Raw genomic sequence first — 115,343 nt, 5'->3', positions numbered from 1 at the left:
CAAAGTAAAGTAATCAGAGGGATTTATTTATGATTTGCCATTGATTGCCATCTAAGCGTTGATGTGGAAGGAATTTACTTTTGTAATTCATTTTTTGGCAATCATCTATCTGATAACCAAGATATAAAAATTCTTTATTTAAGGTCTGTGCGTATTCTATTTGTTTTAGTATAGAGAAAACGCCAATGCCATTAGCACGATAATCTGGATGATAGAAAGTATAAACCGCAGAAAGGGCATTAGGTATGTCATCTGTTACTGCGACACTAATTAACTTATCTTCGTTATATATTTCTATAAATACTTGATCGCAAATTCGCGTAAAAAGAAAGTTATTGAATTGTTCTTTAGAGGCTGGAAACATCGCGCCATCAGCGTGTAGAGTATTTATGTATTGCTCAAATAGTTGATAATACTCATGCTTAGCTTCTGTCGAATATTTAATGATTAACGTACTATTTTTTTTTAGGTTTCGTTTTTGACTTTTACTCGGTTCAAATTTACCCACCATAACTTTTAAAGATTGGCATGCCGTACATTGACTGCAGTGTGGTCTATAGACTTGTTCTCCGCTGCGGCGAAAGCCTTGGTGCATCAGAAATTCATATTTGGAAGGTTGTTTAATTAGTTCATCAATGACAATAAGTAAGCGCTCTTGTTCACCTTCTATATAGTTGCAAGGAAATTCTGAGCTTATACCTAAGCGAAAATCATACATCATTACGTAATACCACCTAGTATAATTTTAGTCGCTTATTTGTCTTGTTGCCCAAAAGTGTTGGGGTAATGCGATTGTTTTCATTTGTTCTCTTATTTGACTAAATAAATCACGAGAAATTTCTTTACAACCCATGCTTTCCAAAAAAGGGTTGGTTATTTGACAATCAATAAATGTCACTCCCTGTTGTCTTAATAACTGTACAAATAAGGCTAACGCAACCTTTGATGCATTTGGTGATGAATAAAACATAGATTCACCACTAAAATAGCCATTTATCGCTACGCCATATAGTCCACCTACGAGCTTTTCATCTTCCCATACTTCACAAGAATGAGCGTAACCCTTTTTATGAAGCGCGTTATAGGCATTGACCATGTCTGACACAATCCATGTATCTTCATTTCTAAAGGGGGCATCTGCACAGAGAGCAATTACTTGTTCGAAAGCTTGATTAATAGTGACTTTAAACTGTTGTCGATTGATGACTTTGCGTAAAGTTCTATTTATACGAATTTCACTGGTATCTATAATAGCCCTAGGGTGAGGAGACCACCACATAATAGGTTCATCTTCACCATACCAGGGAAATATCCCATTGCTGTACGCAGTGATTAGGCGCTCAGAGGTAAGATCGCCACCAATAGCTAATAAACCATTTGGTTCAGCTAATGCATAGTTTATTGAAGGAAATGCCAAACTATCAGGGGTTAAAAATGTGATAGTTTGGCTCATAAAAACGTCAGTCTAATGTTGACTATTTTGCGTCTAAGTAACGTTCGGCATCAAGTGCTGCCATACAACCAGCGCCTGCAGAAGTGATAGCTTGGCGGTATATATGATCAGCTACATCGCCTGCGGCATATACGCCTTCAACGCTTGTTTGAGTAGCGTTACCATTTGTACCACTATTAATAGTTAAGTAACCATCTTTCATGTCCAATTGACCTTTAAAGATGTCAGTGTTTGGTTTGTGGCCAATTGCGATAAAGCAACCAGCTACATCAATGTCTTCAGTCGCTTCAGATTTTGTATCTTTAACACGCACGCCTGTAACGCCCATGTCGTCACCTAATACTTCGTCTAACGTACGATCTAAATGCAGAGTGATGTTGCCATTTTTTACTTTGTCCATAAGGCGCTGAGTTAAAATTTTCTCAGAGCGGAATGTATCACGACGGTGAATTAGATGTACTTCAGAAGCAATATTAGAAAGGTAAAGCGCTTCTTCAACGGCGGTATTACCACCACCAACAACTGCGACTTTTTGATTGCGGTAGAAAAAACCGTCACAAGTCGCACAAGCTGATACACCTTTACCCATGAACGCTTCTTCCGATGGTAAACCAAGGTATTGTGCTGAAGCACCTGTACAAATAATTAATGCGTCACAGGTATATTCTTCATTTCCTTTTAGTTTAAAAGGACGAGACTCAAGGTCAACTTCTTCAATGTGATCAAAAATGATTTCAGTATCAAATTTTTCAGCATGCTTTTGCATACGAACCATTAAGTCTGGGCCAGTTAGATCATCAGCATCACCTGGCCAGTTTTCTACTTCAGTCGTAGTAGTTAATTGACCACCTTGTTGTATACCTGTGATCATCACTGGGTTTAAGTTGGCGCGCGCCGCATATACTGCTGCTGTGTAACCCGCTGGGCCTGAGCCTAAAATTAGAAGAGGGCAATGTCTTGCGTCGCTCATAGGAACTCCAATAAATTATTAAGATGTTTAATTGATTGGGATTCTAAGGAATTATATCAAGTGGGTAAAATAACTTTTCGTTAATAAAAAAGAGCGCTACTTATAAAAGTGCGCTCTTTTTTTTACACTAGCTAAATAATAACCAGTAAATTTAACTCATCGGGATTACGCGTTTAGTAGCGCAACTCCTGGTTCTACATATTCAAAACCTAAGTTATCAGCAACTTCTTTTACTGTTACTTGACCAGCGATAACGTTCAAGCCATTTAATAAATGCTTATCGTCTAATAGCGCTTTTTGGTAACCCTTGTTTGCTAATTGGATAATGTAAGGCAATGTTGCGTTGTTTAATGCAAAGGTAGAAGTACGAGGCACAGCTCCTGGCATGTTTGCAACACAGTAATGAACAACATCATCAACAATAAATGTTGGTTCAGCATGAGTTGTTGGTGTTGACGTTTCGATACAGCCGCCTTGGTCAATTGCAACATCGACGATTGCTGAACCTGGCTTCATACTAGCGATATGTTCTTTGGTAACTAATTTAGGCGCTGCAGCACCTGGAATAAGTACACCACCAATAACCAAATCAGCATCTAATACATGTTTTTCTAGTGCGTCAGCAGTAGAGTAAACAGCTTTAATACGATTGCCAAATTGGTCGTCTAACTTACGTAGTACATTTACATTGCGATCTAACACTACAACATCTGCGCCCATACCTACTGCCATTTTTGTTGCATTAGCGCCAACCATGCCACCACCAATTACAACAACTTTTGCTGGTTCAACACCCGGTACACCACCTAATAACATGCCACGGCCAGCATTAGATTTCTCTAGTGCTTGAGCTCCGGCTTGAATAGACATACGGCCTGCAACTTCAGACATTGGGGCTAATAATGGTAAACCGCCATGGTCATCTGTAACCGTTTCGTAAGCAATACAGATCGCATTACTTTTAATAAGATCTTCAGTTTGTGGTAAATCAGGTGCTAAATGTAAATAAGTGAAAAGAATTTGTCCGTCACGTAACATTGCGCGCTCAACAGCTTGAGGCTCTTTCACTTTTACAATCATTTCTGCTTTAGCAAAAATTTCTTCAGCAGCAGATAATATAGATGCTCCTGCATCAATGTAGTCTTGATCAGTAAAACCGATACCACTACCAGCATTTGTTTCTACAATAACGCTGTGACCGTGGTTTATAAGTTCACGTACACTTGCTGGCACCATACCAACACGATATTCGTGGTTTTTAATTTCCTTAGGTACACCGATAATCATATGTTTACACTCTCTGGATTGAAATTGATGACTAGTATAATGTTATTTATATAGAACATCCTGCTGTTATTTGTTTGTTTCTAGCATATAATACTTCATAAAGTATTTTTTATGGTTAAACATAAATGGCGCAACAATCAAATAAGAAGCTAGATAGAATCGATCGTAATATTTTAGTCGAACTTCAAAAAAATGGCCGACTTTCTAACGTAGAATTGTCAAAAAGAGTAGGTTTAAGTCCAACACCTTGCTTGGAACGAGTGAAAAGGCTAGAAAATGATGGTTACATAGTTGGCTATTGTGCAGTATTGGATCCAGTTAAGCTTGATGCTGCATTACTAGTAATCGTCGAAATCACGCTAGAGAAGACCAGTCCCGACGTTTTCGATGAATTTTCAAAAGCAGTACAAGGCCTTGATGTTATACAAGAATGTCATTTGGTCTCAGGTGATTTTGACTTCTTACTGAAAACTCGAGTTAAGGACATGGCAGCATATCGAGAGCTATTAGGTGATACCTTACTTAGGTTACCTGCGGTGAGCGAAAGTCGTACATATGTAGTGATGGAAGAAGTAAAATCGTCTAATGTATTGCCAATTAAGCGTTAAACCATTTTATCCTAGGCTAATTTTTGATATTTTAGCTTTATTAAAACAACAATATTTTCAAGTGGTACGTAATTGTCTTCATCTCGTGAAAAATTAAGTGGTGCACAACGCCTTTTAGAGGCTGGTCTTTTATTCTGTACTGTTATTGCCATGTATCTAATGTTGGCATTGTTCACCTTCGATCCAGCTGATCCAGGTTGGTCTCAAACCGGTTATCAGACGCCAATTCGTAATTTAGGTGGCTCTGTTGGGGCGTATATCTCAGATTTATTGCTTAATCTGTTCGGTGCCATCGCTTATAGCTTACCTTTTGTTATTGCGTTAATAGGGTGGTTACTCTTCCAGCGTTTTTATCGTTTAATGCAGTTAGATTATTTGACCTTAGGCTTAAAGCTTATTGGATTTTTTATGTTCTATATTGGTGTGACTTCATTAGCCAGTATGAATTTTGACGATATTTTTTATTTTTCGGCTGGCGGAATATTAGGCGATATATTAAGCGGCGCATTTATACCTTATTTATCTTTTGTTGGCTCTACTCTGTTATTTTTACTATTCGCTTGTACTGGTTTTGTATTCTTAACTGGCATTTCGTGGTTAAACATTATCGATAATATTGGTAAGTACAGCATTGCAGGTGCTGTATATTTAGTAAATTTACCGAAGTTACTCCAAGAAAAATTTGCAAGTGCCCCCAAAGAAAAGCCACTTCAGTCAAAACTTGTTACACCAGAACAGGCTAATGAAACTGGCGAAAAGCACACGGAGTTCGATCCTTTATTCAATGATGCACAACTTTCAGATAACACATTTGAAGAGACTCCTGAGCCAGTAAAAGAAGTTTTTGAAAATACTCAGCTTGACCCCCAACAAAGCGACGATGTTGCTCCTATTCATATTGAAAATAACGAACCTTTAGAAGATCGTATAGAGCCTTTTATTGAAATAGATGAATTAATGAGTGGACCATTGGCAGTTAATGTTCAAGAAAATGTTAGTGAAGCAGAAATTGAGGCAGCATTTGAACCAGTGGAGAAAATTGAAGTAGCCGAAGAGCCAAGTACGCTACATGACAAAATATATCAACAGTTAGCAGAAAATGAAGCTGAGTCTCCCGACTATACTTCGATGCCGTCATTAGATTTACTCGATAGGTCGGATAAACAAAGAAACCCAATAGACCAAGAACAGCTTGATAAAGTTTCACGACTCGTTGAAGCAAAACTAAGCGAATTCGGCATAAAAGCTGACGTGGTTGATGTTTTTCCTGGGCCAGTTATCACCCGATTTGAACTAGATCTTGCACCAGGTGTTAAGGTAAGCAAAATTACAAACTTATCAAAAGACATAGCCCGTTCATTGTCAGCTAAAAGTGTCCGTGTAGTTGAGGTAATCGAAGGAAAGTCTGTTATCGGTATAGAGCTACCGAATAAACATCGTGAAACGGTATTTTTCTCAGAAGTCATCGGTTGTCGAGCATTTGACCAGTCCAAGTCTAATTTGGCTATGGCTATCGGTAGTGATATTTCAGGCCAGCCTGTAGTGGCAGATTTGGCGAAAATGCCTCATTTACTTGTAGCTGGTACAACAGGCTCTGGTAAATCAGTTGCTGTTAATACCATGATCGTAAGTATTTTATATAAATCTTCTCCGGAAGAAGTGCGCATGATTATGATCGATCCTAAGCAAGTTGAATTATCAGTTTATGATGGCATCCCGCACTTGTTAACCGAAGTAGTTACCGATATGAAAGAAGCCGCTAATTCGCTTCGTTGGTGCGTTGGAGAAATGGAACGCCGCTACCAATTAATGTCCAAATTAGGGGTCAGAAATTTAAAAGGTTTTAATGAAAAGGTAAACGGTGCAATTGAAGCGGGAGAGCCACTAATTGATCCGCTATGGCAACCAACTGATGCGTTTAGTCAAACTCCACCAACATTAGAAAAACTACCTTCTATTGTCATAGTGGTTGATGAATTTGCCGATATGATGATGATTGTAGGCAAAAAAGTTGAAGAATTAATCGCTCGTATTGCTCAGAAAGCACGGGCTGCAGGTATACATTTAATATTGGCTACTCAACGACCTTCCGCAGATGTCATTACCGGGTTAATTAAAGCTAATATCCCAACGAGAATGGCATTACGAGTGCAGTCTCGTATTGAGTCTCGTATTATTCTAGACCAACAAGGTGCAGAACAATTGTTGGGTATGGGAGATATGTTTTACCTACCTCCAGGAGAAGCGGTTCCTATGCGAGTACATGGTGCCTTTGTTAACGACGACGAGGTACATGCTGTAGTTAATGATTGGAAATCACGTGGTGAACCAGAATACATAGAAGAAATAAAATCTGGCGATTCAGAGCAAGAAATATTATTACCAGGTGAACAAGCCGAAGCGATGGAAGATGCTGAACTTGACCCGTTATACGATGAAGCCCTGACATTTGTCACAGAATCACGTCGCGTCTCTATCTCTAGTGTGCAGCGTAAGTTTAGAATTGGCTATAATCGAGCAGCTAGAATTGTCGAAGATATGGAAATGCAAGGAGCGGTTTCATCACCAGGTCACAATGGTGCTCGAGAAGTACTTGCACCGCCTCCTGTAAAAGAATAATTAAGAGTTTTAAAATTTATGCTTAAAGTATTACTCGTAACATCAATGGTTTTAACAAGTTCGGTCGCCTTAAACACTATCGCCTCTAGCCTTGATGATAAGCAAGCTGTCACAAAGCAGCAACTAACGGCTAAAACGGAATTAAGAGCTATTTTAGCTAAAGTAAATAACCTGTCGGCTAACTTTTCTCAAAATATCGTCGATGTAGAAGGTGAGTTGCTGCAAGAAGGTAGTGGTTTTTTTACCTTGGCAAAACCCAATTTATTACATTGGCAAACCGAATTACCAGAAGAGTCAACGATAATTTCAGATGGTGAGACACTCTGGCTCTTTGACCCTTTTATTGAACAAGTTAGTGCTTATCCTTTAGCTACAAGTATTGCGAATACACCTATCTTATTGTTAACCAGTAATGAAGAATCATTATGGCAACAATATCAGGTGTTTAAAGTTGAAAAATCTAGTTTTAATGTTGTTGCGGTAGACGCTGAAGCGCAAGTTAAGCAGTTAAACCTAGTGTTTAAACAAAACGCTTTATCGAGCTTCTCAATCGTCGATGCTACAGGCCAAAAAAGTCATTTTACTTTGGCTGAAGTTAAGTTGAATGCAAACACTAAAGCAGACTTATTTACTTTTACTGTTCCTGAAGGCGTAATGCTTGATGACCAACGCTAATGGTTCATTAGATTTATCATTCCAACAACCTGAAGCCTTTATGCCTTTAGCGGCAAGACTTCGACCTAAAACACTAAGTGAATATGTCGGCCAGCAACATATTCTGGGTGATGGATTACCACTGAGAATCGCAATAGAGAATAACCAATGTCATTCTATGGTCTTTTGGGGGCCGCCAGGTACAGGAAAAACTACATTAGCAGAACTGATTGCCAACCACTCAAATGCTGAAATAGCGAGAATCTCTGCAGTTACCGATGGCATAAAAGAGATTCGTGTAGCCATTGAACAAGCTAAAGAACGGTTAATTCATCAACAAAAACAAACCGTGTTATTTGTCGATGAAGTCCACAGGTTCAATAAAAGTCAACAGGATGCATTTTTACCACATATAGAAGATGGCACAATCATATTTATCGGTGCTACTACGGAAAACCCAGCGTTTGAATTGAATAGAGCATTATTATCAAGAGCAAGAGTTTATGTACTAAATAAACTTTCTGAGTCAGATTTGTCAAAAGTTATTGAAAATGCTTTAGATGTTTTAAATGACCAAAGGCTGAAAGACACAAAGAACAACATTGTTTTCTCTAAAGCGGCGAAAAAAAGTTTATTAACTGTTGCTAGTGGAGATGCTAGGCGGTTACTTAATTTAATTGAAAACTGCGCACCTCATTATCACGAAGCCGAAATATCAGAACAGCAAGTGTTATCAGTAGCGGGTAGTAAAATTGCACTGTATGACAAAGGTGGCGACGCATTTTATGATTTAATTAGTGCATTTCATAAATCAGTGCGAGGTTCTGACCCCGATGCAGCACTTTATTGGTATGCCCGCATAATTACTGGTGGTGGAGACCCTTTGTACGTAGCACGTAGGTTGTTGGCGATCGCAAGTGAAGATATTGGCAATGCAGACCCCAGAGCGTTATCACTTGCAATTAGTGCTTGGGATACTTTTCAACGAGTTGGTCCGGCAGAAGGCGAAAGGGCGATAGCCCAAGCCGCAGTGTATTGTGCGTTGGCGCCTAAAAGCAATGCGGTTTATCAAGCTTTCAACCAAGCTAAAGCGCTTGCAAAACAAACTAGTGAACTTGATGTACCTTTACACCTGAAAAATTCCACCAGTGAAATAACCAAACAATTAGGGTTCGGCCAAGAATATCGTTATGCACATAATGAGCCTTATGCTTTTGCAGCAGGGGAAAGTTATTTACCTGAACCTATTGCTAATACCCGATTATATTCGCCAAGTGATCGAGGTTTGGAAAAACAGCTAAAAGAAAAACAAGAATTTTTGGATAAATTAAATCAGGAAAGTTATGACCAGCGCTTTAAATAATTTACATATTTATCTGTTGGTAGCCCTTGGTGGAGCCTTTGGTGCCAGTTTTCGCTTTTTTATTTCGCAAATAGTCTTAAATTGGCTTGGAAAGGGATTCCCTTTTGCGACATTGATCGTTAATATTTCCGGCTCGTTTATAATGGGATTATTATACGGGTTAATCGAACAAGGCGTAATTGAAGTGGCTTTGTCCAGAACGCTAATAGGAATTGGCTTTTTAGGAGCCTTTACAACGTTTTCAACTTTCTCGTTAGATACCGTGTTGTTAATTCAGCAAGGTGAAATTATAAAAGCAATCGCGAACGTTCTGTTAAATGTTGTGTTGTGCGTAAGTACAGCTGCATTTGGAATGTTCATAGTGACCAATCAATAACAAGTGACAAACAATGCTTGATGCAAAACTTTTTAGATCAGATATCGAACAAACAGCTGCTGCGTTAGCAAAGCGCGGTTTTACTTTAGACATAGCGCAATTAAAAGCTCTTGAAGAGCAGCGTAAGGCAATTCAAGTAAAAACACAGGAATTGCAGAGTCAACGTAATACTCGTTCCAAGTCGATAGGTCAGGCAAAAGCGCGTGGTGAAGATATCCAGCCATTACTTGCTGAAGTTAGTCAACTAGGTAATGACCTAGAAGCGGCAAAAGAGCAAGAAAAGCTCGTATTAAAAGAAATTAATGATATCGCATCAGCGGTACCAAATATCACTCACGAATCAGTGCCAGCTGGTGATAGTGAAGATGATAACGTTGAAATACGCAAGTGGGGCGAGCCTAAATCGTTTGATTTTGAAGTAAAAGACCACGTAGATATAGCAACTGCACTCGATAAAGGCTTAGATTTTGAAAGTGGTGCAAAATTAGCGGGTACGCGCTTTGTTGTTATGCGCGGCCAAATTGCTAAGTTACACCGAGCATTAGCACAATTCATGTTGGATGTTCATAGTGATGAGCATGGTTATGAAGAAATGTATGTACCTTACTTAGTTAATCATGAATCGTTATATGGTACAGGTCAACTTCCTAAGTTTGGCGAAGATTTATTTCATACGGATTTATCATCTAAAACTTTTTCACTAATACCTACTGCGGAAGTTCCATTAACGAATTTAGTTCGTGATGAAATTGTCGACGAAAAAGAGTTGCCAATTAAAATGGCTGCCCATACACCATGTTTTAGAAGTGAAGCAGGTTCTTCAGGACGAGATATACGTGGACTGATTCGACAACATCAGTTTGATAAAGTTGAAATGGTTCAATTAGTAAAACCTGAAGATTCGTTTGATGCGTTAGAAGAATTGACAGGCCATGCCGAAAATATTCTAAAGAAGTTAGAATTACCGTTTAGAACGGTAGTTTTGTGTACTGGCGATATTGGCTTTAGTGCAACTAAAACGTTCGATATTGAAGTATGGTTACCTGCGCAAGATACTTACCGAGAAATCTCGTCATGTTCAAATATGGGTGACTTTCAAGCTCGTCGTATGCAAGCGCGTTTTAGAAATAGTGAAACAAACAAACCAGAATTGCTTCATACATTAAATGGTTCGGGTTTGGCAGTAGGTCGTACTTTAGTAGCGATATTAGAAAACTATCAACAAGCTGATGGTAGTATTGAAATTCCAAAGGTTTTACAACCTTATATGAAAGGTCAAACGCATATCGGTAAATAGTGTTAATGAGTAAGAAAAGTCCGGCCGTGTGCCGGATTTTTTATATCTGTAATTAAATCGATTTTCGACAGGTCTAATACAAAAAAACAGTAAGAAGTTAGCCACTTGATTAAAAATTTATCCATTCAAATCTTTGTATTTTTCTGTATCTTTCAGGCAATGTCGTTTTTACGAGAAACGAGTATGCTGTCGACCGATACGCAAGTAAATGAGGGTTTAGTATTACCTACATTAAACAATGAGTTTCAAAGTATTTCTGCCCAAGGCAAACCACTAGTCATCTATTTCTTTGCGCCTTGGTGCCAAATATGCCATATGAGTATTAGTAACCTACAGTCGACATTTGAAAAAAATAGCAACATAGATGTCATCGCGATAGCCATGGATTTCACAGACAAGGAAGAAGTAAACAAATTTGTTGCAAGGCATAAATTAACCTTTCCAATCGCATTGGGTAAAGAATCATTAAAAAACGAGTTTCAAATCACAGGTTATCCTAGTTACTACGTAATAAATGAACAAAACTTAATCACTAGTAAATCTTTAGGTTACTCGACTGAGCTTGGTTTGTATTTAAGATCACTTTAGCACTTCTGATCCCTTTATCGTTTGTGTACACTAATGCTTTCATAATCCAGTAAAAGAATAACGATATGCAAATCTCATCTAACTTTGATAGCGGAAACATTAACGTTATTGAAGCTAAAGACCCTGCTAATATCTTGTTAGAGATTAATAAAGATAATGGTTCAGATTTTTATCAATGGTTCCACTTCAAATTACATAATAACGAACGAGTAGAACATACGATTAAAATCACCAATGCTGGCCAGTCTGCTTATGTAGAAGGGTGGCAAGATTACCAAGCAGTGGCATCGTATGATCGTGAAAATTGGTTTCGTGTACCTACAACTTTTGATGGTCAAAACCTTACTATTTCACATTTACCCGAATTTGACTCTGTCTACTTCGCCTACTTCCAACCGTACAGTTATGAGCGTCATCAAGATTTAATTCATCAAGCTCAGCTTGATATAGATTGTGAGCTCCAAGTTTTAGGGCAAACACTCGATGGCCGAGATATGTCTTTGCTTAAAATCGGTGAAGAAGGTGAAGGAAAGAAAACGGTTTGGCTAACTGCACGTCAGCATCCTGGTGAAACAATGGCTGAGTGGTTCATGGAAGGGTTTATAGATAGACTTCTTGATGAAGACGATGGCATTGCACGCTCGTTGCTAAATAAAGCGGTGTTCTATTTGGTGCCCAATATGAATCCTGATGGCAGCGTTCGCGGACATTTAAGAACTAATGCTATAGGTGTTAACTTGAATCGTGAATGGCAAAGCCCTTCAATGGAAAATAGTCCAGAAGTGTTTCTAGTTACCGAGAAAATGAAAGAGACAGGTGTTGATATGCACCTAGATATTCATGGCGATGAAGCGCTACCTTATAACTTTGTCGCTGGGTGTGAGGGTTGTCCTTCATATGATGAGCGTCATAAAGCACTTGAAGACAGTTTTAAAGAGGTGCTTTTAGCCATTACACCTGAGTTTCAAGATGACGAAGGTTACGATAAAGATGAACCAGGTCAAGCCAACCTAACTGTTGGTAGCAACTGGGTAGGTGAAACGTTTAAATGTTTAGCTTATACCATCGAAATGCCATTCAAAGATAATGCACTTTTACCAGATTACAGTGTAGGCTGGTCCGGTGAGCGTAGTGCAATATTTGGACGTGATGTATTGACGGCAATTCATCATGTCGTAGAAGATTTACGATAAAAATAACAATAATTGGAGTCATTTAGTGTTAGAACTAATTCAGTCTATTAACAATATCATTTGGAGCCCAGCATTAATTTATTTATGTTTAGGCGCCGGTTTGTTTTTTTCCGTTATTACCCGATTTGTACAAGTCAGACACTTTAGAGAAATGTGGCGTCTGTTGCTGTCAGGTAAAAGCTCAGCGCAAGGGATATCATCATTCCAAGCTTTAGCCGTTTCGTTATCAGGACGTGTTGGTACGGGTAATATTGCGGGTGTAGCTGCTGCTATAGGTTTTGGTGGCCCTGGTGCGGTATTTTGGATGTGGGTTGTAGCATTTTTTGGTGCTGCTACTGCATATATCGAATCAACTAATGCGCAAATCTATAAAGAAGAAGAAGACGGCTTATATCGCGGTGGCCCAGCTTATTACATTGAAAAAGCGATGGGACAGAAATGGTATGCTTGGATCTTTGCTATTGCAACCATTGTCGCGTGTGGCGCACTATTACCGGTTGTTCAATCAAATGGTATTGGTGACTCACTAGTTAATGTGTTTGGTGAAGGTGGTAGAGTAAGTACATTTATAGGGGAAGTCGCATTAACGAAAGTTTATGCTGCGTTTTTCGTGGTACTTATTTTAGGCTTTATTATCTTTGGTGGTGTTAAACGTATCGCAAACTTCACCCAAGTCGTCGTGCCATTTATGGCATTGGCTTATATCATTATTGCGTGTTCTATTATTGCACTTAACCTTGATATGCTACCAAGCATTTTTGGTTTGATCATCACTGACGCTTTTACACCAATGGCTGGTGTCGGTGCGGCGATCGGTTGGGGTGTTAAACGTGGCGTTTACTCTAACGAAGCAGGTCAAGGTACAGGACCTCACGCTGCAGCTGCTGCAGAAGTACAGCATCCTGCACAACAAGGTCTTGTTCAAGCATTCTCTGTTTATATAGATACGTTATTTGTATGTTCTGCTACGGCATTTATGATATTAATAACGCAACAATATAATGTTGTACCCGACGGTGCAGCATCAGCAATTGTCCAAAATGTTGCTTTAAATACAGAGATTAATGGTCCAGCTTTTACACAATTAGCGGTAGATTATGTATTACCGGGTGTTGGTAAGCCGTTTATTGCATTAGCTTTATTCTTCTTTGCATTTACAACTGTACTAGCTTATTTCTTTATCGCTGATAACAATATTTCATATATTAATAGAACCTTTAAACAACCAGCATTACGATTTGTTTTAAAAGTCGGTATTATGGCTGCTGTATTTTACGGCACTGTTGCCGAGCCAAGTGCTGCATGGGTTCTAGGGGATATCGGTGTTGGTTTGATGGCGTGGTTAAATATCATTGGCATTTTAATCATCTTCTTTATGGCCAAACCTGCGATTAAAGCGCTTAAAGATTATGAAAGACAGCAAAAAGAAGGCGTAGAGGAATACACATTCGATCCAAAAAGTCTTGGAATAGAAAATGCTGATCTATGGCAAGATAAACTTAAAAAATAATTAAATAAAACGCCCGCAAGGGCGTTTTTTTTGGGTAAAATACCGCTCCAAAATATTATTAGGAATCTTTATGGCTGTTATTCATTGTCCGGCTTGTAATAAAAAAATTTCAGATAAAGCCAAATCTTGCACGCATTGTAATATTGAATTGCAAGGGCTAGATAGAGACAAAATGGCATCAATTAAAAAGGAAAATAAGATTAAGCAACAACAAAACTTAATGAATCATTCCTTTATTGCCATGTTGTTATTTTGCGGAGGTTTTTTATATTTGTTTTGGCAAAATGCACAACCAGGAAGCTGGGAGTATATTGCCTCAATGACCAGTACCATTCTTGGTTTTGTTCTTTACCTTGTTACTCGCGTTAGAATTATTTTAGTCAAAAGAAAGTTGAAATAAGATGGATATTTTACAGGTAGTCGACAATCTTACAGAAGACATGTATTTACGTTTTAAAAGTGCAGCAGAAACAGGTCGCTGGCCTGAAGGTACTCTCGTTGAACAAGCTCAGCGAGATACTGCAATGCAGATTGTTATGGCTTATCAGTCCCGTGTTTTAAAATCTACAGAAATGTTAACAGTGGGCGAAGGCGGCGAAATTGTTAATAAGACCAAACGAGAATTAAAAGACTCCTTTGAATCAACCAATAATATCGCTAGGTTTTCTAAACTATGATTTTTTCTAAGTTATTTTCTAATAAAGCTAACTGGCAACATAAAGATGCAAGTGTTCGAGTTAACAGTATCGAGAATGAATTAAGTCTTTCCAATGAGCAAGATGTACAAATTATTTGTCAAATAGCCAAACAGGATATTAGTGACTTAGTCAGGCGAGCAGCTTTAATTCGCTTAAATGATGTCAATCAATGGCTTGCTATTGGTTTAAACGATCGCGCGGCATCAATAGTAAAGCTTTCGGAAAAGAAAATAATTGAGTCTTTGAGCCTTGAAAAATCTCCCTTATCGGTTACTGAAAAGCTCTCTATATTGTCAAAACTAAATAAAGGCGCGACAGAACAAGTGTTAGCAAGTTCAAATGATCCTGAACTTGTTATTGCCTTGTGTGATAATTTAACTAAACCACATCAAGTTATTGCGCTTTTTAGCCAAAAAAATAATGAACAAGTTCAACGTCATATTGTTAATAAAACTGATGATATTTCGATTTTAGAAAAATTAAGAAAAAAAGCTAAGTTACCAGTAATAGTACGTCTAATTAACGAAAAAGTTGAAACAGAAAAACTTGCTGCAGAAAAGCCAGCTTCAATCACTAAAGACACTCAGTTAGTATTATCAAAATTACTCGCTCTTAAAGATTCGTGCTTAGACTATAACGTAATTATTGAAAAGAGAGGTTCACTTAATAGCGAGTGGGAAAATCTGCAAAAAGAATTTGATTGTCTGACTACTGAAAAAATTGAAGAATTCACAGAGAAACATAATTCAATTGAAGAAACGCTAACGAAAGTATTTATTGCAAAAGAAGAAAAATATCAGCAGCAGAAAATAGCAGAAGAAGTAGAAAAGCACAAAGAATCTGCTAGACAGTCATTTTCAACATTCATTGAACAACAAAATGTGGTGTTAACTAATGCCATTTTTGAAAATCAAACGATTGAGCAAACACAGCTAAACGAACAAATATCAGTATTTGAATCAGATGTAATGCAATCGCCATTGAGCGATAAAGAGAAGCAAGGGTTTAATAGTAAAGCACAAAGTCTTAAAAATAAGTTACTAAAAGCCGAAGATATTGCAAATTCTGTAACTAATGCTACTCATTTGATCTCTAAAATGTCTCAACAAACCCCTCCGCTTGTTCAAGCGGAATTGACAGACAAACAACAGTTCTTTAAACATTGGCTTAGTGAGTGGCACGAAAATTTAACACTAGCTGAAGGTGTTTTACCCGAATCTATTGTTAGTGCTTTTAACGAAATTAGCGATAAGTGGTTAAGTGCGTTAACACCCTTAGAGCAAGAGCAACACAAACTTACTGCGCAATGTAAAAGAAAGGCCGCAGATATAAAGCGCTTATTAGCTTCGGGAAAATATAATGCAGCTTTTGGTGTGTTTAATAAGTTTAAAGGACTATATCAAAGCCTTTTACCAGAATTCCAAAGAAAAATAACGCGAGATTATGAGCATTTATCGGAACAAATTGCTGAACTTAGTGATTGGGAACACTATATTGCCACCCCGAGAAAACAGCAGCTTCTGGCGGAAATTAAACATTTAGCTGAAACGCCTTTAGATAACCCTAGTAAACAAGCGAATAAGGTTAAGGAATATCGAAAGACTTGGAATTCTTTAGGCCATGCCGATGAAGAGATCGATAAAAAATTAAATGATGAGTTTAATCAGGCCTGTGAAATTGCCTTTGCTCCATGTCGACAATTCTATGCGGAACAAGACAAGATTCGTGAAAACCATTTGAACGCTCGAAATACCCTTATAGACGAAGCATCGCTGTTAACTAAAACGTTAACTGTAGAACCGATCGATTATAAAGCGCTAGAAGGAGCTTTTAATAAATTAATACAACAATGGCGAAATGCAGGTGAAGTAGATCGTAGCCAATATAAAAAGGTTAATGAGCAGTTTATCGCGACAACTAAGCCAATTAAGCAAGCACTTAATCAATACCATGAAAGCAATGTGACATTGAAAACTAAACTGATTAAAAATGCTGAACAATGTTTGTTGGAAGAAGACGTATTCAATGCCGTCGAGCAAGTTAAATCGCTGCAAAAACAATGGAAAACTATTGGTTATGCTGGCATTAAAAAAGAAAATGCATTATGGCGAGAATTTAGAAAAGTTAATGACAATGTATTTTCACGTAGAACTGAATTGCAAGACTCGCGAAAAAAAGAAAGTGATGTGAAAACAAAAGAGGTCACAGAATTTTTGACGTCGCTTAGGCAGGATACAAAAAATATTCAGCAATCTCAGGAGTCATTGGCTAATGCTATTAAACAAGCAAATACCAAGTTAAAGGCCATAAAGTCGGACCGTTTAGTTAACAAAGAGGTAATAGCAGGATTAGAAAGCTTTATCGACGAATGTGCAGAGCAAGTAAAGGCGATTAGAACCCAAGCTATACATGCTAGCTGGATTGGACTATTTGAAATAGTAGATTTATTAGCGACGGGAGCTTTATCTAAGGAAAGTGTCGCTGATTCATCACAGTTCGCTGAACTTACAGAAGTATTTGCTAAAAAACTAACCGACACATTAAGTAATAACTCGGAAGAGAATCGAGAACAACTAACCTTAGAGCTAGAAATTATCGCCGGTATTGACTCTCCCAAAGAGGCGCAAGCACAAAGAATGGCATTGCAGGTTGAAATTATGCAATTGAAAATGACATCTGGGCAGCTAATGTCGACCGAAGAAAAGTTGTGGCAATGGTTAGCCGCAGGTCCTTTGACTGAACTTGATATCCCGTTAATTAATAGAATAAAGAAAGTGTTCCTATAAATTGGAATTTATTCTTAAATTAAAAAACCGACATAGTAGTCGGTTTTTTAATTAATCAGATGTTAACTCGCCACGCAGATCTTGCTGCATTAATTGACATAGCTTTAAATACGGCAATTTTTGACTGAGTAGAAAATGAAGCTTGGTCAGCGTTGCTTCTAATGTCATATCAGCACCACTAATTAATCCGCATTTACTTAAACTAGCGCCAGTAGCATAACCTTGCATATTAACTTTACCCTTAATGCACTGACTTAAGTTAACTACGACAATTTCATTTTCAGTAGCTTGCTTAAATAACTTGAGTAATTCCTCATCCTGAGGCGCGTTGCCAACACCATAACTTCTAATGACTAGTGCTTTAACTGGCTGTAGCAATACATTTTTAATTAACTCATGGCTGATGCCCGGATACAAATGAACGACTCCGATGGGTTGAGGAGTAATAGTGTTAAGTTCAAAATCACCTGTAGACTGTTTATTCAATTCACCAGCTTTGATTTTTATATTTATTCCAGCTTCTAATAGAGGTGGTAAATTAGGTGAATCAAAGGCATCAAACCCATCAGCATATGCTTTAAGGCTACGATTTCCACGGTAAAGTTTGTTGTTAAAAAACAACCCAACTTCATTTATCGGAAAATTAGCCGCAATATATAACGAGTTAAGTAAGTTAACTTGGCCATCTGAGCGAAGTTGACTAAATGGTATCTGAGATCCAGTAACAATAACTGGCTTATTTAGGTTTTCAAACATAAACGATAGAGCAGAAGCTGTGTAGGCCATAGTATCGGTACCATGGAGTACTACAAAGCCGTCAAAATCATCATAATGTTGATATATATCATGCGCGATACGCTGCCAGTCATCTGGGGTCATATTAGATGAATCAATTATTGGTTCATATTCTTTAAGCACAAATTCAGGCATTTCTGGTCGATGAAAATCTGGGGTTTGATTTATTGCCTGAGTTAAATGACCTCTAACGGGGACAAACCCGTGTTCACTTTGCTTCATACCGATAGTGCCGCCAGTATACGCGACATATATTTTCTTTTTCATTTATAGATTAACACCTAAAAAAATGCCCCAAATTATTTGGGGCATTAAGGATTAATTTATCTCGCAAGTCAAACAAAAAGAATAAATTCCTTGAGGGTCATTAAATTGATCAAATTGCTTAAACTCTCTAAATATTCGTTTTATTAATAAACTAGCAGGTCCTGCAGTGTGATTCTCTACTGCAGGTTTGATAAGCCAAGAGGCACTTGAATCATAAAAATTTCGCCAAAACATATCTTGGGCGCTTGGTTTTTTCTCAATAATAACTTTTTTATAACTCTCAATTTCAGCTAAGTTTGCTGCAAGTTCAACGGCGTATTCTAAAGAGCCTAATTCATCAACCAAGCCTAGCTCTTTTGCCTTACTTCCTGACCATACGCGACCTTGCGCAACTTGATCAACTTGTTCAGGTGTCATCATTCTATTTTCCGCAACTAAGCTAATAAAGTCTTCATAACCTCTATTAATACTCATTTGAAACAGTTGTGACATACCTTCAGATAATGGTCGTGTTACGCCAAAGCCGGAGATTTCAGTCGTACCAACCCCATCAGTATAAACGCCTAGCTTACCCAAAGTATTTTCAAGGGTCATTAACATGCCAAAGATACCGATAGAGCCGGTAATCGTAGTAGGGGATGCAACAATTTTATCGGCAGGAGCAGAAATCCAATAGCCACCAGATGCAGCCATGCTTCCCATAGAAGCGACAACTGGTTTGCCTGATTTTTTGATTAACTCTATTTCTTGGCGAATAATTTCAGAGGCGTATGCACTCCCACCAGGGCTATCTACTCGTAATACTACCGCTTTAACGTTGGCATCCAGTCGTGCTTTTTTCAATAGCTTGGCGGTGCTGTCACCACCAATTGTGCCAGGAGGTTGCGTACCATTTAAGATGGTGCCTTTTGCTACAACGATAGCAACCTTGTTTTCTTCAAACTCGGCGTTTTCAATGGGAGGCTTTATCGCTTTTCGATATGATTTGTAGCTTATTTGATTAAAACTATCGCCATGTTTATTTTCGCCGACTTTTTCAATCAGTGCTTTAGACATTTGACTACGTGTTAATAGTTGATCTACCCACTCATTTTGTTTTGCATATTCAGCAAAACTGCCGTTAGCTAAAGTAAACTTCTCGATTAAGGTATTTGTATCTTCGTCAAAGTTCGTTAACTCAAAACCTCGTTGTTTAGCGACGTCAGCTTTATATTCTTCCCATAAGTCATTTAGCCATAATTTATTTGCCGCTTTAGCTTCGTCAGACATATCATCACGAATATAAGGTTCTACAGCAGACTTATAAGTACCAACCCTAAACACATGTTGAGTCACAGATAACTTTTCCAAAGCCGATTTAAAATAAAGTTGATAACGGCCAAAACCATCTAGTAAAAGAAAGCCTTTAGGATCTAACCATATTTCGTCGGCATAACTCGCTAAATAGTATTGTTCTTGGCTATAGGCATCACCTACAGCAATGATTTGTTTACCCGAATCTTTAAATTCGCTTAGTGCGCGGCCAATATCTTGAAGTTTTGTTAGTCCAGCCCGTCGAACTTGATTAAGCTTAAGCACGATTAATTCAATCCGATCATCAGTTTTGGCGTGATCAATAACATCGATTACATCGCTGAGTAAGACTTCAGGGCGTTCTTCTTGTTTAGAAAATGCCTCATTGAATAGGGCATCCATTGGATCTATTTCTACTTTTTGTTCAACTATATCGCCGTTTAAATCCAGCAGTAATGCCGAATTATTAGGAACACTTACTTGAGATTCTTCATGGGTCAAAATTGCGATAAACGCAAAAATAACAACAATGAAAACCAAATTTACCAGTATTTTTCGTGCTGTATTAATTAATGCCCAGCAACTACTGAAGAACCGTCTAATAATACCCGGCTGTTTAGTCATAAAGCTTTTCCATTACTACTTCTATATTAATAACCGTCAATGCTACTGAAATATTGCCGTTGAATGTAGTAAAAATTGTAATATTTATTATCCTTATAATTCATTTATGAAATTAAAGTACTATATTCCAGTTCCTATAATAAAACTGCAACTCCGAGGCAATATGAATTTACAAGCTACTTATCAACGTTTTAGCCAATCAATTGATTGCTTTAATGGTATCCCTGCTTTACTTATAAGGCTTTATTTAGCGCCTATTTTTATTATGGCTGGCTATTCTAAATTGCAATTAGGTAACCCTGACATTACAGGAATTGCAGCGCTAACCGTTGATCCTAATATAGTTAATTGGTTTGGTAATGCTGAATGGGGTCTAGGACTTCCTTTTCCTACGCTTTTAGCTAACTTGGCTGCTTGGACTGAATTCTTAGGTGGTTGGTTATTAATATTAGGGTTATTTACTCGATTAGTTTCTATTCCTTTAATGTTCACAATGTTTATAGCTGCAACGTCTGTTCATTTGGAAAATGGCTGGTTTGCAATAACGCCAACCAATCCTGATACTAGTCCTGCAAAAATGGTTTCTTGGTTAGGTGTTGATTCAGCACAGCACAGTCTCGAGAATTCAATCGAAACGGCAGACCGTTTAAATAGAATGAAAAGTATTCTTGAAGAAAATGGCAATACTAATTGGCTTTATGAAAACGGTTCAATTGTTGTGCTCAATAACGGTATAGAGTTCGCAACCACATATTTTATTATGTTATTAGCACTATTTTTTATCGGAGCTGGTCGCTTTACTAGTATTGACCACTTTTTGCGGAAAAAATACCTAACGCAAACAAATAACCCGCTTTAAAAGCGGGTTTTTATTTCGCTAAATTTAAGTAAAATGTAAAAAACACTTAGCAATAAGCCTTATGAACCAAATATCACCTATTGATTTTTTACTTAATAGACAATCCAATCCTAACCTGACGGCACCAGCTCCAAATAAAGATGAATTATCAACAATTTTACAGGCTGCAATGAGCGTACCTGATCATGGTGCTATAATGCCTTTTCAAATAACAGTGGTAGATGAGCAAGCAAGAGAAAAACTAAGCGAAATATACGTAAACTCGGCCGTTATACGAGCAGAAGACGAAGTAAAATTAGCTAAGGTTAAAAAAATGCCGTATCGATCACCGATGATGTTAATCGTATCTACGCAATATCAACAACACCCTAAAGTGCCAAAGCAAGAACAGTTAATCACTGCAGGTTGTGCTGTCCACGTTATGCAAATGGCTTGTGTAGCGCTAGGATACAATGGAATGTGGCGTACAGGTGATATGGCATATTGTGATGTTGTTAAGCAAGGGCTGAATATAAATCCAGAAGAAGATATCGTAGGTTTTTTATATATTGGCACTGAGTCTAAGTCGTTGCCGGATAAAAATCGAAAGTCATTCGAGCAAGTCACTCAATATTTAAGTTAATATTATTGACTAAGCTTTATTAAACTAGGCCGGCATACTACCGATAAACCCTAGTGTTAATGCAGCGACAAAACTCAAGACACCACACCAAGCAGTTATGGCTAATTCATTCCGCATTGTCTTAGCTTCTCTAAGTTCACCAGTAGCAACTCGATATTTCCAACTTGGTATTGACCAAACACAAACAAGATTGGCGAGTAAGCTTAAAATTAGAAGCGCAACGGAAATAGAAAGCAGGACGCCACTAGGTGTGGAGAACCCTGGTTTATTTCCAAATACAGAAATGACGACAAAACTACCAGTCACTATAGAACTAAACCAAATATGAAATGCACTTCGGTCACGTAACCACTCGACAACGTGATCTCTATTTTCATTAGTAATCGTTGCTATGTTTAGTTCCCTTACTTCAGACATTGTTATACTCGAGTAATTAAGTAGCGAATACTTAACTATAGAATACTTTATTATGCTCGTAGTATAGTAAAAAGCAGCTGTTCAAAGAGTAGCGGTAAAAAAAAAGCCCGCTTTACGCAGGCTTTTTGAACATCAATAAGAAACGTTTAGAATGAAGCGGTTTTTGGAGCACGAGGGAACGGTATAACGTCTCTAATGTTTTGAACTCCAGTAGCGTAAGCCACTAAACGCTCAAATCCTAAACCAAAACCAGAGTGAGGTACTGTGCCGTAACGACGTAGGTCTCGATACCAACTGTAATCTTCTGGGTCTAAGTCCATTTCTTCTAAACGAGCATCTAGGATGTCTAGTCTTTCTTCGCGCTGACTACCACCAATAATTTCACCAATGCCAGGAGCTAAAACATCCATAGCAGCAACAGTTTTATTATCGTCATTTAAGCGCATGTAGAAAGCTTTAATGTCTTTCGGGTAATTTTGTAGCACAACAGGACCGTTAAAGTGCTCTTCTGCTAAATAACGCTCGTGCTCTGAATTTAAATCAATCCCCCAAGAAACTGGGTTTTCAAATTTCTTGCCACAATTAAGTAAGATTTCGATAGCATCTGTATAATCTAAGCGAACAAATTCATTGTTAATCACATTATTTAAACGATCAACAACCGTTTTATCTACACGTTGCTGGAAGAATGCCATGTCATCTGCACGTTCTTCTAAAACAGCTTTTAATACATATTTAAGCATTTCTTCTGCTAAGTTTGCAGCATCAGCTAAATCAGCAAAGGCAATTTCAGGCTCACACATCCAAAACTCTGCTAAATGACGAGAAGTGTTTGAATTTTCTGCTCGGAATGTAGGACCAAAGGTATATACTTTCGACATAGCACTACAGTAGGTTTCAACGTTTAGCTGACCAGATACTGTTAAAAATGCTTCTTTTCCAAAAAAGTCTTCGTTGTAGTCTACTTCGCCTTTATCCGTACGCGGTAAGTTTTCCATATCCAGTGTAGATACACGGAACATTTCACCCGCGCCTTCGCAATCACTTGCAGTAATAATTGGCGTACTAATCCAAAAATAGCCTTTATTGTGCATAAAGCGGTGAATTGCTTGCGCTAAACAGTTGCGTACTCGTGTTACTGCTCCACCTAAGTTAGTGCGAGGACGTAAATGAGCTTGCTCTCTTAAAAATTCTATACTGTGGCGCTTCGCTGCCATTGGATAAGTGTCAGGATCGTCGACATAACCTAATACTTCTACTCCTGTCGCTTGAATTTCAAACGCTTGACCTTGGCCTTGAGACTCAACTAGTTGACCGGTTACTTTAACAGAAGCCCCAGTTGTTAACTTTAAGACTTCGTCTTGGTAATTATTAAGGTCATTAGGTACAACAGCTTGAATGGCATCAAAACATGACCCATCATGAATAGCTAAAAATGAGATGCCTGCTTTAGAATCTCGGCGAGTGCGGATCCAGCCGTGGACAGTGATCTCTTCGTTTACAGGGAATTTACCTGCAAGTACATCAGTAATAGCGATAACTGACATTTAATGACCTCGTTTTATAACAATTGAATACATAATTTTAGGGCGTATTATGTTAACGTGACTATTGTGTTTCACAAGTAAAACTTAACGATTTGGTGCAATTAATTCATTATTTTTGCCTAAATAAAGGAAATGACTGATTTAATGGCAAAATGGCAAGGTACAGAGCGCAGAAAACAGAAAGATTCTTGGGTGCAACTTTTTCAATGGCTGTCGTTAATTGGTTGGTCTTTTTTTACTCTAGCGTTAGTCATGTCATTTTATGCAGCACCAGAAAAAGACTTCGGTTTAACACGTTATAGAGGTGTTGAAACACGCGACTATTGGACTTCCCCGTTAACTGACTATCTTTATTATTTGCTTTGGCTTACTGCCATATTTAGTTTTGTTAGTATTGTTGTTAGTCATTTCCGTACTAGGCGAGCAACAGATAACAAATATTACAACTTATCCCTATTATTAGTTATCTGTGTTACGTGGGTAATTTATATAGCGATAAATGCGTACTGGTAGTCTAATTTATAAAACAATCATCGTCATTAAGTGCTAACTCGATAGCATTCGTTAACGTAGACAACTGCTCAGTGGCAATAACAAATGGTGGCATAAGATAAATTAGTTTACCAAAGGGTCTTATCCATACATTGTTTTCAACAAATAATGATTGAATTGATTCCATACTAACCGACTGATTAGCTTCTATCACACCAATAGCACCGATAATTCTAACATCAGCGACGCGTTTATGTTTTTTTAGCGGCATTAATAATTCTGTTAATGTTTCTTCTATTAATGCAACTTGTTCAGGCCAACGATTTTCCATGAGTATTGCAAGGCTTTCATTGGCAACACTACAGGCTAAAGGGTTACCCATGAATGTTGGTCCATGCATAAAACAACCGGCATCGCCATTACTGATCGTTTCTGCAACGTCATTAGTAGTCAAAGTCGCCGCCAAAGACATGTAACCACCGGTAAGCGCTTTTCCAACACACATAATATCTGGTGTTATATTTGCCCAGTTACAACCAAACATTTTGCCTGTTCGGCCAAAGCCTGTAGCAATTTCATCGATAATCATCAGCACATTATATTGGTCACATAATACTCTACATTGTTTTAAGTATTCTGGATGGTATATTCTCATACCACCTGCACCTTGGACGATTGGCTCAATAATAAATGCGGCGATTTCTTCATGGTGATTTTCAAATAATTTCTTTAAGGGCTCTATATCACTTTCTTGCCACTGTTCGTTGAAGCGAGTTTTAGGTGCTGGTGCGAAATAGTGTTGTTTAATAGTGCTACTGAATATTTGGTGCATACCGTTCACAGGGTCGCAAACAGACATTGCAGCGAATGTGTCGCCATGGTAACCATTTTTTACGGTAAGGAGTTTATTTTTTGCTGGCTGCTTTTTACTGTGCCAATACTGAAGCGACATTTTAATCGCTACTTCTACTGAAACAGATCCGCTGTCAGCGAGAAATACTTTTTCTAAATTACCCGGTGATAATTCAATGAGTTTGTCACACAAATCAATGGCAGGATCATGAGTGAGTCCGCCAAACATAACATGAGAGACTTGGTCGACTTGATGCTTAAGTGCTTGATTAAGGCGAGGGTGGTTGTAACCATGGATAACTGCCCACCAGGAAGACATACCATCAACTAGCTGTTTGCCGTTATCAAGGTTTATATATACACCACTAGCTGATTGAACTTTATAGCTGGTCAGTGGTTTTGTCATTGACGTATATGGATGCCAAATATGTTGGCGATCAAAAGCCAACTTGTCTGTATAAATTTTACTCATATGTAAACTTAGTGTTGTGGTCTGCGTTGACATCTTATCTTTGGCGGCTAGACTACCTGTAATTTTTTACGCTTGCAACGAATTAACAACGAGCAATTTATGACATCTTCATTGGAAAATATTAGACACGACTGGACATTAGAAGAAGTAAACGCATTATTTAATAAACCATTTAATGATTTAATGTTTGAAGCCCAAACAGTGCACCGCCAGCACTTTAATGCTAATGAAGTACAAGTTAGCACGTTATTATCAATTAAAACCGGCGCATGCCCAGAAGACTGTAAATATTGTTCTCAAAGTGCACGATATAAGACAGATATCGAAAAAGAACGTTTAATGGAAGTTGAAAAAGTCTTAGAGGCAGCCCAAAAAGCTAAGGCTCAAGGTTCTACTCGCTTTTGTATGGGAGCGGCATGGCGCAACCCTAAAGAACGAGATATGCCTTATGTTACAGAAATGGTTAAAGGTGTAAAAGCTTTAGGTTTAGAGACTTGTATGACATTAGGAATGTTATCAAAGGAACAAGCGCATTCTTTGCAAGAAGCTGGTCTAGATTATTATAACCACAACTTAGATACGTCGCCCGAGCATTATAACCAAATCATTACTACTCGCACTTATCAAGACAGGCTAGATACATTGGATAATGTTCGCTCAGCTGGTATGAAAGTTTGTAGTGGCGGCATTGTTGGTTTAGGTGAAAAAGCAAATGATCGAGCATCATTGTTGGCTCAATTAGCTAATCTTACGCCGCAGCCAGAAAGTGTACCAATTAATATGTTAGTAAAAATTGATGGTACACCGTTAGCTGAAGTCGCAGAATTAGACGATTTTGACTTCATAAGATGTATCGCAGTTGCCCGTATTATGATGCCTAAAAGCCATGTTCGATTATCTGCTGGCCGTGAAGCAATGAATGAACAAATGCAGGCCATGTGTTTCTTAGCAGGTGCAAACTCGATCTTTTATGGTTGCAAGCTTTTAACTGCTGCAAACCCAGAAACTAATGCGGATATCGCATTATTTGAAAAATTAGGTATTAACACTGAAACTATTGAATCGTTAGTTGATGATGGTCAAGAAGAAAAACAAATACAAGCAGCTATTATAGAAAAGGAAAACGAAGATCTATTCTATAACGCAGGTTAAAGTCGCATGAGTTTCTCGTTCGTAAAAGAACACTTAGCACAGCAAAAAAGACAACACCGTTTACGTAAATGTACTGCTATAGAGGGTGTTTCAGGTAGTAATATTGTCGTCGCTGGTAAAGCTTATTTAAATTTTTCATCAAATGATTATTTAGGTTTAAATAACCATCCTCAAATTATTAAAGCCTTAGCTGAAGGTGCTGAAAAATATGGGGTGTCCTCAAGTGCTTCGAGTTTAGTAACGGGATACAATTTTGCTCACCAAGCATTAGAAGACACAATCGCTAGCTGGCTAAATAAAGAAAAAGTACTATTGTTTACCAGTGGCTTTTCCGCAAACCATGCATTGATGCAAGCATTAGGGAAAAAAGAGAGTCTATTATTATTAGATAAGTTATCTCATGCGTCTATTATTGATGGTGCGTTAGCTAGCGAAGCTACAACTAAACGTTATTTACATAATAATTATCAGCAATTAGAAGACTTATGTCTTCGCAATAGTGATAAAAACATATTAATCGCCACCGAATCTGTATTTAGCATGGATGGAGATGAGACAGACACACAAAGAATTGCAGAGATTGCTAAGCAATATAAAGCCTGCTCTTATGTAGATGAAGCGCATAGTTTCGGTATCAAAGGAGACCTAGGGCAAGGTAGCTCAGCAGCAGATATAGACATTGTAATGGCGACATTTGGTAAAGCAGTTGCTACAAGTGGTGCATTTGTAGCGTGTAACAATGAAATTTACGATTATTTAATAAACTTTGCTCGACACTACATTTATTCAACCGCTATGTCACCAGCCATAGCATGGGCAACTAGAAAAAGTATTGAGTTAATACAATGTGAACATTGGCGTAGAGAAAATCTAACTCACCTTGAACATTTGTTTAAAAGCGAGTTAGACAACAGCATTAATTTGTTACCCACTACGTCTCCAATTCACGCAATTAATGTTAATGATGAAGCTAAGGCACTAGCGGCAAGTAAAAAATTAAGAGAAAAAGGAATTTGGGTTACAGCGATACGACCTCCGACAGTGCCAAATGGCACTTCAAGGTTACGCGTAACGATTTGCGCTAACCATAATGAAAGTAATATCAAGTACTTAGCTGAAAGTTTAAATGAGGTTTTGGTTTAAATGCCAAATACACAAAATAGAATAAAAATAGCAAAATCATTTGATTCAGCCATACACTCCTATGATATATCGGCAAGATTACAGCGATTTACTGGTAAACATTTAATGTTGTTGTTACCAAATAGAAATGATCTTAATGTAATTGATCTAGGATGTGGCACGGGTTTTTTTACAGAGGTACTCGCTACTAGTTATGAACGTGTGATCGGTGTCGATATTTCAAACGAGATGCTTAATTTCACGCGCCGTAACCGAAAAGGCATTACTAATTTAGTTGCTGGCGATGCATATAAATTGCCTTTTAAAGATAATAGTGTTGATTTGATCTATTCAAACCTGGTCATTCAATGGTGTCATCCATTAGATCAAGCAATTGAAGAAATTTTCCGAGTGTTAAAACCTGGAGGACATTTTGTTTTTACTACATTACTTGATCAAACCTTGAGTGAATTAAAGTCAGCTTGGGCTCAAGTAGATGATGATAAACACGTTATCGACTTTAAAACGGAACCTGAAGTAATTGCTACGTTTAATAAAGGTCAGTCAGAGTTAGTAGAACACCAAGTTCAAGACGTCATATTAGAATATGAAAATGTTATGCACTTGGCACGAGAGCTCAAGGGGCTAGGCGCAAACCATGTAGCAGAAAAGAAAAACAGAGGCCTAGCAGGCAAAGATAAATGGCAAAAAATGACACAGGCCTACACGGACTTTGTTGAACCTTCTGGTATTTATCCTGCTACTTATCGCGTACTTTCTGGAATAGCTATAAAACTAAATGACTAAACGAATATTTATTACTGCAACCGATACTGATGCAGGAAAAACACTAATTTCATCTGCGTTAACATTCAAACTCTCACAAACAAATAAAGTGGCATGCTTTAAACCTGTATCAGCGGGTTGCCAATTAATTAATGGACAGCTCGTAAATGATGATGCAAAAATATTAATGTCACTAGCTAATTGTCAGCAATCACTCAATAGCGTTAATCCAATCGCATTTAAAGAGCCAATAGCCCCTCATATTGCAGCACAACAGCTTAATGTAGATATATCATTAGACGACCTAACAAACAGTTACAATGAAATAATTAAGTTATCACCTGATGTAATTATTACAGAAGGCGCTGGAGGCTGGCGACTACCACTAGGAAATTCTAAATTTTTATCAGACTTTGCTATACAAACCAAACAGCAAATAATCCTAGTTATTAATTTAAAGCTCGGCTGTCTAAATCACGCGTTGTTAACTTATGAATCAATAATATCAGATGGTTTGACTTGCGTTGGTTGGATCGGCAATTGTATTGAACCAATGCCATTCGCTAAAGAAAATATTGCCGAGTTATCAAGCCTTATACCGGTGCCTTGCTTGGGCGTTATTCCTAAAATAGAAGGTTATCACCAAGCGACAGAATATATAAATTTACCCTAAATTAATAAAAAGTATTCAGGATTGAAAACAAGGTGACTTATTAATAGAAAAGAACGACTGGTAGCCGTTTTTTTTATTGCTCTCTTAAGTTTCCTTCGATAACTCATTTACACAAGCTGTAGCTATAAAACCTGATCGAGATTTGTAGCGTTCACTTTTTCCAACCCGATCATCAATTTGCTTAATTAATAGTTCAGGTAACGTTACGTTAATTTTATGGCTTTTTCCTAAGTAGGGAGTAATGTCAATTTCAATTAACGCCCACATCGTTTCTTCACTAGGCACTTCAAGATTATTTCGCATCTCATCGACCGTTCGAGGGCTAGGTATTGCTTCTCCATACTCAGCCAAAATCATTAAATGGGAAGCAATCGCTTCTTTAATTTCAATAAAACCATTTTCAATAGATTCACTTTGAACTGTGCAACCTGGCAAGTCTGGTATTTCAATCTTGTAACCGTTTACGTTAGTTCCAATAAATTTAACGGGGTAGTACATCTAATTTCTCCTATTTTCCATATAGGAATAATAACCCTGGCAACTCTCTTTGTCGACAGTTTAATAACCCTGGCAACCCCAAAACCAAAACTTAAAGTAACCCCGACAACTCCGTAATACACAATAAAGATAACCCTGGCAACCCCACCTAAAGGAAAGTAAGTAATTACATAAGTTGTAAGTCAGTTAATTTAGGAAAAGTACGACGTTATTAATAAGCAAAAGTTATTTAGCATTTAGAGTTGCCAGGGTTGTATTAATTAAAAAGGTTTTTCTTCTGATTAACTAAAATTGAGTATCCACAAAGGGGTATTTTATGTGGTACGCAAATACTATATCTTGTGCTTAAATAAAAACTGAGACACAAGATATAGTGTTATGTTTAATCATTTTCCACCACATGTTGTTTTTGAAGAAGTTCCTGATGAGGTAACACTGGCTTTTGTTATTTCAGGTTGCCCACTCAGATGCTCAGGCTGTCATAGCCAAGATACTTGGCAACGAGATAGAGGTTTACCCTTAACTTGTGAGCGATTTAGTCATTACATAGAGCAATATTCAGGTTTTATTTCTTGTGTATTGTTTTTCGGTGGTGAATGGCAAAGTGAATTACTCATTAAAAAGTTAATAATTGCTAAGCAATACCAACTCAAGACTTGCCTATATACAGGGTTAAACAAGCTACCTAAACGTATTTTGCAACATTTAGATTTTGTAAAAACGGGTCCTTGGCTAGAAGAGCGCGGGGGATTAGCCGACCCTAAATCGAATCAACAATTTATTGAAGTATCTACTGGTAAAAAACTAAACCATAGATTTTACAACCACTAATAATAAAAATACGGAGTACTAAAATGTCTTCTCTTACGCCTATACAATTAAAACAAAAGATTAACTTTATCGACCATTATTTACACGCAAATAATGCTGCAGATGGCTCCAAAATGGATGCTAATGCCAATGTTACGCAAAAAAATATCGCTACATTAGAAGCTGAGTTAATGAAAGACTTTTTCATTCAAGTTAATAGGGCACAAATTTCTGAGAAAATTACAGAGTTATTTTCTGAAGAACTTGCAGCAGAGTATAATAGACAAATTGAAACGCATGAAATATACGTTCATGATGAAACCAGTTTAAAGCCTTATTGTGCGTCTATTTCGTTATATCCTTTCCTATTAGACGGCTTAACAAAACTAGGCGGTGAATCAAAGGCTCCTCAACATTTATCCTCATTTTGTGGCAGTTTTGTTAACCTGGTTTTTGCAATCAGTGCGCAATTTGCAGGCGCTATTGCAACTGTCGAGTTTTTAACTTATTTCGACTATTTTGCTCGCCGTGAATTTGGTGATGAATATCTAGACCATCATCAGGGGGAAATTGATAATCATCTTCAACATGTTGTTTACGCATTAAACCAGCCTGCCGCAGCTCGCGGCTATCAAAGTGTTTTTTGGAATATTTCACTTTATGACCAGCATTATTTTGACTCTTTATTTGGTGAGTTTGTTTTTCCAGATTTCACTAAACCAAAATGGCAGAGCATTAAAAAGTTACAAGCTTATTTTATGCAATGGTTTAACGCGGAACGTGAAAAAAGCATTCTTACATTCCCTGTCGTTACTGCTGCTATGTTAACTGAGAATGAATTAGTAAAAGATACCGAGTTTGCAACACTTTGCGCAAAAGAAATCAGTGAAGGTAATTCATTCTTTGTCTACCAATCAAATAGTGCTGATTCTTTAGCTTCTTGTTGTCGATTACGTAATGAAATTAGTGACAATACGTTTTCTTATACACTTGGCGCTGGAGGCATAGCAACAGGGTCAATTAACGTCATTACACTAAATGTAAATCGGTTAATTCAGCAAGGTAAAAAAATTAGTGATGAAGTAGATAAGGTTCATAAGTACCAAGTAGCCTATAGAAAGATAGTTGAAGAATACTTGGCTCAGGGAATGCTACCTGTCTACGATGCTGGTTTTATAAACTTAGACAAACAGTTTTTAACTATTGGTATTAACGGTATGGTAGAAGCGGCGGAGTATTTGGGTATAGCCGTGGGTAATAACGCAGAATATCAAGCATTTATCGATGTCCAGTTAAAGCAAATTTACGATGCTAACCGTAAAGCGAAGCAAACTTATGGCTATATGTTCAACACAGAATTTGTACCCGCTGAAAACTTAGGAGTAAAAAATGCGAAGTGGGATAGGGAGTCTGGCCTATCTGTACCTAGAGATTGTTATAACTCTTATTTTTATCCTGTCGAAAATACAGATATAAATCATATCGATAAGTTCGTATTGCATGGCCAACAGTTTACACAGTATTTAGATGGGGGCTCTGCTCTACATTTAAATTTGGAACAAAAACTAACACAACAAAATGCGTTAAATTTACTAAACATAGCAGCCAAAACAGGATGTAACTATTTTTGCATTAATGTAAAAATTACCATATGTAATGAATGTGAATATATTGATAAACGAACTTTGAATGAATGTAGTAAATGCCATTCAACTAACGTAGATCATGGCACCCGAGTAATAGGTTATTTGAAACGCGTGTCTGCATTTAGCAAGGGAAGAAGAGAAGAACACGACCGTCGATACTATCACGTATAACTTACAATAAACGCTATCACTAGATATTGTGATAGCGTATTCCAGCTAATACACCTTTGTAGATAAAGGTTGCTGTTTTTTAACAACTATTTTTCTATCTTCACCTAATATGTGGTTAAGTAGCCAATCAGTTAAAAAAAATAGAATATTATTCATATCTATATTTTCTAACCCTTGATGCCTATAACTCTTTAACTCTTCAATAAAATGGCTATGCTGAAGTTGGTGCAACAATTTGTCAGCCCTAGTCAGTCGAATAAAATACTTTTCTTCTTCGTTAAAGTGATATTGTGTGTACTCTACTAACTGTTCATAAATTGACTGAATAAAAGCAATTTCTGCTTTTTGATTGATCGCGATTGCGATTTGGTTGATTAATTGCACTAGGTATTGGTGCTGTTTATCAATTTCATCAATTCCAATACAAAATTCGTCTTTCCATGTGAAGGTTTCCATTATTTTCCTTGAATGTTCTTTTTTTGCATCTTACTAATTAGCATCTGAATAGGTTCAGGAAGACTTTCTTTGAAATCAAAATCATCTAAAAAGTTTTTAATTGCTAATCCAAGTTCTGTTTCACCAGTAACCATGAGCTTTCTTTGAAAAAATAAAGTGTCAGGATCAAGCTTTTTAGTAGCAAGCATGACAATACTTTCAACATCAGCAGAAAATTCTACATTCGGTTTGCTAAGGTTTTGTGGCAGTTGATTTTTAACAGAAACTAGGGGAGTCCCTAAATCATTTTCTAATACAGTAATAAAGCAATAAAACCCAGCATCTGTTAGGTTGAGTTTTAACCATTTTTCTTGAAGAAAATCTATTTCCTCATCAATCAATGGTTGCTTAAATACTTTGTTTAAAGAAAAGCTCATCATGGTTTCGCTGATTTGGTCAGGTAGTAGTAATAAAGGCTTAAATATGTGTGGAGGAAGCCTCTTTAATACCTGCTTGATTGGCACAGGTAGTCTAACTTTTTCTGCTGGAATTAAATTTACAACTTGTTCTGACTTTATCATGTATTAAACTCCTGTTAATTCGGTTAATGCTTGCCACTTTTCCTTTGCCTCAGGATTACCATTTTTCGCTTGTATATAAAGGTTTAACATTTTTATTTCATGACACTGATATTGCAGAGCAGTGTCTGCTGGGACTTCAATTAAGGAAATACCTGAATTTGCTTTAATTGCGTTCACCATTTCGTGAGAAAACTCTCCTACTGTTTTACAACGAGCGCCTCTACCACCAAAAGCTTCAACTAATTTCAATGCATCGAAATCGGGAGTTGAACACTGATATATTTCGCCTTCTCCAGACTTACCCAAATGAAAAATGTCATTACGCATATAAATAATGATCACTGTTAATGATTCGCGTTGAAAATGGATTAGCTCATTTAGCTGAAAATTAAAGCCTCCATCACCAGTAATTACTACGGCGATATCTTTTGTTTTCTTCGATTTAAGTGCTTTGGCAACTGATCTCGCATAAGGCAGGCTTGTTCCCATTGCTGCATACCAAGGGTTTGTAATCCAACTTCTACCTAAAACTGATCGTTTAGTAATAAGATCGTAAGAAGCAAAATATGAGTTGCCAACTTCTGGTAAATAAATTAGTGATTGTTCTATAGTTTGCTGAATGCCATTTAATACGGTAGTTATGTTGTGAAAATCTACTTTCTCGTTAGCTTCGGTTAACAGTGTTGGCTGTTTACGCAAAGCTACTTCAAATGGAGGAATGTTCGAGTTAATTAAACGTTCAAAAATTTTAATGAGATCTTGTTGATTAGGCGTAGATCCTTTAATAACCGTTTTATTTTTAAAATTATGAATAGAATGGGTGCCGGTATTAAAGGCAGCGTTAGTGTCTTGCAAATAGATACTGGTATCGACTTCCAATACATAATCAACTTCTTTCTCAATATATCGGCGATTTTGCTCACGACTAAACACCCCGTTATAACTACCAACACTTAAGGGATCTGTTTCATCAAACACTCCTTTAGCTAGCCAACATGTCGCATAGGGCACATTAAACGTATGGCAAAAATCCATTATGTATGAACAAAGCTCAGCGTTAAGTTTTACATTTTCACCTATGTAGATTAATGGTTTTTTAGCCTGCTTAAGTTTATCAATTATCTGATTTGCAATAAGTAATTCACCTTTTAATACATAAGGCTGACTTTGGATGTCATCAAGAGACTTAGGAAGTGTTATTGCTTGTGTAGGAAGGAAAACTAGGTCTCTAGGAACTTCAATAAATACTGGCTGTTTATTAGTGAATGCGTGAGCGACAAGTTGGAAAAATCGTTCTGCTGCCATATTGGGCTGATGGCTATTTCTCGCCCCTTGTAATCGTTCTGCTTGCATACCTAATGCGCGAAAGGCATCTAATGCGCAGTCATATTCTGCTCGCCAAGTAGAGGCGGAAGCAATTGTATGGTGGATAGTATGATGAGAAATTTCATTTTCTCCCGGCGCACCAGAAATGAAAATTACAGGTAACTTTTCAGTAATCGCTAAAGCTGCAGCACTAGTACATGGTAAACTGCCTACCGTATACGTAGTTAATGCGGCGCCAATACCGTTAAACTCAGCGTGACCACATGCAGTAAAGCCTGCGTGCATTTCGTTTCCTGCAGGAGATAATGAAATATTGTCACTTAAGGCCGCGATTAGGTTTGCTGCAAAATCTCCACCAACACCAAAAATATCGTGGCAACCAAACCATTTTAATATTTCAGCCATCGCTGTCCCTAATTGCGGTAGGGAATCGGCATACTGTTGTCCAAAATTATCCGAATAATTTTGAGTTAATTGTTGGTGAGGAACAGTCATAATAGACCTAGAACTATTGTTATTTGTAATTGGTTAGCCATTTTCCTTATTTAGCAGGCTATGGTTTTGAACTGGATCAAGAAAGTACAATTATTGTTAACGGTATGATAAGTGCTTCATTTACAAGCAGTGCGTTTTAAAAACGACAAGCTTTTTCATCTGGGAGTAAACTTGTGGAACTTTTGTGTCCAGCAGGTAATTTGTCTTCACTAAAAATAGCAATAGATAACGGTGCAGACGCAGTCTATATTGGCCTAAAAAATGACACCAACGCCCGCCATTTTGCGGGATTAAATTTTACAGATAAAAAATTAGAACAAGCAGTTCAATATGTTCGCGATCATAATCGCAAGTTACATATGGCGATAAATACCTTCGCCAATAGCGATCATTGGCAAACTTGGCAGCAATCAGTCGATTTGGCTGCAAACCTTGGTGTTGATGCATTAATTGTTGCTGATATTTCAGTACTTAACTATGCCGCTACGCATTATCCTGACTTAGAGCTACACCTATCTGTACAAGCATCTGCTACTAATGCTGGGGCAATATCCTATTACAAAGAAAATTTTAATGTTAAGCGAGTGGTGTTGCCAAGAGTACTTTCAATTCACCAAGTAAAACAATTAGCAAGAACGACCGACGTTCAGTTAGAGGTTTTTGCTTACGGTAGTCTTTGTATAATGGCAGAAGGGCGCTGTCATCTATCGTCCTACTTAACTGGTGAGTCACCGAATATGAATGGTGTTTGTTCACCAGCTAAATACGTACAGTGGCAAGAAAATGAGCACGGCCTAGAATCTCGATTAAACAATATAGTTATTGATAGATACGCGCCTGAAGAACCCGCAGGCTACCCCACATTGTGTAAAGGTCGATTTGACGTTGACGAGACTCGTTATCATGCGCTCGAAGAACCAACAAGTTTAAACTCCATGGAACTTTTACCTGAACTAGTTCAAATGGGGATTGCTTCAGTAAAAATCGAAGGAAGACAAAGAAGTAGTGCATATGTCCGCGACGTTACTCGCTCTTGGCGACAAGCAATAGATGCTTGCTTATCGTCGAATGATTTTAAAGTAAAACCTGAATGGGATGAATGTTTATCTAGTTTATCTGAAGGAAATCAAACGACTTTAGGCGCTTATCATAAGCGCTGGCAGTAGGGGGAGTCATGAAGTATTCATTGGGAAATATATTATATTTTTGGCCTAAAGCTAAAGTCGAAAGTTTTTATCGTCAAGCTAAAGAAAGTAATGCTGACATTATTTATTTGGGTGAGTCGGTTTGCAGTAAAAGACGAGAACTTAAGCTTAAAGATTATTTAGCCATAGCTAAAGATTTGGCAACAAGTGGTAAACAAGTGGTACTTTCTACCATGGTATTGCTTGAGGCACCTTCAGAGTTAAATGAACTCAAACGTTATTGTGATAATGGTGACTTTCTAGTTGAAGCAAATGATATGGCGGCTATACAACAGCTTTCAAGTCATAACTTACCTTTCGTTGCAGGTAGTGCACTTAATATTTATAACCATCACACGCTTGAGCTACTATATAAACAAGGTATGTCTCGGTGGTGCATGCCTGTCGAGCTTTCACGAGATAAATTAGTGAATGTTGTAAAGCAGTGTGAAGAAATAGGTATTAGAGATAAATTTGAAATTGAAGTAACCAGTTATGGTCACTTACCTCTAGCATTTTCTGCTCGCTGTTTTACTGCAAGATCTGAAGATAGAGATAAAGATGATTGTCAGCTTTGTTGCATTAATTATCCTACCGGCCGGATAACAAAGAGCCAAGAAGGCGATAATTTATTTGTATTAAATGGCATTCAAACTATGTCAGGTGAGTGCTACAACTTGACAGCTGAACAACAAAGTATGATGGGGCTTGTGGATATTATGCGAGTACACCCAGAAAGTGATAATGCTTTTAACGTACTGAAACAGCTGAAAAACCAACAATCTATACCGTTATCATCAGGGCACAGTAATGGTTATTGGCATCAAATAGCAGGTATTCACATCGGTTAATAATAAAAAAGCCACCCTTTATTTCAAAGGGTGGCTTTTTTAACGTTTTTTACTAATTATCTTCCAATTATATGGTCAAAAAGTTGGATATTGACTTTTTCGCCAGCATTACAGCCTTCGTGACTTTGCTCTAACACTATATAGCAATTGGCTTTTGAAATTGACGACAGTATACCAGAGCCCTGTTTTGCTAGAGGCAAAACTTCAAGCTGACCATTTAAATTAATATTTGCGACACCGCGCTGAAAATCCATTCTACCTGCTCGCTTTCTAATACGATCAGTTGTTACAGCAGGAATTAACATTGGATCAGAAAAATCTGTACCCATCATTTTTTTAAGTGCAGGTACGCCCAATAGATGAAAGGTCACAGTTGCTGAAACAGGGTTTCCAGGCAATCCAAAAAACACGCTATTTGGTAGTTGCCCAAACGCAAACGGCTTACCTGGTTTAATCGCAATTTTCCAAAAATCGATATGCCCTAATTCACCTAAAACGTCCTTTGTATAATCTGCATCACCAACAGAAACACCACCAGAACTAATAACAGCATCAGCTAATTCGTCTGCCTTTATAAAGGCCTGCTTAATCTTTTCATAATCATCTTCAATAATGCCTAAATCAATAACTTCGACATTCATTTTCTCTAACATGGCGATCACTACATGACTGTTACTTTCATAGATATCGCCAAGAGATAAAGACTGACCTGCAGACTTTAATTCATCGCCTGTAGAAAATACCGCGACTTTTGGGCGGCGTTTTACATAAACGTTTTCGACGCCTAAGGATGCTAGTAAACCAACGTCTGTGGCACTAAACAAATGACCTTCTTCAAATACGGTTTGACCTATTGTAATATCTTCACCCGCTTTGCGAATGTGATTATCTATTTTTAATGATTGGTTTAATTGAACAGTTGAATCAGCTACTGTGATGTTTTCTTGCATCTCAACAGTATTTGCAGAATCTGGCACTACTGCACCAGTCATAATTCGAATGCATTGTCCTGGCTTTAATTCACCTAAAAATGGACTACCCGCCATAGCTATTCCGATCAACTCGAATTTATGATCTTTTGGTATAACTTCGTTTTGACTAAAATCGCCGTTAAACGCATAGCCATCCATCGCTGAATTGTTATGTGAAGGAACATTGATAGGTGAGCTAATGCTTCGAGCATTGACTCGCTGCATACATTTGTTAATTGAAATTGTTTCGGAATCTTTGACTAAAGATATCTTGTCTAATAAATTTGTTTTGGCTTGCGAAAGGGGCATTAGTCCAAACGCACTACAACAATCTACCATATAAATAATTCTCTATTCTATTTTAGTTTTAGCGGTTGATTAGTCATATTGTTAATCATCCAAACCGCTGCTTCTACACGTGATTTTAACTTAAGCTTTTTCAATAAATGTTTAACATGTACTTTTACTGTACCGTCGGAAATATTGAGTTCTCGGGCAATGAGCTTATTACTTAATCCTTTGGCAATAAGGTTCAAAATTTCAAGCTCTCGACAGGTGAGGGAAGAAAAAGCCCCGTTGCTTTTTATTGTTTTGTCTTTGCTTGGCTTAAAGTCCACATTTGCTTTAAGTGTGGCTTTTTTTATTTTTTCTATCAACTCATTAAGGTGGTTATTTTCTAGTAAGTTACTATGACTAGCACAATCTATTGCTGAAAGAACTTCTTGATTATCTTCTGAAACAGTCAGCACAACAAGGCGAGTTGAAACATTATTTCCTTTGCTAGCAGTGTTTTGATTTTCATTTAAATTTAACGAAAGTAGCACAGGGGCGCAATTATCCAACATCACTATAGCTTGAGTATCAGACGATGCAGCTGTATTAGGGAAACTCTTTTTTTCTTTTTCTATTAAACTCTTTAAACTTTTAATAAGAATTGAGTTGTCGTCTACTTTAACGGGTGGTTCGTCTTGATCAGTAACCATTGATAAACATCCAAATGCACGGAAATAGCAGTTTGTTATTTTTAATTAGCTTATGGTAATGGGCATTGATGATTTTGGTGTTGATGTGCATCAACATTCTTTTGTTAGAGAAATTTAAGCATAAAAAAGACTCATAATGGTTTTTCTTTAAAACTATGTCCCGCTTCAAGTACTTATTACTAGGTTAGGCCACAAAATATCGTTTACTTAATGATGATTTTTAAATGAATCTACTCAACTTCAGCATAGAGAAATATAAGAATAACTTTTTTTATTGGTTATCCTGATTGTATTGTAAAAATAATCAACAACTTAGGTATTCACTTCTCCATAATATAAAGCTATATTCTTTGCGGACAAAAATGGAGTTAAATTTATGAAGTATGTTAATAAATCGTCAATTGCTTTTACTAGTATCATATTCGTATTACTTTATATGATCGATACATGGGCAATCAATAAAGGAGTTGAGGTAAGAAAAGAACTTGATAAAAAATATGCACATGTAATTAGAGAAGATGTCGCTGATGACGAGATTAAAACCGTCAAATTGTCTAGAGAATTAGGGAATTCTGGTGTGACTTTTAACGCTATATTATCTGTCGACAATAAAAAGGTTAAGCTTCAAGATAATTATGTAGAAGGAGCCACTGGTACAGGTATTTCAGTAGCAGGAAACGGGCTTGAAATAGGTATTAAAAACACTAAATTTTGGATAGAACAAAATACTTTAGATAATGAAACTGTTTATGATGTGTATGTTAATTTTCAACGAAAAAGATGGTTGATTAGAACAGAGAATGCTACATCTAAAGTAGGGATGTATATTCCACACTTTGTTAACCAAAGTCCGCAAAATTCCATTTTAACACCTTCAGTAACTATCAAAAGCACTCATGATTGAAGTGATATTTTCTAATTACTTACAGCATTAACATCTTACTTTCCCAATAACCTAACTCACATTGTTGAGTTAGGTTATTAGTGTCAAACTAAAATCTAAATCAAATTATAGTACCGTTCGTTGTAAGAAGATTAATTCTAAGAACTGAGGGAGAGGAAATTAACACAGATATAGCTATTTGAAGATTTTAACAACCTAAAATATCTTTAAAAGGCTCTAGAAAAGTATGGTCGGGATAGCAGGACTTGAACCTGCGACCTCACGTCCCCCAGACGCACGCGCTACCAGACTGCGCTATATCCCGAAATATATTTAGCTTTTTCAAAAAGCTGTGCCGTATATTAAACGTAAAAATTGCTTTTGCAATCGCTAAGTAATTAAACGCGTTTAAACGCTTATTTATTGGCCACCTATATGCTGCTGATGTTGACTAAAGCGTTTTATAAAATGTACGCCGTCTATCATTAAAGGAAAGTCAGAACTTTCTGTAATAGGCGCAGACAATTGGCTTGAATAGCTTTGGAAGTTGCCGTTTTGATCAATAAAAACAGATTTGTCTTTATTAAATACAACCATGCCATTATCTACCGTATTGGCTATCACTCGGTCTCTTTTTATTTTAAACAAATCGTCACCAGCAGTTAACTTAGTAGCGTTATCGCCACAGTTAAGCCACCGCTTAAGTAATGTTGGTACAACGTCCATTTGACTAGATAAACGGTTTACGCGTTTTGATTTATTGCTCGGCCAGATGGCTAAGGCTAACTTATTTGATAGATTCGTACTAATGTCTTGATTACCAATTGAACTAATGATGATGTTGTCTTTATTGGTTTTTTGCTTTTGAGCAAGTAAAAGGGCGTCGACAAATAATTCCATTTGATAGGTATTGTCATCCGAGAAATAAATAGTATGTAAACCGTTTTCAAACTGAGCTAGTTCATCTGGAAAAATCATACTGGCAATATTGCTTTTTTGCTCAGATTTCCCAAAATCATTTAAAAACCAAATAGGCTCTTCATTTGATTCATTGCTGTTTACTTGAGTGAAGCTCGATTTAAGGTTTAGCTGCTTTAAAGCCTGAAAAAGCACCGATGAATCACCACTTTCTTTAATTGTCTGTTGATAGATAGTCGGTAAGCCATAAAACAAATTAAACCAAGCGTTTTCCGTAGTTGCATTGTCGATATGTTGATTAAATCGAATCGTAGAAGATGTTGAACGTTGAGCAAATTGCTCAATTAAATCCGCTGATAGGGTTTGTTTCGACAATATTAAAAACGTCGTGTTATTAATTTGCTGCGCATTACACTGACCAATAACAGGATAGCTTGGCATTGGTTCATTAAAACTTAATGGACTTGTTTTTCGTTCCATATAATCGTCTTTGTTAAACAAACCATACTTAGTTAATAATGTTTTTGCCGTTGTTGGATAAGACATAGGCAAAATTGTATCTTGTTTTAATACGTCATATTCTAAGTTTGCGTCGGCCCAAATATGCATTAGGTGGCTTATAAAAAATGCGACGACTAAGCCAAAAACAATAAATCTGGCAAATACTGTTTTTTGTAATTGCTGTAGATGTTTCCAAGCATAATTACTGGCAAGTAATTCAAAAGTTAGAATCAACAAACTTACAACTATTGTAACGAACCAAAAACTTCGTCTGTCTTCACGAATTTCACTGCTAATCAATTCAATGATTTGTGAGCCTGAAGACGCATTAATATGATAACCCAAACGGCTATAAACAAAGGCGTCTAGCAACAATAGTACTAGCACAATAGTAAAGATAACGGAGGCACTTGCCCTTATAAATCGCGTTCTTGGTATTAATAGGGTGAGCGGAAAAACAGATAAAACAAAAATGATAAATGTAAGAAAGGCCATATGACTTAACCACGTTGTGATTAAATAAATATGGCCTGTTAACGTTTCAGGTGATGCTTCATTAATGAGGTAAACTGTTGAAAGCAATATAGCAGCGATTATATTGAAAAAAGTGAACCAGTGGCTCCAACTTATTAAATGCAGCAGCTTTTTACTGTAGGGTTTAGACTCAAACGACACCATAAGTATTGAAATCTCTTTTTATTATTTTTTTACTGATTGTGCTAACGCTTTAGCAAAGTTATCTACTATCTGTTCTTGCTGGGCTTGAGGCACTTGTTGATGAACCACTTCAGTAACAACATTACCCAAACACATTAGTGACAGATCTGCACTTGCTTTTTCTTCTATAAGTACATTTAACAAGTTATCGATAATTTTTTCTACACGTTCATTCGAATACTTAGATACAATAGGCATAATTAATTTAATATAAATAATAATTTGCTAAGTTTATCAAAAGCAATATCAATATAATACTGACCTTTAATTATGAGTTTAAATATTTCTAATATTGCCCTGCATTTTCTTACTAAAAAAGAAGAAACAGGCGAAGTTGTTATCCGTTTTGGCGCAGAAAGCCTTGAAGTAGGCACAAAAATTCAAAGTTTTATGGATTCGCTGCACAATATCTACAATAAAAAAGGTAATAAAGGCTATGGTCATTTTTCGACTATGCCTGCAGAAGGCGATGAAGCGAGATTTGTCGATGTAATGGAGAGCTACCTTTCCGACATGCAAGACTTCAACGCCTTTAGCCATCAAGCGACCCATTTATTAAAAAATGAACTTACAAAATATGACTTAGCTGAAACCGGATATTTAGTGCTATGTCATTATGAACATATGGGTGGGCGTTATTTAATCGCCGCTATAATTCCTATATCCGAGCATTACTCTGTAGACAGTGAATTAAACATATCTGCCGATCAACATCTAGATACCGATAAATTGCAATTAGCTGCTCGTATCGACTTATTTGATTATCAGCAAAACCCGCAAGGGGATAGGTACGTTACTTTTATTAGAGGTCGTGCTGGACGTAAGGTTTCTGATTTCTTCTTGGACTTTTTAGGTTGTGAAGAAGGATTAAATGCCAAAGCGCAAACACAAGCATTAGTTCAAGCCGTCGAAGACTATGTCAGTGTTAATCAACTAGATGCCGATGAAAAGCAACAAACACGAAAAGAGCTGTTGAGTTACTGTAAAGAGCAGAAAGAGTCTGCTCAAGATGTTTCATTAAAGGAAGTTGATAAAGTCGTTTCAAAAAATGAAGAAGGCGAAGGTTTTTATCAATTTTGCCAAGAACAAGATTATCAAATCGAAGATAGCTTCCCACATGATCAGGCTATAGTTAATAAAGTGACCAAATATTCAGGTTACGGCAACGGTATTAGCATTAGCTTTGAGCGTAGTCACTTTGGCCAAGATGTAGTGTATAATGCGGCCAATGACAGCTTAACGATTTATAAAGTACCACCAAATTTAAAAGAACAATTATTACAGTTACTTAATAACGAAGAATAATTGTTCAGCATTAGTTTTAAGGAAATTGAATGACACGTTTAACTATAACTCGCCCAGATGATTGGCATGTACATTTACGCGATGGCGAAGTGTTAACAAATACCGTCGAAGATATAAGCCGTTATTTCGGCCGAGCTATTGTTATGCCAAATTTAGTTCCACCAGTAGTAAATGCTAAAGGTGCAACTGAATATCATGAACGCATTATGGCAGCCAATCCACGTGAAGGGTTCAAGCCATTGATGGTGTTATATTTAACAGACAACACAACGCCAGCTGATATTGCAGAAGCGAAGGCTAGTGGCTTGGTATATGCGGCAAAACTATACCCAGCAGGTGCTACTACGAACTCTTCTTCTGGAGTAACGGATGTAAATAACATCAGTGATGTAATAGCGGCAATGCAAGAGCATGACATGCCATTATTAATCCATGGCGAAGTTACAGACAAAGAAATTGATATTTTTGACCGAGAAGCTGAATTTATCGACACTATTTTAAAGCCGTTAGTTGCAAACTACCCCGATTTAAAAGTCGTTTTAGAGCACATTACCACTAAAAATGCAGTTGACTTTGTTAAGGCGGCAGGTAAAAACGTTGGAGCGACAATTACCGCTCACCATCTGCTTTATAATCGAAATCATATGCTTGCAGGCGGTATTCGCCCACACTTTTTCTGTTTACCAATTTTAAAACGAAACATTCACCAACAGGCTTTAGTTGAAGCAGCAACTAGTGGTAATGAAAAATTCTTTCTAGGTACAGATTCGGCACCACACGCTAAACATGCAAAAGAAAGCGCTTGTGGTTGTGCGGGTTCATATACCGCGCATGCCGCAATCGAATTATACGCTGAAGTATTTGAGCAAGAAAATGCATTAGATAAGTTAGAAGCCTTTGCCAGCCTAAATGGCCCCAACTTTTACCGATTACCTGTTAATAACGATACCATTACTATTGAAAAATTGAGTTGGCCAGTACCTGAAACTATGGCATTTGGTTCCGACGTGGTAGTGCCAATTAAAGCCGGTGAAGAAATGACTTGGCAAGTGGTAGAGGGATAAGGGACGGCAGTGCAGTTATTTGTAAATGATTTAACGGTAATTGATTTCTCTTACCTTTGTGAGCAACGCGGGATTGTTGGTGAAAGCTGGATAGTAGATGTACTACTTGAAGGCTGTCTTAACGAAATGAGCATGGTCTTAGATTTTGGTGTCGTTAAAAAACAAATCAAAGCGATAATTGATGATGCTGTCGATCACAAATTATTACTTCCATTAAACTCTGGAACGTTACGCGTAACCCAAGAAGGGGCGCGTGAAGGGCACGAGTTTGTTGACTTTTCCTCTAAACGTGCAAGTTTTTACTTACAATCTCCAGTAAGTGCCTTTGCAGGCATAGAAGGTGCAGAAATCACCATTGAATCTGTTACAAAACATCTCACTAATGTTATAAAGCAACAGTTGCCAAGCAATGTAAGTGGCTTAACAATTAGATTAAGGCCAGAAGTAATTGATTCTGATTTTTACCATTATACTCACGGTTTGAAAAAGCATGACGGCAATTGTCAGCGAATTGCACATGGCCATCGTTCGAAAATAGAACTATTTAAAGATGGCGCTAGAGATCATTCTTTAGAAAATTATTGGTGTAAACGCTGGCAAGATATTTATATTGCGACTGATTCTGACGAAGTTACTAAAGAAAACATTGAGCTATCCTCATATGCTTTAGAGAATGTGAATCCCGATCACCGTTACTTCGCTTATATGGCTCCGCAAGGACGCTTCGATATTGCCGTAGAATCAGGAGTGCTTGAGATTGTAGATTGCGACTCTACAGTTGAACTATTAGCCGACTTTATCGCTAGACAATTAAAGTCATTAAATAATGAAAATGAAATAACGGTTGTTGCCTATGAAGGTGTCGGTAAGGGAGCCATTGCACATGTTCAGTAATGTAATTCGTGCGACTTTTATAAGTATTCCATTAATTTTTAGTTTATCTGCTAATGCTAAAGTTAAACTCAATGGTGATATTTCACAGGGAGGTCTTATCGTAGGCCAAACTGAGCAAGGGGCCTCTGTATATCTTAATGATAAAGAATTAAAAGTCAGTAAAGATGGTTACTTTGCTTTTGGTTTCGGTCGAGACGATAAATCAAACTACCAATTAAGAGTGGTAAATAGCGAAGGCGTTGAAGAAATTAAAACAATGACGCCAAAAGCTCGCGAATATAAAATTCAGCGTGTTAATGGTATCAAAAAAAGCATAATGAACCCAAACCCAAAAGCAGTAGCCAGGGCTAAAAAAGATAGCTCTCAAGTAAAAGCAGCTAGAGCTATTTCAAGCGACAATACTTATTTTGCTCAAGGATTTAATGCGCCTATGGCTGGTGCAATTACTGGAGTTTATGGTAGTCAGCGCATCTACAATGGCGTTCCAAAAACTCCGCATTATGGTTTGGACTATGCAGGTAAAAAAGGAGACCCTGTTAAGGCTCCAGCTAGTGGAATAGTAACGTTAAATGTTCCAGACATGTTTTATTCTGGTGGAACACTTATTATCGATCATGGACATGGTGTTACTTCTACGTTTTTGCACTTAAGTGATAGTTATGTAAAAGTAGGTGATACTGTCAACCAAGGAGATGTTGTTGCAGCGGTTGGTTCAACAGGGCGCTCAACAGGGCCCCATTTAGATTGGCGTATTAATTGGTATCAAACTAGATTAGACCCAGCACTTGCGTTAAAACTACTAAAATAATAAATGAATAAAAAATACTTAGTTCTTAGCTTATTTCTAATTCTACCTATATTGGCCAATGCACAAGAAAAGTTAAATGCTGGCTGGGAACTATGGTATCCATACCAATATCACAATAATAAAAACCAACTTATTGGATTAGATATTGAATCTTTCGACGCAATCCTCTCACAAGCTAATATCAACTATTCAATTACTGAACTTCCATGGAAGCGCCATTTAATGATGATTAAAGCTGGACACATGGATATTGCCATGGGTGCTAGTAAAACATCTGAACGTGAAGAATATGCCTATTTTAGTTTACCGTATCGTAAAGAACTGGTTAATTTAGTAGTAAAACGTGGAGACACCAAACGTATTAAGCTCAATACGTTAGCAGACCTAAGCGATAGTGATTATTTAATTGGTGTTGAAAGCGGTTATTATTACGGTGAGCAGTATGCCAAATTAATCACCAAAAAGAATTTTCATAACAATATCAGTGAAGTTATTGATATTGAAGAAAATGTTAAGCAACTAAATAAGGGCCATATAGACGGATTTCTAGTAGATCCAATTACGTTAAAGGCGTTTGTAAAAAAATATAAACTTGATGGACAGTTTGAAATACACCCATTAACTATTTATCAGGATGATATTTATATAATGTTGAGCAAAAAATCTACGTCTACAATAACGCTAGATAAGATAAATAATGCCATTAAACATTTAAAATCAAATGGAAAATTAAAAGAAATTTCAAACAAATGGAGCAAAATTAACGGTTAGAAAGGTAGGGCACGAGCAGCTTTATTTTTGGCTTTATCACTTCGTCTATCATAGTTTTTAGTTGTTTCGACTGACGAATGGCCCATTAGGTCTTGTACAACAAATACATCCTCGCCATTTTCTAATAATTTTGTAGCGAAAGTTCGTCTTAAGTCATGTGGCGTTAAGCGTTTTAACCCCGCATCTTTATATCGACGAATGATAATATCGTAAATTGTTTGTCCTGAAATAGGTTCATTAACTAAACGATTCCCTTTTCTAGCCCTTAAAAATAAAGGTCCCGGCTCGAATCCTCGTTCAGACAACCATACATCAAGGATCTCAAGGATCCTTGGGTGTAGGGCATTTACTCGTTCTTTGTTACCTTTACCTAGTACTCTTAAGGTGGCTTCAGTTAAGTCTAAATCTGACAATAATAAACCAGCAGCTTCATGTCTACGCAATCCCGCGCCATAAACTAAAGCTACAACTGCAGCATCGCGCATTGCAATAACACCATCTTGCATCATGCAGTAATCAATAAGCTTGTTTAACTCATCTAAATCTAGCGCACGTCCTTTTGATGATCGGGAGCCTTTAATACGTTTAATTTCTTTTATATGCTGGTAATCCTCAACGCTAATTTGTTTTAAGCGCCAAGCTTCTTTAGCAACACCTTTAAGTGCAGACAAATAGACATTAATTGTTGCTGGCGACTTTCCTTGTTCTGATAAATGAGAAATGACCATTAGAATTTGCTGGTAATGTAATTTTGACCAATCGACGCTTTTATGTGATTTTTTCTTTTGCAATTGCCAGGAAACAACATTCAGTAAAGAATCCATCGTGACACGTGATTGCGCAGACTGAAGAGATAGCAAATAAACTTGAGAAGCGGATTGATAAGAAAACATGTATCACCAAAATTCACATTATAATTTAACAACAGTAACGTAACGCTACGTAAAAAATAGAGACTAATTACTTACCATGATAGCTAAAATTCACAGAGAATTACGCTAAAAACTCCTGCGTTAGTCTATAAACCCAGAGTTTACGGGCTTTGCGCCAATACATTAAGTAATTTAAACAAACATAATCAAATCAAAAGATTAGGGCTATAATTAGGCGTTTTATCTAAAACCTTATAGATAAGGGCCTCTAGACACACATATTCATTACTTATTAAAATCACGATTTTAAAAGATTATGTCCTTATACGGCGTAATATTCAAGTAGTATTTAATTGATAACCATTAGTCACGTAATTTACTAGTTATCAGTTAGAGCAACTAACATATTTAAACAAACTTCATACTAACCTTTAGTAGAAAATAAAACCAAATGCTCTGACGAACCAATCTTTTTATTTAATGTAGCAATATGAAATTTGAAAGCTACGCATTGGCCTGGTCGTTCAACTACCGTGTAATATTTATCTAGTTCAACTTCTTGTTTAACTATCGATATAAACTGTTCAGGGTTAGCTAAACATGTATTTAATTTTGCTAAGTCTTCAGTTGGCGTGTTTTTATCAATCGTATTTTTATGATTAGTGTTTTTACCGTATGGCTCAATTAGGTCTGGTTTAAGTGATAATCTAATTTGCTCTATAAGTAACTTAAAAATATATTCCTTTAATGCGGAGTCAATTTGATCACGTTCATTATCTAACTTAACCGCTTTGCAATGTTCAATTCTAACTAGTCGTTGTCTAACATCCTTTATCACTTTGCCTTCGATAAGCGCTGAACGAAATACAGTCTTTCCTTGGGCTTTGACTGATAGTAACCCATGAAGAAATTCTCCGGATTGGATAAAATTATGCTTAGAGATAGCACTTTGTACAAATTTGGTTTGTTCTTCTTCTGTAATAAAGAGTACTTTTGCCAAGTCTTCATCTTTTCTAGCGGATAAGTCTAGATAGTTTTGATGCTGTGCAGCTAAAGAGTTCACATAATCGAATGTAATATGAGCGCCCTTTTTGAGTTGTTTTTTATAATTGCTAAGTATACGAATGTTGCTGTTAGTACTATTGATAATACTTTCTATTTCATTGTCCAATGCGTTAAATTGACTTCTACTTAGCCGTCGAACTTTTCTCTTAATAAATTGATTTTCAAAGGCTAGCCATTGGACTGAGATAAATTTTCTTAACGTAAGAGCGGCTTTGGTTCTGCGGTTTTGTTTGCTCAAAGCTTTATCTCATGACAAGTAGAAATTTCATTTTCAAAAGCTTGAATATACTTGGCCACATCTAAACCATCTGCGAGTGCATGATGTAATTCTACAGATATTGGCATAGTAATTTTATCTTGCTGATAATTAAATTTACCAAATACTATTTTAGGAATGTCTTGGCATTCCTTTGATTGAGCATGGCTAAAGCTGGTAAACGACAGCCAAGGAATAATAGAGTAAAATATTAAATCTTCCCTATTTTCAACTTCGCTTAACGCTGGTTTAGCTAATTCATGTAATTTGTTCTTATTTGATTCATGGATAAAATTTTCAAAGTCTTCGTCAAATTTAAAATTACAAAAAGAAAACAATTCCTCATTATTCATCAATGTTGCTGATGGGTGGACTTTGTTTAATTTATAAGGTTTGCCACTAGCGGAAATTCTAAGTTTAAATGCTTCAACGTTATTGCATGCTTTGCTTGATAGGTATAGCAATGTAAATAACTTAGATACGTTATGTTTATTAGCAAATTTAATTGCTTCCGTTACATCAATGGTTAAACAGATATTAAAACAAGGTTGTTCAAAACCTTTATAAAACTCAAAATGATTTTTACGATGCCATGTTGTTAAATCGATGTATCTATTAACCATTTTGTTTCAACGTAAGATAGTTATTGCTGATTACCAGTTTAGCTTGCGAACCATATTCTAGGCCATTTATAAAAGGCGCTACAATTTCTAAACAGTTTTGCGGTTGCAAGTGCCCTATTTTTGTTTCGCCAATAGGATGATAAATAAACGCAGGATAGTGTTTTTCTTTAAATTGCACTTTGCAAGATATAAAAATAAACGTTTCTGGTGCAACCCCCTGACACCAGGTCAATTGATCTACTTTATAATCATATTTGTCTATTGTAATGACATCACAATTAAACTCGGCATTTATAGTTCCCTTATAAAAACCATCTAAATTTATTCCCTGATCTTTAAAATATGGTGCTTGTAAAGCAATAGTTCCTTTTGGATACGGGCTATTTTCTGCTTTTCCAGACGCAACTTGGAAGCCTGGAATTATGCTAAAATCTAAACATAATTCTGTGTTAGTTTTCATCGTTTTCTAATTTGAAAATTTTATTTAGCCTTGAAAAATCCCCATCAAAAGACTTTTGTTGCTCTTGTGAAAATTCTAAGTTTAAAACCTTGCTAAACACTGGAAATAAATGAATATTTTCAAATGGTTCTATTACGAGATTATGTTTAAATGCTGGTCCTTGAGCAATAAAAATCCCGTTCAAGCTTGAGCTATATTCAGGTGCAAAGCCATGATTCCCTAATGCACTGTAATGGCTATTACTATAAGAAAAAGTATGAGGTGGCTTTGCATCGACGATTATGTCTGGAGTAAAAGGTTTCAACCAATTGATATGCCAAGAGGTAGGAGCATTGACTTCGGTCACTATTTTAAAAGGTTTGTCATTATCAGAGAATTTAGTTAAATGATTATCCAACTGATTGGTAGCATCTTTAATTGCTTCTTTATTATTACTATATAGAAATAACTGCGATCCCCCTTTCACTACTTTAATATCACTTGAAAACGTTCGTGTTAACTTCGCTGTATTTATTTCGTGTATTTTGTCAACGTTAACCATGCCATGATCAGAAACAATCACTAGATTTATTGGTTTGTCGACAGTTTTTATAAAGTGAGCTAATCGCCCTATTAATTCATCAACTTCTCTAATTGCTTTTGCAACCTGATTTGAGTCTGGTCCAAAATCATGTCCGGCATCATCTACAATTGAAAAATAGGAAGTGATGAACTGAGGCGAAAATCCGTCTTTACCGATAAGCCAGTTCTCTATCTCTTCAACTCGTTGAATATTAGAAATATTGCCATCATAAGAATAATATTTACTAGGACGTGTGTTATCGATTAACGCTTCAGATTCTGGCCAAAAGAACGATGCAGCTTTAACTCCTTGTTTTTCAGCATACACCCAAATTGGTTTTGCAGTTAACCATTTAGGTTGATGTTTACCTTTTCCCATAGCGTAAACATCATCGAGTTCTCGGTGATAAAAGCTATTATGAAAAATACCATGATTTGCTGGGTATTTACCGGTAACTATAGATAAGTGATTTGGAAATGTTTTAGTCGGATAGACAGGAATTAACCCTTCACTTTGTACACCAGCTTTAGCTAATTGTGTTAAGTGCTTTGGTTTGTATTTTTCTATGTAATCATGACTAAAGCCATCAATTGACAGCAGTACAAGTGTTTGTTGACCAAAACAAACATTACATAAAAATAGCAATGATAGAACTAACTTTCTTAGATGCATTTTTTTATTCTTTTTATTGTCAATTACATATAAAAAAACGCCTTTTATTGTCTTGGCGCTTTATTACATTCAAATGAATTCTAGATAAATAGATCTTTTATATTAGCAAGATCCGTTTTACCTTCAGCTATTTCTTCTGGCGTTAAGCCTGATAGTTCATGAGGGAAAACCAACCACTCTTCTGATTCGTGCACATAGTAGTCTGGCACTATGTCTACTTTTGAGTTTTTTGGTTTATACCATGGGCATGCTATCCGTACATCTTTAGGCATATTATTACGCATTAGGATTTTTAATTGCTTTATTAGCGCATCAATACTTCGACCTGAATCAAAAACATCATCAACAATTAGCAAACGATCTTCCGCATTAGCATTTTCGATTATGTAGTGAAGTCCATGCACTTTAATTTCTTTACTTTGCTGATTTATACCGTAATAAGAAGATGTACGTACAGCTATATGGTCGGTCTCTACTTGTTTGTAATCAAAATATTCTTGGACGGCAATACCAATAGGTGCGCCACCTCGCCAAATACCAACGATAAATTCTGGTCGAAAACCATCTTCATACACTTTTGCTGCAACTCTAAAAGAATCTTCTAATAATTCTTGAGCTGAAATAAATTTCTTTTCCATAACGGAAATTACCTTATGCGAGCATTTTAACTTAACTTATTTTAACAAAGCCTGACTAATTGGTTAACTAATTTATTGTATATGTTTGTCTAAAAAGCGTAGGTGTTGATAAATGGTATTGCTAGCGAGCCACAAGAATTTCTTGTTTAAGTTTTCATAATTATCTGTAGGTCTGTGGTAATGAACATGTTCACCTACTCCATAATAAATAAATGGTACGCCTAACTTGTAAAACGCACCGTGATCACTAGCAATATTCCAGTTTCGATTTCTTCCTAAAGACTTTCTCGACTGATTAAAACCCTTTTTTACTTTAACTGCCGACTTTTTTCGAAGTTGCTTAAAAAGTGAAGCGTTTGACTGGTTTAACAGCTTATTTATTTTATAACTTACTATATGTAGCTGCTTAGTCGTATTTGTACCAGCAATCATGTCCAAATTAACATTCACTTTAGTTTGTTTAACGATATCAGGAAACATTTTAGTAAATGCTTTAGCGCCACTTAAATTTATTTCTTCGCTATCAGTAAAAAGAAAAATGAAGCTATATTTCGTTTCTTGAGCAGCCAATGTTTTAGCTATTTCCAATAGCCCTGAAACACCGGAAGCATTGTCATCTGCACCATTAAAGATTCGATTACCTTTTTGGCCTATATGATCAAAATGCGCAGATAGAATAATGTAATGATTTGCTTTATCTGTGCCCTTTTTATACCCGATCACATTATTGCCGACGATATACGAAGAGTGTTTTTTTAGTTTAAATGGTACTAAATAGTTTTTCTGTTCGGGTAAAGTTAAAATGTTAAAGGAAGCTAACTGCTCTGCTATGTACAGAGCACTTTGATCATTTCCTTCAGTGTTTGACGCCCTACCTTTTAAAGCATCATCTGCTAAATAATGGACGTGAGAAGATAAGGACTGCTGGTCAATCGCGTAATATTCAGGTGGCACAACAAAAGAGGATGTCGACTTACAACCAACTAATAAAATTATCGCTGTGAAAAAACAAATACTTCTTAATAACAAGTTTACTGCTTCAATAGGCTTAACTTAGCTATGTACTGACGTTCAACGTCTGGTATTTTATTTGCGTTAATGGCTTTTTTCATTGCTGTTCTGGCCTGATCTTTACGGCCCATGGCGTCAAACACTTTAGCTAAGCCAAAATACAATTCATGAATTTCACCATTAATCTTTATTCCTCGACGATAGTGGCGAACTGCACTTTCAAAACGGCCTTCATAGAATGCTTCATCCGCAAGCAACGCATGATAATAAGGATTCTTAATTCGTTGTTTGATAATAGCACTATCTAAACGCCTTGATTCATCATACCGCCCTTGACGTTCAAGTAAAATGGCTAAATTAGTCATAGAATTTAGACTATTAGGAGCCAAGCTTATGGCATGTTGATAGGTGTTTTCAGCTAATTCAACTTCATTCAAAAAGCGATATAAAATCCCCAGATTTCCCCAACTCGGTGCATAATCAACATCTTCAAGAATAGCGGCTTTGAAATAAGCATATGCTTTATTATATTGACTTTCTACTAGGGCTTGAGCGCCTTTATTGTTATAAAACATGGCGACAACTGTGCTTTTACCAATAACTTCGGTATCAAAATTCTTTTTACGAATAAACGGATCAAAATCTACTTCGAAGCTTTTTTCACCCCAAACAATTGATGTGTTAGGTTGCTTAACACCCTTAATTTTTAAATTTACATGTCCTGTCAACATGCTGTATTGACCATTTCTCACCCAATATTCAGGTACTAAAACGTCTTGAAAATTAGCGTCTAATCCCGCTTCTTTTGCAAGTGCGTAAGCCATTATAGTTAACGACATACAATTCGCTTTTTTATTGTTATACGCTTGCTCAGCAACCAAATTGGCGTTACTTAAATAAGCCAAACCAACATTGTCATTATTAAAAATATGCTTAACTAAATGGTGTACTTTATGGTGTTTCGTGCGTAAAGGGTCGAGTTCTTGGCGGACAAAGTTTTTCATTTCATCACTTAAATGAAAAATTTCTTTTTTGGACTCTATAGGGACATGTTTGGCAATCGGGAATATTTCATCATTGAGCAAGAGCTTTGTATCTAGCGCTTGTTTTGCATATTGATTTTCTTGAGTAGAAACACAACCACTGACAGCAATGCAGAATAAAAAGCTAAGCGTATAAACTTTTTTCATTATTCCCCCTATCACACTGTATATATATTAAGCATATATCAAACGGTGCTAAATGCACTGTTTATACTGCAATATTAATAATACGTTACATTTTATAAAGGGCTAAAGTTGAATCGATAACTAACTCAAAACATAACTAGTTTAAACTCGTTTATTTGTTACATTAGCTGCATCATAAAACTGGTTGAAGGCTTTACTATCACCCAATAATTGTTCTTTATACGGCAACCATTGCTTCTTATGATGACCTGAAATTTGTCTCCATAACGATAGTTCTTCTACTGTTGGTTGATAAATTGAAACACCTAATTTTTTCAGCGCTTCTTTACTGTTTTTCTGAATTAATTCTGCCGTATTAATATGTTGTTTAAAGGTTTTATTTGAAGCTTTTTTAACTGCGTCGCGTAAATTATTAGGTAATTTTTGTAACCAATTTTGGTTTATAATAGTAACCCAGCCATCGTGTACGCTATTAATTAGCGTGATAGACCCGAGTTGCTGACGGAGATTATTAGGGCCGTTATATAGACCAACAATTGAAGGATCCAAGCCCTGAATTCGACCAATTGCAGCTGCTTGAGCAGCATTTTTCCATTTTACTTTTACAGGTGTTGTACCTAATAAACGATAGAATATATCCAATGCGTGACTAGAAGGTGTGCGAAATAACATGTTACTTAGATCACTAGGCCTTTTCAGTACAGCGCCATGAAGCTTTGTTGATGTAATTGTTCGCGCTCCGGTAATATGGTGATATAAGATTTCAAGTTTACCTTGGCTAGCAACTCTATTTAATACTTTATCTTTCCAAACATCAGAGCTGACTAAATTTAAATAATTCTGATTACTAGCAGACCAAAATGGGATATTTAAAATATCGACTATAGGTGCAGCAGGAGATAAATTGGATACTGAGATTAAACCAGCTTGGACTTGTCCTCTCGCGACTAAAGACGCTATTTCAGTTCCTATACCTAACTGGCCGTCATCGATAATATCAACGAAAATTTCTCCTTTACTGGCAAGCTCGATGTTTCTTTAAATTGATGGTGTAAATGTGGCGCAAACCGCCAGTCTTGTGTTTTGTATGGGGATGCAAATTTTAGATGATATTTAGCTTTTAGACACTTGTCCCTTTCTAGCTCGCACATTGTTTTGGACAAACCAGTTATTGGCGAACTTGATAGTGCGAAAGAGGTGTATTTAATAAAATCTCGTCTAGTGAAACCCACTAGACGAGTATTGCATTGATTTTTAACTACCATAACCAGCCTAAATTGAAACCGTTCCGTAGCTACAAATCGTTCCTATTTATTAAATTTAAATCAAAACTGGCGATTTATCACTAATACCGTATAAATAACTGGCGTGAAATTGAATATGTTCACCTATAAAACTAGCGATAAAGTAATAGCTGTGATCGTAACCTGGCTGTTCTCGATATTTTAATGGGTAATGTACTGCGTCTGCGACATTAAGCAGGTAATGAGGTTTTAACTGCTCTTTTAAAAAACTATCGTCACTACCTTGGTCAATTAACATAGGCAAATAAAGGTTTGCGACTTTCAACAGTTCGCTAGCGTCATACTCAAACCAACTGGCTATATCGCTGCTAAGATAATTGGTTAGCGCTTTTTCTCCCCATGGACAGTGCATAGGAGAACAAATTGGCGCAAAAGCAGAAACAGATAAATATTGTTCGGTATTCTTTAAAGCAATCGTTAAAGCACCATGCCCGCCCATTGAATGACCCATAATTGACGCTTTTCCAGAGACAGGGAATGTTTGTCGAATTAGCTTAGGTAACTCACTCACAACATAGTCATACATTTGATAATGTTGATTAAATGGCTCTTGAGACGCGTTAACATAAAAGCCTGCGCCTAACCCAAAGTCATAAGCGCCTTCTTTATCATCAGGTACATTATTTCCTCTAGGACTAGTATCAGGACAGACAATGGCGACACCATGTTCCGCAGCATATCGTTGAGCCCCCGCTTTAGTAACAAAGTTTTCATCGGTACAAGTTAACCCAGATAACCAATAAATAACCGGTACTAAACGTTCATCACATTGTGGTGGTAGAAATATAGAAAAAACCATTTCGCATTGATTTACCACCGATTGGTGTTTATAACGTAGTTGCTTACCGCCAAAGCATTTTATGTCAGAGATTAATTCCATTTAATTTTCCTAATCAAACAATACAACTGAGCGAATTGATTTCCCTTCATGCATTAAATCAAAGGCTTTGTTTATGTCTTCAAGTGGCATAGTGTGGGTAATTAGTTCATCAATTCTAATTTTTCCTTCCATGTACCAATCGACTATTTTGGGAACATCGGTTCGACCTCTAGCACCACCAAAAGCACTACCTCGCCATGAGCGGCCAGTAACTAATTGAAATGGACGAGTTGAGATTTCTTGGCCTGCGCCTGCTACGCCAATGATCCAACTTTCACCCCAACCTTTGTGACAACACTCAAGCGCTTGCCGCATAGTGTTTACGTTTCCAATACATTCAAAAGAATAATCTGCACCGCCACCTGTTTTATCAATAATAGACGCTACGACATCGTCTACCTCTTTGGGATTGATAAAGTCAGTCATACCATACTCTTTTGCAAGCTCAACTTTTGATGGGTTAATATCGATACCAATTATTTTATCGGCTCCCACCATTTTTGCCCCTTGTATTACATTAAGTCCAATGCCACCTAAACCAAAAATAACTACATTCGATCCTGGCTCGACCTTAGCATCAAACGCTACAGCACCAACACCGGTAGTTACTCCGCAACCGATATAACATACCTTATCAAAAGGTGCGTCTTTGCGTATTTTAGCTACTGCAATTTCAGGTAATACTGTGTGGTTAGCAAATGTAGAGCACCCCATATAATGGAGCAGCGGCTTGCCATCGATGGAAAATCGAGAAGTGCCGTCTGGCATAACGCCTTTACCTTGTGTTTCTCTTATCGATTGGCAAAGGTTGGTTTTAGGATGTAGACAAAAGTCACATTCTCGACATTCGGGTGTATAAAGAGGAATAACGTGGTCACCGACAGTTACCGATGTCACCCCTTCTCCTACTGCTCTAACGATACCTGCACCTTCATGGCCAAGAATTGCAGGAAATGCGCCTTCAGGATCGTCACCTGACAATGTAAACGCATCGGTATGACAAATACCTGTAGCTTTAATTTCTACCAAAACCTCTCCTGCTTGTGGTTCAGCTAAATCTACTTCCATTACTTTTAGCGGTTGGCCCGCTCCAAATGCCACTGCAGCTTTTGTTTTCATTCTTAATCCTTCGAAGAGATAGATAATTTATCAGTGTAGGTACAAGGTAAAAAAAAGAGCAACTAAAGTCACTCTTTTTAGGTAAGTAATTTACTAGGTAAAAGACTTTATAACTTCGTCGACTTTACAACTAATTACCCACACTTGCTTGTAACCGAGCTTTACTAATTGTTCCGCAGCAAAAGTCGCTCTAACGCCCCCTGCGCAATGAATAAAAATAGGCATAGTTTCATCGCCGTAAGTAGTTAGCATTTTACCTTCTAAAACACCCCTAGGAATATGTACAACATCTTTCACCGAGTGCTTATTAAATTCCTCTGTTTCGCGAACGTCTAATATTATACCGCCAATAGCGTTGCGTTTTTCACGTGCTTCTTGCGCAGTTAATACATTGAGTCCTTTTCTAGCTTCTACTACTAGTTCAGGTAATTTTTTTAACATTCTGCCTCCGATACTTTATTGATTAGCTGCTTGAGCTTCAGTTTTTAATCCAAATTTCTTAAAAAGCATTGCTGCTGGGCAAAAACCTGAAAACGAAAACTGAAATAAATTAGCGCCGACAAAAACTGTAAACCAAAAAAAGTTTGGATGTACCCAATGAGTTAGTGCCAATGAAAGTAATACCATAAAACCTGCAAACCTAAACACTGCATTTTCGACGGTCATGTTAAACTCCTTAATTAAAATTTATGCTTATATTAAAAATTAAACTTAGCTCTTATCCAGACATTGCTATTGTCTTTGTGTTGGCTCCAAAAGGTATGGGCTTTGTCACCAAAGAACCAATTGGTACCGCTAGCTATAGACCAACTGTCGTTATATCTGTAGTTCATTGACGCCTTAAGGTAGCCGTCATTATCTGATGGTGAAATAAAGGTAAACAGAGAAGTTTTTAGCTTTTGCTGCATAGATAAATGTGTCAGGCGAAAAGTAAACATTTGCCTGTATTCATCAACGACGAGATCAGGATTAAAGCTATTTTGAATATATTCTTGATAGTCTAAAGTTTGCTCTACATAAAATTGAAAACCACCGGTTATATTTTTGATAAGCTCCTGTTCATATCCAATTAGCAGCCTAATCTGATCATTCGCTATATTTAGCTGATCGCCACTAATGTCTTCAATACTGTTATAAACTGAAAATTCAGCATTAATTAAACCGCTACCAATTGATGACCTTATACTTGCTCCATAAGAATGTAATGTTGGAAAATATGCCTGTCCTTGTTCATTAAAGCCTAAAGGACTATTCCAATACCCCTTATATCCGTATATAGCGTACTCGACACCTTGATAGCTACTGGTAACGCGTAAAGAGTAAGTTTCATTATTTGTGGTAGTTTTAAAAAAATTGTTATCAGGAGCAATCTGAGCGTTATATTTTTCAGAAAAAAAAGAAAATCGTTTTCCAGTTAGGTAGTCATCAGGGACAAAGTTAGGTGTATAAGCTAAATCAATTGTAATGTCTTTTAAATACCAAGTAGCCCTTGCACTGTCGCTTGCTAATTTTAAGAATTCATCATCTCTACCCGAAAAAAAGGAAACCCAACTTTTAGGAAATAGATCATTGAGAAATATGTAATCTCCTGTTCCCCAGGTAATTAACTGTCGACCTATTTTAAGATCGACATTGTTAAGTGGACTTAACGCGACATTTAGCTCTCTCGTTTGCCACTCAAAGCCCGAGTCAATGTCATCAAATAACAAATCACCTATAGCAGAAAATTCAAAGTAATCGTGACTATAGCCTGCGTCTAACCGTAACCTAATTTCTGATAAAGAAAGCTCACTTTGGACTATGTTACTTTGTAAGAAAGAGCCAAAACTTACCTCGGTATAACCAGCTAGTGACCATGGTGAATCATCTGTTTCCCAATCTTCTTGCCATTGCTCGTCAGCCACAGGCCAATCGTCAGCCAACTCTTGCGAGACAGTAACCAACGTATAAGTTATTAAGATTAATAGAAGCGTATACTTTACTGCGTTCATCAGTACTACTTAAGCCACTTTTTAGGCACAGTTCGCAAACTACGTTCGGTAAAAACAGTACTAGGCAGACCAACATCATAAGCAACCCCTCTAAACTGCAAGTCGGTATAGCTATTATCAGAAAACTGGTGGATTCGAGAATGAACTACCGTTGGATGGCCTTGTACATTTTTCATTTTCAACACCTTCATTTCACGTAATTTACTACCCGTTTGATCGAAGTAAACTACATTTACTGGCATGAAGGTTTTTTTGTCAATTTTAGCCTGATAGTAGCTGAACTCCACAGATTCAGGCGATTTCGGCTGCCCTTTTAGCAAGTAATGCTTGTTATCCTCATTACTAGTTAAAAGTGTAAGATTATCTTCTTGTGGGTTACGCCCAGAGACGTCTTCATAGTAAAAATTAGAACCAACAAATGACGTACGTTTATCCCCTGCCGAAATTCGTTTTACTAAATCTAACGCTGGTAAATACAACCATCGCTCGTCATCAGAATTTATCTTTTTATTCACGCGAAAAACTGTGCCTTTAACGTCTGTAGGGCGCGAAAAAAACACCATCATTTGTTGATCGCCTAAGTCCTCTATATCTTTGCGCAAAATTGTAAATTGGCGTATTTGCTTTTGACCTTTACCATCGACAATGACCATTCTCGCTTGGGCACGACCATCATTACCGGCGTAGTATGATGCTAAATTACTTTTATTAATTATTTGTTGTGCAGTTAATGACTCCTCTGCATAACCGAAGCTCATCTGACTCAAACAGTAAACGAGTGCCAATTTACTAATAAACGAATTCATAATTTTCTCCTTAAAGAATTACCGTTTAGCAATGTTAAACAAGCTGGCAACAGTATTAACGTGACTAATGCAGATATTGCCATGATGCTTGCGAGAAAAGCGCCTACAGTGACATAGGGAACTAATGGAGAAAGCAACAAAGGAGTAAACCCAATAGCGATAACAATAGCATTTCGAGAGATCGCTCTACTTGGCTCATTGAACATTGCTTGTAAAGCAATCAATAGGCTACCTAGTTTTATTTCTAGTTCTCTAGTACGTTGTAAGAAATGAATAGCAAAGTCTATCGACAAGCCAAGTGTCAGAGCGGATAAAACTGCAATTGGCATATCGTACGACTTACCAAGCCAGCCAATCAGTCCATAAATCATTGTAATAGTAAATGTTAAGGGCAACATTGCTAATACGCCATATTTAACTGATCTAAACAGCAGAACCATCATTAAAAAGACAATAGCAAAGCTTGATAACAAACTATCTAACATGCCACTGACCATTGCATCTTGCCACACGATATTAAGATAAGATTTACCTGCCCAGTTAACATTGATATCTATAGGCGCTGGGTTTGCCGCAACGTAATTTTCAACCCACTGTACTACTTGTGTGGTATGTTGATTATCTCCACTTGTCATTTGTAACCATAGTAAGCTTGACGTGTAGTCTTTAGTAACAAAATGCCACAAATCTTTGGGTCGATGAGAAGACTGATACTGCAACAACGTTTGTGCGACACCGCTTGCGGACGCTGGAATAACAAAGTCTTCCTCATTTCCTGAAAATAGCTCTCTGTTAACCGTTCTCACAATGTCAGCAAGACTATTAACTTTGCCGACTAAACCAGTATTTATTAATTCAGACTGAAGTTTGGCTATCCAATTCAGCATATCTGGTTGCATAAAAGTTTTTTGTTTAGTTAATTCATAATCAACTAAAGCGATTATTTTACTTATTTGTGTTTGGTACTTTTCGTCAGCGTCAAAGCTTAGATCATCAAGTTGAACGAGTAGTTGTTCACTAAACAATTGTTTACCTTTACTAGCCAAAGTTAATTCTTGTGCTAAATTTTTGTTTACAACACTAGCTGTTACTAAAGGTGCCAGCAACTCCGTAAGCTGGGTCGCATTGATTTCTTCTTTATTTAAACTTGTATCGAGTACTAACCAAGCATCATAAGTACCCGCGAAATGTGCGTTTAACGTTTTATCTGCTACTCGAATTTCATGATCAGTCTTGAACCAATTAGTTGGATTATCGTTAATTTCAATACGATTGATTCCCTCAATACTAAAAACAAAAACAGCGATAAAGCTCATTAAAATAAGCTTTGCCTTATTTTGAGCGAAACCACCTAGTACTAATAAAGTTTTTGAAAGCGCACTTTTTCGCTCAAGTCGACTTACTGCTAGATGCAAACGCTCGAGAGTTTGCTCTGAAAGACGCGATACATATGCAGGAATAAAAATAATAGTTAATACAAATGCTAATAAAATCCCACTACCAATAAACGCACCAAAAACTTTTACTGGAGGAATTGGTGTAAGCATTAACGAGTAAAAACCAACGGCCGACGTTACCGATGTATATAGCATTGGCGTGTAGAGGTGAGACATCACTTTCTTTAAGGTAGCTTTTACATCATCGCCTTTTTTATAGTGCTCAGAAAATTCAGAGAGAATATGAACAGAATCAACTACTGCTATAGGCATTAAGAAAATGGCAATCATTGAAGACATGATATGAACTGTAAACCCCATACCAATTAGGCTACCCATGGTTATAACAACGGTAGCCATTGCTACTATCATAGGTGCAAAAATCAGCGGAAAATTACGGAAGAAATACCAAAGTAACAGGAAAATAGCTACACCAGCTAGTGGCGCTGCCACGCCCATTTGAACAAACATTTCATAGCCGAATTGATCTTCTGCTACAGGTAAACCAGTGATATAAAACTGAAGTGTTGAATCCAAATTATTTGTAAATTCTCTAACTTGTTCAGCAATTGAATAACTAAGGTCTTTTGATTTAATAGGGACATAAATAGCGACCGCTTTATCATCGCCAGATACCAAGGTATTGTCCAGCATAGGCAAACGTTTAACAGCATGTTTCACCGCTTTTGCCTCTTCTTCAGAATGTGGAGACTGTTTCATTAAATATTCAAACCGAATACCTAAATTTTCGTCTTGTTCATTTCGTTCTTGCTTAATATTGTCAACTACGTTGAGTGCCAATAAATCTTGCTTAATCACCCCGTCGAGAGATAAAACAAAATTAGAGACTTTGTTAATATCAGAAAGTCTTGCTTGCGTGAAAACACTTTCATTACTAACTGCACCAATTACCACCATATCGTGCATCGTAAATTTTGATTTAGTCTGATTATGAAACACCCTTGCTGGTGCTTCGCGACTTAACATATTTTCTGGATCTGTATCTATTTGGAGAAGCGGAAACAACGATAAGGTTGCAATAACCAATAGCAACAACGCTAAATAGATTGTTTTCGGTTTATCCAGCGCATACTGTAAAATCTTCGAATAACTCAATGTAAAACCTTATATTAGAAATTCCTAATTTATATATTGCTAATATAGACTTTTACATTAGAAATGTCTAATATAAATTCAATTGACTAATTAGGGTGTTTTAGATGGAAGTAAAAGACTTAGATAACATAGTAGAAAATGCCAAACTCGCTGCACAACTATTAAAATCTATGAGTAACGAATATAGATTACTTATATTATGTCACTTAGGTGGGCAAGAGCTTTCTGTAGGTGAACTCAATGATCTAATCGATATAAGCCAATCTGCTCTATCACAACATTTAGCAAGATTAAGAAACGAAGAGTTAGTAGCAACAACTAGAAAATCACAAACTATCTATTATCGAGTTGCAAACCCTGTTGTATTGAAATTGATTGAGCTTTTATATGAAGAGTTCTGTGGTAATACTGAACAGTAATATCGACATTACCTAATGTTATGATTAAAGAGCAACTAATATAGCTGCTCTTTGGTTAAGTTGTCATCTAACTACTTTCTGCAAAGTAATCGTTAGTATAAAAAGCAGCAAAGGCAAGTGCACTAAGCACGACATATAATGCTGATAACGTAAATATGACTTTAAACACCATGTGAGCTTCAGAAGGCACGACATTAACCGCTACTGGTACTAATAAAGCAGTCAAAAGAGTAAAAACAACAAATTTAGACAAGTTGTTATTTTTGAATAAAGGCTCAGCTTTACCTTCAAAACGCTCATTAGTGTAGTACGCTGCATATGAAAGCGTGCTTAACATGAAAATTAGCGCAATTATGACAAAAATAACACTCATCACGATAGCGCCTGACGTCGTAATCCATTGTTGTGCCAACAACGCAAAGAATATGGCAACTGGCGCACAAATTAGTGATCTGAATAAGTGCTCGTTTTCAATAACCACTCCGGTATTCGAATTCCCCATATCTATATCCTTCTCATACTAAAATTTATTTTTATTAGGTATATTTAGCGAAATGAACTCATCGTTCATTTATCACCCATTATTAGTGTGAAATTAATACAAAAACAACTATTTATTCAATTTTTATCGGAATATTGAATGTTTATGGAAAGGTAAACTAATTAGGAGTGAAATTAATTAATACAAAACCTTAAGGTTGAGATAGCAAATCGTACGTTGAGTGACCAAAGTTTTTAGTACGTAAAAATCGCTAGCTTGTACTATACTGCGCTTGCTTTTCAATCAATATTATTGAAGTCTTCTTCGGCCACCTGGCTAAAGCTGTAATAGTATACTCTTAGGTACTATTATGAAAAAAATTGCAACATTAATAGCAGTTATAACATTCGCTGCAGCATCAATTGCGGATGAAGCAAAATCTTATACACAGTGGGATACATTTCGTTTTACTGTAGATAACAAGAACGCCAAAAAATTCACTAAAAATATGCGAGCGCATATCAAGAAATACCACACAAAACCCCCTCTTATAACAAAGATATACAATGTAACTTATGGCCCTAATACAAATGATTTAATTTGGGTGATGGGCCCTGTAAGTCATTCAGAATTGGATGCTAGACCAGACAATCAAAAACACGATGACGATTGGGCAGACAATATCAACCCCTACATTAGTAAATATAAACAAGGAGAACTGTGGCGCGTAATGAAAGGGTTAGAAATAAATAACTTAGATAAAGCAGATAATCCTAAAATGTTTATGGCAAGATATTTAACAGTAAGTAAAAGCTATGATCCCACCGTAGGTAAATATCTATTAATGCAAGTTAAAAAAACGCTCGACAAAATTGGCAAAACTAAATATTGGGTAGTAATGGACAATCAATTTATTCAAGGCCATAAAAATGGGCGTCACTTGCTGGCATTATCGTCGATGGGTTCATTTGCAGAATGGGATGAAGATTGGGAGTTTAACAAACATTTTGAAGAGCTATATGGCGAAGGTAGCTTTAAAGCATTTCAAAAAAACTATAATAAATCGTTCAAAAATCAATGGAATGAACTTATTACTGTAAATAAAGAAATGAGTGGTTTATAAGCCTTAACCGCTTTTGATTTGGAATTTGAGCATTTAATCAACTTAATATTATGCTAACAATTCCGATTCCCTAAAACACAAAAACCCGACTCTTTCGAATCGGGTTTTTTGTATATGGCGGTGAGATAGGGATTTGAACCCTAGATGGGCTACAAACCCATGCCGGTTTTCAAGACCGGTGCTTTCGACCACTCAGCCATCTCACCAATGTTTCCATTATCTGGAAACGGTGCGCATAATAAATCCTGACATACGGCTTGTAAAGCCTTTATTTAATATAAATGTTAAGAAAGCCTTTATTTGCTTGTAATTCGTTCAATGAAGTCTTTTTTTACTCGATTAACGATGTCATTTCTTCTACTAGTGGGTTTTTCGATAAAGCTTCATCTAATGCATCACTGTCAATTAAATTTACGTTTTTAAGGCTAACTAATTCGCTAAGTTTATTAGCTTCATAACAAGCAATTGCAAGAGGTTGTCTTTCTTTATATTTCGTAAGCTGGTGACAATTCTCAGTTTGAGCCTGAATTGCTATTGCCTGTAATATTACTTCAGGTAATTGCCATGTTTTAGCAATTGTATACGTTAACTTTATAGAATATAGGTTTATTAGCCTTTTAAACCCTTCTGAGTTGGGTGAGCTATTGGGGTCTATACAACTAAACGCATCCGTCATTAATTGGAAAATTATCATATGGCCTAGGTTAACAATTAGCCCTAAAAAGTAGGCTGTAGCACTAAGCTCTGGATGCCCTAACCTTATAGTAAGCGCTTGAGTATATTCTGCTGTTTGATGGCAATGCTGCCAAATTTTTTCGCCAAATTGACGATAATAAACACTTGCTACAGGTTTAAAGTCATTTATGTAATGGTAAATAACCCCTTCTAACAATCCTTGCTTACCCATACTCATAAAGGCTGCTTTTAAATCAGTAACTTCCTTTTCGCCTCGTTTATATTTTGCAGAATTTGCGAGTTTAATAACTTCTGTTGCAATACTAGGCTCTGAATTTATCGAAGAGATTAAAATATCGGTATTAAATTCTTCTGATTTAAGTTCATTTATCAAAAGAGCGATAGTTGCAGGCATTACAGGCAAAGCATCTATTAACTTACTACTTTGTTTTTTTAAGAGGAACTCAATTTTATTAGACACAAAACAGCTTAATTGATCTTCTACGACTTTGTCGGTGCTTTCTCCAAAAAGAAATGAAAGGAACAGCGCCGAACTTACTTCATTGGCATTATTAACTATTGTTTTATTAACTGTGTAGTTAGCATTGGACTGCTCTACTATACTTCCATCATTTTTAGTATGTTCAAAATATTCGAAATTTGGCTGTACTTCTGGTGATTTAAAAGAAGGAAAAATTGAATACAACAAAGTTTTAAACACAAAAATAACTACCTATTTGATGATTAGAATTTCGCATTCTGCTAATGAATATTAAAATTATAGAACATTATATTTTTGCGCAATAACGTTAAGCTCTTTCATTAATCAAACCTTGTCTTAGAACATGGTTTTAGAATAATAAGGGCACAGAATAGGTGTTTGTTCGACACTCAAGAAAAGGAAATGAACCTTTAAAGTTATATTTGAAAAAACTTAAATACTTTAATTTTTATAACGATGGGATTAGGGCTTAGGAAATATTTTTCTGACTGGCATAAACAAAAATGCCCCGCTTATGCGAGGCATTTTTATTTTTAATATGGCGGTGAGATAGGGATTTGAACCCTAGAAGGGCTACAAACCCTTGCCGGTTTTCAAGACCGGTGCTTTCGACCACTCAGCCATCTCACCAATAGTCTTAAGACACTTGCCTTAAGACGGAGCGAATATTAATGTGTAGCTAAAACGTTGTAAAGCGAAAATTCAAAAATAATTATCAACTGCTAGCTTTTTATACAAATTGCTGGTGAATCAATCAGAAGGAAAACTGATGCCAACTGAAAAAGTATCCCGCTGCCCTTGGCTTGATGAATCTAAAGCCGACTATGTAGCCTATCATGATGACGAATGGGGAATTCCCGTCTACGACGATCAAAAATTATTTGAATATTTAACTTTAGAATCTGCTCAAGCAGGCTTAAGTTGGTATACCATTTTGAAAAGACGAGAAGGATATAGAAAGGCCTTTGCCAACTTCGATGTAGCTAAAGTGGCTAAATTTACTGAACAAGATGTAAATGAGTTAGTACAAAACACTGAGATAATAAGGCATAGGGGAAAAATTGAAGCTGCAATTAACAACGCCAAGCTTTTTATTGCTATACAAAAAGAATTTGGCAGCTTTTCAAATTACCAATGGGCTTTTGTCAATAATAAGACCATTGTAAACTCTTTTAAGAGTAATTCGGACTACCCTGCTACGTCAGAAGAGTCTGATGCCTTCAGTAAGGATTTAAAAAAACGAGGCTTCAAATTTGTTGGTTCAACAATAATTTATGCTCATATGCAAGCATGTGGTATGGTCAATGACCACAGTATGAATTGTTACAAAAGAAAACAAATAATAGAGCAATTCCAACAGCTTTAGGCATAGTATTTTGAAAAACACCATGCCATAATATGTCAAAATATAGTGATAAGGCTTGAACTTTATTTAATTGCCCTTATCTACATAATTAGCTTTATAAGTTCATAGAGGAAGGTTTATGCAAACAAATATGAATCTAGGTGCTGCCAGTCAACGCAGTGCAATTGAAATTAACAAAGTATTGAAAAATACTTACATGCTTTTAGGTATGACCCTAGCATTTAGTGCAGTTACGGCTGGTGTTTCAATGGCGATGAATTTGTCGCACATGGCGGCATTAGTAATGACGTTAGTTGCTTTCGGTTTATTATTTGTTGTTCACAAGCAAGCAGATAAAGCTAGTGGTTTATTCTGGATATTTGCATTTACTGGCTTAATGGGGGCGTCATTAGGCCCATTGCTTAATATGTATGCTGCACTACCTAATGGTGGTTCTTTAATCATGCAAGCTTTAGGCGGGACCGCTTTAATATTTTTTGCACTTTCAGGTTATGCGTTAACTAGTAAGAAAGACTTCTCATTTATGGGCGGCTTCTTAATGGTTGGTTTAATTGTTTGTTTGATTGCCGGAATTGCAAATATATTCTTTGCTGTACCAGCGGTATCATTAGCAATTAGTGCAGCAATTATTATGATTATGTCGGGCTTAATTCTATTTGATACTAGCCGTATTATCCACGGCGGCGAAACAAACTATATTCGTGCGACGGTTTCATTGTATTTAAATATCTACAACATTTTTGTTCACCTTTTACATTTATTAGGTGCTTTTGGTTCTGACGATTAATTCTTGATAAATAATTCGTTATAATGAAAGCTCCGATTTATTCGGAGCTTTTTTTTTGCGTAAAACTTGAGGCTAATTTGGCAACATTCACTCTAGTAGTAACTACACCACCCCATCAAAATAGAACCGCTACGGTTGTAGAGATTGCACACGCGTTATTAAACAAAGGACACCAGATAAATGGTATTTTCTTTTATCAAGATGGTGTATTGAATGCGAGCAAAACATTAGTCATGCCGAGTGACGAATATCAATCGATAAAATCACTAGCCGCGTTAGCCAATTCAAATAAGGTGCCTATGCATTTATGTATTACAGCAGCAGAGAAAAGAGGCTTAACTGATGAGGACAGCCAACATAACATTCTCAACTTTTTTACAATTTCTGGTCTAGGTGAGATGGTTGAGTTAAACGCAACTAGTGATCGAGTGATTCAGTTATGAGCAAAGTCAACTCTCTCGCAATCATAACTACCCAAGCTCCCTATTCTTCTGCTAGTGGTAAAGACGCATTAGATATGGCGCTCATCTTTGGAAGTTATGAGCAAGATATCGCGCTATTTTTTATCGGTGACGGCGTTTGGCAGTTAATTGATAAAGCAAATGGTGAACTATTGCAGGTTAAAGATTACTTAAAAACCTTTTCAGCGTTACCTTTTTATGATGTCGAAGACGTTTTCATTTGCGAACAATCACTTAAAGACCGAGGTATTGAAGGTCCTTTAAATATTCAAAGCGCACAAACCCTGTCTAAGCAAACGCTTATAGAAACTCTAAAGCAATACAAAGCAGTTTTAAGGTTTTAAAATGTCGACATTACACTTAATCAGAACATCAGCTTTTGCTGACACTAATCTAGCACAATGTGCACAGTTATTAGCAAAGCATGACGCCATCTTGTTGCTTGATGACGGTTGCTACAACCTTAAGCACCCTTCAATAGCTACTATAAGCGAACAGCAAATTGATATTTTTGTGATCGAACATCATTATCTCGCAAGGGGTTTAGCATTGGCACCTCAATCAAAGTCAATAGTAATAGAAGATATTCCTGAGCTAATGCTTAACTACAAACAATCGATAACCTGGCAATAAGAATGAACTTTAACAACCAAACTATAGCAATAGATAAACAGGGCTATTTACTTGATCACACCCAATGGAGTGTGGCGCTTGCCAATGAACTCGCAAAACAGGATGAGTTAACATTAACCGACGCACATTGGGAAGTTATTCATTTCGTCAGAGAATTTTATTTAACCTACAATACGTCACCAGCTATCCGTGCATTAACTAAAGCAATGAAAGAAAAATTTGGCGAAGAGAAAAGTAGCAGCCGATATTTATATCGACTGTTTAGTGAAGGGCCAGCTAAGCAAGCAACAAAATATGCTGGTTTACCTAAACCAGCACGCTGTATTTAAGCTTTAATATTAATAGTATTGCCAGAAGACACTGTAGGTGGATTAACTTCTGGCACCGCAGCAGCTTGAATAAGCTCTAGCGCCATTTTACCTTCCAATTCCATCTGATCTTTAGCCAATTGCGCACCTTTGATTTCTAGTGCATTACCAGAATCAACGTGAACTGAACCACTATTTCCAACTGTTAGAGCCATATAGACCTCTCTTTAAGACTAATGTGACGATAGTTATCATGAATTTATCGGCAAAATTTTAAAAACATTTAAGAACAAAAAAAGGCGCCAAAGCGCCTTTTTATTCTATTAAAGTATAACGCTTATGCGTGAGGCAAACTAGGTACGAAAAGACCTGCCATTTCCTGCATAACACGAACTACCTGACAACTATAGCCGAATTCATTATCGTACCATACGTATAGTACCGCTCTATCTTCGTCGACAATCGTAGCTTGTGAATCGACAACTCCTGCATAACGAGAGCCTACTAAGTCAGTTGATACAATTTCAGTAGATGCAGTGTAGTCAACTTGGTGTTGCAACTCAGAATTTAATGAAATACCACGTAAGTAATCATTTAAACCTTCCGTTGTTGTAGCTTCTTTAAGGTTTAAATTCATAATCGCCATAGAAACATTTGGTGTAGGTACACGAATTGCGTTACCAGTTAACAAACCTTTCAATTCAGGTAATGCTTTAGATACTGCTTTTGCTGCACCAGTAGAGGTTATTACCATATTAAGAGGTGCACTACGACCACGGCGTGGTGATTTATGATAGTTGTCGATCAAGTTTTGATCATTGGTATATGAATGAACCGTTTCAACGTGACCGTTCTTAATACCAAATTTATCATTAACTGCTTTTAATACTGGTGTAATTGCATTTGTTGTACAACTAGCAGCCGAAACAATCTTATCTTCAGCTAAGATCATGTCTTGATTCACACCGTAAACGATATTTTTAATATCACCTTTTGCAGGCGCTGTTAACAATACTTTTGATGTACCTTTAGACTGTAAATGCTGACCTAAACCTTCTTCATCTGACCAAATACCAGTATTATCTACTACTAGCGCATTGTTTATACCATATGCAGTGTAGTCGATTTCTGATGGTGATTTTGCATAAATAATTTGGATAAATGCGCCATTAGCTTTGATCACGTTGTTTTCTTCATCAATAGTAATACTACCGTTGAAAGCACCGTGTACTGAATCTCTACGTAATAAACTTGCACGTTTTGCCAAATCACCATCTTTACCTGGACGAATAACAATTGCTCTTAAACGTAAACCTGCTGAAGGGCCTGTTTTTTCAATTAGTAAACGAGCTAATAAACGACCGATACGACCAAAACCATATAAAACTACGTCTTGTGATTCTGGTTGTTCATTATTGTCAGATAAGCTTTCAGATAGCTCTTTCTCTAAATATTGTTCAATAGATAGACCGTTAGCACCACCTAGGAACAAATAGTTATAAGCAAGTTTACCTATATCAATCTGCGCAGGTGATAAAGGCATTTTTGTTAATGCTTCTAAAAATGGGAAACTTTCTCTTAAGCGTAACTTACTGTCTTCATGTAGGGCGACAGATTTGTGCGCTTTGATAATGTCGATAGCAGACGCATTAACTAAAGGACGACCGTAAACAGCTACTTCAATTCCTTTATTTCGGAATAATTGGCTGATTACCGGTAACATATTTTCTGCGAATGTTTGACGTTCTTGCCAGCTAGATTGGTATTCTTCCTCAAGATGAGAAGTCATTACATAAAACCTTTTTATTTCAGTAAAGTGAACGATAAGCTATTATCAATATAGTCTATATATGTTGATAATTACTACCCGCTTGATGCGGCGCACATTGTAATGCAGAGTGAAAACTTTCTCCAGCCATTACAGGTAATATTTTAAAAATTTTTGGGTTTAGCATGAAGTTTATAATCGCTGCTTTTTTTAGCACATTACTATTAACCGCTTGTGATAGTGGTCCAGACTTAGCAAAAATTTGTAAAGACTCTCCCGAAATGTGTGGAGAATTTAAGGAAGACAGTTGGTGCAAAAGAGAAAGAGTTGGCGCTATTTTTGCGAATCACGCGCTGAACACTACTAAAGCGGATAAACAAAAGTACAATTTATTAATTGCCTATGAAAAGTATGCTGTTTGTGTAAATCATGCATCAAAAATAGAACACATAAAGTTAAAAGAAAAAAAGAAAAACCGAATTGACAATTATGTGAAGGCAAAGGAGAGAATAAAACAATTAAGTGACGAAACAAAAACGTCTAAGCACCCTGAGCTATTGTTTTATCATTGGTCCCGTTATATGAATGAAGTCGCTTTGGAAAAGTTTTTAAAAATGGAAGGTAGCGCAGAATTAGAAACTCCAGAGTCTCAATTTAACTTAGCCACTTACTATATAAAACGTAACCCTGATAAAACCTTAGATTTGCTTTTTCATGCGCTGGAGCTAGTAAAACCTGGTGAAATCATAAACATTGAAATTTTTAAGTCTATTACGACAATTTTTACCGATAAAGAAGAATACAAACAAGCTTATATATGGTTAAAAGTTTTGAACATATATGCACCAGATGATGAGGAAATTAGTAAAAAAGGATTGAAAGAGTACAGCCAATTTTACAAATTAGATGCTAATTTCTTAGATCAAGTTGCCGAAGCTACATTAGACAAAATTAGTGAAGGGAGATTTGTCGCACCAAGTCATTAAAATAGTTTACTGAGCTTGATCTCCATCAAATAGTAAACTTAACGAATTAACACAGTAACGTTTCCCTGTAGGCTCAGGGCCGTCGTCAAAAACGTGTCCTAAGTGAGAGTCACAGTGTCTGCATTTGATTTCAGTTCTTACCATATGGTGAGACAAATCCTGAATGTATAAAACATTGTCGTCTATGCATTCAAAAAAACTTGGCCATCCACAGCCAGCATTAAACTTTTTGCTTGAATGAAAAAGCGCTCGTTCACAACAAGCGCAATTGTAGTTACCATCAAGCCAATGATCATTATATATACCAGTAAAAGGATGTTCTGTTGCTGCTAAACGACACACCGCATAAGCTTCTTTACTTAGCTTTTCTTTATAATGATCATCAGACATAACAACTCCTACATTGACACCATTGGGCGCCCTTTTGAAGACCATTCTACATGATATTTTTTACCTGTAGCCTTATCGGTTCTTTCAAAGGTATGAGCACCAAAAAAGTCTCTTTGACCTTGCAATAAGTTAGCTGGTAATACACCACTGCGCATTGAATCGTAATATGATAGCGCTGAAGTTAATGCTCCTGCTGGAATACCCATTAACGTAATATCAGCAATAGCCTGACGCCAGTTCGATTGGTGAAGGTTCAACTGTTTTGCGAAAAATTCATCTAATAATAAATTTTCTAAGTTCTCATCACGATTAAATGCTTCAGTAATAGATTGTAGGAAAACTGCGCGAATAATACAGCCAGCACGCCAAATTTTAGCAATACTTGAAAAGTCCAATTCCCAATTATGTTCTTTCGCGGCTAACTTCATTAACTGGAAACCCTGAGCATAAGCACAAATTTTTGCACAATAAATAGCATCATGTAGGCGAGTAATAAATGTTTGTTTTTCTTCTTCAGTATACTCTTTGCTATCTGGCCCTTCTAAAAGTTCAGACGCAGTTACACGTGCACTTTTAAAAGATGAAATTGAACGAGCGTATACCGCTTGTGATATCGTTGGTGCAGGACAACCCACTTCCAAACTACTAACAGCGGTCCAAAGCCCCGTTCCTTTTTGACCCGCTTTATCGAGTATTACGTCTACTAAAGGCGTTTCATCATCAAGTTTATGTCGAAGTACTTCTACAGATATTTCCATCAAATAGCTATCTAGAGGACCTTGATTCCACTTTTCAAAAGTATCAGCAATTTCATCACAGCTCATACCTAGACCTTCACGCAATACTTGATATGCTTCACAAATAATTTGCATATCAGCATATTCAATGCCGTTGTGTACCATTTTTACATAATGTCCAGCACCCGCTGGTCCAATATACGCAGCACATGGATCGCCATACTCTATAACTTCACCAGGTTCAGTGCGCTCAATAGGCTTACCTGTAGCAGGGTCAACCTTTGCAGAAATTGCTTCCCAGATTGGTTTAATACGAGTCCACGCGTAAGGTGTACCGCTTGGCATTAATGCTGGGCCAAACCTTGCGCCAACTTCACCACCGGAAACTGCAGATGAAAATAAAAGAAACTGGCTTTTATAACGTTTTTCGCGCTCCACAGTGTCTACCCATAAACTGTTGCCAGTGTCGATAATAATATCGTCAGGCTGAATGCCTGCACCAATAAGGCTTTCACAAACTTGGTCAACAGGTTCACCAGCAGGTACTGAAAGTACAATAAGGTGTGGCGCTTTAAGTTGAGAAAGTAATTCTGTGTATGAAAAACATCCGTAAACACGAGGTGAATCTGTTTTATTTTCTAACCTATCTTGCTCAATGGTATCAGTAACCTTTTCATGATTAAGGTCAAATGCAGCAATGTTGTAACCATTGTCTGCTAGGTTTAACACCAAGTTTTTACCCATTACACCTAGACCGATAAATCCGATGTCACACAATACTTTCTCTTGTGTCATATTTTTTTCCGCGGTTTGATAATTTGTAGATATTGCACGAATATGCGCGTCGATTTCTTCATTTTATCATGCCATTTCAATTCGCGCCGCACTTTATACAAATAAAATTAGTTATTTTTTATGTTTTTTTGGTAACAATCCGAAAATAAATTTAACTTAATTACACTTAAAACCATTTTAAGCTTGATATTTTCGCATAATGATGTAATTTTACTACATTATTAAAATTCAAGGATTAAGCATGACTATTAAAGTAGGTATTAACGGTTTTGGCCGTATTGGTCGCTTTGTTTTCCGCGCAGCACAAGAACGACAAGATATTGAAATTGTCGGCATCAATGACCTTATCGATGTAGAGTATATGGCATATATGCTGAAGTATGACTCAACACATGGTCGCTTTAACGGTACTGTAGATGTTGAAGGCGGCAATCTAGTAGTAAACGGTAAAACAGTTCGAGTTACGGCAGAGCGTGACCCTGCACAATTAAAATGGAATGACGTAAACGCAGACGTTGTTGTTGAATCTACTGGCTTATTCCTTACCGATGAAACCGCACGTAAGCACATTGAAGCTGGTGCAAAGAAAGTAGTAATGTCAGCTCCTTCAAAAGACAGCACTCCAATGTATGTTATGGGTGTTAACCATAACGAATACCAAGGTCAAGAAATAGTTTCAAATGCTTCATGTACTACTAACTGTTTAGCTCCTGTAGCAAAAGTACTGAATGACAATTGGGGCATTAAAGATGGTCTAATGACAACCGTCCATGCAACAACTGCTACACAAAAAACAGTTGATGGTCCGTCAGCTAAAGATTGGCGCGGTGGTCGTGGTGCGGGTCAAAATATTATTCCTAGCTCTACAGGTGCAGCAAAAGCGGTAGGAAAAGTAATTCCTGAACTAAATGGCAAACTTACAGGTATGGCATTTAGGGTACCAACACCTAACGTTTCTGTTGTTGATTTAACGGTTAACCTGAAGAACCCTGCTACTTATCAAGAAATCTGTGACGCAATGAAAAACGCAGCTCACGGAAACCTAGAAGGTATTCTTGGATATACAGAAGATCAAGTCGTTTCAAATGACTTCATTGGTGAAAAATGCACATCAGTATTTGACGCTGGCGCAGGTATAGCACTTACAGATACTTTTGTAAAAATCGTTACTTGGTACGACAACGAAATCGGTTATTCAAATAAAGTATTAGATTTAGTCGCTCATATCCAAAAATAAACGACTATTAGGACCAAACTTATAAAGCCAGCATTTTGCTGGCTTTTCTTTTGTTTATTATGTAAATGTATGTTTTTTGAACTATCTTCATAGTTGGACGTGGGTTTTCCCACAAAGCTATGGGGAAGAAAGATGCAAACAAAGAAGTCGGCTAAGGGTCCTACTAACAAAACTTCAAATAAAAATATCTCACAATCACAAAACGCTGAACAAAGTAAAGATGAATACGACATTATCGTCAAAAGAAAAGTCAGTCAGTCTGCTGAAAAAGCTGAGCCTGCAAATACCCAAAAGCAGCTTTACAATTATTTTACTGAAAAAGATATTTCACTCATTCTTAAAAACCTAGATGCATTGCGGGACGAGGTTTACCCAAGAGTAACAAGCTTTGAAGAAGAAACTGAATACAACCCTAACTTCCCTTCTGTTTGCCTTATTGGCCTTGGCCGATGTGGTTCTAATATTGCATTAGACGTTGCTTGTTTAGTTCATAACGCCCGTAACTTCTACTTAAATGAGTTTCATAACGAACAAAACAAAGTTCGAGAAAGAGATAACCGTCCAATAAAATGGATTCAACGCAGTTTAAATATCAACCAACACAACTCAATTAAGCCAGTATTTCTAATGGAACCTCTAGTTATGCTTGGCGATCTAGATAAAGATATTGAAGGTCGAATTCGGTTCTCTTCTAAAGGCTTTGATAACAACTTTCTCAAAGACTATAACAAACTAAAAATCATGGATTTATCAGAAGTTCATGCTGGTGGTGCCGGTAACGCCCCTATTCTTGGTCAATACCTTGCAAAAATCATTTTAAATAAAGATACCGATCAATTTACCAATCAAGACTGGAAGTTCATCCACTCATACTTAATTGATTCTTGTGGCATTAAAGCTAACCAATCTAGATTATATTTTTATATCTTTAGCGCAGGTGGTGGTACCGGCTCTGGTATGGCATCTGAATTTGGTTTGGCTCAACAATACTCCTATATGAATAAAACCTTTGATATCAAATCAGAGCGAGATCTGGCAAGCCACAACCAGTCTTTTGTTTTTGAACCTATATTTACTAGCGGTATTTGTATATTGCCAAATATCTCAGAGCAATATGTAGAAACTTCTGAAGCATTACACATTAATGCAGGTCGTTTGTTATGTAAGTATCTGTCGGAAGAATGGAATTTCTCCTACAGTATGGATAATGAAAATGCGACCACTTCAAACATGATACAACGTATTAGGCCGTGGAATGCCATGATGTTAATTTCTAACGACATCATGCGATATGCTGAACAAAATGACGATGAAGGTGGAATACAGTTTATTGATGTAAATTCTATGGAACGTCATGCTAACCAATACATTAGCCAACAGATTTTTAATATTTTGACGGCGCAAGCCGTTACAACAGATTACGATGAAAATTACTTTAGACGTGCCGGTATCGATATAGGCGAAACAATAAGGTTAGATGCTAATGACTTATTTATGAGTCTTGCAGGCCCTGTTGCGATTGCATATGCAGAATCAGTAGTGGCAGATGATGAGTTGGGTGCTGATGGGAAAAAACTCTTTAGTGGAACAGGCGAAGAAAGTAGCTTAGATATAGATGACTTGTTCTTCCGTTCCATCGACCTACCACACTTTAATAAGCAGACGCAGGCGATTGAAGGTATAAGTCTGTTACCTATCGAGTCTTCTCAATATCGAGTTGCATTAAAAAATTACAAAGAAAGTGGTTATGACGCCAAGCATCTAAAAGGATTACACTTTTTCAAAAACTGTTCGTCAGTAGTTTCCATTGTTTCGCTTCCGAAAGATTATAAGCTTTCTTATATGGACTTAAATAAGTTGAAAATGCATTTAAACAACTTATTCCCAAATACTACATTAAAACGTTACGCATTAGTCATAGGTGCTTCAGCAAATCTATCCTTAACAACCTTAATAGCTAAAAGTCCGTGTTTAAGTGATGACTTCTTAACACTAATTGTTGCCTATATTAAGCGCTGCTTTGCAAAAGACAATTACAGGTTCGATGAAACTATAGATAGTAAAATAATAGAGCTCATTAAAGCACCTGAATTTGACGAAACCATTCTTGAATCTTTGCTGCTTGATTTCGAGAACCCGGCTAAAATTTTGGATACTAATTGGTACGCGATTAAACCAATGTATGAGAAAAAATACCGAGAATTAATACATGATAGTAAACAATTCACATCAATAAATGACATTAGACTAACACTAGATAGTGTTAAAAACGCCATTTTGTATTTGAGAGAAATTTACCGCCATCGTATTAGTAAAACGAAAGTTATTTCACTTAATGATATATCGGCACCCGATATCGATATACCAGTGATGGTTAAATCGGACTCAAATAAAGATTAATAAAAAAGCCAGCTTGAAGCTGGCTTTTCTTTATTGAAAACAAGTTGGTTATTTTACTGCTAAAGCATCTGCAACATGAGCTAAAGAATCATTAGCTAGCGTCGTAATAGCTGACCAATTTTTCTCTTTAACAATGCTATCTGACACTAACCAAGAACCACCACAACAAGCGACATTTTTTAATGCTAAGTAATTGTTAACATTATTTAGATTAATGCCACCAGTTGGACAGAATTTAATGTTAGGAAAAGGACCACCAATTGACTGGATAGCTTTTACTCCACCAGAAGCCTCTGCTGGGAAAAATTTGAAATGATCGTAACCAAAATCAATGCCATCCATTAGCTCAGAAATAGAGGATATACCTGGGATTAACGCTATATCACCTTCATTACCTGCTTTTAATAAATCTTTGGTTAGGCCAGGACTAATTGCAAACTTAGCACCTGCATCGCGAGAGCGTTGTAATAATTCACGGTTTGTAACAGTACCTGCGCCTACAACTGCTTCTGGTAACTCTTTGGCAATGGTTTCAATTACATCTAACGCAGAAGGCGTTCTAAGTGTGACTTCTAATACTTTAATATTAGCTTTTATCAACGCTTCAGCGATTGGTAATGCATCTTCAACTTTTTCTATAACGAGTACCGGCACTAATGGTCCCATAGCAAATAAATCTGCTGGCGAAAGCTGCCAATTTTTTAAATCCTTCATAATGCCTCTTTGTTATGTTGAAGAAGGTACGCTGTTGCACCTAGTATGCCTGGTTGAGATTCAGTGATTACATATGTTGGTATGTTTTGGTTGAAACCTGACAAACGCCCTTTTTCTTCAAAACGTGTTCGAAAATCACTTTCCTTAAAATATTCGATAAAACGAGGAACAATTCCACCAGCGATATAAACACCGCCAAAACTGCCCAAAGTTAATGCTAAGTTACCTGCAAAACTACCTAAAACCCTGCAAAACTGAGTAAGAGTTTTTTCACACACATCACACTCTTTGGCTAATGCTCTACTCGTAATGTCCTTTGCCGATAACACGTTTTTCGATACATCGTGCAGTTCAGCTAAAGCTTGATAAATTTGTTCTATCCCTAAGCCAGAGAGCAGCTGCTCGTATGATACGTGGGAATATTTACCTAATAGGTGTTTAAATATAGCTATTTCTTGTTCATCGACTGGCGCAAAATCAACATGCCCGCCTTCACCACTTAAACTTACCCAACGACCATTATGGTTGACTAAATTAGCTACGCCCAATCCAGTACCTGGGCCGCATACTGAGATTGGTTTTCCATCAACAGGGTCACCAGAACCAATTTGCACCTTTTGCTCGTTGCCAAGCATTGGTATAGCGTGAGCTATTGCAGTAAAGTCGTTAATCAAAAGAAACTTTTCTAAACCCAATACTTTTTTTAATTCAGTTTTAGAAAACTGCCATGGCAAATTAGTCATAACGACTAAGTCATTTTCAACAGGACAAGCGATAGCAAAACAAGCACTTATTGTTTTATTCGTTAGTTGTTCTTTTTCAATAAAGTCGCTTACTACTTCGGCAAGTCCGGCGTAATCGGCACATTGATAAACGGTTAACGATTTAGTGCTACCATCTTGATTGGCAATACCAATACGTAAATTTGTACCACCAATATCAGCAACAATATTGACACAATTCTCAGACATCGATTATTGCTCTCCGTCTAAAATATGAAACAATGAACAAGCACCTGTTTCTGCAGAGCTGAGACTTTGACGCATAAAGCCAAATATTTCTCGTCCCATACCTTCATGATGACCATTAACCTTAAACTGTGCTAATGTTCGGTTTTCCAGTTCATGTTCATCAACTAACAGAGTAAGCTCACCACTGTCGCCGTCGACCATAATCATGTCGCCGTTTTGAACTTTAGCAATTAAGCCACCATCAAGTGCTTCTGGACATAAATGAATTGCAGCTGGGACTTTTCCTGATGCTCCAGACATTCGACCATCGGTAACTAGCGCTACTTTGAATCCTTTATCTTGAAGCACGCCTAACGGAGGCGTTAACTTGTGTAGTTCAGGCATACCTCTGGCTTTAGGTCCTTGGAAACGAACAACTGCAACAAAATCTTTTTCTAACTCACCCGCTTTAAATGCTGCCTCTAATTCATGTTGATCTTCAAACACTACTGCCGGCGCCTTAATAACTTGTGCACCTTCACGGAGTGCCGAAGTTTTCAAAACTGAAGTTCCTAAATTACCTTTTAGTACTTTCAAACCACCGTCAGGCTTGAATGGCAACTCTGTAGTAGCGATCACTTCAGGGTCACCTGACACATCAACACTATCTACCCATTTAAGTTGACCATTCTCTAGTACTGGCTGTTGAGTATAACGAGTTAGCCCTTTACCACAGATGGTTTCTACATCTTCATGAAGTAAACCAGCACCTAACAATTCTTTAAATAACAACGCCATACCACCAGCTTCTTGGAAGTGATTAATATCAGCATGTCCATTAGGGTAAATACGTGTAATTAAAGGAACAGCGTCAGATAAATCATTAAAATCTTGGAAGTTAATAATTATTCCTGCTGCTCTTGCAAACGCGATAATGTGCATAGTTAAGTTTGTCGAACCACCTGTAGCTAATAACGCTACAATTGCATTTACAACAGAACGCTCATCCACCATTTTACCTACTGGTAAATAATTTCCTGATTGCTGTGTTAAGCGAGTGACTTGGCGTGCGGCAGCCTTAGTTAACTCTTCACGCAATTGGGTATTCGGTGCAATAAACGAAGCGCCAGGTAAATGTAAGCCCATCACTTCTACAACAAGTTGATTAGAGTTTGCTGTCCCAAAGAAGGTACACGTACCTGCACTGTGATATGACGCAGATTCTGCAGCAAGTAATTCTTCTTTCCCGATTTCGCCTTTAGCGTATTGCTGTCTAACACGCGCTTTTTCTTTATTTGGAATGCCCGATGGCATTGGGCCTGCTGGCACAAATACTGTTGGCAAATGACCGAAAGTTAAACTTGAGATTAATAAACCGGGAACGATCTTGTCACAGATCCCTAGCATCAACGCTCCGTCGAACATATTGTGAGACAGGCCTACGGCTGTAGACATGGCAATAACGTCTCGACTCATCAAACTTAAATCCATGCCTGGTTGGCCTTGTGTAACACCGTCACACATCGCTGGTACACCACCTGCAAATTGTGCAACACCACCAGTCTCAGTGACAGCTTGTTTAATAATCTGAGGATAAGTTTCATATGGTTGATGTGCTGAAAGCATATCGTTATACGAAGAAATTATTGCGATATCAGAGTGGTTAATACCACGCAATTTACTTTTATCTTCTTTACCACACGCGGCAAAGCCATGCGCTAAATTGCCACACGATAAACTTGCGCGATGAACGGTTTCTGATTTAGCGTTATCAATTTTCGCTAAATAAGCTGCTCGAGTAGCTTTACTGCGTTCAATAATACGATCTGTAATGGCTGTAATTTTTGGATTCATCTGACTACTCCGCCCAATAAACATTTGTCGTTAGTGACGGGTGCTGTAAAAATGCACGAATAGGCATTTCTGTAATTTCATCACCAGCTAACGCTTGGTCTAAAACTGTTTTCTTTCCTTGACCACAAATATGTAAAAACGTGTTTTTACTTTGCGCAAGGTATGCGTAACTAAAAGTTATTCTTTCATGAGGTGCTGTAGTTGGTACTACCTTTAACAAAGGCGCAGCATCTTTAGATAAAGCGGAATGAATTTCATTGCTGCACGGAAATAAAGAGGCAGTATGTCCGTCCTCGCCCATACCTAAAATTAACACATCAAAAGGTAATACCGTTGTACCAGCAGCTAAGTTCAAATCAGCCAAAACTTCACTACTTAACAAATCACCTTGTTTAATATGAAAAAAGTTAGCTTCTAGCGCATTGTTTTGAAGTAAATTTTGATGCACTAACTTTGTGTTACTAGCATCGTCATTAATGTCTACCCAACGCTCATCTGCTAGCGTTACGGTAATTTGCTTCCAAGGCAGCGATTTTTTTGAAAGAACACTAAAAAAACCTTTTGGAGTAGAACCTCCTGAAACAGCAATACTGGCTTTACCTCTAAGTTTTACTGCTGTTTCTAATATGTTAGCCACTTTATCTGCTAGTTGATTATCTAGCAGCTCTCGGCTATTAAATTCATGTAATTGATGCATTGCTTATTCCACCCATTGCCTGTCATCGCGAGCGATTAAAGATATTGAAGAAACAGGGCCCCAAGAACCTGCAGCATATGCTTTTGGCTTCTCATTACTTGCTTGCCATGCATCAATAATACTGTCCGCCCAACTCCAAGCAGCTTCAACTTCGTCACGACGCACAAATAAAGATTGGTTACCGTTAATCACTTCCAACATTAAACGTTCATAGGCATCTACGACTCGTTCGTTTTCATAAGTCTCTGAAAAACTTAAATCTAATTTGTTTTCATGAATGTTCATTTGAGAAGCGATTCCTGGGATCTTATTCATCACCTCTAACTCAACACCTTCATCAGGTTGTAGTCTTATTGTTAACTTGTTGGCAGGAAGATCGACATAACTATCTTTAAAGATGTTATGTGGTTGTTCTTTAAAATGAATGACAATTTCACTGTGTTTAGCAGGCATACGTTTGCCAGTTCTTAAATAAAACGGGACTCCAGTCCAGCGCCAATTATCAATTTCCGCTTTTATCGCTACAAACGTTTCAGTGTTACTGGTTTTATTCGCACCTTCCTCTTCAAGATAACCTGGTACACCATTACCACCTAAGAAACCCTCAGAGTACTGCCCTCTTACTGTTTTCTCTTTAACGTTTTGGCGAGTAATTGGCACTAACGCCTTAATTACTTTTAACTTCTCATCTCGAATGCTATCTGCACTTAAATCTGCAGGTGGCTCCATTGCCAGCAACGATAAAATTTGCAACAAGTGGTTTTGTACCATATCGCGCATTTGTCCAGCTTCGTCGTAAAAACCCCAACGCCCTTCTATGCCGACACTTTCAGCTACTGTAATTTGGACATGGTCGATGTAGTTACGATCCCAATTATTGGTAAATAATGAGTTGGCAAAACGAAGAACGAGTAGGTTAAGAACGGTTTCTTTACCTAAATAATGATCAATACGATAGATTTGGTTTTCTTCGAAGTGACTCGATACCATATTATTAATCACTTTAGACGACTCTAAACAATGACCAATTGGTTTTTCCATGACTACACGGTCGCTGTCATTTATTAGACCTGCGTTAAATAAGCCTTCAGTAATATCGCCATAAATTGCAGGAGGAGTCGAATAATAATAAATACGCTCGTCATTTCCATTAGCTAACGTTTTAGCAAGAGCGCTGTAGCTGTCAGTTTCTTTAAAGTCTAGTTTTTGATATACCAAACGAGATAAAAATCGCTCATACGCAACTTCATCTAGACCTTCAGATACAAAATTGGTCAAATTTTCTTTGGTAAAATTGATGAAATCACTGTTGCTTTGGTCTTGACGTGCAACACCTACAATTCGAGTTTCTTCGTGTAAAAGACCAGCTAAGTCTAACTGATAAAGGGCTGGCAATAACTTACGACGGGATAAATCGCCTAACGCACCAAATAGTACTACTTCTACTGCTGAGTTGATTTGCGCATTCTTCATAAATTTTTCTCTAGTTTACGTACTGTAACTAAACTACATTTAACGTTAATTTAGCGCTTGTTGACACTTCAGTAAAGAACTTTTTGTAATTTTACTACATTAGGTTAAAGTCCTGTGTAATTAACGACTATTTCGCTAATTACTTATGTGTATTTATTAAACATTTGCAAAATTTTCCATAAATAACTTATATTAACTGCTCATTTGAAAGAAATTTTCATTTTTTCTGTTATTTATTCAGAAAATAAATTACAGTTAATAAAAAAAGATCTGGAAAATTATATGAACATTTTAGAAAAGATCGCCAATGAGCTAGACACTTTCAGCAAATCAGAACGTAAGGTTGCTGAAGTTATTCTTGCTTCGCCAAATACCGTTATTCATGCAAGTATAGCCGCATTAGCAAAACAAGCTAATATCAGCGAGCCTACAGTAAATCGCTTTTGTAGACGATTAGACACTAAGGGTTACCCTGATTTTAAGCTACACCTAGCACAAAGTTTGGCCAACGGCACACCTTATGTAAACCGACATGTTGATGAAGATGATACAGCTGATGAATATACAGCTAAAATCTTTGAGTCAACCATGGCGAGTTTGGAATTGGCCCGTAAAAGCTTAAATACAACAACAGTTAATCGTTCTGTCGACTTACTTACACAGGCTAATAAAATTTCATTTTTTGGTTTAGGTGCTTCAGCTGTTGTCGCTCATGACGCACAAAATAAGTTTTTCCGATTCAATGTCCCTGTTGTTTATTTTGACGATGTATTAATGCAACGCATGAGCGCTATTAATAGTCAGCAAGGTGATGTTGTTATTGTTATATCACATACAGGACGAACTAAGTCTTTAGTAGAAGTCGCTGCTTTAGCTAAAGAAAATGATGCAACTGTTATTGGCATTACCAACGAAGGCTCTCCATTAGCAAAAGAATGTAATATTGTGCTTTCGGTTGATGTAGCTGAAGACACAGATTTATATATGCCAATGTCATCACGAATTGCGCAATTAGCGCTAATCGATATTTTAGCTACAGGCTTTACATTACGCCGTGGTAGCAAGTTTAGAGATAACCTTAAGAAGGTTAAAGATAGTTTACGAAGCTCAAGATTTGAGCGTAAAGAATAAAAAGAACTGGCACAACATTTTGTGCCTTTTTAATTTCAACTTATTTAAAGATGAAGGACAAAAATGCCTAGAAGAACGAAGATTGTTGCGACCCTCGGTCCTGCAACAGATGACAGAGAAACGCTCAAAGAAGTATTATCGGCGGGTGTTAATGTCGTGCGCCTTAACTTTTCGCATGGTAGCCCTGAAGATCATATTAACCGCGCAAATATGGTGCGTGAGATTTCTAAAGAGTTAGGAATCTATGTGGGCATTTTAGGCGACTTACAAGGCCCTAAAATTCGAGTTTCAACATTTAAAGATGGCCCTATCACATTAGAAATTGGCGATAAGTTTGAGTTGGATGCTGCTTTACCTAAGGGTGAAGGCACAAAAGAAAAAGTTGGTATTGATTACAAAGAACTACCCGATGATGTAGCTACTGGCGATATTCTTTTATTAGACGACGGCCGAGTGCAATTGAAAGTGTTGAGTACTGAAGGCACGTCAGTATTCACAGAGGTAGTTGTAGGCGGCCCTTTATCAAACAATAAAGGAATTAATCGTCAAGGTGGTGGATTAACCGCCCCAGCTTTAACACCAAAAGATAAAGAAGACATTAAGCTAGCGGCTAAATTAAAAGCTGACTTCCTAGCTGTTTCTTTCCCACGAGATGCTGCTGATATGCGTGAAGCACGCCTTTTAGCACAAGAAGCAGGCTGTGAAGCACGTTTAGTTTCAAAGATAGAACGCGCAGAAGCAGTAAATGATGACAAAGTGCTTGATGACATTATCTTAGCGTCTGACGTGGTTATGGTTGCTCGTGGAGATCTGGGTGTGGAAATTGGTGATCCAGCGTTGGTTGGGAAGCAAAAGCATATTATTGCCCGCTCTCGCCAACTTAACCGTGTTGTAATTACCGCTACGCAAATGATGGAAACCATGATAACGCATCCAATGCCGACTCGTGCAGAAGTCATGGATGTTTCTAATGCCGTATTAGATGGAACTGATGCCGTTATGCTTTCAGCAGAAACAGCAGCAGGTAAATATCCTGTTGAAACTGTTAAAGCAATGGCTGCGGTATGTATTGGTGCAGAAACACATCGCTCTGTTAATACATCAAGACATCGTATTGAGTTAATGTTTTCTGATATTTCAGAAACAATTGCCCTTTCTGCCATGTATGCGGCGAATCACTTAGAAGGTGTTAAAGCAATCATAGCGTTAACTGAGTCAGGCCAGACATCTAAAATAATGTCGCGCATTACTTCGGGTTTGCCGATTTATTCTCTTTCTCGTCATGCAAAAACGTTAACTAAGACCGTAATTTATCGTGGTGTTTATCCTGTAAAGTTTGACTCTACTTCTAGTACAGATGAGTCTTTAACTAACGATGTTCTTCGTGAAGTTATTAAACATGGTGATTTCAAAGAAAATGATAAATTGATCTTTACCCATGGTGATATCATGGAAACCGTTGGTGCAACGAATACGGTTAAAATTCTAAAAGTCACTAAAAAGCTTTTAAAATAAGTCTCAATTAAAAAGTTTATAAAGGGTAGTGTTGCTACCCTTTTTTTATTTACCTTATTAACTATCTATTTCTAAATCCTGCAAATCTTCAATAAAGTCATCTATACGGTTGTTAAAACGATTCAGTTGTTTCTTCGATAGATTGTTCATCATATAAAAGAAAATTTCAGTCGCCACTTGGTTATTTTGTTCTCTAATCGCTATATAGTCTTCGCTTCTTAATTTTTCTGGTTGCACGATTAGTTCAGCGAATAGCAATTCATACTTTTCTTTAGTTAGCTCTGGCGAAAGCGCTTGAGAAAACTGATTTAACCAGTTTGTACGATATTCAATCCAATAATCAAATGTAGATACGAAGCCTTCAGTATATTGGCAAATTGTTTTCTTTTGAGTTTTATTAAGTTTACCTACCCATTTCCGAAACTGTTTTTGTTGATCAATACATTCTTCTTTAACCCATTGTTCGCGAGTTAGTATTTCCCGCTCCTCTACGCGCTCTTTGTTACTTTCTCTTATCGAATCAACTAGGTTTTCTCTCTGCTCTTTAGTTAACGTATGCGTAAGGGATATCAAATCTGATTTAGTTTGATCCCGTACTGTTACCCAGTGGCTATTTACTTGGCCAATATGCGATGCCAATTGATCGATTGTTATACCTGTATTTACTTGCTCTTTAAGTGTTAATAGCTGCGTATAATAAACTTTTAGCTGAGTCTTTCGATGCCAAATATGAATTTTATCAAAGGCCTCATCAAAGCTTTTTTGTTGTTCATCATTTAAAATTACATAATCATCCAAGTACCAATTTGCCCACCAATCGAGGTTGTTATAGACAAAGCTAAAACTACAACCAGATAATAATAAAAGGCTGGTAGTAATTATCCCCCAACGTTTAACCAATTTTAGATTTTTCAGCACTTTGGCATTCCTTTGATTTAGCGTAAATATGCAAAATAGAAAAAGTATTATAAGGTGTAATACGTTATAAACTTTCAGAGAGTTTGTAACCCCCTATTCTGTTAATAAATATTGCGAAATACATGATGAGTAAACAAAACACCATAAGACGGATCGGTATATTAACGAGTGGCGGTGACGCTCCAGGAATGAATGCTGCTATACGAGCGGTCGTACTTGCTGCCCATCAATATAGTATTGAATGTATAGGTTTCTTTCATGGTTACAATGGACTGATTAATCAAGAATATCGTTTACTAGATAATAGCTCTGTAAAAGATATAATTCATAAAGGGGGTACAATACTAAAAAGTGCCCGCTGTCCGGAAATGCTATCTGAAACTGGTGTAAAACAAGCAGTTAACAGTCTAATAAAATTGCAAATAGATGCACTTATTGTGATCGGTGGTGACGGCTCATTTAATGGCATGTTAGCTATCGAGCAACACTGGCAAGGTCAACTCATTGGCCTGCCTGGAACAATAGATAATGATTTAGATGGCACTGATTTTACGATTGGCTTTTCTACCGCCATCAATACTGCTATTGAAGCAATTGATAAAATAAGAGATACAGCAGATGCGTTTGATCGTGTATTTGTCGTTGAATTAATGGGTCGACATAGTGGTCATATCGCATTTAACGTCGGTATAGCATGCGGCGCTGAGCAAATAATATCTTTCGAAAACTTTAACGCTAATGACGCAAACAAAAAAGTTAATGAGATTGTAAGTGATATAAAACACCATCAATCTCAAGATCATCAAAGTTACCTAATAGTGTTAGCAGAAAACCTATGGCCAAACGGCGCTCAAAGCCTCTCTGAGCAACTTAAACTACAATATAGTATTGATTGTGGCACCTGTATTTTAGGCCATATACAACGCGGTGGTTCACCTGTTGCTAAAGATAGATTACTTGCAACAAAACTTGGTGTTGCAGCTATTGAAGCAGTATTAGTTGGTAAAACTAGCATCATGCTGGGCGAGTTAAAAACCGAAATCGAAGAAGTAACGTTAAATGACGCTGTTCAACACACAAAGATAGTGGCTGAAAATTTAGTAGTCGCACATGAAAATATATTAGCGCTTGCTGCTCAAAACAAGCGCTAGTACGTTAATTATTAACGGCTTGCTTTACTTTGTCTTTGTAACTTCGGCTAACTTTAAGCTCTTTGCCACTGGTCATGACTAAGTAATACTCGCCATTAAGCTGACTACAAAACTTTTGGATGTAATTTTTATTTACTATCGTTGAACGATGGCTTCGGATAAATATGCGAGGATCGAGCAATTCTTCTAATTGCTTCATCGTTTTTCTTAATATATGTGTACCTTCCTCTGTATGAACACACATATAATCGCCAGCTGCATCTATCCACCAAATAGAGTTGACTGGCACTCTACTTAACTCACCGCCATCTTTTATAGGTAACACATCTGAATACTGTGAAATTGAAACGTCTTGATTACTAGCTAGCTCTTCTAATATTTTGCTTTGTTCACTACCAGTTACATCGCTGACAAGCTGCACTAATCTATTTTTATGTTCTGTATCAGCTTTACTTTGGTTATGTTCGCGAATTTTATCCATTGCCTGAGCTAGACGTACATCATCTGCTGGCTTTAATAAATAATCGATAGCGTGTACTTCAAATGCTTTTATTGCATATTGATCAAAGGCGGTAACAAAGACAACAGAAGGGAGTGCTAATTCTTGGTTGATAACCTCGTCTATTACTTCAAAGCCATTTAGACCAGGCATCTGAATATCTAAAAACATAAGATCAGGTTGGTACTGTTTAATAGCTTCTATAGCCTCTCGGCCATTACTACATTGAGCGACAACGTTAATATCATTGTGCTCTGCTAACCTAATTGCTAAGCCTTTGCGTGCTAGCGGTTCATCATCTACGATTATGGTAGATAGTGAATCGGACATACTAACTTCCTAATTCATACGGAATTCTTATATTTACTTTAACACCTGAAGGCTTATTTTTGGAGACAACTAGCGAAAAATTTTCTTTATATAAAGCGGTTAAGCGTTCTCGTGTATTAGCTAGCCCAACTCCACTCTCTCTGTATAAATTTCCGTTCTTAATTTCCGCGCCTGGTCCATCATCGGCTAATTCTACTAACAAGTCATTTCCAAAGCGATTAACGCTGATTGTAATTGTTCCGCCCTCTTCTTTTACTGCAATGGCGTACTTAATCGCATTTTCAGCAAGAGGCTGTAGGATCATACTAGGCACTAAAGCATTTTCACAATCTTTACCAATATCAAATTTAACCTGTAAACGTTCTTCAAAACGGACTTTTTCAATTTCTAAATACAGTTCTAACGCATGAATTTCACTGGTCAAAGTAACGCGTTTCATTGGATCTTTATCAAGTGAATACCTTAAAAACTCACTTAGCTTAGTAACCATGCCATTAGCTGTTGTATTTTCTTTGACTAAAATTAACGTAGAAATAGCGTTTAACGTATTAAATAGAAAGTGAGGGTTAAGTTGATAACGCAGCATTTTTAGCTGTGCTTGGTGTGCTAACGTATTGGCTTGCAGAACATTCTGTTTTTCTTTCTGCAACATTTGATAGTACTTAATACCGAAATACAATCCACTCCAGCTTAATATAATATAAAAAGACCAAACACTCGACTGGGTATAATAAAGCCAGAATTCAGGCTTCCAACCATGTTTATAAATTTCCCAGTAATTAATATTTTTGATGACCTGCCAGATGACTGCCGTAATATAAGAGGCAATAATTATTACCGTTACCATTTTTATCGGCGCTAAATTCCAAGCTCTGCGATAAACATAACGTAATGGAACTGTAAGCATCCAACCAGCATAACTATTAAGAAATACTACGATTACAAAAATATCGCGTAAGTCATGTAATAAAGAACCTAAAAACTGAACTAAGGCAAAGCCAAACCAACCAGCGGTTTGTAATAGCCAGAAGAATCGATTTCTATTTTCTATAAGCGCTTTCCAATTCACAAAAATAAACCATTTAGTTAGTTACATTTGTAATTATGAAAGATCACCTTAAAACGCGCACTACAGTTAATCTCAACTTTTCAGCGTTTTGTCTCATTTAAAGCATATAACTTATGGCGTTATGAGCTTTTCTGCGAGGTTAATTTGTTGTAAAGCTAAATTTTTGTAATGGACATCATTACGAAGTTCATACTCTTTGAAATACCAAAGTCCATTAATTAGCGCCGACACAAGCATGTAACGCGTAACCGAATATTCATCTATACTATCAATAACATAGCTACTTTCCACGTATAATTCAATAAGCTCTCTGATGTAATCTTCCGACAGGCCATTTACAGCTAAGAGCATACCTAGTTCATATTCAATAGGTGCTAAAGAACTTGCTTCAAAGTCAATTAAATATGGTCTTTTACACTTGCGATACAAGATATTATTAAAATTTAAGTCGCCATGGATAAACACTTCACTTTTCGGGTATCTATCGAGCTCTGCTAAAACAGCGGTAGATTTCTTTACTAAAGAATAAAAGCACTCACGTTGATTGATACTTTTATATAAATCACTAATAACCTTCGATATGTTTAAGACAGGTACGGTATTTATCTCTTCAACAGTGATGCTATGTAAATTGGCCATTAACCTAGCGGCAACTACAAGCTTTTGCTTTATAGTTATTGGATGGCGCTCTAATGTATTTGCATCTATAAATTGAGAAATCAGTAAATGCTTTTCAGCAGCAATTATTTTGGGAGCCAAGTTATGCAATGTCGCAATTTGCTGTGACAGTGCTTCATGATTTGCAGTGTTAGTATCTTTAAAATATTTTACAAGGTAATCTCGCTCGGCAGTTGAAACTTTAAAAACCTTGTTATTGTACCCTCCAACTAAGGACTGTATTGTGATTTTCTTCTCAGCAAAAAGCGAATTAGATTTTATTAATTCAAGTATGGCCATACTTATTTTCGCTATCTCACTGATTGAAAATTAAGTTTAATTTAACGCAGGCTCAGGCGTTTGCTTGAGCTTTTCTAACCAAGTGAAATAACCTACCAATGCAATAACTACGTAAACTACAAATAGCATAGCCGTTGGTGAAAGGCCTTTTTCTATATAAACATAGATAGAAACCAAATCAATGACTACCCAATAAAGCCAATTTTCTAATACTTTCTGAGTAACTAAATAAGTAGCAAATACCGCATATACCGTTGTGGCAGCGTCAATATATGGAAATGATGTCGGCGTATAATTGTCCATAACATAACCTACGCCGATGGAGACAAACGCAAGAAAGAAAACCGTTTTCAAATGATAAGTTGCGCCTAAGCTATGAATACAAATGTCTTTTACATTACTCTTATGTTTGGTCCAACAATACCAGCCGTAAATTGCCATAACAAAATAGTAAACCTGTAGGAGACTATCCATCCAAAGGTAAACATCGTAAAAAATATAGGTATACAGTGCGGTACTAATAAGCGCGGAAGGCCAACAAAGAATATGTTCTTTTGCTGCGAATATGACGTAAGCAAAAGCTGTGATTACTGCAAGTAACTCTAACACTGCAATTTGGCTAAAATATGCTACTGTTTCGGCTAGCATTAATAATTTCTCTTTCGATCTGCGGCAATTATCTTAAGAATAAAAACAGCACTTCCGGTTATTTGGTGTATAGCCTTCATTTCCTTATTTACCGCTGATAAAGCGACATCGTACTCACCAAAGACCTGTGTACTCATACCATTAGTGACAACGTTTATGTCTTTATTCTGTTTTAAATTTTCAATAAATGACCAAATTTGTTCTTTGTAATTTCGATCCGCCAGTGGGTAAAGGCTAAGTTCAATTGAAATATCCATAACATCTCCTAAAAATAAAGCCCGCAAAACAGCGGGCTATACTTTAAAAATGATAGTCGACTGTTAAACCAAAGACAGCAGGTTCACCTAATTGATAATACTGTTTCCCTTGATAACCGTCTCGAGGATCATTGCCGAAGTAAAAGCCTCGTGTTTTATACTCTTCATCAGTTAAATTACGTCCCCAAGCTGTAATTGTCCAATTATCTGCGCTGTAGGTAACACTCGCGTTTAAAAGCACTTCAGCATCTGATTTTTCATCATGACTGTCAGAAAAATAAAACTCATCTTTTGCACTAATACCAATTGATGCTGACAATGCATCACTAATATCTACATTTAATCCTAAATATGCCGTATATTTAGGCGCGTGTGCTTGCTCACGACCTGAGATATCGACACCATCTTGATTGATATAATCATCTAGTTCACTGTCCAAATATCCAACGCTAGCGTTTAGTGAAAACATGTCATTTAATTGCCAGCCACTTTCAAGCTCCAAACCATAGTTACTACCTTGAGCAGCATTACCAAGGTAAATAAGAAATTCAGAACTACCGTCCGGACGCTTTAATTCTTGTGATGATTTAACCTGCATATCATCCCTATTCATATAGAAAGCAGCAGCGCGAATAAAACCATCATCAAAGTTAGCTTTGTAACCTAATTCGAAGTTCCAAACGGTTTCTGATTCAAATTCTCGTAATGTTTCAGGTAAAGTACCATCTGTATTGACACCACCAGCTTTATAACCTCTGTTAACAGAACCATAAACAAGGTCTTGATTAGCTAATGTGTATGCTAATACTACTTTACCGCCAACCATGTTTTCGTCTGGCTTGGCTTGATAACCATCTGAATTATCATAATCAAAATCTCTTCGCTCGATACGTAAACCAGTAGTTAACATCAACGCATCGGTTAACTGGCTATCAAACTGCACGTATCCAGCCAAAGTGTCAGCTTCAAACGAAGATGAGAAATTGCTGTCCAGATATGTATATTGACGTGTTAAATCTTCTTCTTCAGTTTTTGCGTAAACACCAGCAACCCATACAGTATTGCCATACAATTTACTTGCTTGAGTTGATGTTAAACGATATTCGGCAGTAGACACTTTCTTGTCTCTGAAATAGTAATCTGTAGAGCTATATTCCCACGGGTGAATACCGACATAAGCCCAATCTTCATCATACCCATAGGTTAATTCACTATCGGCATGTGAAAATATAAGATCTAATTCCGCGTAATGATAAGCTGTAGAGTTTAGTTTTACGGTAAATGCTCTGGTGTCTTGCTTATCAACACCAGGCTGATCTGAAAGTGTCGTACGGTTATTATCTAATGAGAATGCATCATAACCGTTATCAAAATCAAAGATAAAAGCACCAAAATCGACAGTTACTTCATCGTTTACTGACCATTGCACTTTTGCTCTTGCGCTTAATTCATCACGATTATTGGTATCATCTTGATTTAAATAATCATTTTCAATGAAACCATCACTTTGATACTGTTCGACAGCTAATCGATAATTTACCTGTTCTGCTATCGGACCAGATAACATTAGTCCTGCCCCATAACTATCGTAATTACCAGCAGTTAGCTTAACTCTTCCTTCAAACTGTTCACTAGCATCAGGGGTCTTAATGTTAATTAACCCTCCCAATGCGTTTGCACCAAATTGAGTACCTTGTGGACCACGTAAGACTTCTACTTGTTCGACATCAAACATAGAACTAACACTACCTATACCGGTAAAGTCTACGTCATCAATAATTACACCTACTGAAGGGTTAATCGGCTCTTGAAATTGGCTACGCTCGCCGATACCACGAATTTGATAGTATCTTGCACGTTGAGATCCCGCACTAAAATTTAAATTAGGTGCTAGAGAAATTACTTCTTCTAAGTTTTGCGCACTTACAGAAGATATTTCATCAGCAGATAAAACAGTAGCTGAAACTGGTGTCGCTTGAAGACTGGATTCTCGAAAATCTGAGGTTACTGTGATGACTTCAATTTCATCTTGTTCTGTATTGGCAAGTGTCGAATGTGACAACATCGCTAATGCAATAGCGATAGAAAGCGTAGACTTATTGGTGTTCATGTTATTCTCTTTATTATTTCTGGCGCAACATGAATGAATAAGCGAGCATTAACCATTCCTACGCCAGTATTAACTGGTTCAGGTTCAAAGGGTTCTTTTCAGTCTCAGCCTTAAACATTTAGTAAAATGCTTAAGACACCCCTTGGTTTGCTGCGGCATATTACCAGTAATATGCCGAATGTATAGTATTAATTAGGCATAGCTTATGAACTATGTCCAAAATATTTTCTTACGCGCTACAGAGCAACTAGAGGCCCTACTGGCTGACCTCCCAAAAGATGCATATGGATATGGTAAACCTCTTGGCCGCCATGGCGATTACAATTCATAATTAAACGGTAGCCATCTTCGTCAATACCCTCTTGTGCCGCTAACTTTTTAGCTACGGTGAACAAACGACCTAAAGCCAACTCATCATCTTGTGTAACATCATTTACTGTAGGTATTAGCTTATTAGGTATGATCAAAATATGCGTTTTAGCTTTTGGCGATATATCTCTAAATGCAGTCACCAATTCATCTTGATATAACAACTCCGTTGGAATTTCTTGACGAATTATTTTGGAAAAAATCGTTTCTTCTGCTTTTTGTTCTGTCATGTTTAAACCTTACTTTTCAAACTCTACTTGGCATAAAACTAATTTGACGCTATTAGCTCTTTTTGTTCATTGAATCTTAACGCCTTTTTTAAATCTTCCACTAGTAAATAATTCACAGGTACCAGAATAAGCGTTATAAATGTTGCGAATATAATGCCAAACCCTAAAGAAACTGCCATAGGAATTAAAAATTGCGCTTGAGTGGCTTTTTCAAATAGCAACGGCATTAGCCCGATAAATGTAGTTAACGACGTCAACATTACAGGTCTAAACCTAGATTGCCCCGAAATTAATACCGCTTCTAGCGTTTTCATACCCTGTGCTCTTTTCTTGTTAATGAAATCGACTAATACCAAACTATCATTAACAACTACACCAATTAGCGCTAGTAACCCTAATAAGCTCATTAAGGTTAAATTCATTCCCATTATCCAATGCCCGATAACTGCGCCGATGGCGCCAAAAGGTATAACTGACATTACGATGATCGGTTGCAAATATGATTTAAATGGAATAGCAAGTAGGCAATAAATTATAAAGAAAACAAACAGTAATCCATAAAACATACTACCAAAAGACTCTCGTTGCTCTTTTGCTTCACCTTCCAATGTGTAGCTTACACCAGGAAACTTAACCATTAATTCATCAAGATAAGGTTTTAAATCAGCGTTTAGTACTGTCATGTTAGTACTTTGTTTATCAACATCTGCAGTCACATTAACAGTTCTATATCGGTCTATTCGGTTAATCTCCGATGGACTCTTTCCGGGTTTAAATGTAGCAATATGGGCAAGCGGAACGCTTCCTCCTGTTGGAGTTTCAATTAACATATCGGCCAAATTAGCTACTGATGCACGTTCTTCAATTGGAAAACGCAGCATTACACGCACATCATCCCTACCTCTTTGAATTCTCTGAATCTGAGAGCCATAAAATGCATTTCGAACTTGTTGTGTTACGGAAGTGATAGACATTCCCATAGCATGACCTTGTTCTGTTAACTCTATTTGAATTTCCTCTTTACCGTTGGAAAGACTATCAGAAATTTCAAATACTGTTGGGTAGGTCGCTAATCTCGCTTTTACCTCTTCTGCTGCTGTCTTTAAAAGACTCAAGTCAGAAGCGGCCAATTGCACATCTATTGGGTCACCACCACGACCTAATTCAGCTCTATAAGTTAAAGATTCTGAGCCTGGTAATGGCCCAATTAATTGACGCCATTCATTGACCAATTGCATGGTCGTTATACCGGTATCGTTTTGATCTGCAGGTAGCACTTCAAAACGTACTCTTCCGACATTGCTATTACTACCGCCTCCTGTAATAGCCAATATATTTATAATGACACTTTTACCATTTTCATCTCGATATTTTTCTTGAAGCAAAGACGCCGAATTAGACATTTTTTCTACATATCCATCAATAACATCAAAGCTAGTACCTACCGGCATGGTTAAGTTTGCTCTAGCTGTTTCACTCGGTATACGAGGGAAAAACGTAAACTTAGTCCAACCTGACGTTACAAACGATAGAATTAAAACAAATACCCCAATAAAGCTAAATAATGTCGTTAACCTGTGATTAACCGCTTTTTTCAGTATTGGGTGGTAATATTTTATAATTGCTGACTCAAAACCATCGGCGATTTTGTGCTGAATGCTTGTTAGTTTATTTACTTTTTCTTTTTCATGCCTAAGTTTTAAGTGTTTTAAATGAGAGGGCAAAACAAATTTAGATTCAATTAAGGAAAATAGTAATACCGGAATTACTACAACTGGAATTTGAGCGAACATTGGACCGCGCATTCCTTCTATAAATGCTAATGGAAGAAATGCTGCAACCGTTGTTAGAATCCCAAAGGTAACCGGAGTAGCTACTTCTTCAGTTCCATTAACCGCCGCTTCTAATCCTGTTTTTGCAAATTGTGTATGCCGATAAATATTTTCTCCAGTAACAATGGCGTCATCAACTACGATACCTAGTACTAAAATGAAGCCAAACATACTCATTACATTTAGGCTAATATCAAAAAATGGCATAAAGATAAATGCCCCCATAAAACTAACAGGGATACCTATGAATACCCAAAATGCGATAGATGGTCTTAAGAATAAAGTCAAAAGTAGCAGTACTAAAAACCCACCTTGTAGAGCATTTGAGATCAAGGTATTTAAACGACTTTTAACGATTTCAGAATCATCATCCCAATAGCTTAAGGTAAAGCCTTGCGGTAAGTTTTCTTGTTGCTCATTTATATAATCTTTTACTGCATCGGCTACCTCTATCGCATTTTGTTGCCCAATTCGATAAATTTCGATTAAAGCACCTTGTTGACCATTAAACCTTGCTCTTAGAGGCGTTTCTTCAAAGCCGTCATTTACTACCGCAACATCTTTTAATTTAACGATAGTGCCATCAGGGTTTGTTTTAATAACAATACTTTCGAACTCATCTTTTCGATAAGCTTGCCCTTTACTTCTAACTAAAACATCTCCACCTTCTGTTTTAATATTTCCTGCAGACAAATCAACTGAACTGCTACTGATGGCATTTGAGATACTATTCATTGATAAATTAAATTCACGTAATTTATCCTGAGTGACGCTTATAGAGATTTCATAATCCCTAACTGCATCTAATGACAATTGAGTGACTTGCGGTAATCGCAATAAATCATCTCTAACCTTTTCTGCATATTCTCTTAGTTCTTTTTCACCATAATCAGAAGCAATCGTTACCGCTATCACTTCTCTTTTTCTTTGTCGTAATGCAATATTGGGTTTTTCAGCATCGCCCGGAAAAGTGTTTATCGCATCAACTCTACTTTTTACATCAGAGAGTAATTCTCTGGCATCATAGCCAGACTCAGCTTCTATGTACGCTACCGCAGCGCCTTCAACAGAAGTGCTTGTGATCTTTTCAACACCTTCTAAATCTTGGACAGCTTCTTCAATTTTAATAGCAACACCTTGTTCAACATCCTCAGGATTTGCTCCCCGCAATGTAACCTGAACAGTCACAACATCAGATTCAAAAGAAGGAAATACTTCTAAAGGAATTCTAAAATTAAGAGTCAATAAACCAACTAATAAAATTGTGATCATTAATAAATTGGCAGCGACATGGTTTCGAGCAAACCAAGCAATCATGATTGCGCTCCTTGTTTAGTTTTTGACTCTTTATGCTGACTATTTCTAGTTTTTCCTTTATGACCTTTGGTTTGCTCGTCCACTTTATGCTTTCGAGCAGAGTTGTTAAGCGCGATACCATCTTTAATAGATATAGAAACAGGAGTACCAGAGTTAACTTGACCAAGTGAAGTAATCACCAGCAAATCTTCTTCATCTAAACCTTTTGCAACCATAGCAAATTCGCTATTTTGCCAATCAATCGCTATTTCCTTTCTCATTAACAGACCGTCTTTTATAATAAATACATAGCTGCCTTGATAAATAGCCTTATTCGGCACTTTTATTGCGTTATCAATTACTTTTCCGTTAATTTTTGCACTAACATATTGTCCAATTTTTAAAGGCAAACCATTAGCAGCTTCAACGCCATAAGGATCATCAATTTGTGCGACAACAAATAATTGCTGAGAATTTTGATCAAATGCACCTTCGGTACGTACAACCTTACCTTGCCATTGCTGTTGATTAACTAACTCAGAAAAAATTGTCACTGAAGGTTGATGTTGCTTTGACTCTGCACTGAACCGAGTAGCTTCCGGCAATTGCATAAATGATAAGTCATTATTTTTAATTGGTAACCTAACCTCTACATAGTCAACTGCATAAATATCCGCTAATTTAGTGTTTTGTGAAACGACCTGACCAATATCCACTTCCTTTAGCAGGATTCGTCCTGTATATGGCGCCTTAATTTCTGTGCGTTCTAAAGCTAATTCTGCTTTAGCCAAACTAGCTTCTGCAGAAAACACCTTAGCTTCAGCAGCTAGCAACTGAGGCTTTCTTAATACTAATTCAGAAGGTTGATTCGTATTACCTAACCGTTCCCAATCTTGCTTTGCTTGCTCTACTCTTGCTTTTTCTTCGCTTAACGCCTGTTGAGCACTAAATAAACTTGCTTTAGCAATATTTATCTCAGCCGTATAATCTCTATCATCAAGTTTTACCAACAACTCCCCCTTTTCAAAGAAGCCGCCATCTCTAAAACTTGGACTTATGTAATTAATTTCTCCAGAAACTTGGGGTAACAAAACACTTTGAGTTCTCGGCTTTACGATACCGTAGCTGTCAATTTTAAGAGCGATGTTTTGTTTTTTAATGGTAAGCACTTCAACATTTAATTGAGGAGCAGCGCTTGGGCGGCCACGTTTAGTTTGAGGAGGATTACTCGCGACAATATAAGCCAACAACAGTAGTACCGCTAGTACTGCAAAAGGAAGTAGTTTCTTTTTATTAATCATATATCACCTGACTTTGGCTTTTAGGAGTAACTTTCTGTTGGAAGCTTTGAGCTAACGCATTGCCTCCTAAATTTGCATATAACGCTATTCTATTTTGTACAAGTTGATTTGAGATTTGAACGACACTAGTTGACGAATCAAATGCTCTTCGCTGAGATTCTAGGACCGTGCTATAGCTAACAAGCCCTTTTTGATATTGGTTAAAAGATAAAGTCTCAGCCGATAAGGCATTGCCCTTTGCATTTTGATAATGGCTTAATTGCTGAGTAAGTGAGTAATGCTGACTAATTTGATTTTCAATTTCAGCAAACTCACTATACAGATTTGAGATATAGTCTTGTTCAACTTTTTTTACGGTTAAACGAGCTTGTTCTTCTTGCGCAGCTAGTCGGCCACCATTAAATACTGGGGCGACAAGATTACCTGCAATAGACCATGCAAGTGAACCGCCATCTAATAAACTTAACAACTCATCACTAGTGTCACCGCCACTAGCCGTAAGTGTTAAACTAGGAAATCGCTGTTTATGAGCAACAGCCAAATTTGCGTCTGCGGCAAGCAGTTCTATCCACTTTTCTTGAACTTGATAACTAGCAGTCATTGCATTACTTGGTAACTCTACAAAAATATCATCAGAAAGCTTAGGAAGCTCAATTGCCATATTTAGGTAATCGACTGCGATAGGATATTGACCAATGAGTATATCCATTGCTCTTTCACGCTCTTTCACTACTTGTTGCTGCTGCTCTATTCGAGCTAACTCACGGCTTACGTCGTTTTGAGTTAAATAGACATCTAAAGCTTCACTCAAACCAAGCTGATAAGAGGCATTGATAATTGATAAATTGTTTTTTAAGTTATGCGCACGCTCCACATATAGCTGATTTAACTGTTTTGCTTCGGCCAAATTAAACCATGCGGATACTACATTAGTGATTAACTCGTTTTTGGCTTGCATAAACGCTAATTTGGCTGCTTGATAGTCGAGTTTGGCTTTTTGTTGCTGATTAGAGAGCTTTCCCCATAAATCAACTTCATAACTTAATTGCAAATCAATATTGGCGTAATTTTGATAGGAAGTAGAGTCACCAACGGATTTTTGTCTACTTTGTCCAGAAACTAAAGACAATTCAGGAAAATCAGTTGCATTACTTACTACTAATTGCTGCTTAGCGATTAAAAGCTCTTGATATTGAGCATTTAACTTTTGATTACCGACTAAGGCTTTATTAATTATTTGCTGTAACTGTTCGTCTTCAACTATTAACCGCCAATCGCCAAGCGTTTTGTAAGTAGTATCTACTATTGAAACTCCAGATTGCCAATTTGTCGGTAATGCTAGCTGCTTGGTTTGCTCAGATATAGCAGTTGGATTACTGCATGCTGTAATTGCAGCAATTAAGCTGACACAGACCAAAGACCGCCGATACATCATTGGAATTTTTACCACGGGTTAAACCTTAATTATTATTTAACAGCTTTATACTGCGTTTATAAATACAGGATGAATGATAAAGGTCAGTTTTTCGAATAAAAAAGTAATTTACGATACTTTACAAAAGTACCTCTATTTCTTACTTTGAAACGGTATTAATTAATCGAGAAGTTTGTGGAGGCCAAACACCGGTACCGGTTTGAGAAAGGTGATTTGCACTTTGCTTTAGAACGCGACTACCAACATTAGCTGAGCTTTCAGGTCTACTAACAAGGTAACCTTGAATATATACAACCCCTAAAGATTTTAATAACTCTAATTGTTCTATTTCTTCAATACCTTCTGCAACAACTTTGAGATCAAGCCTCGTCGATAATTCTGCAATGGAGTGCAAAATTTTGTGATATTTTTTATTTTTAGTCGCTTCACTAATAAACAACTTATCTATCTTTAACACGTCAACGGGTAAGTTAGCTAAAACAGATAACGAGCTAAAACCTGTACCAAAGTCATCTATAGCAATAATAACCCCTTCCGCACGAAGCTTGTTGAGTTCATCAATAATACTATCAGAAATATCAATAAAGCATGATTCAGTTATCTCGAGCATTAACGAGTTAGCTGGCAAACTCATTTTGTCTAAGCATTCCATCACCCATTCATGAATTCTACGATGCTTAAGCTGAATACCTGATAAGTTTACTGAAATTCTTGTTTTAGACATACCTGCGTTATACCACGCTGCCATTTGCCGACAGGCTTCTTCTAAAATCCAATCTCCTAACTTTAAAATTAAATTAGAGTCTTCAGCGATTGGGATAAACTCTGTTGGCGCTATAGTGCCTTCTGCTGGGTGTTGCCAACGTACTAATGCCTCAAAATAACTAATAGCACTGCCATCAACATGAATTATTGGTTGGAATGATAAAAAGAAACAATTGGTATCAAGCGCGACTCTCATTTCTTCAAGTAAATAATGATAACGGCGCATGGTACTTCCCATTTCAGGAGAGTAAATTCGATAGATTCCTCGGCCTTCTTTTTTCGCCCGATACATTGCTACATCTGCCATTTGAACAAGCGCTTCAGGAGAGTTAGCACTATCTGGATATACCGCCAAACCGATACTTGCACTGATTTTTATTTCTTTATTGCCTAAGACAAAGTCTTTTTCTATTTCTTTTAATACATGTTTGGCAATATCTACCATGCGCTCAGAATCATCTAATGTTTCAACAAATAAAGTGAATTCGTCGCCACCAAGACGGGCTAAGTTATATTCCAAGTCGGCATCTACTTGCTTATAAGAAAGTTTTTCAATTCGAACAATGGTTTTTAAACGCTCTGCTACTTGAATTAATACTTCGTCACCGAACGAATGACCAAAAGAATCATTTACTTGTTTAAAACCATCAAGATCTATAAATAGCAAACCGCTTTTTACATTGTTCCTTTCACTAACCTCTAATTGCTCGGTAATATGCTCTAAAAAACGATGGCGATTAACTAGTTTAGTTAGCCGATCTCGATGGGCATTACTTTCAGACTTTAAATGATATTCTCGTGCATGAGATTCTAAGCCATCTAATGCAGTATTTATTCTCATTAATGCGGAGTAAGATTGTTCTTCTTTTTCGCGAACCTCTTTTCCTAGTACCTCAGCACTTTGTTCTGCCTTTTCTGCTAACGACTCCAGCACAGTATTCAATTTAGCTCTGTGATACTTCCCAGCCATCATAAACATAATAATAGAAACAGCTATTAAAGAAGTGAGAGGAAACGTAATTGCTAAAAAGGTCTTAAATAGCGTTGCTTTTAACGAAATGGCTTTTAAATCATTACCACCGTCGTAGTACTCGATAACTAAATGCTGGTTATACTTTTTAACATTGGGTAGCAATAAAATGTTTGTCGACCAATCCTCCATTGCAGAAAGTTCTGTTTGTGTAAGGTTGGTTTTATCAAATTGGGGTAAATTGGCGGGGGTATCTAGCTCTTTGGCAAGCGTCGAAACAAATAACACATAGCTCGTGACACTAATGAGTACTAATGTTACTAGAAAAGTATTAAACAGTTTTAAAGTTAACTTTTTCAACAACTCAATTCCACAATGTATGCAATCCCCAAACCTTTAATAATTAGTATTCGTTAAATAAGTCAATTTAGCGAGCTTTAATGTTAAAAAATAAGAGTAATAATCAGCACTTATTAAATATGAAAATCTACAACATTGGAGAGCAACTACCTTTGCCAAAGACTTAGTGAACTTATTTAAACGACACTATAAAAACTTACATAAATTCAAGACAATGCGCAACTTTTAACAAAAATTAATCCAAAAGTTCTACGTTGAATCAATAAGTAGTTAATAAAGTTTAACTTTAATGTCAGCGTAGTAGCGCATAATCGGCTAAAGAGAGAAAAAATATAAAGATAAAATTGGAATGAAATCTAAATGAATCGATTTACTAAAATACGTTTATTAATAGTGCATATGTAATATAAATGGTACCCAGGGCCGGACTTGAACCGGCACGCTCTTACAAGCGAGGGATTTTAAATCCCTTGTGTCTACCAATTCCACCACCCGGGCAACGTGTTGCCACTAATTCATCCAGAACGAGTAGTAAAATTTGGAGCGGTTGACGAGGCTCGAACTCGTGACATCCACCTTGGCAAGGTGGTGCTCTACCAACTGAGCTACAACCGCTTCATACTTTGTTCATGTTGGTTTTAAACAAAGTTTTGCAAATATTTGGAGCGGTTGACGAGGCTCGAACTCGTGACATCCACCTTGGCAAGGTGGTGCTCTACCAACTGAGCTACAACCGCTTCACTATTTGCGGCGCGCATTCTAACGCACCCTTAATCCCTATACAACCTATATCGTAATGAAAATGGTACCCAGGGCCGGACTTGAACCGGCACGCTCTTACAAGCGAGGGATTTTAAATCCCTTGTGTCTACCAATTCCACCACCCGGGCATTATGGAGGCGGGTCCCGGAGTCGAACCGAGGTCCACGGATTTGCAATCCGCTGCATAGCCACTCTGCCAACCCGCCATAATCACTACGGTAAGGGTAGTATTCCATAGAATTTTCTCAAAGAGAAATTGGAGCGGTTGACGAGGCTCGAACTCGTGACATCCACCTTGGCAAGGTGGTGCTCTACCAACTGAGCTACAACCGCTTCACTAGCTGACTCCCTGTCAACTGGACGAGCATTCTACATTGAAATTTATCCGAGTCAACCATTAAATATCAAAAATATTTTAAGTGATTAAAAAGCGTCTAATATGATGATTTTTTAGCTATTCAATCACTAAAATACCCGTCAATTTGCCTTTAATTCAGGCCAAGCCGCTTTGAAGTAAATTATCATAGTCCACACAGTAAGTACTGTTGCAACAAAATAGAACGCATAAGCGGCAAACATTAGTAATTCATGCGGGAATTCGAATAGTACTAACGGGATATCATATGTAGGCTGCCAGATTAGCCCCATAATTCCGAGCATTTGAGCTGCTGTCTTATATTTCCCTAGCGTAGAAACCGCCACTATGTCTCTTTTCCCTCGTGAAGACATAAATTCTCGAAGACCACTAATGAAGATTTCACGAGCAATCATAATCATCGCAGGGACTGATATCCACCAAACAGCGAAGTCTTCTGCAATCATAATTAGTGCTGCCGCCACCATTAATTTATCTGCTACCGGATCGATAAATGCGCCAAATGCTGAGGACTGATTTAGCTTGCGAGCTAAATAGCCGTCTAATGCATCACTAATAGACGCAATCCAAAATATGGCAAAGGCACCAAAATGATTCCAAGAAATAGGTAAGTAAAAAACGATAATAAATACAGGAATTAGAATAATTCGAAACAAGGTAATTTGATTAGGAATGGTCCACATAGGTACTTCACGACTTTATTATTAATTTAAGCGTCAGATGATTTCCGCTTATTTAGTACCATTCTACACAGTAAAGGCATTAATTGTCATGTAAGGCATCATAAATAATTTGCGCTAGACTTTCGCTAATACCAGGGACTTTCTGCAACGTCGTTGTGTCTGCATTCTTCACTTCCTGCAACCCTCCTAGGAACTTTAATAATGCTTGGCGTTTCTTAGCGCCAATGCCTGGGATAGATTCAAGTGTCGATGCCTTAGAATTTTTTTGTCTTTTAGCTCTATGACCGGTAATCGCAAATCGATGTGATTCATCTCTAATATGCTGAATTAGATGCAACGCCGGTGAATTTGCAGGCAAATTTATCAACTGATGGCTGCCTGCTAAAATGAGCGTTTCTAAACCGGGTTTTCGTGACTCTCCTTTCGCAACACCAACGAGTAGTGGAATTTTCGATAACTCAAGTGAAGCAAAAAACTCTTCTGCTTTCGCTAGCTGCCCTTTACCACCATCAATAAATACGATATCAGGCAATTTGTTATCACTTGTTGTTTTGCCGTAACGTTTGTTTAAGGCAAAAGCCATAGCTGCATAGTCATCACCAGGTGTTATACCTGTAACATTATATCGTCGATAATCACTTTTAAGCGGGCCATTGGTATCAAAAACTACACAAGAAGCTACTGTCTGCTGTCCCATTGTATGGCTAATATCGAAACACTCGAGTCTAGAAACTTGTTGGTCTAATTCAAATACTTGATTAAGCTGTTCAAAGCGCTTATCCATTGATTCTTTTTGACTGTTCTTAGTGATGAGCGCTTGTTCTGCATTTGTATTTGCTAATTTAAGGTATTGCTTCCTTTCTTGGCGAATATTGGTCGATATTTTAACATCATACTCACATTGCTCAGATAACAACTCACCTAATTCATCGCCAGAGTCAATGTTACTAGCTAAAACTATTTCTTTAGGAATTGCTCCTTGAAATGCTTCATTAACTAAATAATGCTGTCCTATAAAAGCCGTTAATATTTCTTCGTCTGAATTTTCGAGCATTATCGTTGGGAAGTAGCTTTTACTCCCCAATATCTTGTGTTCCCTAATAAATAGTACATGAATACATACTTGCGCTTTATCACGGTACAAGCCAATGACGTCCATTTCCGATGCTAAGCCACTAACAAACTGTTGCTGTTGTACTTTTCGTAAAGTTGCTATTTGGTCGCGAAACCTAGCAGCAAGTTCAAACTCAAGCGCTAAACTTGCTTTTTCCATTTTCTCGACAAGCAAATTAATGACTTCGGAGCTTTTACCTCTAAGAAATAATTTGGCAAGCGACACTTGCTGCTGATACTCAGGTTCAGAAATTTTATCGACACAAGGCGCTGAACATCGGCCCAATTGAAATTGTAAGCATGGCCTTGTTCTAGCTCGATAATAGCTATCTTCACATTGGCGGATTGGAAATAGCTTTTGCATTAACCTAAGCGACTCCCACACTGCACCCGCACTAGGGAACGGACCAAAATACTCGCCCTTTTGCCGTTTAATACCTCTATGCATGCCAAGCTTGGGGTGCTTATGATTGGTAATAAGTATATAAGGGTAAGACTTGTCATCCCTTAAAAGAATATTGTATTTGGGCTGATACTTTTTAATAAAATTATTTTCAAGTATAAGCGCTTCGCCCTCAGTATGAGTAATCGTGACATCAATCGCGATTATCTGTCGAACCAATGCTTTAGTTTTGACACTAGAAACGTCTTTACGAAAATAACTGGCTAGTCTTTTCTTTAAATTTTTGGCTTTACCGACATAAATAACCTCTTGTTCAAGGTTATACATACGATATACACCAGCCTTTTCAGTAACGGTTTTGAGAAAAGACTGATGGTCAAAAGAAGGTTGTTCGGACAAGGTTAGCTCTTTAGCTATAGTTTCTCGGTTTTTAACATACCGTGACGAATGGCGAGATGTGTTAACTCTACATCATTGCTTACTTTTAACTTCTCGAACATACGGTAACGATAACTGTTAATCGTTTTAGTACTTAGTACTAATTGCTCTGAAATATCTGGCACTTTTTCACCACGTGTGATCATCCACATGATTTGTAATTCACGCTCTGATAACGTATTAAAAGGATTTTCTTCTGCCGATTTAAACTGATTTAACGCCATTTGTTGAGCTACGTCTGGCGTTATATAGCGCTGACCACTATTAACAGCACGAATTGCATTAACCATTTCATCAGGGCCCGCACCTTTAGTTAAGTATCCGGCAGCACCTATTTGCATTACTTTAGTTGGAAATGGATCTTCACTATGTACTGTTAGCACAATTACTTTTGCATCTGGAGCGTAACGAATGATTTTCTTGGTAGCCTCTAAGCCACCAATACCTGGCATATTCATATCCATTAGTACTACATCAGGTTCTTCTTTGCGACAAAACTGAACAGCCTCTTCACCTGTTTCCGCTTCCCCAACTACCTGAATACCTTTAACTTCATCGAGTATCTTTCGAATACCTGTTCGTACTAATTCGTGATCATCGACCAAAAGAACATTAATCAAAAATCGTTACCTTTTTACATAAATTAAGTGGAACTACGAATTTGTTCCGAGATAGACCAAAATATATAGGGAATGTTACGACAACACAAATAAATAATTCAACGTTCACCCTACTTTAGTAATAGCTTGTAGCTTTATTTTACAGATTGTTTTTGTTCAACCAGTTATTAAGCAAGCCGATTTGCCCATTTTTATATGCAGCATAAGTTAGCCTTACCGCATTACTCAATATAATTGAATCATTCCAATTAGTTTGCTCAGAAATTAGTTGATAACATTCTAACGCTTCTTTTGATAAGTAGCCCCTCATCTCTTTTTTACCGCCTTCCTTCTGTCTTTCACGGTATCTGCGTTGTTTTTCAGCGTTTGTTAAAGCCATCGTTCTTTATCCATTATAATTTCAATACCTATATGGTTACGCATAACCTATAAAAAAGCAATTTTTAACTGTTCAGAGTTGTTTAGTGTACAAGTGTTCGCTAAAGTAGCAGCCTTTAAATTTCTCACTCATAAAAAAGCACATTCTATGGAACAAAAAAGCGCATACAGCAAAGAAGATTTAGTATTAGCTGGCACAACTGATTTTTTTGGCGAAGGCAATAGTAAGTTACCTTCAGATAACATGTTAATGATGGACCGTATTAACCTTATCACTGAGGAAGGTGGTGAGTTTGGTAAAGGCGAAATTATTGCAGAGTTAGATATTAACCCTGATCTTTGGTTTTTTGATTGTCACTTCAAAGGTGACCCAGTAATGCCTGGTTGTTTAGGTTTAGATGCAATGTGGCAACTTGTTGGATTCTACTTGGCATGGGCTGGTGGTCCAGGTCGTGGCCGTGCATTAGGTGTTGGTGAAGTTAAATTTACCGGTCAAATATTACCAACAGCAAAAAAAGTTACTTATAACATTCAATTAAAGCGTGTTATTAAACGTAAGTTATTTATGGGTATAGCGGACGGTACTGTTTCAGTTGATGGTAAAGTTATTTACACAGCAACAGACTTGAAAGTTGGATTGTTTGCTGACACTTCTAGCTTTTAATTAGCCTTACAAAACTTAGCCCGGATAATTCCGGGCTTTTTTATGAAAAATTTTTATTCTATTTAACTAAACCTTGCTGCTTATCGGCAATGGCTTCTCGCCAACCACCTAACCATTCAGATTTTGCCTCAGTGCTTTGATATGGACACATATCTCTTGAACGTCCTGCCACACCTGCTTGATATCCTCTTGAATGCGCCCTGTCTTGACGATCACGTTTTTGCCTTTTCATCATATACGCGCTCTCCTTCTAATCATTTATTTTGATACACGCAATATTAACGAATAGAAGAAATGTTACAGTTTTTCAATGCTGTAAATTAGAGAAACATTTAAAGCATTGAATTGCGGTCATAAATAATTGCAAAAAAAAAGCGCCTATTGGCGCTTTTCAATGTTTAATACTAACTGGTTTTTATAGCTTACGTCTAAACCCTAACGTAATTAGCAACGCAAATAAACCGATCCCAAAACTAGCACCTTTACGTTCAATAGTTTCTTCGACTTCTGAACAGTCTTCTATTTCACCATCTACTGGCTTTAATGTTACAGCACGTACAACGTCTTCAACTAATTGCTCACCATCGTCACCAAACATTAGCTCACCTTTACTATCTCTTCGAGGTGCTTTAACAATAGCTGTAGCTGAGATTTCATTATTTTCATTTATGTCACGTGCCTCAATAATTGTGTATGCCGTATCACATGAAAGAAAATCATTTAAATCAGTAAATGTTTTTGCATTTATATCGTATATAAATCCGTGAGTTCTACGTGGTTTACTTGAACTATTATGAGTCTCGACTTCACCTTCACCAACAATAAAGCCTCGTTCATTTATTGCTCTTGCTGTGCTTGAAGAACCTTCAAAATAATCATCAGGGAACTCCATTGTCATTTCACTTGCTGGTAGGTTGGTATCAACATGATAAAACTTAGTACGTAAATTACCGTTAACAAATGTATTTACGTGACCGACAGCAATTCCGTTGTCGCTAATGTCGTATGCTCGAGAGTCAAAATATTCACTATGATCTTGCGTGAAACTAATGACTTCGTCGTTTTTATACACTACAGCATAAAAGCTTCGAGATTCATTATCACTAGGGTCGGTTTCTTCTTCATCAACCCAACCATGACTAAAACCGACCGCTACACCATGTGCATTTACAGCCTGTGCGTAACTTCTAAACTCTCTATCATCTCCTTCGCTTGGCGTAACAAGCAAACCTAATTCTTTCTCAGAGACCGTACCTTCCGTTGGATCAATCGTCCATTGGTAGGCTACGAAGTGATACAAGTCACTTGAAATGTTTTGTACACAAACTTCAAATGGTAGATCTTCTAAAATATCAGGATCAGAACAACCACCAGTTGTATCTAGAATATCTTCTGCTCGGTCAGGATTTAGTTTATTACTTACGTATCCAACAGCCGTTAAGCCGTTTACATCTAAAATTGCAGACTCGCCACCGTAATAATCGCTAACTGGCGGAACGATTTCCTGAATTGTTTCGCCATGATTTAGCGTAAAGAACGCTCGAGTAGCAAAATCTCTAACCCAGTGAGTAACCTCATCACCATCACTTTCAACGAAGTCTAACGGTAAATATGGAGCTGAAGCATTACCATAAATCAACCCTTCATCGGTAATACCATTGATATAGTCAGTAGTAGAGCGAGTTAAAGTATCAGTGCCCTCAAACGTAGTATCAAACACTACGAATTCTTCAGTCTCACCACCTAAATTTACCATGGCAACAACGTCACCCACTTTTTGATAACGACTATTTCCAATACTTTCTAGGAACCTAATCGCCCAAGCTAAGTCATTTGCTGTTGGATTACCTGCTCGTAGCGCGTCTTCATCTTCAATATCATTTAATTCGTGGACAAGTTCATGTTGACGATCTGCTATAGACACTATGCTGTCATAATCGTCTTCATCTAAATATTGAAACTGAACAGGAAAATTATATGTATCGCTTCCCGAAACTGCAGTTTCACCTAAGTTATTCTCTTGTTGAGCATAAGTGTACTTTAGTGAGTCTACATCACCTTTATCAACTACTTGATAAGTGGCTGCATTTACTGCGGGTAAGGTTAAGGCGCTGGTAATTCCAATCGCTACCAGAGATTTGACAATTTTATTCATTTAACTACTGATCTCACTTATTATTTTTCATCTAACTCTTGCCACCTGTCGTAAGCAGCTTCGAGCTTTGACTCACTTTCTTGCAGCTGGTTCAATATTTTCTTCGTTGTTTCGCTATCCTGCGAAAAAAAGTCAGCTTGATTCACCTGTTCTTGCAAAGAATCAATTAAAGATTCCAGATTATCTATTTCAACAGGCAAAGCTTCAAGCTCTCTTGACTCTTTATAGGATAATTTTTTCTTAACCGGTGCCTTTTCTACTTTTTTAGTTGGCGCGTCATGCTTAGGCTCAGCTTTAATTTCTGGCTCATGACGCTTACGCTGCTCTGCTTTATACGCTAAATATTGGTCTACGTCATCATAACCGCCAACAATTTGTTCAATATGGCCACTTCCATCAAAATATAAGCAACTATTTACGCAGTTGTTAACAAAGTCTCGGTCGTGGCTCACAAGAACTACAGTACCATTGTAATTGGCGACTACTTCTTCTAATAATTCTAGGGTTTCAATATCCAAGTCATTAGTTGGTTCATCGAGAATGAGTAAATTACTTGGACGTAAAAACAGCCTTGCCAATAACAAACGGTTTTTTTCACCGCCTGATAACGCTCTCACCGGTGTCCTAGCTCTTTTAGGGCTAAACAGGAAGTCCTGCAAATAACCTAACACATGCCTAGAGCGCCCATTTAAAGTAACTTCTTGTTTGCCTTCTGCAACGGTATCCTGAACGGTTTTATTCGGGTCAAGTTGCTCTCTGTGCTGATCAAAATATGCAATATCTAAATTTACACCAACACGCACTTTACCACTGGTCGGTTTTAACGTTTCCATTAACAGTTTGATAAGTGTTGATTTGCCCGTACCATTTGCGCCTATTAATGCTAACCTATCACCGCGAGTAACCAGTAGGTTCAAGTGTTTAATAACATGTTTTTCATCAAAGGAAATGGATAAATCTTGTGATTCAAACACCAACTTACCTGAACGTTCGCCTGAAGAAATTTGAATATCGCCTTGAGATTTGTTTTCACGGCGTTGTTTACGCTCTACTCTGAGTTTTTCTAAAGCACGAACTCGGCCTTCATTGCGAGTTCTACGGGCTTTAATACCTTGACGGATCCAAGTTTCTTCTTCTGCTAGTCGCTTATCAAATAACGCATTTTGTTGTTCTTCTACTTGTAAATCATGCTGCTTTTGTTCGATATATTTATCGTAGTCACCAGGGTAACTCGTTAATGTCCCGCGGTCTAAGTCAACAATGCGAGTTGATAACTTTCGGATAAATGCCCTATCATGACTGATAAAAACAATTGTGCCAGTATAGTTTTTTAAAAATGTTTCTAACCAAAGTACACTATTGATATCTAAATGGTTGGTTGGCTCATCCAATAGCAAAACGTCAGGATTGGTCACTAACGCCTTTGCAAGCGCTAATTTGCGTAGCCATCCACCTGATAATTGATCGACAGTGGTATTCGCATCTAATTCTAAAGTACTTAACACCTGTTCAATGCGCTGCTCATCTTGCCACGCATTTGCCTGTTCTAACTGCTGCTGAATTTGAGCCAGCTTTTCTAAATTTTTCTCAGACGGGTCTTCCGATACCAAAGATACTAGTAGGTGATACTTCTGAATTAACTCAGCATTGTCTTTTAGTCCTTCAGACACATATGAAAACACAGAGTTTTCACAGGTTTCTGGTGGATCTTGTTCCAGCATCGCTATACGGATATTGTTCGAATAAATAAGCTGGCCGTCATCTAGTTGCCTAACACCACTTATGACTTTTAATAACGAAGATTTACCAGCACCATTTCGGCCTACTAAACAAACGCGTTCGCTTTTGTTAATTCTTAAATCGGCATTATCAAGTATTTTGTCATCGCCATAAGCAAGTTCAGCATCTGTTATTCTAATTAATTCCATTGTTCGTTACTTCTCTACTTCTTGCTCGTTTACAAATGCTGTTAACTTTGCCAAATCGAACGGCCAAAATAATTCTTTACCATCAAAATCACGCTGCATCACTGGAATATGTTGACCATAATGTTCTACCAAGTCTTCTTCATCAACAATATCGACAATTGTAAGCATGATAGGTATTGGTAGTTGATGACATAATGCCAGGGCGTCTTCACATAAGTGACAACCTTCACTGCCATATAAAATAAATCCGTATTCAATCATTACTTATTAATTCGCGTTAATAACCAGCTATTGTGGATATGCTTATTTCGAGCAAAATCTTTATCGCGCGTTTTATCTGTTAAGCATTCGACTTTTAACCCTAATTCCTGCATTGCGTCGTTGTCGATCTTGAAGTTACGTTTGTTATTAGTAAACATAATTTCACCGTCGTCAGTTAACGACTTTACCGCATCCGTAATCATATCGACATGGTCACGCTGAACATCAAAAGAGTCTTCCATACGTTTTGAATTAGAAAATGTTGGAGGGTCAATAAATATAAACTGATATTTTTCTTCATTTTCTTTTAGCCAGTTTAAACAATCAGCTTGAATGAACTGATATTTGTGGCTAACTAGTTTGTTCAATGCAAAATTTTCTTCTGCCCACTGTAAATAAGTATTGGACATGTCAACGGTCGTAACTTTAGCGGCGCCGTGCAATGCGGCTTGCACAGAAACTGAACCGGTATAAGCAAATAAATTCAAAAACGTTTTATCTTTTGCTTTACGAGCCACTATTTGCCTAGTTTTACGATGATCTAAGAATAACCCCGTATCTAAGTAATCCCACAAGTTTACTTTTAACTTAGCACCATACTCGTCGATAATCAGCGACTGATTCTTCTTATTCAGCTTTTGGTATTGACTACTGCCCTTTTGTTTTTGGCGAGTTTTGAGAACGACTTTACTTGTTTCAATACCGGTTACTTTCGGCGCCCAAAACAACACTTCTTGTAAACGTTTGGCAACTTTTTCAGGTGCTATTTTTGCTGGTGCTGCATATTCTTGTATGACTAAATAATCATTATAAAGATCAACAGCTACATTATATTCAGGAATGTCAGCATCATATACGCGATAGCAAGTTACATTTTCTGATTTTATCCAACCTTTCAAAGACTTTATGTTTTTCTTAACGCGATTCGCGAAATCAGAATTTTGATTGGAAAGATCAACATTACCTAGTGCTGCATCTCTTGATAATTGCTTCTCATCAAGTTCATAAATCGCAAAAATACAGTCTAGCGGGCCATTTTTAAATTTATATCGCTTACTAGTCGCCAGCTTTAACAAGTTCAAAATTTCGGCATTAGCCGTTAATATTGCCACACGCCAGTCATGGTATTGTTGTTTTAATTTTTGACCAAGTTCACCAAAAAGCTCAACTAACTCTGGTAACTCACCAATCCGTTCGCCATACGGAGGATTAAAGAGCATTACGCCTGGAGCCGAGAATACATTATTAATTTTACCGGCATCTTTACAACTAAATTCAATCTGATTTGAAAGCCCCGCTTTTCTAGCATTTTGCTTGGCGGTGTTTACTACACGGCTATCGATATCACTGCCATAAACTTTGCCGGTGAATTGGCTATAGCTTTCTACTGAGCGCACTTTTACTGACTCAAAAACGTCTTGCCATGTTTCATCGTCGTGTCCTAGCCAAAATTCAAATCCCCAATTGTCTCGCTCAAGTCCAGGAGCTTGTCCAGCCGCCATGCTGACTGCCTCAATCAAAACAGTTCCCGAGCCACACATAGGGTCAACTAACGGTTTGGTTGTATCGTTTAACCAACCAGAGCGAAGAACCATAGCTGCCGCTAGATTTTCTTTCAATGGTGCAGCGCCGCTATCTTTTCGATAGCCACGTTGAAATAATCCTCGGCCCGAAAAGTCAAGATAAAAGCTTACTTGCCCTTTTAGTAATCGCGCTTGAATACGAATATCAGGGTTTGATTTATCAACTGACGGTCTTTCAAATCCGGCATCTCGGAATTTATCGACAATTCCATCTTTTACTGTTAAGCCACCAAATTGACTATTTCTAATTTCTTCGCTTTTCCCAACAAAATCTACAGCAAATGAATGCGTTGGTTCAAAACACGCTAACCAATCAACATCTACAGTTGCATTATATAAATCATCTTTAGTTTTAACGTCAGCTTCAGATAACTTAAGTAAGACTCTTGTAGCTAAACGTGTCCATAAACAAATGTTGTAAGCGGTTTCTAGTGATGCGGTAAAATAGACACCTTCTGGCTTTTGTACAACATTCTCTCCTCCTAATTGTTGGATCTCTTCTGCCAACAATATTTCAATACCAGGGGAAGTTAATGCTAAAAATTGATACATACGATAAGTCCAGTCGACAAAGTGGCGGCAATTATAAACAAAGTCATAGATGACCGATAGTAAAGAACATCAAATTTGTCGGAGTAATAAACGAACTCAGGATATTAATTACAAAACCCACGTCAAAACGTACATAATTAACGCACTTTGATTGTTAATTAGTCCAACTAAAAAAAACTTAATAAAAGCGGTTGCAATATTTCTCAACTATCCTTAAGATACGCCTCGCTTTCACAGAGGTGAAACAATTCTTCTAAAGAGAATTAAAACCTTTAGGGCTCTCCTACTTTATGTAGGTCATTCGGACGCGGGATGGAGCAGCCTGGTAGCTCGTCGGGCT

The 115,343-nt window shown here is 37.2% G+C and carries 109 protein-coding genes, 9 tRNA genes and 1 riboswitch; of the genes, 44 read left to right on the top strand and 74 right to left on the bottom strand.

Annotation, left to right across the window (positions count from 1 at the left end; genetic code table 11):
- Nucleotides 1-13: 13 nt before the first annotated feature.
- From HII17_RS12550 to ald, 4 genes are all read right to left on the bottom strand, one after another.
- A complete protein-coding gene (locus HII17_RS12550; protein WP_235938768.1) occupies nucleotides 14-721 on the bottom strand; it encodes an arginyltransferase in 708 nt (235 codons plus the stop codon).
- Nucleotides 722-745: 24 nt separating this feature from the next.
- Nucleotides 746-1,453 carry a leucyl/phenylalanyl-tRNA--protein transferase gene (gene aat, locus HII17_RS12545; RefSeq protein WP_169075728.1) on the bottom strand — a complete coding sequence of 236 codons (708 nt, stop codon included), beginning with the start codon at nucleotides 1,451-1,453 and terminating at the stop codon, nucleotides 746-748.
- 22 nt (nucleotides 1,454-1,475) lie between these two features.
- Complete coding sequence (gene trxB, locus HII17_RS12540; RefSeq protein WP_169075727.1) at nucleotides 1,476-2,423, bottom strand: thioredoxin-disulfide reductase; 948 nt, start codon at nucleotides 2,421-2,423, stop codon at nucleotides 1,476-1,478.
- Between the two features lie 165 nt (nucleotides 2,424-2,588).
- Nucleotides 2,589-3,710 carry an alanine dehydrogenase gene (gene ald / locus HII17_RS12535; RefSeq protein WP_169075726.1) on the bottom strand — a complete coding sequence of 374 codons (1,122 nt, stop codon included), beginning with the start codon at nucleotides 3,708-3,710 and terminating at the stop codon, nucleotides 2,589-2,591.
- Between the two features lie 125 nt (nucleotides 3,711-3,835).
- On the opposite strand from ald, the gene lrp reads away from it, so the two are divergent.
- The 12 genes from lrp (at nucleotide 3,836) to HII17_RS12475 (ending at nucleotide 17,402) form a co-directional block, all read left to right on the top strand.
- Complete coding sequence (lrp, locus tag HII17_RS12530; RefSeq protein WP_169075725.1) at nucleotides 3,836-4,318, top strand: leucine-responsive transcriptional regulator Lrp; 483 nt, start codon at nucleotides 3,836-3,838, stop codon at nucleotides 4,316-4,318.
- 72 nt (nucleotides 4,319-4,390) lie between these two features.
- Complete coding sequence (locus HII17_RS12525) at nucleotides 4,391-6,937, top strand: DNA translocase FtsK (RefSeq protein ID WP_268969155.1); 2,547 nt, start codon at nucleotides 4,391-4,393, stop codon at nucleotides 6,935-6,937.
- An 18-nt stretch (nucleotides 6,938-6,955) separates the two neighbouring features.
- Nucleotides 6,956-7,612, top strand: coding sequence for an outer membrane lipoprotein chaperone LolA (gene lolA, locus HII17_RS12520; protein ID WP_169075724.1), 657 nt, complete (start codon nucleotides 6,956-6,958; stop codon nucleotides 7,610-7,612).
- Entirely contained in the window at nucleotides 7,599-8,954 is a 1,356-nt protein-coding gene (locus HII17_RS12515; protein WP_169076119.1) for a replication-associated recombination protein A, read from the top strand. Before lolA ends, HII17_RS12515 begins: the two co-directional genes overlap by 14 nt.
- Nucleotides 8,935-9,330 carry a fluoride efflux transporter CrcB gene (gene crcB / locus HII17_RS12510; protein WP_169075723.1) on the top strand — a complete coding sequence of 132 codons (396 nt, stop codon included), beginning with the start codon at nucleotides 8,935-8,937 and terminating at the stop codon, nucleotides 9,328-9,330. Before HII17_RS12515 ends, crcB begins: the two co-directional genes overlap by 20 nt.
- A gap of 13 nt (nucleotides 9,331-9,343) precedes the next feature.
- On the top strand, nucleotides 9,344-10,627 hold the full coding sequence (gene serS, locus HII17_RS12505; RefSeq protein WP_169075722.1) for a serine--tRNA ligase: 1,284 nt from the start codon (nucleotides 9,344-9,346) through the stop codon (nucleotides 10,625-10,627).
- Between the two features lie 105 nt (nucleotides 10,628-10,732).
- On the top strand, nucleotides 10,733-11,215 hold the full coding sequence (locus HII17_RS12500; protein ID WP_235938766.1) for a TlpA family protein disulfide reductase: 483 nt from the start codon (nucleotides 10,733-10,735) through the stop codon (nucleotides 11,213-11,215).
- A gap of 65 nt (nucleotides 11,216-11,280) precedes the next feature.
- Nucleotides 11,281-12,408, top strand: a complete 1,128-nt coding sequence (locus HII17_RS12495) for a M14 family metallopeptidase (RefSeq protein WP_169075721.1) — start codon at nucleotides 11,281-11,283, stop codon at nucleotides 12,406-12,408.
- A gap of 25 nt (nucleotides 12,409-12,433) precedes the next feature.
- Nucleotides 12,434-13,918: an alanine/glycine:cation symporter family protein gene (locus HII17_RS12490; protein ID WP_169075720.1), complete on the top strand. Its 1,485-nt coding sequence runs from the start codon at nucleotides 12,434-12,436 to the stop codon at nucleotides 13,916-13,918.
- A 70-nt stretch (nucleotides 13,919-13,988) separates the two neighbouring features.
- Nucleotides 13,989-14,318: a hypothetical protein gene (locus HII17_RS12485; protein ID WP_169075719.1), complete on the top strand. Its 330-nt coding sequence runs from the start codon at nucleotides 13,989-13,991 to the stop codon at nucleotides 14,316-14,318.
- Between the two features lies 1 nt (nucleotide 14,319).
- Nucleotides 14,320-14,595, top strand: a complete 276-nt coding sequence (locus tag HII17_RS12480) for a YeaC family protein (protein ID WP_169075718.1) — start codon at nucleotides 14,320-14,322, stop codon at nucleotides 14,593-14,595.
- Complete coding sequence (locus tag HII17_RS12475; RefSeq protein WP_169075717.1) at nucleotides 14,592-17,402, top strand: DUF349 domain-containing protein; 2,811 nt, start codon at nucleotides 14,592-14,594, stop codon at nucleotides 17,400-17,402. The genes HII17_RS12480 and HII17_RS12475 overlap by 4 nt, the downstream gene beginning before the upstream one ends.
- 51 nt (nucleotides 17,403-17,453) lie before the next feature.
- On the opposite strand, the gene ansA is transcribed toward HII17_RS12475, so the two are convergent.
- Nucleotides 17,454-18,464 (bottom strand): asparaginase, encoded by a 1,011-nt coding sequence (gene ansA / locus HII17_RS12470; protein ID WP_169075716.1) that lies wholly within the window; start codon nucleotides 18,462-18,464, stop codon nucleotides 17,454-17,456.
- Nucleotides 18,465-18,515: 51 nt separating this feature from the next.
- On the bottom strand, nucleotides 18,516-20,381 hold the full coding sequence (gene sppA, locus HII17_RS12465; protein ID WP_169075715.1) for a signal peptide peptidase SppA: 1,866 nt from the start codon (nucleotides 20,379-20,381) through the stop codon (nucleotides 18,516-18,518).
- 163 nt (nucleotides 20,382-20,544) lie between these two features.
- On the opposite strand from sppA, the gene HII17_RS12460 reads away from it, so the two are divergent.
- On the top strand, nucleotides 20,545-21,240 hold the full coding sequence (locus tag HII17_RS12460) for an HvfX family Cu-binding RiPP maturation protein (RefSeq protein WP_169075714.1): 696 nt from the start codon (nucleotides 20,545-20,547) through the stop codon (nucleotides 21,238-21,240).
- Between the two features lie 61 nt (nucleotides 21,241-21,301).
- Entirely contained in the window at nucleotides 21,302-21,862 is a 561-nt protein-coding gene (locus tag HII17_RS12455) for a nitroreductase family protein (RefSeq protein ID WP_211185355.1), read from the top strand.
- A gap of 24 nt (nucleotides 21,863-21,886) precedes the next feature.
- On the opposite strand, the gene HII17_RS12450 is transcribed toward HII17_RS12455, so the two are convergent.
- Complete coding sequence (locus HII17_RS12450) at nucleotides 21,887-22,279, bottom strand: hypothetical protein (protein WP_169075713.1); 393 nt, start codon at nucleotides 22,277-22,279, stop codon at nucleotides 21,887-21,889.
- Nucleotides 22,280-22,425: 146 nt separating this feature from the next.
- Nucleotides 22,426-23,826, bottom strand: coding sequence for an asparagine--tRNA ligase (gene asnS, locus HII17_RS12445; RefSeq protein ID WP_169075712.1), 1,401 nt, complete (start codon nucleotides 23,824-23,826; stop codon nucleotides 22,426-22,428).
- Between the two features lie 132 nt (nucleotides 23,827-23,958).
- On the opposite strand from asnS, the gene HII17_RS12440 reads away from it, so the two are divergent.
- On the top strand, nucleotides 23,959-24,339 hold the full coding sequence (locus HII17_RS12440; protein WP_169075711.1) for a hypothetical protein: 381 nt from the start codon (nucleotides 23,959-23,961) through the stop codon (nucleotides 24,337-24,339).
- A gap of 1 nt (nucleotide 24,340) precedes the next feature.
- Here the strand turns inward: HII17_RS12440 and bioA are convergent, their stop codons facing one another.
- Complete coding sequence (gene bioA, locus HII17_RS12435; RefSeq protein WP_169075710.1) at nucleotides 24,341-25,642, bottom strand: adenosylmethionine--8-amino-7-oxononanoate transaminase; 1,302 nt, start codon at nucleotides 25,640-25,642, stop codon at nucleotides 24,341-24,343.
- Between the two features lie 99 nt (nucleotides 25,643-25,741).
- Here bioA and bioB point away from each other — a divergent pair, with 99 nt between their 5' ends.
- The 4 genes from bioB to bioD are packed head-to-tail and all read left to right on the top strand — an operon-like array spanning nucleotide 25,742 to nucleotide 29,375.
- Nucleotides 25,742-26,794, top strand: a complete 1,053-nt coding sequence (gene bioB / locus HII17_RS12430) for a biotin synthase BioB (protein ID WP_169075709.1) — start codon at nucleotides 25,742-25,744, stop codon at nucleotides 26,792-26,794.
- Between the two features lie 6 nt (nucleotides 26,795-26,800).
- Nucleotides 26,801-27,937 (top strand): aminotransferase class I/II-fold pyridoxal phosphate-dependent enzyme, encoded by a 1,137-nt coding sequence (locus tag HII17_RS12425; protein ID WP_169075708.1) that lies wholly within the window; start codon nucleotides 26,801-26,803, stop codon nucleotides 27,935-27,937.
- Nucleotides 27,938-28,723 (top strand): malonyl-ACP O-methyltransferase BioC, encoded by a 786-nt coding sequence (bioC, locus tag HII17_RS12420; RefSeq protein ID WP_169075707.1) that lies wholly within the window; start codon nucleotides 27,938-27,940, stop codon nucleotides 28,721-28,723.
- The gene (gene bioD / locus HII17_RS12415; protein ID WP_169075706.1) at nucleotides 28,716-29,375 is read left to right on the top strand and encodes a dethiobiotin synthase; all 660 of its coding nucleotides are present in this window, start codon (nucleotides 28,716-28,718) and stop codon (nucleotides 29,373-29,375) included. Before bioC ends, bioD begins: the two co-directional genes overlap by 8 nt.
- An 84-nt stretch (nucleotides 29,376-29,459) precedes the next feature.
- Here bioD and HII17_RS12410 read toward each other — a convergent pair whose 3' ends face one another.
- Nucleotides 29,460-29,873: a type II toxin-antitoxin system HicB family antitoxin gene (locus HII17_RS12410; RefSeq protein WP_169075705.1), complete on the bottom strand. Its 414-nt coding sequence runs from the start codon at nucleotides 29,871-29,873 to the stop codon at nucleotides 29,460-29,462.
- 378 nt (nucleotides 29,874-30,251) lie between these two features.
- On the opposite strand from HII17_RS12410, the gene nrdG reads away from it, so the two are divergent.
- Both nrdG and nrdD read left to right on the top strand, forming a co-directional pair.
- Entirely contained in the window at nucleotides 30,252-30,704 is a 453-nt protein-coding gene (nrdG, locus tag HII17_RS12405; protein WP_169075704.1) for an anaerobic ribonucleoside-triphosphate reductase activating protein, read from the top strand.
- A gap of 23 nt (nucleotides 30,705-30,727) precedes the next feature.
- Nucleotides 30,728-32,500, top strand: coding sequence for an anaerobic ribonucleoside-triphosphate reductase (gene nrdD, locus HII17_RS12400; protein WP_169075703.1), 1,773 nt, complete (start codon nucleotides 30,728-30,730; stop codon nucleotides 32,498-32,500).
- Between the two features lie 45 nt (nucleotides 32,501-32,545).
- Here the strand turns inward: nrdD and HII17_RS12395 are convergent, their stop codons facing one another.
- The 3 genes from HII17_RS12395 to HII17_RS12385 are packed head-to-tail and all read right to left on the bottom strand — an operon-like array spanning nucleotide 32,546 to nucleotide 35,337.
- Nucleotides 32,546-32,956: a bacteriohemerythrin gene (locus HII17_RS12395; RefSeq protein ID WP_169075702.1), complete on the bottom strand. Its 411-nt coding sequence runs from the start codon at nucleotides 32,954-32,956 to the stop codon at nucleotides 32,546-32,548.
- On the bottom strand, nucleotides 32,956-33,516 hold the full coding sequence (gene ubiT / locus HII17_RS12390) for a ubiquinone anaerobic biosynthesis accessory factor UbiT (RefSeq protein WP_169075701.1): 561 nt from the start codon (nucleotides 33,514-33,516) through the stop codon (nucleotides 32,956-32,958). The genes HII17_RS12395 and ubiT overlap by 1 nt, the downstream gene beginning before the upstream one ends.
- Before the next feature lie 3 nt (nucleotides 33,517-33,519).
- Complete coding sequence (locus HII17_RS12385) at nucleotides 33,520-35,337, bottom strand: thiamine pyrophosphate-dependent enzyme (protein WP_235938764.1); 1,818 nt, start codon at nucleotides 35,335-35,337, stop codon at nucleotides 33,520-33,522.
- A 173-nt stretch (nucleotides 35,338-35,510) separates the two neighbouring features.
- Between HII17_RS12385 and ubiU the strand changes: the two genes are divergently transcribed.
- Nucleotides 35,511-36,503 carry a ubiquinone anaerobic biosynthesis protein UbiU gene (gene ubiU, locus HII17_RS12380; RefSeq protein ID WP_169075700.1) on the top strand — a complete coding sequence of 331 codons (993 nt, stop codon included), beginning with the start codon at nucleotides 35,511-35,513 and terminating at the stop codon, nucleotides 36,501-36,503.
- Nucleotides 36,504-36,511: 8 nt separating this feature from the next.
- Entirely contained in the window at nucleotides 36,512-37,372 is an 861-nt protein-coding gene (locus tag HII17_RS12375) for a U32 family peptidase (RefSeq protein WP_169075699.1), read from the top strand.
- Nucleotides 37,373-37,428: 56 nt separating this feature from the next.
- Here the strand turns inward: HII17_RS12375 and moeA are convergent, their stop codons facing one another.
- Both moeA and HII17_RS12365 read right to left on the bottom strand, forming a co-directional pair.
- Nucleotides 37,429-38,682, bottom strand: coding sequence for a molybdopterin molybdotransferase MoeA (gene moeA, locus HII17_RS12370; protein WP_169075698.1), 1,254 nt, complete (start codon nucleotides 38,680-38,682; stop codon nucleotides 37,429-37,431).
- 17 nt (nucleotides 38,683-38,699) lie between these two features.
- Nucleotides 38,700-39,326, bottom strand: a complete 627-nt coding sequence (locus tag HII17_RS12365; RefSeq protein WP_169075697.1) for a LuxR C-terminal-related transcriptional regulator — start codon at nucleotides 39,324-39,326, stop codon at nucleotides 38,700-38,702.
- Between the two features lie 376 nt (nucleotides 39,327-39,702).
- On the opposite strand from HII17_RS12365, the gene HII17_RS12360 reads away from it, so the two are divergent.
- Nucleotides 39,703-40,230, top strand: a complete 528-nt coding sequence (locus HII17_RS12360) for a hypothetical protein (protein ID WP_169075696.1) — start codon at nucleotides 39,703-39,705, stop codon at nucleotides 40,228-40,230.
- A 227-nt stretch (nucleotides 40,231-40,457) separates the two neighbouring features.
- Here the strand turns inward: HII17_RS12360 and HII17_RS12355 are convergent.
- From HII17_RS12355 to HII17_RS12345, 3 genes are all read right to left on the bottom strand, one after another.
- Nucleotides 40,458-40,534: transfer RNA gene (locus HII17_RS12355), tRNA-Pro, on the bottom strand.
- Nucleotides 40,535-40,629: 95 nt separating this feature from the next.
- Nucleotides 40,630-42,306, bottom strand: a complete 1,677-nt coding sequence (locus tag HII17_RS12350) for a DUF3413 domain-containing protein (RefSeq protein ID WP_169075695.1) — start codon at nucleotides 42,304-42,306, stop codon at nucleotides 40,630-40,632.
- Nucleotides 42,307-42,327: 21 nt separating this feature from the next.
- Entirely contained in the window at nucleotides 42,328-42,543 is a 216-nt protein-coding gene (locus tag HII17_RS12345; protein ID WP_169075694.1) for a YejL family protein, read from the bottom strand.
- Nucleotides 42,544-42,615: 72 nt separating this feature from the next.
- Here HII17_RS12345 and yejK point away from each other — a divergent pair, with 72 nt between their 5' ends.
- From yejK to HII17_RS12320, 5 genes are read left to right on the top strand one after another with little or no spacing between them, the layout of a single operon-like run.
- Nucleotides 42,616-43,650, top strand: a complete 1,035-nt coding sequence (gene yejK, locus HII17_RS12340) for a nucleoid-associated protein YejK (protein ID WP_169075693.1) — start codon at nucleotides 42,616-42,618, stop codon at nucleotides 43,648-43,650.
- 29 nt (nucleotides 43,651-43,679) lie between these two features.
- Entirely contained in the window at nucleotides 43,680-44,714 is a 1,035-nt protein-coding gene (gene pyrC, locus HII17_RS12335; protein WP_169075692.1) for a dihydroorotase, read from the top strand.
- Nucleotides 44,715-44,723: 9 nt separating this feature from the next.
- Nucleotides 44,724-45,608: a 6-pyruvoyl trahydropterin synthase family protein gene (locus HII17_RS12330; protein WP_169075691.1), complete on the top strand. Its 885-nt coding sequence runs from the start codon at nucleotides 44,724-44,726 to the stop codon at nucleotides 45,606-45,608.
- Entirely contained in the window at nucleotides 45,598-46,416 is an 819-nt protein-coding gene (locus HII17_RS12325) for a M23 family metallopeptidase (protein ID WP_235938762.1), read from the top strand. The genes HII17_RS12330 and HII17_RS12325 overlap by 11 nt, the downstream gene beginning before the upstream one ends.
- A 3-nt stretch (nucleotides 46,417-46,419) precedes the next feature.
- A complete protein-coding gene (locus HII17_RS12320; RefSeq protein ID WP_169075689.1) occupies nucleotides 46,420-47,187 on the top strand; it encodes a substrate-binding periplasmic protein in 768 nt (255 codons plus the stop codon).
- Here the strand turns inward: HII17_RS12320 and HII17_RS12315 are convergent.
- The 16 genes from HII17_RS12315 to HII17_RS12240 form a co-directional block, all read right to left on the bottom strand.
- Complete coding sequence (locus tag HII17_RS12315; RefSeq protein ID WP_169075688.1) at nucleotides 47,184-48,080, bottom strand: tyrosine-type recombinase/integrase; 897 nt, start codon at nucleotides 48,078-48,080, stop codon at nucleotides 47,184-47,186. The genes HII17_RS12320 and HII17_RS12315 overlap by 4 nt on opposite strands.
- A 403-nt stretch (nucleotides 48,081-48,483) precedes the next feature.
- The gene (locus tag HII17_RS12310) at nucleotides 48,484-49,362 is read right to left on the bottom strand and encodes a CRISPR-associated endonuclease Cas2 (protein WP_169075687.1); all 879 of its coding nucleotides are present in this window, start codon (nucleotides 49,360-49,362) and stop codon (nucleotides 48,484-48,486) included.
- Entirely contained in the window at nucleotides 49,359-50,003 is a 645-nt protein-coding gene (locus HII17_RS12305) for a CatA-like O-acetyltransferase (RefSeq protein ID WP_169075686.1), read from the bottom strand. Before HII17_RS12305 ends, HII17_RS12310 begins: the two co-directional genes overlap by 4 nt.
- Nucleotides 49,996-50,463, bottom strand: a complete 468-nt coding sequence (locus HII17_RS12300) for a hypothetical protein (RefSeq protein WP_169075685.1) — start codon at nucleotides 50,461-50,463, stop codon at nucleotides 49,996-49,998. Before HII17_RS12300 ends, HII17_RS12305 begins: the two co-directional genes overlap by 8 nt.
- Nucleotides 50,453-51,697 carry an alkaline phosphatase family protein gene (locus HII17_RS12295; RefSeq protein ID WP_169075684.1) on the bottom strand — a complete coding sequence of 415 codons (1,245 nt, stop codon included), beginning with the start codon at nucleotides 51,695-51,697 and terminating at the stop codon, nucleotides 50,453-50,455. Before HII17_RS12295 ends, HII17_RS12300 begins: the two co-directional genes overlap by 11 nt.
- 80 nt (nucleotides 51,698-51,777) lie before the next feature.
- Nucleotides 51,778-52,335, bottom strand: coding sequence for a phosphoribosyltransferase (locus HII17_RS12290; RefSeq protein WP_169075683.1), 558 nt, complete (start codon nucleotides 52,333-52,335; stop codon nucleotides 51,778-51,780).
- A gap of 72 nt (nucleotides 52,336-52,407) precedes the next feature.
- On the bottom strand, nucleotides 52,408-53,364 hold the full coding sequence (locus HII17_RS12285; protein ID WP_169075682.1) for a M20/M25/M40 family metallo-hydrolase: 957 nt from the start codon (nucleotides 53,362-53,364) through the stop codon (nucleotides 52,408-52,410).
- A 2-nt stretch (nucleotides 53,365-53,366) separates the two neighbouring features.
- On the bottom strand, nucleotides 53,367-54,536 hold the full coding sequence (locus HII17_RS12280; protein WP_169075681.1) for a tetratricopeptide repeat protein: 1,170 nt from the start codon (nucleotides 54,534-54,536) through the stop codon (nucleotides 53,367-53,369).
- 141 nt (nucleotides 54,537-54,677) lie between these two features.
- Nucleotides 54,678-55,568 (bottom strand): TRAP transporter substrate-binding protein, encoded by an 891-nt coding sequence (locus tag HII17_RS12275; RefSeq protein WP_169076115.1) that lies wholly within the window; start codon nucleotides 55,566-55,568, stop codon nucleotides 54,678-54,680.
- 288 nt (nucleotides 55,569-55,856) lie between these two features.
- Nucleotides 55,857-56,720: an S-formylglutathione hydrolase gene (gene fghA / locus HII17_RS12270; RefSeq protein ID WP_169075680.1), complete on the bottom strand. Its 864-nt coding sequence runs from the start codon at nucleotides 56,718-56,720 to the stop codon at nucleotides 55,857-55,859.
- A gap of 9 nt (nucleotides 56,721-56,729) precedes the next feature.
- Nucleotides 56,730-57,839: an S-(hydroxymethyl)glutathione dehydrogenase/class III alcohol dehydrogenase gene (locus HII17_RS12265; protein WP_169075679.1), complete on the bottom strand. Its 1,110-nt coding sequence runs from the start codon at nucleotides 57,837-57,839 to the stop codon at nucleotides 56,730-56,732.
- 93 nt (nucleotides 57,840-57,932) lie between these two features.
- Nucleotides 57,933-58,280: a rhodanese-like domain-containing protein gene (locus HII17_RS12260; RefSeq protein WP_169075678.1), complete on the bottom strand. Its 348-nt coding sequence runs from the start codon at nucleotides 58,278-58,280 to the stop codon at nucleotides 57,933-57,935.
- A gap of 15 nt (nucleotides 58,281-58,295) precedes the next feature.
- Nucleotides 58,296-58,505: a YgaP family membrane protein gene (locus HII17_RS12255; protein ID WP_169075677.1), complete on the bottom strand. Its 210-nt coding sequence runs from the start codon at nucleotides 58,503-58,505 to the stop codon at nucleotides 58,296-58,298.
- Between the two features lie 32 nt (nucleotides 58,506-58,537).
- Nucleotides 58,538-59,830: a hypothetical protein gene (locus tag HII17_RS12250; protein ID WP_169075676.1), complete on the bottom strand. Its 1,293-nt coding sequence runs from the start codon at nucleotides 59,828-59,830 to the stop codon at nucleotides 58,538-58,540.
- A 5-nt stretch (nucleotides 59,831-59,835) separates the two neighbouring features.
- Nucleotides 59,836-60,636 (bottom strand): outer membrane lipoprotein-sorting protein, encoded by an 801-nt coding sequence (locus HII17_RS12245; protein ID WP_169075675.1) that lies wholly within the window; start codon nucleotides 60,634-60,636, stop codon nucleotides 59,836-59,838.
- Nucleotides 60,633-63,188, bottom strand: a complete 2,556-nt coding sequence (locus tag HII17_RS12240; protein WP_211185354.1) for an efflux RND transporter permease subunit — start codon at nucleotides 63,186-63,188, stop codon at nucleotides 60,633-60,635. The genes HII17_RS12245 and HII17_RS12240 overlap by 4 nt, the downstream gene beginning before the upstream one ends.
- Before the next feature lie 104 nt (nucleotides 63,189-63,292).
- Here HII17_RS12240 and HII17_RS12235 point away from each other — a divergent pair, with 104 nt between their 5' ends.
- Nucleotides 63,293-63,607 (top strand): ArsR/SmtB family transcription factor, encoded by a 315-nt coding sequence (locus HII17_RS12235; protein WP_169075674.1) that lies wholly within the window; start codon nucleotides 63,293-63,295, stop codon nucleotides 63,605-63,607.
- A 67-nt stretch (nucleotides 63,608-63,674) separates the two neighbouring features.
- Here the strand turns inward: HII17_RS12235 and HII17_RS12230 are convergent, their stop codons facing one another.
- The gene (locus HII17_RS12230; protein ID WP_169075673.1) at nucleotides 63,675-64,109 is read right to left on the bottom strand and encodes a hypothetical protein; all 435 of its coding nucleotides are present in this window, start codon (nucleotides 64,107-64,109) and stop codon (nucleotides 63,675-63,677) included.
- 349 nt (nucleotides 64,110-64,458) lie between these two features.
- On the opposite strand from HII17_RS12230, the gene HII17_RS12225 reads away from it, so the two are divergent.
- The gene (locus HII17_RS12225) at nucleotides 64,459-65,211 is read left to right on the top strand and encodes a hypothetical protein (RefSeq protein WP_169075672.1); all 753 of its coding nucleotides are present in this window, start codon (nucleotides 64,459-64,461) and stop codon (nucleotides 65,209-65,211) included.
- 115 nt (nucleotides 65,212-65,326) lie between these two features.
- Here HII17_RS12225 and HII17_RS12220 read toward each other — a convergent pair.
- From HII17_RS12220 to HII17_RS12210, 3 genes are all read right to left on the bottom strand, one after another.
- Nucleotides 65,327-65,417, bottom strand: a tRNA-Ser gene (locus HII17_RS12220).
- A 125-nt stretch (nucleotides 65,418-65,542) separates the two neighbouring features.
- Complete coding sequence (locus HII17_RS12215) at nucleotides 65,543-66,607, bottom strand: HDOD domain-containing protein (protein WP_169075671.1); 1,065 nt, start codon at nucleotides 66,605-66,607, stop codon at nucleotides 65,543-65,545.
- Between the two features lie 320 nt (nucleotides 66,608-66,927).
- A tRNA-Ser gene (locus HII17_RS12210) sits at nucleotides 66,928-67,018 on the bottom strand.
- 139 nt (nucleotides 67,019-67,157) lie between these two features.
- On the opposite strand from HII17_RS12210, the gene HII17_RS12205 reads away from it, so the two are divergent.
- The 6 genes from HII17_RS12205 to HII17_RS12180 all read left to right on the top strand — a co-directional run bounded on the left by HII17_RS12205 (nucleotide 67,158) and on the right by HII17_RS12180 (nucleotide 69,964).
- A complete protein-coding gene (locus HII17_RS12205; RefSeq protein WP_169075670.1) occupies nucleotides 67,158-67,754 on the top strand; it encodes a DNA-3-methyladenine glycosylase I in 597 nt (198 codons plus the stop codon).
- Nucleotides 67,755-67,872: 118 nt separating this feature from the next.
- Nucleotides 67,873-68,541, top strand: a complete 669-nt coding sequence (locus HII17_RS12200) for a Bax inhibitor-1/YccA family protein (RefSeq protein ID WP_169075669.1) — start codon at nucleotides 67,873-67,875, stop codon at nucleotides 68,539-68,541.
- 77 nt (nucleotides 68,542-68,618) lie between these two features.
- Nucleotides 68,619-68,984, top strand: coding sequence for a sulfurtransferase complex subunit TusD (gene tusD / locus HII17_RS12195; protein WP_169075668.1), 366 nt, complete (start codon nucleotides 68,619-68,621; stop codon nucleotides 68,982-68,984).
- A complete protein-coding gene (gene tusC / locus HII17_RS12190) occupies nucleotides 68,981-69,346 on the top strand; it encodes a sulfurtransferase complex subunit TusC (protein ID WP_169075667.1) in 366 nt (121 codons plus the stop codon). Before tusD ends, tusC begins: the two co-directional genes overlap by 4 nt.
- Before the next feature lies 1 nt (nucleotide 69,347).
- Nucleotides 69,348-69,635, top strand: a complete 288-nt coding sequence (gene tusB, locus HII17_RS12185; RefSeq protein ID WP_169075666.1) for a sulfurtransferase complex subunit TusB — start codon at nucleotides 69,348-69,350, stop codon at nucleotides 69,633-69,635.
- Between the two features lie 2 nt (nucleotides 69,636-69,637).
- Nucleotides 69,638-69,964: a TusE/DsrC/DsvC family sulfur relay protein gene (locus HII17_RS12180; protein WP_169075665.1), complete on the top strand. Its 327-nt coding sequence runs from the start codon at nucleotides 69,638-69,640 to the stop codon at nucleotides 69,962-69,964.
- Here HII17_RS12180 and HII17_RS12175 read toward each other — a convergent pair.
- Together HII17_RS12175 and HII17_RS12170 are read right to left on the bottom strand one after the other, a co-directional pair.
- Complete coding sequence (locus tag HII17_RS12175) at nucleotides 69,961-70,158, bottom strand: cytoplasmic protein (protein ID WP_169075664.1); 198 nt, start codon at nucleotides 70,156-70,158, stop codon at nucleotides 69,961-69,963. The genes HII17_RS12180 and HII17_RS12175 overlap by 4 nt on opposite strands.
- A gap of 122 nt (nucleotides 70,159-70,280) precedes the next feature.
- Entirely contained in the window at nucleotides 70,281-71,732 is a 1,452-nt protein-coding gene (locus HII17_RS12170; protein WP_169075663.1) for a glyceraldehyde-3-phosphate dehydrogenase, read from the bottom strand.
- A gap of 164 nt (nucleotides 71,733-71,896) precedes the next feature.
- On the opposite strand from HII17_RS12170, the gene HII17_RS12165 reads away from it, so the two are divergent.
- Nucleotides 71,897-72,697, top strand: a complete 801-nt coding sequence (locus HII17_RS12165; protein ID WP_169075662.1) for a DUF2989 domain-containing protein — start codon at nucleotides 71,897-71,899, stop codon at nucleotides 72,695-72,697.
- Nucleotides 72,698-72,703: 6 nt separating this feature from the next.
- Here HII17_RS12165 and msrB read toward each other — a convergent pair whose 3' ends face one another.
- Together msrB and gndA are read right to left on the bottom strand one after the other, a co-directional pair.
- Complete coding sequence (gene msrB / locus HII17_RS12160; RefSeq protein ID WP_169075661.1) at nucleotides 72,704-73,087, bottom strand: peptide-methionine (R)-S-oxide reductase MsrB; 384 nt, start codon at nucleotides 73,085-73,087, stop codon at nucleotides 72,704-72,706.
- Nucleotides 73,088-73,095: 8 nt separating this feature from the next.
- On the bottom strand, nucleotides 73,096-74,619 hold the full coding sequence (gene gndA / locus HII17_RS12155) for an NADP-dependent phosphogluconate dehydrogenase (protein WP_169075660.1): 1,524 nt from the start codon (nucleotides 74,617-74,619) through the stop codon (nucleotides 73,096-73,098).
- A gap of 241 nt (nucleotides 74,620-74,860) precedes the next feature.
- On the opposite strand from gndA, the gene gap reads away from it, so the two are divergent.
- Nucleotides 74,861-75,856, top strand: a complete 996-nt coding sequence (gene gap, locus HII17_RS12150) for a type I glyceraldehyde-3-phosphate dehydrogenase (RefSeq protein ID WP_169075659.1) — start codon at nucleotides 74,861-74,863, stop codon at nucleotides 75,854-75,856.
- Between the two features lie 132 nt (nucleotides 75,857-75,988).
- The gene (locus HII17_RS12145; protein ID WP_235938760.1) at nucleotides 75,989-78,256 is read left to right on the top strand and encodes an FtsZ/tubulin family protein; all 2,268 of its coding nucleotides are present in this window, start codon (nucleotides 75,989-75,991) and stop codon (nucleotides 78,254-78,256) included.
- 48 nt (nucleotides 78,257-78,304) lie between these two features.
- Here the strand turns inward: HII17_RS12145 and HII17_RS12140 are convergent, their stop codons facing one another.
- The 5 genes from HII17_RS12140 to zwf are packed head-to-tail and all read right to left on the bottom strand — an operon-like array spanning nucleotide 78,305 to nucleotide 83,944.
- Nucleotides 78,305-78,970 carry a bifunctional 4-hydroxy-2-oxoglutarate aldolase/2-dehydro-3-deoxy-phosphogluconate aldolase gene (locus tag HII17_RS12140; RefSeq protein WP_169075658.1) on the bottom strand — a complete coding sequence of 222 codons (666 nt, stop codon included), beginning with the start codon at nucleotides 78,968-78,970 and terminating at the stop codon, nucleotides 78,305-78,307.
- Complete coding sequence (locus tag HII17_RS12135) at nucleotides 78,967-79,941, bottom strand: glucokinase (RefSeq protein ID WP_169075657.1); 975 nt, start codon at nucleotides 79,939-79,941, stop codon at nucleotides 78,967-78,969. The genes HII17_RS12140 and HII17_RS12135 overlap by 4 nt, the downstream gene beginning before the upstream one ends.
- 3 nt (nucleotides 79,942-79,944) lie before the next feature.
- On the bottom strand, nucleotides 79,945-81,774 hold the full coding sequence (edd, locus tag HII17_RS12130; protein ID WP_169075656.1) for a phosphogluconate dehydratase: 1,830 nt from the start codon (nucleotides 81,772-81,774) through the stop codon (nucleotides 79,945-79,947).
- Between the two features lie 4 nt (nucleotides 81,775-81,778).
- Nucleotides 81,779-82,471 carry a 6-phosphogluconolactonase gene (gene pgl / locus HII17_RS12125; RefSeq protein ID WP_169075655.1) on the bottom strand — a complete coding sequence of 231 codons (693 nt, stop codon included), beginning with the start codon at nucleotides 82,469-82,471 and terminating at the stop codon, nucleotides 81,779-81,781.
- A gap of 3 nt (nucleotides 82,472-82,474) precedes the next feature.
- Nucleotides 82,475-83,944 carry a glucose-6-phosphate dehydrogenase gene (zwf, locus tag HII17_RS12120; RefSeq protein WP_169075654.1) on the bottom strand — a complete coding sequence of 490 codons (1,470 nt, stop codon included), beginning with the start codon at nucleotides 83,942-83,944 and terminating at the stop codon, nucleotides 82,475-82,477.
- Between the two features lie 282 nt (nucleotides 83,945-84,226).
- On the opposite strand from zwf, the gene HII17_RS12115 reads away from it, so the two are divergent.
- Nucleotides 84,227-85,075 (top strand): MurR/RpiR family transcriptional regulator, encoded by an 849-nt coding sequence (locus HII17_RS12115; RefSeq protein WP_169075653.1) that lies wholly within the window; start codon nucleotides 84,227-84,229, stop codon nucleotides 85,073-85,075.
- A gap of 63 nt (nucleotides 85,076-85,138) precedes the next feature.
- On the top strand, nucleotides 85,139-86,590 hold the full coding sequence (gene pyk, locus HII17_RS12110) for a pyruvate kinase (RefSeq protein WP_169075652.1): 1,452 nt from the start codon (nucleotides 85,139-85,141) through the stop codon (nucleotides 86,588-86,590).
- A gap of 57 nt (nucleotides 86,591-86,647) precedes the next feature.
- Here pyk and HII17_RS12105 read toward each other — a convergent pair whose 3' ends face one another.
- The gene (locus HII17_RS12105) at nucleotides 86,648-87,508 is read right to left on the bottom strand and encodes a DUF6279 family lipoprotein (protein WP_169075651.1); all 861 of its coding nucleotides are present in this window, start codon (nucleotides 87,506-87,508) and stop codon (nucleotides 86,648-86,650) included.
- Nucleotides 87,509-87,633: 125 nt separating this feature from the next.
- On the opposite strand from HII17_RS12105, the gene HII17_RS12100 reads away from it, so the two are divergent.
- Complete coding sequence (locus tag HII17_RS12100; protein WP_408033890.1) at nucleotides 87,634-88,659, top strand: ATP-dependent 6-phosphofructokinase; 1,026 nt, start codon at nucleotides 87,634-87,636, stop codon at nucleotides 88,657-88,659.
- Between the two features lie 4 nt (nucleotides 88,660-88,663).
- Here the strand turns inward: HII17_RS12100 and HII17_RS12095 are convergent, their stop codons facing one another.
- The 21 genes from HII17_RS12095 to HII17_RS11995 form a co-directional block, all read right to left on the bottom strand.
- The gene (locus HII17_RS12095) at nucleotides 88,664-89,488 is read right to left on the bottom strand and encodes a LytR/AlgR family response regulator transcription factor (RefSeq protein WP_169075649.1); all 825 of its coding nucleotides are present in this window, start codon (nucleotides 89,486-89,488) and stop codon (nucleotides 88,664-88,666) included.
- Nucleotide 89,489: 1 nt separating this feature from the next.
- On the bottom strand, nucleotides 89,490-90,557 hold the full coding sequence (locus tag HII17_RS12090; RefSeq protein WP_169075648.1) for a sensor histidine kinase: 1,068 nt from the start codon (nucleotides 90,555-90,557) through the stop codon (nucleotides 89,490-89,492).
- Between the two features lie 111 nt (nucleotides 90,558-90,668).
- Entirely contained in the window at nucleotides 90,669-91,514 is an 846-nt protein-coding gene (locus HII17_RS12085; RefSeq protein WP_169075647.1) for a phosphotransferase, read from the bottom strand.
- A 36-nt stretch (nucleotides 91,515-91,550) separates the two neighbouring features.
- Nucleotides 91,551-92,162: a nicotinamide riboside transporter PnuC gene (gene pnuC, locus HII17_RS12080; RefSeq protein WP_169075646.1), complete on the bottom strand. Its 612-nt coding sequence runs from the start codon at nucleotides 92,160-92,162 to the stop codon at nucleotides 91,551-91,553.
- Entirely contained in the window at nucleotides 92,162-92,419 is a 258-nt protein-coding gene (locus HII17_RS12075; protein WP_169075645.1) for a hypothetical protein, read from the bottom strand. The genes pnuC and HII17_RS12075 overlap by 1 nt, the downstream gene beginning before the upstream one ends.
- Before the next feature lie 43 nt (nucleotides 92,420-92,462).
- Entirely contained in the window at nucleotides 92,463-94,529 is a 2,067-nt protein-coding gene (locus HII17_RS12070) for a TonB-dependent receptor (protein WP_169075644.1), read from the bottom strand.
- Nucleotides 94,530-94,567: 38 nt separating this feature from the next.
- Nucleotides 94,568-94,682, bottom strand: a riboswitch (TPP riboswitch).
- An 83-nt stretch (nucleotides 94,683-94,765) separates the two neighbouring features.
- A complete protein-coding gene (hinT, locus tag HII17_RS12065) occupies nucleotides 94,766-95,128 on the bottom strand; it encodes a purine nucleoside phosphoramidase (protein ID WP_169075643.1) in 363 nt (120 codons plus the stop codon).
- A 38-nt stretch (nucleotides 95,129-95,166) separates the two neighbouring features.
- Entirely contained in the window at nucleotides 95,167-98,277 is a 3,111-nt protein-coding gene (locus HII17_RS12060; protein ID WP_169075642.1) for an efflux RND transporter permease subunit, read from the bottom strand.
- A complete protein-coding gene (locus tag HII17_RS12055) occupies nucleotides 98,274-99,557 on the bottom strand; it encodes an efflux RND transporter periplasmic adaptor subunit (protein ID WP_169075641.1) in 1,284 nt (427 codons plus the stop codon). Before HII17_RS12055 ends, HII17_RS12060 begins: the two co-directional genes overlap by 4 nt.
- Nucleotides 99,550-101,007 (bottom strand): efflux transporter outer membrane subunit, encoded by a 1,458-nt coding sequence (locus tag HII17_RS12050; protein WP_169075640.1) that lies wholly within the window; start codon nucleotides 101,005-101,007, stop codon nucleotides 99,550-99,552. Before HII17_RS12050 ends, HII17_RS12055 begins: the two co-directional genes overlap by 8 nt.
- 124 nt (nucleotides 101,008-101,131) lie before the next feature.
- Nucleotides 101,132-103,087 (bottom strand): putative bifunctional diguanylate cyclase/phosphodiesterase, encoded by a 1,956-nt coding sequence (locus tag HII17_RS12045; protein WP_169075639.1) that lies wholly within the window; start codon nucleotides 103,085-103,087, stop codon nucleotides 101,132-101,134.
- Between the two features lie 411 nt (nucleotides 103,088-103,498).
- A tRNA-Leu gene (locus HII17_RS12040) sits at nucleotides 103,499-103,585 on the bottom strand.
- Between the two features lie 41 nt (nucleotides 103,586-103,626).
- Nucleotides 103,627-103,702 (bottom strand) — tRNA-Gly (locus tag HII17_RS12035).
- Between the two features lie 46 nt (nucleotides 103,703-103,748).
- Nucleotides 103,749-103,824 (bottom strand) — tRNA-Gly (locus HII17_RS12030).
- Nucleotides 103,825-103,890: 66 nt separating this feature from the next.
- Nucleotides 103,891-103,977 (bottom strand) — tRNA-Leu (locus HII17_RS12025).
- Between the two features lie 4 nt (nucleotides 103,978-103,981).
- Nucleotides 103,982-104,055: transfer RNA gene (locus HII17_RS12020), tRNA-Cys, on the bottom strand.
- Nucleotides 104,056-104,106: 51 nt separating this feature from the next.
- Nucleotides 104,107-104,182: transfer RNA gene (locus HII17_RS12015), tRNA-Gly, on the bottom strand.
- A 144-nt stretch (nucleotides 104,183-104,326) separates the two neighbouring features.
- Complete coding sequence (pgsA, locus tag HII17_RS12010; RefSeq protein WP_169075638.1) at nucleotides 104,327-104,908, bottom strand: CDP-diacylglycerol--glycerol-3-phosphate 3-phosphatidyltransferase; 582 nt, start codon at nucleotides 104,906-104,908, stop codon at nucleotides 104,327-104,329.
- A 79-nt stretch (nucleotides 104,909-104,987) separates the two neighbouring features.
- Nucleotides 104,988-106,823, bottom strand: coding sequence for an excinuclease ABC subunit UvrC (uvrC, locus tag HII17_RS12005; protein ID WP_169075637.1), 1,836 nt, complete (start codon nucleotides 106,821-106,823; stop codon nucleotides 104,988-104,990).
- A 14-nt stretch (nucleotides 106,824-106,837) separates the two neighbouring features.
- On the bottom strand, nucleotides 106,838-107,482 hold the full coding sequence (uvrY, locus tag HII17_RS12000) for a UvrY/SirA/GacA family response regulator transcription factor (protein WP_169075636.1): 645 nt from the start codon (nucleotides 107,480-107,482) through the stop codon (nucleotides 106,838-106,840).
- A gap of 139 nt (nucleotides 107,483-107,621) precedes the next feature.
- Complete coding sequence (locus HII17_RS11995) at nucleotides 107,622-107,861, bottom strand: hypothetical protein (RefSeq protein WP_169075635.1); 240 nt, start codon at nucleotides 107,859-107,861, stop codon at nucleotides 107,622-107,624.
- A gap of 147 nt (nucleotides 107,862-108,008) precedes the next feature.
- Between HII17_RS11995 and fabA the strand changes: the two genes are divergently transcribed.
- A complete protein-coding gene (gene fabA / locus HII17_RS11990) occupies nucleotides 108,009-108,524 on the top strand; it encodes a bifunctional 3-hydroxydecanoyl-ACP dehydratase/trans-2-decenoyl-ACP isomerase (RefSeq protein ID WP_169075634.1) in 516 nt (171 codons plus the stop codon).
- A 58-nt stretch (nucleotides 108,525-108,582) separates the two neighbouring features.
- Here the strand turns inward: fabA and rmf are convergent, their stop codons facing one another.
- The 5 genes from rmf to rlmKL all read right to left on the bottom strand — a co-directional run bounded on the left by rmf (nucleotide 108,583) and on the right by rlmKL (nucleotide 115,003).
- Nucleotides 108,583-108,756, bottom strand: a complete 174-nt coding sequence (gene rmf, locus HII17_RS11985; protein WP_169076112.1) for a ribosome modulation factor — start codon at nucleotides 108,754-108,756, stop codon at nucleotides 108,583-108,585.
- A gap of 183 nt (nucleotides 108,757-108,939) precedes the next feature.
- Nucleotides 108,940-110,679, bottom strand: a complete 1,740-nt coding sequence (locus HII17_RS11980; RefSeq protein WP_169075633.1) for a DUF3466 family protein — start codon at nucleotides 110,677-110,679, stop codon at nucleotides 108,940-108,942.
- A gap of 20 nt (nucleotides 110,680-110,699) precedes the next feature.
- Entirely contained in the window at nucleotides 110,700-112,607 is a 1,908-nt protein-coding gene (gene uup, locus HII17_RS11975; RefSeq protein WP_169075632.1) for an ATP-binding cassette ATPase Uup, read from the bottom strand.
- 6 nt (nucleotides 112,608-112,613) lie between these two features.
- Nucleotides 112,614-112,868 carry a glutaredoxin family protein gene (locus HII17_RS11970; protein WP_169075631.1) on the bottom strand — a complete coding sequence of 85 codons (255 nt, stop codon included), beginning with the start codon at nucleotides 112,866-112,868 and terminating at the stop codon, nucleotides 112,614-112,616.
- A complete protein-coding gene (gene rlmKL / locus HII17_RS11965; protein WP_169075630.1) occupies nucleotides 112,868-115,003 on the bottom strand; it encodes a bifunctional 23S rRNA (guanine(2069)-N(7))-methyltransferase RlmK/23S rRNA (guanine(2445)-N(2))-methyltransferase RlmL in 2,136 nt (711 codons plus the stop codon). The genes HII17_RS11970 and rlmKL overlap by 1 nt, the downstream gene beginning before the upstream one ends.
- Nucleotides 115,004-115,343: the final 340 nt, after the last annotated feature.

This window comes from Thalassotalea algicola, from assembly GCF_012932965.1.
In the GTDB taxonomy this organism is placed as follows: domain Bacteria; phylum Pseudomonadota; class Gammaproteobacteria; order Enterobacterales; family Alteromonadaceae; genus Thalassotalea_F; species Thalassotalea_F algicola.
This window is presented reverse-complemented; position numbering and strand designations above follow the sequence as displayed.

What these genes read in the sequence shown, in the direction of transcription:
- yejK (WP_169075693.1), top strand. Translation starts at nt 42,616, where the DNA reads ATGAGTTTAAATATTTCTAATATTGCCCTGCATTTTCTTACTAAAAAA.
- HII17_RS12410 (WP_169075705.1), bottom strand. Translation starts at nt 29,873, where the DNA reads ATGTACTACCCCGTTAAATTTATTGGAACTAACGTAAACGGTTACAAG.
- HII17_RS12095 (WP_169075649.1), bottom strand. Translation starts at nt 89,488, where the DNA reads ATGTCCGATTCACTATCTACCATAATCGTAGATGATGAACCGCTAGCA.
- HII17_RS11995 (WP_169075635.1), bottom strand. Translation starts at nt 107,861, where the DNA reads ATGGCTTTAACAAACGCTGAAAAACAACGCAGATACCGTGAAAGACAG.
- HII17_RS12115 (WP_169075653.1), top strand. Translation starts at nt 84,227, where the DNA reads ATGAACATTTTAGAAAAGATCGCCAATGAGCTAGACACTTTCAGCAAA.
- serS (WP_169075722.1), top strand. Translation starts at nt 9,344, where the DNA reads ATGCTTGATGCAAAACTTTTTAGATCAGATATCGAACAAACAGCTGCT.
- trxB (WP_169075727.1), bottom strand. Translation starts at nt 2,423, where the DNA reads ATGAGCGACGCAAGACATTGCCCTCTTCTAATTTTAGGCTCAGGCCCA.
- HII17_RS11970 (WP_169075631.1), bottom strand. Translation starts at nt 112,868, where the DNA reads ATGATTGAATACGGATTTATTTTATATGGCAGTGAAGGTTGTCACTTA.
- HII17_RS12060 (WP_169075642.1), bottom strand. Translation starts at nt 98,277, where the DNA reads ATGATTGCTTGGTTTGCTCGAAACCATGTCGCTGCCAATTTATTAATG.
- crcB (WP_169075723.1), top strand. Translation starts at nt 8,935, where the DNA reads ATGACCAGCGCTTTAAATAATTTACATATTTATCTGTTGGTAGCCCTT.
- bioC (WP_169075707.1), top strand. Translation starts at nt 27,938, where the DNA reads ATGCCAAATACACAAAATAGAATAAAAATAGCAAAATCATTTGATTCA.
- HII17_RS12290 (WP_169075683.1), bottom strand. Translation starts at nt 52,335, where the DNA reads ATGGAAAAGAAATTTATTTCAGCTCAAGAATTATTAGAAGATTCTTTT.
- HII17_RS12085 (WP_169075647.1), bottom strand. Translation starts at nt 91,514, where the DNA reads ATGGCCATACTTGAATTAATAAAATCTAATTCGCTTTTTGCTGAGAAG.
- HII17_RS12180 (WP_169075665.1), top strand. Translation starts at nt 69,638, where the DNA reads ATGAACTTTAACAACCAAACTATAGCAATAGATAAACAGGGCTATTTA.
- HII17_RS12140 (WP_169075658.1), bottom strand. Translation starts at nt 78,970, where the DNA reads ATGAAGGATTTAAAAAATTGGCAGCTTTCGCCAGCAGATTTATTTGCT.
- HII17_RS12485 (WP_169075719.1), top strand. Translation starts at nt 13,989, where the DNA reads ATGGCTGTTATTCATTGTCCGGCTTGTAATAAAAAAATTTCAGATAAA.
- pgsA (WP_169075638.1), bottom strand. Translation starts at nt 104,908, where the DNA reads ATGTGGACCATTCCTAATCAAATTACCTTGTTTCGAATTATTCTAATT.
- HII17_RS12245 (WP_169075675.1), bottom strand. Translation starts at nt 60,636, where the DNA reads ATGAATTCGTTTATTAGTAAATTGGCACTCGTTTACTGTTTGAGTCAG.
- rmf (WP_169076112.1), bottom strand. Translation starts at nt 108,756, where the DNA reads ATGAAAAGGCAAAAACGTGATCGTCAAGACAGGGCGCATTCAAGAGGA.
- sppA (WP_169075715.1), bottom strand. Translation starts at nt 20,381, where the DNA reads ATGACTAAACAGCCGGGTATTATTAGACGGTTCTTCAGTAGTTGCTGG.
- HII17_RS12475 (WP_169075717.1), top strand. Translation starts at nt 14,592, where the DNA reads ATGATTTTTTCTAAGTTATTTTCTAATAAAGCTAACTGGCAACATAAA.
- HII17_RS12460 (WP_169075714.1), top strand. Translation starts at nt 20,545, where the DNA reads ATGAATTTACAAGCTACTTATCAACGTTTTAGCCAATCAATTGATTGC.
- HII17_RS12200 (WP_169075669.1), top strand. Translation starts at nt 67,873, where the DNA reads ATGCAAACAAATATGAATCTAGGTGCTGCCAGTCAACGCAGTGCAATT.
- HII17_RS12260 (WP_169075678.1), bottom strand. Translation starts at nt 58,280, where the DNA reads ATGTTAAAAAAATTACCTGAACTAGTAGTAGAAGCTAGAAAAGGACTC.
- ansA (WP_169075716.1), bottom strand. Translation starts at nt 18,464, where the DNA reads ATGAAAAAGAAAATATATGTCGCGTATACTGGCGGCACTATCGGTATG.
- HII17_RS12425 (WP_169075708.1), top strand. Translation starts at nt 26,801, where the DNA reads ATGAGTTTCTCGTTCGTAAAAGAACACTTAGCACAGCAAAAAAGACAA.
- moeA (WP_169075698.1), bottom strand. Translation starts at nt 38,682, where the DNA reads ATGGTAGATTGTTGTAGTGCGTTTGGACTAATGCCCCTTTCGCAAGCC.
- HII17_RS12320 (WP_169075689.1), top strand. Translation starts at nt 46,420, where the DNA reads ATGAATAAAAAATACTTAGTTCTTAGCTTATTTCTAATTCTACCTATA.
- HII17_RS12230 (WP_169075673.1), bottom strand. Translation starts at nt 64,109, where the DNA reads ATGGGGAATTCGAATACCGGAGTGGTTATTGAAAACGAGCACTTATTC.
- HII17_RS12205 (WP_169075670.1), top strand. Translation starts at nt 67,158, where the DNA reads ATGCCAACTGAAAAAGTATCCCGCTGCCCTTGGCTTGATGAATCTAAA.
- gndA (WP_169075660.1), bottom strand. Translation starts at nt 74,619, where the DNA reads ATGACACAAGAGAAAGTATTGTGTGACATCGGATTTATCGGTCTAGGT.
- HII17_RS12100 (WP_408033890.1), top strand. Translation starts at nt 87,634, where the DNA reads ATGAGTAAACAAAACACCATAAGACGGATCGGTATATTAACGAGTGGC.
- HII17_RS12550 (WP_235938768.1), bottom strand. Translation starts at nt 721, where the DNA reads ATGATGTATGATTTTCGCTTAGGTATAAGCTCAGAATTTCCTTGCAAC.
- HII17_RS12395 (WP_169075702.1), bottom strand. Translation starts at nt 32,956, where the DNA reads ATGGAAACCTTCACATGGAAAGACGAATTTTGTATTGGAATTGATGAA.
- asnS (WP_169075712.1), bottom strand. Translation starts at nt 23,826, where the DNA reads ATGTCAGTTATCGCTATTACTGATGTACTTGCAGGTAAATTCCCTGTA.
- zwf (WP_169075654.1), bottom strand. Translation starts at nt 83,944, where the DNA reads ATGAAGAATGCGCAAATCAACTCAGCAGTAGAAGTAGTACTATTTGGT.
- pyk (WP_169075652.1), top strand. Translation starts at nt 85,139, where the DNA reads ATGCCTAGAAGAACGAAGATTGTTGCGACCCTCGGTCCTGCAACAGAT.
- HII17_RS12300 (WP_169075685.1), bottom strand. Translation starts at nt 50,463, where the DNA reads ATGAAAACTAACACAGAATTATGTTTAGATTTTAGCATAATTCCAGGC.
- nrdG (WP_169075704.1), top strand. Translation starts at nt 30,252, where the DNA reads ATGTTTAATCATTTTCCACCACATGTTGTTTTTGAAGAAGTTCCTGAT.
- pgl (WP_169075655.1), bottom strand. Translation starts at nt 82,471, where the DNA reads ATGCATCAATTACATGAATTTAATAGCCGAGAGCTGCTAGATAATCAA.
- fabA (WP_169075634.1), top strand. Translation starts at nt 108,009, where the DNA reads ATGGAACAAAAAAGCGCATACAGCAAAGAAGATTTAGTATTAGCTGGC.
- HII17_RS12365 (WP_169075697.1), bottom strand. Translation starts at nt 39,326, where the DNA reads ATGGTTACTGATCAAGACGAACCACCCGTTAAAGTAGACGACAACTCA.
- bioA (WP_169075710.1), bottom strand. Translation starts at nt 25,642, where the DNA reads ATGAGTAAAATTTATACAGACAAGTTGGCTTTTGATCGCCAACATATT.
- HII17_RS12225 (WP_169075672.1), top strand. Translation starts at nt 64,459, where the DNA reads ATGAAAAAAATTGCAACATTAATAGCAGTTATAACATTCGCTGCAGCA.
- HII17_RS12265 (WP_169075679.1), bottom strand. Translation starts at nt 57,839, where the DNA reads ATGAAAACAAAAGCTGCAGTGGCATTTGGAGCGGGCCAACCGCTAAAA.
- hinT (WP_169075643.1), bottom strand. Translation starts at nt 95,128, where the DNA reads ATGACAGAACAAAAAGCAGAAGAAACGATTTTTTCCAAAATAATTCGT.
- ald (WP_169075726.1), bottom strand. Translation starts at nt 3,710, where the DNA reads ATGATTATCGGTGTACCTAAGGAAATTAAAAACCACGAATATCGTGTT.
- lolA (WP_169075724.1), top strand. Translation starts at nt 6,956, where the DNA reads ATGCTTAAAGTATTACTCGTAACATCAATGGTTTTAACAAGTTCGGTC.
- ubiT (WP_169075701.1), bottom strand. Translation starts at nt 33,516, where the DNA reads ATGATAAAGTCAGAACAAGTTGTAAATTTAATTCCAGCAGAAAAAGTT.
- HII17_RS12305 (WP_169075686.1), bottom strand. Translation starts at nt 50,003, where the DNA reads ATGGTTAATAGATACATCGATTTAACAACATGGCATCGTAAAAATCAT.
- pyrC (WP_169075692.1), top strand. Translation starts at nt 43,680, where the DNA reads ATGACACGTTTAACTATAACTCGCCCAGATGATTGGCATGTACATTTA.
- HII17_RS12070 (WP_169075644.1), bottom strand. Translation starts at nt 94,529, where the DNA reads ATGAACACCAATAAGTCTACGCTTTCTATCGCTATTGCATTAGCGATG.
- HII17_RS12145 (WP_235938760.1), top strand. Translation starts at nt 75,989, where the DNA reads ATGCAAACAAAGAAGTCGGCTAAGGGTCCTACTAACAAAACTTCAAAT.
- uup (WP_169075632.1), bottom strand. Translation starts at nt 112,607, where the DNA reads ATGGAATTAATTAGAATAACAGATGCTGAACTTGCTTATGGCGATGAC.
- HII17_RS12450 (WP_169075713.1), bottom strand. Translation starts at nt 22,279, where the DNA reads ATGTCTGAAGTAAGGGAACTAAACATAGCAACGATTACTAATGAAAAT.
- HII17_RS12360 (WP_169075696.1), top strand. Translation starts at nt 39,703, where the DNA reads ATGAAGTATGTTAATAAATCGTCAATTGCTTTTACTAGTATCATATTC.
- HII17_RS12135 (WP_169075657.1), bottom strand. Translation starts at nt 79,941, where the DNA reads ATGTCTGAGAATTGTGTCAATATTGTTGCTGATATTGGTGGTACAAAT.
- HII17_RS12075 (WP_169075645.1), bottom strand. Translation starts at nt 92,419, where the DNA reads ATGGATATTTCAATTGAACTTAGCCTTTACCCACTGGCGGATCGAAAT.
- HII17_RS12235 (WP_169075674.1), top strand. Translation starts at nt 63,293, where the DNA reads ATGGAAGTAAAAGACTTAGATAACATAGTAGAAAATGCCAAACTCGCT.
- HII17_RS12280 (WP_169075681.1), bottom strand. Translation starts at nt 54,536, where the DNA reads ATGAAAAAAGTTTATACGCTTAGCTTTTTATTCTGCATTGCTGTCAGT.
- aat (WP_169075728.1), bottom strand. Translation starts at nt 1,453, where the DNA reads ATGAGCCAAACTATCACATTTTTAACCCCTGATAGTTTGGCATTTCCT.
- HII17_RS12455 (WP_211185355.1), top strand. Translation starts at nt 21,302, where the DNA reads ATGAACCAAATATCACCTATTGATTTTTTACTTAATAGACAATCCAAT.
- HII17_RS12515 (WP_169076119.1), top strand. Translation starts at nt 7,599, where the DNA reads ATGACCAACGCTAATGGTTCATTAGATTTATCATTCCAACAACCTGAA.
- HII17_RS12480 (WP_169075718.1), top strand. Translation starts at nt 14,320, where the DNA reads ATGGATATTTTACAGGTAGTCGACAATCTTACAGAAGACATGTATTTA.
- HII17_RS12440 (WP_169075711.1), top strand. Translation starts at nt 23,959, where the DNA reads ATGACTGATTTAATGGCAAAATGGCAAGGTACAGAGCGCAGAAAACAG.
- HII17_RS11980 (WP_169075633.1), bottom strand. Translation starts at nt 110,679, where the DNA reads ATGAATAAAATTGTCAAATCTCTGGTAGCGATTGGAATTACCAGCGCC.
- rlmKL (WP_169075630.1), bottom strand. Translation starts at nt 115,003, where the DNA reads ATGTATCAATTTTTAGCATTAACTTCCCCTGGTATTGAAATATTGTTG.
- HII17_RS12350 (WP_169075695.1), bottom strand. Translation starts at nt 42,306, where the DNA reads ATGGTGTCGTTTGAGTCTAAACCCTACAGTAAAAAGCTGCTGCATTTA.
- lrp (WP_169075725.1), top strand. Translation starts at nt 3,836, where the DNA reads ATGGCGCAACAATCAAATAAGAAGCTAGATAGAATCGATCGTAATATT.
- HII17_RS12255 (WP_169075677.1), bottom strand. Translation starts at nt 58,505, where the DNA reads ATGACCGTCGAAAATGCAGTGTTTAGGTTTGCAGGTTTTATGGTATTA.
- HII17_RS12055 (WP_169075641.1), bottom strand. Translation starts at nt 99,557, where the DNA reads ATGATTAATAAAAAGAAACTACTTCCTTTTGCAGTACTAGCGGTACTA.
- nrdD (WP_169075703.1), top strand. Translation starts at nt 30,728, where the DNA reads ATGTCTTCTCTTACGCCTATACAATTAAAACAAAAGATTAACTTTATC.
- tusB (WP_169075666.1), top strand. Translation starts at nt 69,348, where the DNA reads ATGTCGACATTACACTTAATCAGAACATCAGCTTTTGCTGACACTAAT.
- tusC (WP_169075667.1), top strand. Translation starts at nt 68,981, where the DNA reads ATGAGCAAAGTCAACTCTCTCGCAATCATAACTACCCAAGCTCCCTAT.
- HII17_RS12385 (WP_235938764.1), bottom strand. Translation starts at nt 35,337, where the DNA reads ATGACTGTTCCTCACCAACAATTAACTCAAAATTATTCGGATAATTTT.
- HII17_RS12325 (WP_235938762.1), top strand. Translation starts at nt 45,598, where the DNA reads ATGTTCAGTAATGTAATTCGTGCGACTTTTATAAGTATTCCATTAATT.
- bioD (WP_169075706.1), top strand. Translation starts at nt 28,716, where the DNA reads ATGACTAAACGAATATTTATTACTGCAACCGATACTGATGCAGGAAAA.
- fghA (WP_169075680.1), bottom strand. Translation starts at nt 56,720, where the DNA reads ATGGAATTAATCTCTGACATAAAATGCTTTGGCGGTAAGCAACTACGT.
- HII17_RS12170 (WP_169075663.1), bottom strand. Translation starts at nt 71,732, where the DNA reads ATGACTTCTCATCTTGAGGAAGAATACCAATCTAGCTGGCAAGAACGT.
- HII17_RS12165 (WP_169075662.1), top strand. Translation starts at nt 71,897, where the DNA reads ATGAAGTTTATAATCGCTGCTTTTTTTAGCACATTACTATTAACCGCT.
- HII17_RS12250 (WP_169075676.1), bottom strand. Translation starts at nt 59,830, where the DNA reads ATGAACGCAGTAAAGTATACGCTTCTATTAATCTTAATAACTTATACG.
- HII17_RS12345 (WP_169075694.1), bottom strand. Translation starts at nt 42,543, where the DNA reads ATGCCTATTGTATCTAAGTATTCGAATGAACGTGTAGAAAAAATTATC.
- HII17_RS12375 (WP_169075699.1), top strand. Translation starts at nt 36,512, where the DNA reads ATGAAGTATTCATTGGGAAATATATTATATTTTTGGCCTAAAGCTAAA.
- HII17_RS12495 (WP_169075721.1), top strand. Translation starts at nt 11,281, where the DNA reads ATGCAAATCTCATCTAACTTTGATAGCGGAAACATTAACGTTATTGAA.
- edd (WP_169075656.1), bottom strand. Translation starts at nt 81,774, where the DNA reads ATGAATCCAAAAATTACAGCCATTACAGATCGTATTATTGAACGCAGT.
- HII17_RS12315 (WP_169075688.1), bottom strand. Translation starts at nt 48,080, where the DNA reads ATGTTTTCTTATCAATCCGCTTCTCAAGTTTATTTGCTATCTCTTCAG.
- bioB (WP_169075709.1), top strand. Translation starts at nt 25,742, where the DNA reads ATGACATCTTCATTGGAAAATATTAGACACGACTGGACATTAGAAGAA.
- msrB (WP_169075661.1), bottom strand. Translation starts at nt 73,087, where the DNA reads ATGTCTGATGATCATTATAAAGAAAAGCTAAGTAAAGAAGCTTATGCG.
- pnuC (WP_169075646.1), bottom strand. Translation starts at nt 92,162, where the DNA reads ATGCTAGCCGAAACAGTAGCATATTTTAGCCAAATTGCAGTGTTAGAG.
- gap (WP_169075659.1), top strand. Translation starts at nt 74,861, where the DNA reads ATGACTATTAAAGTAGGTATTAACGGTTTTGGCCGTATTGGTCGCTTT.
- HII17_RS12175 (WP_169075664.1), bottom strand. Translation starts at nt 70,158, where the DNA reads ATGGCTCTAACAGTTGGAAATAGTGGTTCAGTTCACGTTGATTCTGGT.
- HII17_RS12295 (WP_169075684.1), bottom strand. Translation starts at nt 51,697, where the DNA reads ATGCATCTAAGAAAGTTAGTTCTATCATTGCTATTTTTATGTAATGTT.